We start from the raw sequence: 115,343 nt of genomic DNA, 5'->3' as shown, positions 1-115,343 counted from the left end.
GAACACTTTTCCAAATCTGATTGACTTCTCCATTAATCCCTAATTTGATGACTTTGTCAGTATCTCCTGATTGTCCACCACACGCTACTAATAAAATTCCTAAACAAATCGTTGTTACAATACTTAATAATTTCTTTTTCATTTCTATCTCTCCCTTTGATTTTTTTCTTTGTTCATTAATGACTGAACTTTCGTTCAAGTACTTCCCCAACACTTTGAACGATTGAAACTAAAATGATAATAATAATGACCGTTACTACCATAATATCTCCCTTATAGTACTGATACCCATAACGAATAGCGAAGTCTCCTAAACCTCCACCACCGACATTTCCAGCAATGGCCGAAAATCCAATTAAGCTAACCGTCGTAATCGTTAGTCCATAAATAATTCCACCTAGCCCTTCTCGAAGTAGGACACGATAAATAATTTCAAATGGCGTTGATCCCATTGCCTTTGCAGCTTCAATCACACCAGGATCCACATTTAATAAGGCTGATTCTACTTGTCTAGCAACAAATGGCGCAGTTCCTACCACTAAAGGAACGATTGCCCCTTTTAATCCAATCGATGTTCCGACAATTGCTCGAGTTAATGGCATAATAAATGCTAATAAAATAATAAATGGAATCGAGCGAAAAACATTAATGAACTTCCCCACTATCAGATTAACTGCTTTTTGTTCTAACAAATGTCCCGGTCTTGTCACGACTAAAACAACTCCAATGGGTAAACCAATTAACACAGCAAACAATCCCGAGATGACCACCATCAATAATGTATCCCATAGCGCTTGAATTAACTCTGGAAAATACGCTACGACATTCGGACAAATTTGATTAAGCAACTGATTCATTCTTTAACACCTCCACCTGAATATCTGAGTTTTCTAAATAGTTAATCGCACTAAAGATTTCTTCTTTGTTACCATGGAAGCTAACAATCAAATGACCAATCGGGGTCTTTTGAATAATCTCAATGCTTCCAAATAAAATACTTGCCTCTACATTAAATTGCTTTGATAACTTCGAAATAAAGGCATGTCCTGTTTGCTGACCAACAAATGAGATTTTAACTAGCTTCTCTAAGTGACTCAGTTCTTCTAGTGGTGCTCTTTCTGCTAATAACTCAAAGATTTTCTCATCTTGGAATAATGAGGACACAAAATCTTTTGTAATCTCTGATTGTGGATTTGAAAAGACACTAACAATATTTCCTTGTTCAATAATACGGCCCTTCTCCATGACCGCAACTTTATGACAAATCTCTTTAACCACTTCCATTTGATGCGTAATTAACACAATCGTTAATCCTAACTCTTTATTAATTTCTTTAAGAAGTTTTAAAATCGACTTTGTCGTCTGTGGATCAAGTGCAGATGTTGCCTCGTCGCATAATAGAACTTGAGGGTCATTAGCCAATGCTCGTGCAATGGCCACACGTTGCTTTTGTCCCCCACTTAATTGGGAAGGATACACATCTGCTTTATCCTCTAGACCCACTAAATTCAAAAGACGTAGTACTTTTTCCTTCTTTTCTTCTTTACTAATTTTTTGACCTTTTAACGGATAAGCAACGTTATCAAAAACAGTTCGTGTCTTTAATAAATTGAAGTGCTGAAAAATCATCCCAATTTTGTGACGAGCTAATCTTAATTCTTTGGGCGATAATTGATTTAGCACTTGACGATTAACAATCACTTCCCCTTCAGTTGGAACTTCTAAAAAATTTAAACATCGAATTAAAGTACTCTTGCCTGCACCACTATATCCAATAATCCCAAAAATTTCACCAGCTTCTACTGTCAAATTAACCTCTTTAACCGCTTCAACAATCTTCCCCTTTAGCGAAAAAGTTTTACTCACATTCTTCAGTTCAATCATATTGACTCTCCTTTCTTGCTGTTTCCAAAATAAAAACGGACTCCTTATGCTGATGAAAGAAGTCCGTTCAAATCTAAATAAATTCTCACTCACTCCCTCATCTTTCAGAATAGCTCTGTCGGATTTAGCACCTTTGTACATTGTACTGGTTGCTGAAGCTTCATCGGGCCTGTCCCTCCACTTCTCTCGATAAGGATTATTATTCAATTAAAAAAACTAAGGATTCCTTCTGAGAAATCAGAAGAACACCTTAGTTTAAAATCAGCATACTAACCTGTTCTCCTCATCTTTCAGAATAGCTCTGTCGGATTTAGCACCACTGTACATCTGTACTGGTTGCTGAAGCTTCATCGGGCCTGTCCCTCCACTTCTCTTTATAAGGAATCACGATTCAATTGGAATTATTTAACTTATGGATACTATAACATCTATTTTTCTATTTGTAAATCTTTTCTTACATAATTTGTATTTTTTATGAAAAATATTAATTAATAATGAAATTTTTTCTTCAACTCATGAATCATCTGACGATCCGCAAAGAAGAATAAACCGACACAAGTAATGATCGTATAATAACTTCCAATAATAGCAATTTGACGGAAGATAATGACTTGGAAATAAATCATCGCTAAAATCACAATTCCCATCAATCCAAACATTAATTGATAAATAACTAAATCCGTAAATCGCTTTGGATTAAGAAGAATCATGACAGTAATTATAGTTGTTCCAGCCATTAACCCCAGCGGGAAAATAATCTCTAAAGACCACCCACTATATCCCAAAAAATAATCAATAATGATTGATAAAGCCGATATTCCAATAACCTGTGTTAAAATATTTGGACCAATATTTCTTTTCACACGTGATCCTAAAATAGCACTAATAGTTAAGTAAAGTGTTGCAGCTGTAATAATGAATACCCAATTCCATTGAAAATCTTGAAAAATCCCACTGATAAATGAGAAGGAGATAATCATCATGGCTAAAAAAATAATGGATTTTCGAATAGAAAAACGGCGTTTTTTTGCAAATTGCTCTGGATAATCTCGTTCAATTTCAAATTCAACCGACTCCAGTAATTGCCCACAAAGTGGACAGTTATTCAATTGATTTTGTACTTTCATCTGACATTTAGAACAATATTTCATGATTAAATTCCTCATTACAAGAGATTGTTATATCAATCCCGTATTTTTTTAAAAATCTGAAAAAGTATCTTTGAATATCTGTTTCCTCTAAAGAGGAAGTAAATGTTAAAACAAATTGATCATTACAAGAAATAACACCACAACGAATCGGTTGATGAGGGGTCACAGGAATCATCATTCGCATTTCCTCAACATATGGAGCTAATGATTCAGGTAACACGACACGCCCTAAATTTGATAACGTTGTTGTAACCCCTTTGTCCGCTTCATGGTAAATATGACGCATGACCATGTTCTTAATTCCTAGTGGTACGAAACGAATCATCATGTTTTTTTGAGCACTGACATTATCATTAATTTTTTGATTCACAACTTCTGGCTTTTTACCCTCATTCAATTGGTTTGAAACGTCTTTTAATAAGTCATCAAAGCTTAAGTTAGGACCTGGCGTAACCGTCACATTAACATTTGAAAAAAAATTTCTTAACGTATGTGAACCAAATCGCCCTCTTAAATCAATAGGAACCGTGACAATAATAGGATGAAAATCCTGATTAAATTTATAATTTTGTTCATAGATCGCATAAATCAAAATTGAACATAGCAAGCTGGATACGGTCACTTCATATTGCTTTGCGATACGAACGACCTGTTTAGCAGACATAATCCCATGAATGACCTTTAATTCTTGAGGACGTTTTTTAATACCTGTTATTTTATATGCTACAGTTGTTTTCGGTATGACTTTTGATTGAGCTTCACTTTTTACCTTTAAAAAACTGTCTTCATCCATCGCAGGTAAAGATGAATGATCTCCTCCTATCACAATGGATTCCGTCGCTAATTCTGGATATAAACGTTTGAGATAATGATAAATGATAACCTTTAAAAACTGAGTGGCTCCTGCACCATCTGCCAGCGCATGAAAGACTTCTAAATGAATCATTTTCTCATAATAAGTAATGCTAAATAAATAATTATTATTTGTAAATTTCGTCATTTTAGAACAAGGATATGTATATTCTTTTCGGATACGAGGCTTTTGTAAGTTCATATCAAAGTAATACCAAAAAAATCCATTACGTAAACGTACACTAAAGGAAGGCATCTCAATCAGTGCTGCCATTACCGCCTCTGATAAAAGATCCGCTTGAACAGCTTCTTTCATCTTCACTGATAAACGAAACACATTCGTTGCCTTTGAACTAGAAACAAGAGCATATAACTTCGCCACATTATCTAATTTACTCCAATAAAACGTTTGAAAATTCTCATTCATCCCTCATCTTCCTTACTGTTTCAATATTAACGATAGAACTATACTTCACTTATCATACACTAATAGACACATAGAATCTAGCCGTACCAGTTAAACTTTACTTCTATCATTCTGATTTTTCCTCACCCTAACTTACCTTTTAGTTTAGTAATTTTAATGTTTAATATGTAATTTATGTATTTTTTGTTGCACTATTATACAATACTTTTTAATATTAAATCTCGAAATTATAAAAACTCTTTCTCATATCAGGTTACTCCCCCTAAACCATGACATAAAAAATTTTATGGTAAAGTTTAGGGTCATCTATAGAAAATATCTATATCTAAGTTTTCTTAACTATTAAAAGGCTATGTTCATATAACTTGAATATAGCCTTTTAATTTAAATTTTCTACTGATTAATATCAATGGTTATTGAAGATGATAATCTAACCATCCTTTTAGTTCGTTTAATGGATGAAATCCTTTTGCTGATTCAATCGGTTTTCCATCCTTAAACAACATTAATGTTGGCACCGTCATGACTTGATATTCATGCGCTAAAACAGGAACTTCATCCACATTCACTTTAACAAATTGAACGTCATTTTGATAAGTATCTGATAATTCTTCAAAGATAGGCGCTAACATTTTACATGGCCCACACCATGTGGCATAAAAATCCACTAAAGTTAAGCCTTGTTTTGTTAACTGTGGGAGCTGTGCATTATATTCTACTTCAAAAATTTTATTCATTTAATCACCTATTTGTGTGTATAAGAAATCAATAAACCGACTTCTTTCCTTTTCTTTTTTAGAATAACTATAATCCTTAAGATGACGCGTTAATAAAAGGGTTTGTTTCGCACGGGTCATGGCAACATAAAAAAGACGACATTCCTCTTCTTGGTTTGTACCATTAAAATCAAGCGGGAACATCCCTTGATTTAAAAATGGAATAATCACATGATCAAATTCCAATCCCTTCGATTGATGTACTGTAATCACCGCTAATTTATTTTGGTCTTTCATAACTCGATCCAGTTCACTAGCCGATAACGAAGTTTGGGCTAAAATTCGTGTCCATAACTCCCACATTGGAAGATGAGGACAATCGGTTAAATGTTGCTCCTCAATTTCTCTTAAGCAAGCTAATAGTTCATGATGCTTCATTTGTTCCACTTCATCTTCAACCCATGGGGCTGTCTCCCAGATTTTAAACTCATCAATTAATTTTAATAAAAACTGTGAAGGAAGTTCTTGATTAATCCAAGCATTTATTTGTTCCAACTGATTAACGATAGGAATTAATGATGCCTGATAATAACTCATGACCTTCTTACGCTGTTCATGACATTGCATTAAGCGTTCCATACTTTTAACTAACACATCTTTTGTGGCCAAAATATCATCCATCGCATTATGCGTTGGTTCGTGTTCCACACCAATAAAATCACTCACCGTATCTAGCTTATGGTTTTTGAGATTAGGATATAATCGCCTCACAATATCTAGCGTATCACAATAACCTACGATTGTGTCAAATGATAAACCAACTCGATTCATATGTGAACGAACAATCTTCAAGTCATACTGAACATTATGACCAATTAAAAGAGCACCATCAATAAACTGTAAAAACTCTTGAAAAACATCAGAAGCTGATTGTCCATGCGTTTCTAAAAACTCATCACTAAATCCATGAACTAACGCAGAATCTCCAACCAAATTCGACGGCTTAATAAAACGTTCAAAAGATTGAACAACTATTCCTTCTTTTAGCTCAATAGCAGCGATTTGAATGACTTCATCTTTAGTGACATCAAGCCCAGTTGATTCCACATCAAAAATGATAATTCGTCCTTTTTCATAATGTTGCTTCAATAAGCCGTAAGGTTCCTCATAATCATAAGCTTGTTTTGAAAATAAGTCGACAAGGCGCATATCGTATTGTTTATAACGTTTTAAATATTGAGGCTGAATCATTTGTATTAAATCAACCGACTTAAATAACAAAGGAATAAATCTTTGAAGAGAGACTTCGTCCGATGGATTCAAATAAAATCGAACGATAGCAAGTAAATCTTTAATACTTTTGCGTTTAAATAAAGATAATTGATCAACTAGATAACACGGAATTCCATCTGCTTTTAAAAAGTTAGCAACTTCACTATTTTGACGATTACTTCGTGTTAAGATAACTGTTTTCGCAAGATCTTCCTGTCGATGATGTTTTAAGTGATCAATAATAAAATTCATTTCTTCTTGTTTCGTTCCCGCTTCATAAAAGACAGGACGAGTCCCCAGTACGTCACTGGCTGCTTCAATTAACTTTGGTGATAAACTAGGATTAATTAAGCGTGCACGCTTTCCATTCTCTAAATAATTCGCACTCATTTGAACGAGACGTTTTGTCGCTCGATAATTTAATGATAATTCTAAACAGATTGGATTAAAATCTTCCATAATTTTGGCACGAATTAAAACAGGATTTGAATCTCTCCATTCATAAATCGTCTGATTAAAATCACCAAAGGCACTGAAGTTTGAATGTAAAGCTAACTTTTGAATTAACTCATACTCTACGATACTTGTATCTTGCACCTCATCAACCACGATGACTTGAAACTTAGATTGCCACCTCTTCAAAATTTCCTCTTGAGCTAAACAATCCGTAGCATAGAGTAATAAATCATTAAAGTCTAGCAGGTGATGCTCTTTCAAATGGCGTTGATACTCTTCATAAAGCCACCAACCATAATTCGATAAATAAGCTAATGTTTCACTCCCCTGATTAGAGTTTTTCAAGGTGTAATAAAGTCGTAAGGCTGATTCTGATTGGTGAAAGGCATTAATTAAGTCTTGGTCCACCTCACCACGTCCAATTTGATAAAGTTTGAGGGCTTGGATGTATTCGTAGGCTTTATCACTTAAAATTCCTACATTTCCAATCAACTGCTTAATCACAAACTTCGCATCTTCTTCATCAATAATCATAAAATCATTAGATAATTTTCCAAGCGATTTTGATTCTTCTTTAATTAATTGATAACAAAGACTATGAAACGTCTTTACGCAGACTTCTTTCCCATCCGCTCCAATTGTTTTCATGACGCGATTTTTAAGTTCATGACAGGCCTTATTCGTAAAAGTTAAACACAATATTTGATTCGGACTCATGCCTGACTGAATAAAATGAGCTGTTCGTAAGGAGATGACATTGGTTTTTCCAGTTCCAGCAGGTGCCATAACTAAAAGAGGCTGATTTAAATTTTCTACTACCGCTCGTTGAGCCTCATTCAATTTCTGTAACTCTTCCTTTAACCCCATTTCAGACCCACTCCTTTCCATAATTTTACTGATAAAATCCAAACAAATATTCGATAGTTTAGGGTATAATATTGGAATATAAGACACTTTTCGACATCTATAGAATCATAGGAGGACTTTAATCATGACAGCCGCTACTCACCAACGCGGAGGCTTACTTTGTGGACTAATCACTCATCAATTATTTATCGCACCGATTTATGCCGAAGCTAATACCTTTTCTAAACTTTTCATTATTACCCTCTATTGTGTAGCTACAACTGTCGGTTCTTTACTGCCTGATATTGATATGAAAAGTTCACAAATGGGAAAACTTCTTCCCTTTATTTCAAAATTTATCTCAGCTCATTTTAAACATCGCACGCTAACTCATAGTCTTCTATCCATTGCTTTTTTCTTTATTCTTATGTCGTTTGCACCACTGCTCAATATTGGTCAAGATTTTTACATCATTCTAACTTGTGGGTTAATGGTCGGTCATATTTCTCATATTGTACTCGATTTATTTACGCATCAAGGCGTGTGTCTCTTTTATCCTTGTAAAATAAAAATTAAACTGGCGAACTTTAAAACAGGAGCTAAAGGTGAACGATTTGTTAATTCTGCCCTTTTAGTCAGTATGGTCCTTTATTTTTTATACGAAACTTATACCGTGATGGTTTATGCCTTTCATCCGTGATAAAAGCCGTTCATTTGAAACGGCTTTTTATTTTTGAACGGGATATTTAACTGCGTTCTTTTCTAATTTTTCAAAAATAATCTGCTTCGCATCAACACCTAACACATCTACCATTTGTAAACAATAAATTAAAACATCCGCCAATTCTTCATTAACATGAATCGGATCAAACTCATGGTTCCATTGAAAACATTCAAGTAATTCTGCCGCTTCAATCGAAATTGACTTCGCTAAATTTTCAGGTGTATGGTATGGTTTCCAACCACGTTCATCTCGAAACTCTAAAATTTTTTTCATTGTTTCCTTCATTAATTCACTTCCATTTCTATATATATAAGTTAACAGATTGACTTATGCTAAACAAAGGTCATCTCTAATCATTCGATGTAAAAAATAACTACTGCTTAACACTATGATGTTTTATTTTATCATACCTATAGAACTTGGATAGATATCCTTTTCAATATTTTATAAAAAACATAAGATATCATGATTTAAATTTAATCCTTACTCAACGGTGATACCTATGAATAAAAACAACGTTCCATTAAACAAACTACTAAAACACGAATGGAAAGAACTTGATATCGCTTGTAAGACGGTCTTAATTATTGGTGTTTTTCTCTTAGTTCAATTAATTTGCGCGATATTTGTGCCAGCTTTCCATTCGCAACCTACTATTAATGCGATTTTTCAAACGAGCCTTTCAAGTATATTCGGGTATATTTTAGGAATGAATATTCCACACCAAAACAATAACTCTAACGGACAAAAAAAAGATTCAAATACTGAAACACCTGAATCAAATCCTGAAACATCAGTCCAAAATATAACTCGTGAAATATTCAATCAAGACATGGAACCTCAAATAAAAAATCAAGAGATAGACAATGACAGTCTTCTTACAAGGGGAGTGACCGAACCTGATTTAGAAACGGAAAAAGACCCTGTCTTACAAACTGAAGTTCCACTTTTGAAAGGAACGAGTATTCGAGTACTATTTGCGGCAGGCGTTTGCCTTATCTGTCTCATCACATTAATGGTTATTGCTTTAACCAAGCAGAATAATTATAGTGATGGCATTACTCAAGTTGATCATTTAATTTCAACAACCATCGGCTTTTTAATTTCAAATACTAGTCATAATCACTAAGCTCTCACTTTTTAGAGAGCTTTTTATTTAATGGTACTACGACTTATTGACTGAATAAACACATATTCTTTCTCATTTTAGTCCCCATCATAATAATCTATACCTAGCTATTAAAAAAGAGCTAATCAAATTTTACTCTAATTAGCTTTAAACTATTCTATCCTACCACACTTCTTTTATCATTAACTCACATCATACACTATATTCTTTCCTAAATAATAATCCCATTACAGTGATCAATTTCATGTTGAATAATTTGAGCGACAAATCCTGTAAATGTTCCTTTTTGTTTTTTGAAGTCTTTATCTAAGTATTCGACAACGATACTTTCATATCGTGTTGTTTGTCTAACACCTGTTAAAGATAAACAGCTTTCCTCAGTCACATAACTTTTTTCTTTTTTCACGATTATTGGATTAATCATCGGAACAATTATTTCTCCTATCGCAAAGACGATAATGCGTTTTTTCACTCCAATCATGTTAGCTGCCATTCCTACGCAACCATCAAGATTGGCTCTTAATGTATCGATTAAATCTTCAACGACTGGTAAATCTGCTTTTGTAGCTGGTACTGATTTTTGCGCTAAAAAGACTTCATCCTTCATAATGGGTCTAATCATCTTTATTCCAACACTCCTTTAATATCTTTTGGCATAGCCACAACGTTTACAAAGCTCTTCAACAGCACAACGGCGTGAGAATCCGTCATACATATTTTTAGCACGCTCACTTTCTAAAACTTCATTTAATGGTGTTTCATGAACATTTCCTAGTGGAATTTTTCCTTCACTGTCTAAACAGCAAGGTACGACTGTTCCATCGGCTTGAATCGCAATATGATCGCGCAACCCATAACAGAACATTTTCTCACTAATCACGTCACGCTCAAGTGTTGGCCATTCAAACTTTTCGGCCATATTAATAAACACCCGATCTTTAATCTTAATATTATGCGTTTCTTGTAATTTCTCACTTAAATTAACATCTAATTTAAAAGACTTTTCAATTAACGTTAAAATCTCTTGATTCAATGAATTTTTCGCCTTTAATTCTTCTGCATCCATATTCCATAAACGAAGATTACAATATATAGGCTTCACCGCTTGAATCCGGTCAATAAAATCAGCAATACTTAATAAATAATCTTCGAGTGTTCCATTTTGTTCATTCGCTTCAAATGAATGAATTGAGAAATTAATTTGTCTGAGGGCGGGTGCTTGAATTAAAATATCTTCAACCTTCTTAATCAATGTCCCATTCGTTGTTAAATTAACCTGCATTCCTGCTTCATGACTCAGTTCTAAAAAGCGTCCAATACGTGGATTTAAAAACGGCTCTCCTAATAAGTGAAAATATAAATAATTCGTATACGGCTTCACTTCATTTAATATATGTATAAAATCTGACTCTGTCATCACACGCCCCTTTCGACCAAGTGTCGCACTCGGACAGAAGTCACACTTTAAATTGCAACGATTTGTAATTTCAATATAAATCTTCTTAAATCGAGGCATGTCTAAAACCTCCCACTTTATCCAATAATACATTGTAAACACAGGTAATTTTTCACCTAAAAATTATTTTAGCATAAATGTTCGTTTAACGACAAAGCGAAGTGTCTAGAAAGTGAAAAACCATCGACAAAATTCGTCATTTTTTTAAAATTAAGTTCGTTAGAATACAAATACTAACATAATCATTAAAGGAGTGTTCACATGAAAGTAGGAATCGTTTTAGAAGGTGGCGGTATGCGCGGATTGTATACGAGTGGTGTCTTAGATTATTTATTAGATCAAGATATTATGGCTGATTACGTGATCGGTGTTTCTGCGGGAGCTTGTAATGGGGTTTCCTATGTTTCCAAACAGAGAGGACGTAACTTTCGTGTCAATACAGGTTATTTAAATGATAAACGTTATCTAAGCTTAAATAATTTTATTAAAACAAAATCTTTATTTGGAATGGATTTTATTTTTAATCAGATTCCTCATCAACTTGATTTATTTGATTATGATACCTTTTTGGCTTCTTCGTGTGAATTCAAGGTAGGGGTCACGGATGCCTTAACTGGTCAACCCGTTTATTTCGATAAAACTCATTTAAATTATGATTCAACGATTATTAAAGCGTCTTCTTCTATTCCCGTCTTTTCACCTATTGTACCTTACCAAGAGGGAGAATATTTAGATGGTGGAACATCAGACTCTATTCCTGTCAAACAGGCGTTAAAAGACGGGTGTGATCATGTCATTGTTGTGCTAACTCGAGATCGTAGTTTTATTAAAGAACCAGAAAGCTTCCGATTTATCTATTCAAGAGCTTTAAAAAAATATCCTAATATGATTAAGACACTTGATAACCGCCACCTCATGTATAACGAAACCCTTGAATTCATTAAACAACTTGAACAAGAAGGAAAAGCAACCGTCATTGCACCTTCTCATCCGATAAAAATCAGTCGTTTTGAAAAAGACATTAATAAATTAAAAGAATTATATGAACTTGGTTATCAGGATGCGGCTACTCAAATCAATAAAATAAAAAAACTAAAGGATTGATGTCATCTCACTTCAATCCTTTTCTTATTGACTCTTGATCCAGATTAAGCACTCAGTAGACATATTTTTAAAAAAAGCACCACTTATGATTTCATAAGAGGTGCCCATATCTATTTAAAATAAAATCTTTACTAATTCCATGTTCAAGTGCATACGTATAGGCTTCGACTTTCGTATCAAATGAAATAATATGTAAAACATTCATTGGGTAATAGGCTTGCTTATACTCTTTATCAAATACATCTACTACTTTTAAAATAATAAACGTGCGTGTCATCGCCTCATCTAAATCATCATAATCAATCGCATCAAAATCCATGAAGTTAATTAATTCTTCAATAAGCTTAGCCATATTGACATTAATTTGTTGAGCTTCAATTCGTACATTTGAGGTTTCCATCATGTCAACTAACTCATCCATATTTCGTTGGATTTCTTTAATGACAGCTGAAATAGATACGGCTTGCAAAATAGTTGTTGGATAAGTTAATTGTGAGACTAAACTTTCTAAAATTCCGAAATTATTATCAAATCGTTTATATAATGCTAAGAAATCATAATATTCTTGACGAGTTAAAATACAATTGGCGATTTTTATAAAATCATTCACTTTACTTTCGCAAAGCTCACAATAATCAAGCATATCATTGGCTGCCTGAATGATTGAGGTTGCTCGTTCATCGCTCATGAATCCATCTTCTACGACTGTCATCCTCTCATCCCCCCACATCTATTCCATTGTTCTCCTTCACTTCTCACTGAACATAAAAATCTACAAATAGATCTTATTAATATAATGTATGAGCCTAAATTAAAAAAATGACACATTATAACAAAAAAAGAACCATTCATTCACGGTTCTTTAACAAAACAGATATATAACTTACATAAAATTCATCAAAGTGACAGGCTTAAAACCTCCTAAACACAAATCAGTGATAAAAGGAGTAAAATTTTTATTCAACCTGAAACGCAACAATGGCATAAGGATTCAATTCTTGATCACATAAGGTGACATAATAAATATCCTCTTGCCTTGCAATAGTTGGGACTAAACAATCTCCTAACTTCGCTGCCTTTTTATACTCGACTCGAACTTGCTTAACCTGAATTTGTGCAGGTAAGTATTCCGAAGCAATTGCCACATATTGACTATTATTCATATGGCCATTTGTATCGATTTGAAATTGACTAACACGAATCGCATCCATATATTTCTCAGCCTTAGGTGCTTTGATTTTTCGTGGTAAATAGGTCATCTCCCACTTCGGTTCAATTGGATATTTTTCAATTTCATCTATCGTTAATTTAACAAAAGATCCGGTTTTTACACTTAAGAAGCACCCACACACATTAGCATACGCTAAAACTTCATCATTTGCACCAAACAGAACATAATTACGATAGCCAAACATCCCTCTACAATCATAGATTAACGTTCCAACTTTAATCTCTTCACCAAGTCTAGGTAACCGATTGATTTCGATTTGCCACGATAATATATAAAAAGCTAAGTCTTGTTGCATAAAATAATCTGTGCCAAGCCCAATATCCTCTAATTGAAAAGTACTACAATCTTGAAAGTAATTAATTAAATGATGCAGTGTTAACCGTCCATCTTCACCTATTTCACTAAATCGAATACGTCCTCGTGTTTGATACAACGAAATCACCCCTTTTATTTAATATTATAAACTAAAAATCCTATATTAACCAAATAAAAAGGCCTTATCATTTTCCCGATAAGGCTATTTCTTTTCATTCAACTCAATCTTATGGTTAATCTTTTAAAAAATACTACTCAATAAATCAAACTCCACGGCTCACGTTGATGAGATTCTTGCGATTGTGGTGGTTGACTTCCCGTTTGATCCTCTTTTGCTGAACATGAAAAAAGGTATCCACATAAAACCACCATCGTCATGATTAACATCCATCGTCTTTTCATCCCGGGCACTTCCTTTATAAAGAATATTCATTAAAATTTAACAATCTACTAAATTATATGCCATTTCCCCTCAAACTATTATAAAAGAACTTATTTTTATTATCTCATCTTCAACTAAAAAATAACTGACTGTTTTGTTACCATGAAAAAAAACTTCCTAAGAAAAGTTAGAAAATCTTTTTATGACTCAAATTCACTTCAATTAAGCCTTTTGTTTTGCTTTATAATCTTCTAACGCTTGAATGGCTAGAATATATCCAAACTCACCAAATCCGCATAATTGTCCAATACAGGCTGAAGCTGTCACTGATTTATGACGGAATTCCTCACGGGCATGAACATTTGAAAGATGGACTTCAACCGTTGGAATCGTGACGACTGATTTAATTGCATCATGAATGGCATAGCTGTAATGAGTATATGCTCCTGGATTGATAATAATCCCATCATAGTTTTCAAAGTATGCTTTTTGGAACCAATCAATCATTTGTCCTTCATAGTTACTTTGAAGAACCTCAATTTCATGTCCACGTTTTGTTCCTTCTTCCTTGATATAGGCTACGATATCTCCATAGCTACGATTTCCATAGATACCTTGCTCACGAATTCCAACCATATTTAAATTTGGACCATTTAAGACTAAGATTTTCATCAATACCTCTCCTATCTTATTTAAGATCTAAAACATCTTTAATATAATCAATCGGCATCTCCTCACCTGTCCATAACTTAAAGGCTTCTGCTCCTTGATAAATAATCATCCCAACTCCATTCATAACCTTGCATCCCGCTTCTTCCGCCTGTTGTAGCAACTTCGTCTTTCTTGGATTATAAATAATGTCACAGACGATTAAGCCAGGATGCAAAACACTAGAATCGCTAATAAAAGACAGGCCTTCTAATTCAGCCATCCCAATACTCGTGGCATTAATAAGAAGATAGCTATCTGCTAACTGTTCTTTTAATGCTAATTCATCATTTAAGTGATAAAAGGTTGCTTTACAATTTGTATGTTTGTTAATTAAGTCAACGACTTGTTGTCCTCTCTCAGCTGAACGGTTAAAAATAGAGAGTTCCGATACTCCATCTAGCGCTGCTTGAATTTGAATCGCTTTTCCAGCTCCACCACAACCAATCACCGTTACTTTTTTCCCTCGAATATCATAACCTTCATCTTGTAGTGAACGAATTAATCCACTTCCATCCGTCATATGTCCAACCAATTTACCATTTTCATTCACAACTGTATTGACTGCTTGACATAATTTGGCCGCAGGCGATAATTCATCTAAATACTCAATGATTGCTGTTTTATATGGCATGGATACATTAAACCCTCTAGCTCCCATTGCCTTTAAACCTTTCACACTATCCTCTAATTGTGACTGTTCAATATCAAATGCTAAATAAGCATAATCCAGCCCTAATTTAGAAAAAGCTGCATTATGCATTTTAGGTGAAATACTATGACGAATAGGTGTTGCAATTATCCCTATTAACTGAGTTGTTCCACTAATACGTGCCTCCATGGCCATCCTCCTTTTTATACTATTATTAACGTTCATATTTCTTCATCAACTACTCTTTTATTATAGAAAAAAATGTTAAAGAAATAAATAATTTTAATAATCGATAGTTTTACTAATAAAAAGGTACTCCTAATCAATACCAACAGGTTCAGTTTTAGGGTTGAAAAAGTAAATTTACATCACTTTTTTCTATAAAAAATGTCATTATTTTCACTGAATAAAATAAACAATCATAAATTTATAACGGAGTTTCGACTCTTTCAAAAGCTATTGTAAAACTTAATATATTTTTCAAAGATAATCCTAATAATCATTGATACAACAAAAAAACTGCGACTATAAAATAGTCGCAGTTTTTTTATGTAATTAGTCATGTCATTTTGAAAATTCCACTCCAAAACCGAAAGACATGTAATTTCTTTAAAAATATAATTAACGATAAAACTCTTGAGTGGCATAAACTTTATCTCCACATCGATAAACACCAATTCCAATACTAGAAAAATTAGTAGATAAAATATTAGCTCGATGTCCACTCGAATTCATCCAATTAGACATAAATTGTTGTGCTAACGCCTCTAGACTTTCATTCATATCGCGACCAATATAGGCAATATTTTCACCCCATGCTTGATAAATAACTCCATCCTGTTGCATGAAGGCACTCATTAAATCGCCTTCAGGATTTTCATGAGCAAAATAATTTCGATCACCCATATCTTGTGATTTTGTTCGAGCATATTGACTCATCATCTGATTGTTCTCAAGAGGTGATAATCCAACTTTTTCACGTTCTTGATTGACCTTTTCAAAAATCAGCTGCTCAACATACGGCATAAATCCATCAACGGATTCTGCTACTGTTCCACCTGTTGGCTCTGTTGTTAATGGCTGTAATAAAGATTTTTCTTCAAACTTCTCTTCTTTTGCCATAAATACATCATCTGTTTTAGTTTCATTTGATAGTAAGAAAGGCTGTTCTTCTTGCTTTACAGGTTGTTTTATTTCCATAGATGATATCGTACCTTTTTCTTTAAACTGTGGCAGTCGTAATGAAGATACCATCGCTATTTCATTCGGATTTTCTGCTTCTATTTTGTGACTTGTAATCGTCATTGTTGCTCCTAAAGCAACAAGAACAAAAGTCATAATCGCAACAAGTTTCTTATTCATAAGTATCTCTCCTATTTGTTGAGTATGTCTTACGGTAACTCCTGCGTTCACCTTTATTGTAACACAATCTCATCTCAGAGTATCTAGTGACTTATTGTCTATTTTATCAAATGATAGTATGCTCTAACATTTGTATACAGGTCTACCAAAATAAGATAACTAAGAAAAAATATGAATTAAATCGACGAGTTACGACTTTTTTATACTATTATTTCAAAAAAAGCTTGACTCTACGACTAGAAATCAGTATATTTATTTTCAAGTAGGAACCCTTTAAGATTACTCACGAGAAGTAATTAAGGAAAAATATAGTCGTTATTTTATACTAAATGATAGTATTGGTCTATCTTTTAGTTATATTGCTGTATTCATTTATGCCTTAAGTTCGTGATATCTAATGGAACTTAAGGCTTTTTTTATTCATCTTATAGACAATAACCCTGTTTAATCTAATAAGATGATTGGGTCCTAACATCTATAATAGAGGAGAGACTTATTCAATGACTAAAAAACAAAATAAAAATCGTTTAGCCATTCATATGGCCATTGCCCTTGTCTGTGGTTTAGTAACAGGATCATTATTCTTAATGTTACGTGAAAACTTATTAGCGGGAGGAAATGCTGATCTTTGGGCCACTATCAATAAAATCTTATTCCAAGATATTAGTGTTGAAGGTGCAACAGATGCTGTTGGAATCTTCTATATCCTAGGTCAATTATTCTTAAATTCAATGCAATTAGTTATTGTACCTATGGTATTTACATCAATTGCATTAGCAATGTGCCGTATCTCTGATACAAAAACATTAGGACGCTTATCATACAAAACAATCACTGGATTTTTAACTACTTCATTTTTCGCTCTAATTTTAGCAGGTGTCGTTGGATTATTCGCAAATAAACTTGGAGTATTTAACGTTAGTATTGATAATATTACAACTCAAACTGGAACAACCGGATCAAATCCATTATTAATCCTTGTTAAAGCTATCCCTAACAACATCACTTCAGTTTTTGCAACAAACGGAAGCATTTTATCCATCGTCTTCTTAGCAGTCATCACAGGTTTATCAATCAATCATTTAGGCGATCAAATCTCAGTTCTTAAAAAATTATTAGAAGATGTCAATAAAATTATCACCGTCTTCTTAACATTCTTAATTACAAAATTCGGACCATTCGCTATCTTTGTATTATTAACTCGCACCTTTGCCATTTATGGTGTTGAACATTTAAAACCTGCCTTAGCCTATGTCATCACAGTCATTGTTACTTTATTAGTATTCTTAACAGTTGGTTATGCCTTATTCATCTTAATTACAACTCGTTTAAATCCAATGCCATTCGTTAAAAAGATTGGAAAAGTTGCAATGTTTGGGTTCTCAACTTCATCTTCAGCTGCTACATTACCATTAAACACAAAAACAACAACTGAAGAATTAGGAGTAAATGAAGAAGTTGCCTCATTTATCTTACCTCTAGGAATGACAATTAACATGAACGGAACAGCAATCATGCAAGTCATTGCTGCCATCTTCATCGCTTCAAGTGCAGGCTATGACGTAACATTCGGAAGCATTTCATTAATTGCTATCTTAGCATTAATCGCTTCAATTGGAACACCTGCCGCACCAGGTGCCGGAGCTGTTATCTTATTTACAGTCTTATCTGGAATGGGATATCAAAATGATGCAGCACTATTAGCTTACTCGTTAATTTTAGCGATCAACCGCCCAGTAGAAATGTTAGTAACAGCATTAAACGTTGTTGGAGACTCTGCAACAGCTGTTGTGGTTGCTAAATCAGAAAACTGTTTAAATGAAGAAGCATACTTTCAAGAAATAAAATAAGAAATCATTAGACGCCATTATTTGATGGGCGTCTTTTTTCATCTCATCTAAAAAAGCGTAAAACTATATTGTTCTACGCTTTTTATTTAAAGTACACGATTAAATAAATATCATCCTCTACATATGAAGCACCTAATTTCCTCTATCATTCCTGGTGCTCACATATCAAGAAGTTTTCATCTATAAGTGAGCATGCTTGTTCTTAAGTTGAGTGGCTAAAGCATAAATATTTACATACCAAATTTTTGTGAAATTATTTAGTTATTTATTATAAGGATTATTCACCCTAAATGTCTCTATTATAAAGCTGTCAGTCTGAGATAATCCTAAAATTATACTTTTACTACTTCATAAATATAAATAATTTATATAATTAATTCCTGTGCGGGTTTTAAAAATTTTCTCTTTAATTGATTGAATTGCTTCCTTACTCATTTGATCTTCATCAATATTAACTAAAAAATCCGCTTCAACTAAGATTTGAAAATCTAATCCATCAATCTCATGATATGTATGATGATGTGCAATTATGTAGCAAACACGTTCAATAAAAACTTCATCATATCCTAATTGTTCTAGTATTTTTCTTGCAATCCCTGGCCCTTCAATTTCCTGATAACAGCCTGCGCTAGATTGATACTTCTCTTCACTTACCTTGATTCCAATATCATGAAGAACAGCTGTTACTTCTAATATCTCTTGCATTTTTTCATCTAGATTTTCCATTTCCCCAATCGTTTTGGCATAACTATATACCTTAAAAAGATGATTAATTCGGGAAATATCTGGTGTGAAATAGCCAATTGCCTCATCAATTACATATCCAATTTTCTTCACTCTCTCCACCTCTTTCATCCATCAAACATTATACCAAAATATTCCGGTTTATTGGAAATAAATCCAAATATTTGATAAAAAAAACAGATAAGGTATCTTATCTGCTTCTTAATAATTATGACAAGGCAACTCGAAAAATCCTTGCGGATAGCCACAGAATGGACAACGTTCAGGCGCTTCTTTCCCATATACTCGATTCCCACAATTACGACACTCCCAAACGACTGGCTGATCTTTTTTAAATACTCTGTCTTCCTCTATGTTTTTTTCTAATTCTCCATATCTCATTTGATGACTTCTCTCAATTTTAGCAGCTTGTTCGAATAATTTTGCTATGTCATCAAATCCTTCTTCTTTAGCAATCTTTGCATAATCAGGGTACATACTCGTATGTTCATGAGTTTCTCCACTAACAGCATCTTTTAAATTAGCTAATGTATCACCTAAGCCATCATGCAAAATTTTATACCATACTTCTGCATGTTCCTTTTCATTTCCTGCTGTCTTCATAAAGATTTCAGCGATTTGTTCATACCCATCTTCTTTAGCCACATCTGAAAACATTCGATATTTAGTCTGTGCCATCGATTCTCCAGTAAAAGCATCTTTTAAATTTTGTTCTGTCTTACTCCCTTTTAGCTTTGCTTTGGTTTCTTCAGAAATAAATCCATCCATCTTAAAACCTCTTTTCATAAAATCTATACTCTTTATAATCATATGATTTCTTCGTAATATCGACACTTTTTATTTGCCATTATAACCAATCATTTTGTGTTGATATTAGATATATAAATATTCGATATAAAGAGAAAATAGGTAGCTAGACCATCTTTAAGGATACTAACTGAATGAATATACTATATTTTCGACTCGTCATGGTTACACAATTATGGGGGATATTTAAGAGTTAACTGATAGTTGGTGCAGAAATACTTTACAAACTTTTGTCTCGCTTTGAGAAAGAAAGTCTCATTGAAGCATTACCACCAATCAATGAAAAAACATACGAACTCACAGAAGATGACGTAAACTTATAAAAAAAGGCTATCTCAATTTATAATGAGATAACCCTTTTAATGTGTGTGTTATTGTGCTAATTCTAATGCAGCATTATAATCTGCTAATGCTTTTTCTGCTGCTTGTTCTGGAGTTGCTAATCCTTCCCATACTGAACGATACATTGTTTCAACTGGTGTCCAATAGCTTGCCATTTCTGGTAAGATTGGCATTGGTTGAGAGAATTCTGCTTGTGCTAAAATTCCTGAAACATATGGATCTTCTAAAACACCTTCAATAACTGAATTATCTTTTAATGCTGGAATACTTCCTTTTACATCATAAAGAATTTTTAATCCTTCTTCTGATGCTAAGAATTCAAGAACTTGTTTAGATTCAGCTACGTGTTGTGTATAGGCACTAATACAAGCAATGATGTTTCCAGAGAATGTTTCAGGTTGTACACCATTGATAGTTGGAATTGTTGTAACTCCCCATTCAAATCCTGTATTTTGGTTACGAACTTCAGCAATTGACCAAGGTCCAGTAATAATATAAGGAACATTACCTTTAGCAAATTCAACTTCAATTGAATCCCAATTTAAATCGGCATATGGGACAGGTAAAATTTCTTTTAATGATTGATAGAATGTTAATCCTTTCACTACTTCTGGTGTGTTTAAGTTTACTTGTGAAGCATCGTCATGATTTGGTCCATATAGTTCAAATCCTGCAGACGTTAAAAATGGATGCACTGTATATGAGTTACCAGCATCAAAACGGAATAAGAATTTATTTGCTGCGGCATCATTATATTGTTTAGCTTGTTCAATTAACTCTTCAAATGTCGTAGCGACTTCAAATCCGTTTTCCTCTAATAATGTTTTATTATAGAATAATGCAATTGATTCAGTTGCTAGTGGAATACCATAATAATTATCTCCTGATTTAACTGTTCCAACTGATCCTTCTAAAAAGCGCTCTTCAATATTTGCTCCAATCTCAGATCCTAATGGTAATAAAATTTGTGATTGAATAGAATTACTCATTCCATCATGTGGCTGAATAAATAGATCTGCCCCAAATCCAGCTGGACCATCTAACTCAAGCTTTTGACGAGCATCTACAGCCCCAACTTTTTCATAAATAATATCAATGTTAGGCAGTGCTTCTTCGATTGCTGGCTCAATAGCTGCTGCAAAAGCATCATCATCTAACCATAATTTAATTTCAACTTTGTCTCCATTTGCTGTTGATTCTGAGCTTCCTGTTTGTCCACCCTGTTCTCCAGCATCAGATGTTGACGATGGTGTACTTGTATTCCCATCATTTCCACATGCTACAAGACCTGTTAATGATAATGACGCAACTAATCCGATTGATAATAATTTTTTCATTTCTACGCCCCCCATATTTTATTAGCTGTTCACATTAGGTAATATACCACCTAAAGCGCATACATTCAATACATGTAATATACACTGTTAACGGTTACACACCTTGAGGTACCGGTTACACACTAAAAAAGCGAAGTTCAACTTCGCTTTTTTAGAATTAAAATTTAAGTTTTAATTCTGTTTCATCTTTTTTAATGCATCCCATGATATACTCGTTTTCTTTTTTACTCATCTCTCCATGACAGTCACACCCAACCGTAATCATCAAATCATGCTCTTCACAGAAATTCACACAACAAGCCGTTAATTCCTCACTATGAATCGGATAGTAACATTCAATCCCATCAATCTCACTTGCTAATAACTTCTCAAAATCAGTAATAACCTCTTCCATCGTACTATTACGATAATACTTACCTGGATGTGCTAGAACTGCTTTTCCTCCACATATATGAATGTGTTTAATCGCTTCTTCTACCGTTGGGAAGTCATAGTTACTATAAAAAACTTCATAATCACGATAAATTTTTAATCCATCCATCACATTTTCAGTAAATCCACGATCATGTAAATAATGAATACCTTTAAATCCTCCTAAACGGCGATCATATGTATAACCTTCATAATCAGCTAATGAAATATGATCATATTCTTTTTCCATAATCTTAATCAAATCAACACCCATTTGATCTAATTGATGACGTGATTTTTAATAATAGCAGCAAATTCTTCATTTACTTTAAAATCATAGGCTAATAAATGTACTGATCGTTCCCCAAATACACAATCTAACTCAACACCAAGTACATATTTCATGCCAAGTTGTTGACAAGCTACCTCAAACTCTTCGTGCGCTTCAATCGTATTATGATCTGTAATCGAAATAAATCCCAATCCTTTTTGCTTCGCTAATTCAACCACTTCACATGGAGAAAATGATCCATCTGAATAATAAGAATGCATATGTAAATCCACTAACATAACATCTAACTCCTCATCTATTTACTTTTTAATATTATAACAAAGTTCGACAAAAAACAAAATGGTATTAATCAAAATAAAAAAGAGATAGTCATCAAGACTATCCCAATTAAAAGATTATTTTAAATTTAATGATCTTAAAGCCTCTTCTACTGCTTTTGCTGGTTCCATACCATTTAATACAACATTTTCAACTGCAACCCCAGCAGCTGTACGTACATTGTATGATGTGAAGTCATCATTTGTGAAAACAACATCATAGAAGTAGTAGTCTGATTGTGCAGGTCCAGCTTCTTTTGTCATATCTCCTGACTCAACAATGTAGTTTTGATATTCTTCTGAGTCAACAACTGTTTGACGAATTGGTAAATATCCTGTATTCATTGTCCAGTAAAGGTTAGCATCGTATGTTCCTAAGAATTTTGCAAATTCATAAGCAGCATATACTTGCTCATCTGTTGTATTCCCTTGTTTCATAACAACAACGTTTGTTCCTTGTTGGATAACTGCCTTAGTATCTTCACTTTGTTGTGGAATTGGAGCAGCTGACCACTCAAATGCATTCTCAGACTCTGCTAATCCGTTGATTACATGTGAAGCCCCTGAAGTTGAACCAACAAACATTTGAACTAAACCACTTGTAAATGGCCCAGACATGTATTTATCTTCACCTGGTAAACGCCAGTATCCAGCATCAGTATTACGTTTAATCATTTCTAACATTTCAACAGCTGCATCAGATTCACCGAATAATACTTCACCTTTAGATGTTGTATATTCTCCACCGAACTGTTTAACTAATGTAATAAAAGCATTTTCCGCTGAATCGAATCCGAATGAAGGTTTTCCAGTAATTTCTGTGATTTGTTTAGAAACTTCCTCCATTTCTGCCCAAGTTGTTGGCACTGTTAAATTGTGCTCTTCAAAGAATGTTTTATTGTAGTATAAAACTTCTGTTGATTTATTAAATGGTAAAGAGTAAAATTTGTTCCCTTCGTATTGGCTATTTTCTTTACGATATGCTTCAGCGATATCATCAAAGTTTTCAATCCCTACTTCTTCATGGAAAATATAATTATCTAATTCAACAACCGCTCCAGATTGTAAATACTCTGCTACCCAATCAGGATATGCTTGAGAAATAGCTGGTGCTGTTTTTGCTTTAATTGCCGCTGTTACCTTTGATTTTAAGTCATTATAAGCCCCTTGATAAATAGGCTTAACTGTGATTCCTTTTTCTTGACCAACTGTCGCATTGAAATCTTCAACTAATTGATTAACTGCTGCTTCGTTTGGTCCTGACATAGCATGCCAGAATTCGATTTCAACTGGATTTTCAATTGAAGTCACTAAATCTTTGTTTTCTTGTTCTTTTTGATTTTCATTTCCATTTGAACAAGCTACCATTGATGATAGTCCAAATAATACTGCACATGATGCTGCTAATTTTTTCACTTTCATGCCCTCCTATTCAATATGGCCATTGAATTTTTCCACTAAAATCTTATCCCTAAATTTGGATAATTTCAGTCCTTTTTACTTACGAAAGCATTATATCCAAATTCTATACAAAAATCAACATTTTCACCATTATTTTTACATAGAACACAAAAAGAACATTTTTGAAAACAAAACTAACCCTTTACATAAATAAAAAAAGTCTCAGAAAAACATGTTTTCTAAGACTTTTTGTTTATATTTTACAACTGTTTTATAGAACTGTTGCACGTTGTAGTAACTTTTGATAAATAGGGATCATTTGTGGTTCCTGACAGTATGTTTCAATTTCATTAATTGGAATCCAACCGACGTTACTATTCTCATCTTCTTTAATACGTAATACATCTTCCTCACTTCCAACTAATAAATAAGAAACATTTAAATGTTGATGAGAACTCACGTATTTCCCTTTCTTCATATGACCCCAAACCGGTAAAATATCTAATGACATGATTTCTGCACTTAATGGACGAATATTTACAACCCCTGTTTCCTCTTTCGCTTCTTTTATTGCCACTGCTAATAAATCTGCCTCACCATCAGCATGCCCACCTGTCCAAGCCCAACTATTATATAAATTATGATAAATCATTAAAACTTTGTCTCTTGCCTCATTTAAAATAAATCCTGAACTTGTTAGATGTGCAAATGCATTTTCTCTTGTTAAAATATTATGCTCGAATAATTTGATATAATTTAATATCACTTTTTGATCCTGTACTTCTTGCTCATTCATCGGAACATATGATTGAATCTGCTTTTTAAACATCTTATTCACTCCTTAATCGAATGGTCATAAATTCATCTAATGCTAATTCAGATAAATCACCTAAAATTCCACCCTTTTTATAAACCATTAAACCTAATTGTTGAAACATCTCATTTAGTTCCGCTACTAATTTATCACTGCGGCGCTTATAACCTAATTGCTTTAAAAGAGTGCGTAGCTTGATTTTCACATAGTCAGCCTCAGTATATTGCATCCTAAGTTTCATAACTTTCAAATAGTGCGCCATATCTTTTTCAAAGTGACAACTAATTAGATTTTTTTTCATTTGTGATTGTAATTCATCAATCTCTTTCATCACTTGAACGTCTAATTGTTCTAATTGCTCATCAACGTTTAACATAAACTCATTCAAAGATCCTTCATATTGTAAATCCCGATATAATTCACTAATGATTTGTCGTTCTCTTATATATGAAACGTCAATAACAGATAAAAATGTTGCAATATCATAGACATTAACTAACTCCATGCGTCTCTCCTTCCACTAATTTTCTCAATTCAATATTTAGTTGTCGCATAAAAAATACTTTTTTATGAAAATAAATAGAGAATAAAGACTCTGGGCTATTCCACAACTGGTCGATATAAGCACGTTGCTCTGAACGCGTCAAATGCTCGTCAATAATAGTTTGAGCCACCTTCGATAAATCCACACGCTCACGATCTAATTGTTCAAATGGAATAAATGGTGGGGCTTCTTGATGAACACTAAAATATTGAAGCAAGGCTTTGATATCACGTTCATCATAGGCGGGAATGAGCTCACCTAAAAAGCAGCGTCGTGCACAAATATCACTCAACTTTTGTAATAAATGAGGGGAAGTAATCTCCCCTTTAATTTGATGATAATTAAAGAACTGTGGTAACTGTGCAATCAAATAATCGTAGCGACGCTTCGTACTATCGTATATTAAAATTTGATGACTCCGTTCAATCCCTCGATCAACAAGCGTAAAAGCATACATTCCTAATGGGATTCGTTTAATGAACGGAATCGACTCGAGTTGAGTTGTATCAATACTTGCATCTAATAAATGAATATATTCCTCTAATTTAGCAAATGAGATCTGCTCATAAATCTTTTCGACCCGATCACTCAACTCTCCTTCTCGTAACTCTTTCTGTTCATTCATCAATGTCTTTGCATTCACCCAATTAATCTTATCTTGCCAATCATCAATAAAGCTGACAATATAGGCTTCATTAGTTCCACCTGCTTTACTTCCGCGTAAAGCTCGACCAATCATTTGCGTCATTAATGTTGCTGAAGTCGTTGGACGGGTTAAAAAAACAGAACGAGTTTGAGGAAGGTCTACCCCTTCCGTTAAAATATTGACATTAATTAATATATTGATTTCCCCACATTGGTAAGACGTAATAACAGCCTCATTTTCTGCACTAAATTGTTTCATTTCCAAAATATCATCAGTTTCCCGGGAAATAATAACCCCACATTTCACACCTGATTTTTCAAATAATGACTTTAAGACTAAGGCATGGACTCGATTAATTGCAAAAACAATGGTTTGTCCATATTTTTTATAATCATATTGCCTCACAATCATAGCATTTCTAAGTTTATGCTTCGCCATTTTAATGGCAATCTCAGATGGAATCCAATCTTCAAGCTCTAACTTTTTTTGTTCTTCTTTCGTTAACTCTAAAACTAAATCTGTTTGACATTCTTCAAAATGAGGAAGCGATAAAATCCCTCGTTTAATTAAATCTGTTAAATCAATTTTATAGGCAATATCATCTGGAAACACTTCACTTAGATGACGGGCATCACTTCGGAAAGGGGTCGCCGTTAACCCAAGTAATTTCATATTCGGAACTTTACTCTGAAGATGATTTAAAATCTTCTCATAAGTTGGCGCACTCGCATGATGAGCTTCATCTACAATGATATACAATTCTTTTTCACCTTTTAACCAACGATCTAAACTCTTCACACGCTTAGCTAAGCTATCCTTACTGACAATTAATAAATCATCCGTACGTTCAATCATTTGAGTTGACTGATGAGTACCAGAAATAATTCGATAGTTAAATCCCCATCGATTAGTCATCACATCTGCATAAGCATTTAGCTCAAAAGTCTTAGCTGCCTGTTCTAATAAAAGTTGTCGATGTGCTAACCATAAAACTTTCTTCTTATTATTCAGTGCACCATTTAATAACCACCAACAAGCAGTTAATGTTTTTCCTCCACCTGTAGGAATCACTAATACCGATTTAAATGACTCGTGCTGATCTATTTCTTTTAATACCTCTAATGCCTCTACTTGATGTTCATATAACTGTTTTGGGTTATGCTTTAGTTTCACCCGAATTTCTCCTGCACCTATCATATTGCCTCATCCTTCATCTAAATTTAGCTTTATTATATCGAATTATCATGTTTTTTGACAAATTAAAAGAGCGGTTTACCGCTCTTTTTAATGTCCTGAGACTGTTTTCAATTCATCTGTTTTATTATGAAGTGCACATTTATCAACTAATGCTTTACAGCGTGGACTTAATCCGCTTAATGTTGCTTCAATACCATTTTTGTCTAAGCGAAGCATAACTTTATCAATAGCATCAACTGCTGACTCATCCCAAAGACGAGCATTTGTAAAATCAATCGTTATTGTCTTGTCTTCATCTTGATAATCAAAAGCAGCGATAAAGTCGGAAGCAGAGGCAAATGATAATTGTCCACTAACCATATAAGTATGATCCACTTTAATTACTTGTACTTTTGAACTTTTGATTCCTAAGAAAATAGCACTTAATAACGTTCCTGCAACAACTCCATAAGCTAAGTTATGTGTCATTACCACAATCCCTACTGTTGTTAACATCACTACATTGTCGGTTAATGGAACTTTATGCATTCGCTTGAACGATTGCCAATTAATCGTGGTCAATGAAACAACCACCATCACTGCCGCTAGTGAAACAACAGGAACTTTAATGACAAATCGACTAAATAAAATCATTGAGCCTAGCATTAATGATCCTGCAACTGCACTCGCTAAACGCCCGCGTCCACCATAATTCAAGTTCACCATTGATTGACCAATCATACCACAACCAGCAATCCCACCAAAGAATCCTGACACTACATTAGCAAGTCCTTGTGCCACTGTTTCTTTATTTTTATGACTCGACGTTTCAGTGATTTCATCAATTAACTGCGCTGTTAATAATGACTCCACAATCCCTACAATCGATAACGAAATCGCATAGGGAAAAATAATTGATAACGTCTCTAAATTAAATGGCACATTAGGGATCATGAACTGCGGTAATTCACTTGTTAATCGTCCCATATCTCCTAACGTTTTAATATCTATTTTAAATGCAAGCACAATTGTTGTAACAACTGTAATTGCCACAATTGGAGATGGAATTTTCTTTGTTACTTTAGGGAATAGATAAATAATCGCAATTCCAATTGCACCTAGTAGCAATAAGATAGAATTTCCTTGGAAATGTTCTAACTGCGAAATAAACATCATCATTCCAAGTGAATTCACAAATCCATGCATCACTGGTTTAGGAATAAACTTTAGTAAATTCCCGATTTTTAAATATCCAAAAATAACTTGTAAAATCCCCGTTAAAATAGTTGCTGCAAACATATATTCAATCCCATAATCACGAACTAAATTTGCTAAAACTAATGCCATGGCTCCCGCTGCAGCTGAGATTAACCCTGGACGACCTCCAAAAATAGCCGTAATCATCGTCATGCAAAACGTTGCATACACCCCAACCATCGGGTCAACACCTGCTACAATCATAAAACCCATCACTTCTGGGATTAACGCCATAAACACAACAATTCCTGCTAAAATATCACCTTTTGTGTTCCCTAACCACTCTTGCCTTAAATCTTTCATCGATAACCTCACTTTTATAAAAATGACATACAGCTTTCTATTATATAAAAGATATTCATCAAACGTCAATGTCATCCTAAAAAAGAGTAACATTTAGTCACTCTTTTGAATTTGATTAAACTTGTCTTTTGTTAATCTTAACAATATTCCAACTTCAGTTTTATCTACCTTTTCAAAACCATAACTCATAAGGACGCGAATCCCACGTTCATTTATGACCTCATCGATCATGACTTCGCCACCAACCTCATTAAAATAATAATCAAGCATTAAATCCATTGTGGCTTTAGCATATCCTCTCCCTCGATAACGAGCTTGTATCTTAATATTAAACAAGGCACTTTTTTCATTTTCATCATAACAATGAAAACTAATCTCACCAATTGGCCTCTGATTTTCGTTATAAACCAAACAATAGACATTACAGCCATCACCTGGTTTCACCATACGTTCATACCAACTTTGATGACGCTCGAGTGCAAATTCAATAATCCCACCAACATCACGCATCGTCTCTTCATCTGCTCAAAGCTTTTTGACATAGCCTAACTCCTCAAAGCTAGGGCTTTTAATCTGAACTCTATTATTAGACTTATTCAATTAAATCTCTCCTTTTTATGAGTTATCCACACATATTCTCTTGAAACTTTTTGGATAAACTCATACAATTAAATCATCACAATAAACGAGGATAAATGAAATGAATGAAAAAGATTATGAAACGTTATTAAATATTGAAACAGGTGGTGTTGATAAATATCATACCTCTCATCTTTATCACAGATATGAACCAACCCCTTATGAGATGCTAAATTATTTATTTGAACAATATCAGCTCAAATCAACCGACCATGTCGTTGATTACGGGTGTGGAAAAGGACGTTTAAACTTCTATATCCAACATTATTTTCATGCGCATGTCATAGGAATAGAATTAAACGAAACCTTTTATGAGGATGCAATGCGAAATAAAGATAACTATCTAAAAAAACATCGTCGCCCAAAAGATTGCATTGATTTTTATTGCTGTTTAGCTGAAGACTACCTCATTCAACCAACAGATAACAAATTCTATTTCTTTAATCCATTCTCCATTCAAATTTTTAGAAAGATCGTGGAGAATATTTTAATCTCACTAGAAAATACGCCTCGAGAAGTTGAACTAATTCTTTATTATGCTTCAGATGAATATCAATACTTCCTTGAACATCGTACCGCATTTACACTGAAACAAGAAATCACTTTACCTAACTACAAACGTGATCATCGAGAACGCTTCTTAATTTATCAACTATCATACTAAAGACTGCAAAGCTTCGCAGTCTTTTTTTTATAGCTGATGGTGTTAACACCTATGTTAAGTGATTATACACTCGTTCAAATCTATCTATTCATCACCAGTATGTACTCGTCTAGGAGCACAATTTAAAACGAAACTATCTAAATTAAGATTTTATCCTTAACATTCCATACTCACTTGGCTCCTAAACCGCTACCTCCTTCATTGCTTTACCTATTAGAACTTTTATAAACTGAATGACCGCACTCTAGAAAAAAATGAATGAGATTTATACTTCCACGATACATCCCCCTAACATATAGTTCATATTTTGCAATACTAACCTTGAAACAAACTCTTCTTTTTACAACACCATCAGACTAAAAACTGAAATATGAAATTCAACTTTTTAATCTTCGCTCTTTTAATGGCTTATAGATACTATCTTATTCCCTTAATAAATTATCAATTATTTACACTTTCTATCTCTAGACTTGGCAATAGATATCCGTTTTGATACAGGTTGCTTCTTTATAAATCGAATAAACTTTTTTAATTTTTCGTCGCTTTTTAACGCTTCAATAGAAAATAATCGAAGTGCTAACTCTTGATTTGAATACGAAGCATGGATTTGCCGATGACAATCTGAACAAATCATGACAATATCTTTTTCTGTTCCACCTTCTTCTCTTGGAATTAAATGATGTTTGGTTAATTTGATATCACTACGTTCGCATAATTCACAGCGTTTTTCCATTAATACCGCTCCTTTAAGCATTATTTTTGCTTTAATTACATAAAATAAGCTAAAAAAGAACATTTTTTTTATTTTATTTAAACTTTTTTAGGCAAATATACGTCTAATAAATGGAGGACTGTTAAAGATAACTAAATTAACAGGATGAGGTTGGAAGGAGATTCACAGTTGTGTTCAAAATAAATAACAAGGAAGATATTTATGAACAGCTTGTTACGTTTGTAACAACAAATCAAGAGCACTTTTATCGATTTGCATATAGTTATACGCGTGAAGAACAAGCAGCCCTTGATGTTGTTCAAAATGCTATCTATAAAGCTTTAACTAAATATCAATCTTTAAGAGATATTCAATTTCTTAAAACATGGTTTTATCGCATTCTCGTTAATGAAAGTCTGACTTATCTTCGAACGAATAAGCAACTACTCACTTTTTCATCAGAAATTGAACAGATTCCACACTCTGATTTATACAACTTGGATGAATTAAATTTATACCAAGAAGTCAATAAATTACCCGATAAACTAAAAACAATTATCATTTTAAGGTTTTATGAAGAAATGACTCTTGAAGAAATCTCAACTATTACAAATACTAACTTAAGTACGGTTAAATCAAGACTTTACCAAGCATTAAAACTATTAAAACTCAATTATAAGGAGATTAACCCTTATGAATAAGCTTAAAAATACGAAAAAAATATATGACCAGATTGAAGTTCCTGATAACTTAAGTGAAATCATCCAACAAACCGTTAATGAAACTTCTCCACCTCGATCAACAAGACATTTCTTTAAACTTCTTGTTCCTCTAACCCTTGCAATGACTACTGTCTTTGTGATTCTTTTAAACACCTCCCCTGTGTTAGCTAGCAACTTATCAGATATTCCACTCTTAACTCAGATTGTTAAAGTCTTAACCTTTAGAAACTATCAAACAATGGATGAGATGAAAAATATTTATGTTAGGATCCCTGTGCTTGAAAATACAGGAAATAATGAACTCGAAGATCGAATCAATTATGAAATAAAAAAACAAATTGATTTCAGCGTCTCTAAATCAGAACAGTTAGCTAAAGAACTTTATGATACTTACATTCAAGCAGGATACAAGCCGTCTCAAATCGAACCATTATTAGTTGAGGTTGACTATCAAACAACGTTCTATAATGATCGATATTTATCATTTATCATTAAAAAGTATGAGAATATTCCTTACTCTACAGTTGATAAAGAACAATACTACTACAACGTTGATTTACAAACTGGAGGTCACATCACACTTCGGACATTATTTGGTCCTGATTATTTAACAAAAGTAGGAACTGAAATCTATAAACAAATTGAATCTAAAAAGAAAGAAGATGAAAATATGCTCTTCTTTGATGAGATTAATATTTTTGAAGTTCTTGAAAATGAAGAAAAATTTTATATTAATGAACAAGGACAAGTTGTTATTTCTTTTGATCGTTATGAAATCGCCCCAGGATATATGGGCTATCCTGAATTCATCATCAATCTACCGATGGAGATGAACTTAAATGAAACGTAAACTAATAATCTTTTGGCTATTAACTCTTATTCTCATAGGGGGTTACCTTGTAAAAAAAGACACCTATACCTACTCTAATCTTGACGATCAACAATCAAAACAACTATTAGAAACTCTCATTCCCAAAACGATTCCTCAAAAGGATTTAACACTATTTTGGAATACTATTTCTGATTACAATAATATGATGAAGAAAGATCAACTCATTAAAACAAAGATGAGTACTTCTAAAATTGAGTATCCAGCTAAAGAGTTGATGGATACCTGGTATGAAAACAACTTACCTTATTATGATTTGGATTCTAAACTTTTGTCCTTTCGCCTATTTAATCATTATTTAAAACTTCAATCAGATTCAATATTTAACATCTCTAGTTTTGATTTAGATCTGATAGAAACTAATCCATATGCTACTTTATCTTCAGATCAATTCAAACTCTTTACAGCCCTTTATGCTCCTATTGAAGTCTCTGACAGTGATCAACAACAAATGATTAATGAAATTAAAAAGACTTGGAAAAGCCGAACACTATCTTTTCATCCACCTGAACAATTATCGTTAATCAATCTTTTCATATATGATAAAAGTCATAACCAAGTTTATATTGAACAATCAGGACTTTTATTTTATACAGCTACTGATTTATACTATTTAGAAAAATATGCCCCAATTTATCCATATCAATTAATTAAATTTAAAACCAAACAAGAGCTTATTCATTATCTTAAAAAATGCCTTCCAGTGAAGGAAGATCTAATTATATTAGAAAATAATGAACAATTAGACATACATTAAATGAAAGGGAGATTATTTATGGGAAACTATAATCGAAACTACTACTCAACTAAAAAGCAACCATCACCATTATTTTATATCGTATTTAGTTTGGTAATCGTTGCGATCATTGTAGGAGGACTTTTTGCCAACCTCTCGCAACAACGCAGACATTTAACTTACAATGAACAGCCTGTTGAACAATTAACATTTGAAAAAACAACACCAATTAAACGCTGGCATAATCAAGAAGCTAAATTTGTCTATTTAACATTTGATGATGGGCCATCTAATAACGCTTCAAAAATAATGGATCTTTTAGACCAGTATAATGTTAAAGGAACATTCTTTGTGTTAGGAACCTCTATAAGTAATAACGCTAACTCAAAAGAATTATTACAACGTATGAAGGACTCAGGTCATTACATTGGAATGCATACAATGACTCATAACTACAATCACTTATATGGTGAGAATGGACCTGCTAACTTTGTTGCTGAATTAAAAGAAGAGCAAGCTTTAATTGAAGAAATAACTGGTGGATTCAAAAGTGAATTATGTCGTGCACCTTATGGAACTGGAGGAGGCACTTTCAAACCTGAACATATTAAAGCTTTAAATGAAGCAGGATTTAAATGTTGGGATTGGGACGTTGATTCTCTTGATTGGAAATATACTGATGCCAACCAAGTCTTTGAAAATGTTCAACACTATACAGAGCTAAGAAAAGATGCAACCAACTTAGTTGTCTTATTCCATGAAAAAAATTCAACATTAGAAGCTTTACCACGTGTTATAGAATATTATCAAAGTCTAGGTTATGAATTTTTACCTTATAATCCAGAGCAACACTTTACTCGAAACTTCTTCCATAGTGACGAAATTTAGGAGGTACCCATCATGAAAAAAGTATTATCAATCGTTATTTTACTTGCTATTTTAGTGATTGGATTAACGGCTGCCTTTTCATATCAGGTTCCTGAAATAAGAACCTATACAGCCTTAAGTAATATTGATACAAAAATTGAACAAAATATTGAAGTAAATACTCAATCAATGGCAAAAAATTTAAATGAATTACAATTATCTGTACAGAACTTAATTACAATTGGCGAAACCTATACAGAAGAAACAGATGTAACAACTACCTTTGAACAATTCAATACAGCTTATCAAAATACTCAACTATTACAGTCACAATTAACAGACTTAATAAATATGGATTTAACCAATAAGTTAGAAAATACGACGTCAAAATTATCAGCTGAGCAAAAAAAATTAGCAGATGAAGCTATTGAATTAGAAACAACTCGTCTAAATGAATTATCACTTCTATATAAACAAATTGAAGCATTAAACTCAAAGCTAGCTAAAACAGAAGAAATGTTTTACACAAAAAAACCGAGTGATGCTATCCAATACTTCAATGCATTAAATCATGACTTCTCAACCATTGAGGAAACATATAAAGCTTATGCTGATGTCTCAACAAAATACTTTGCAGCCAAATCAAACTTATACGAATCAATTATTGGCTAAATCTATTTAGAGATACTCTCGTTTGAGGGTATCTCTTTTTAAATTCCTTAAAAAAAGATACTAATGAATCAAAAAAGCAACCCCCAAAAGGGTTGCTTCTATTAATATTTATTAAAACTTTAATTTTTCTAAATGCCAAATTTGATCTGCATACTCTTGAATGGTACGATCTGATGAGAATTTACCAGAACGTGCAATATTAATCATTGACATTTCAGTCCATTTTTTACGATTTTTATACGTTTGATTTGCAGCTTCTTGAGCACGAACATAAGCATCGAAATCTTTTAATACGAAGTATTCATCTCCATTATGTGTCACTGCATTAAAAATATCACGGAACTCTTCTGTATCTGGTGTTAAGAATCCATTCACTAATTGATCTAGCACACGACGAATGCGTGAGTCTGAGTTATAAAGATCCCATGGATTATAGCCACCATTTTGATAATAGTCATTTACTTCATCCGCACTTAAACCAAAGATAAAGCTATTGTCATCTCCAACTAATTCATGAATTTCAACGTTCGCCCCATCCATTGTTCCAATTGTGATAGCCCCATTCATCATGAACTTCATATTCCCTGTTCCTGAAGCCTCTTTTGAAGCTGTTGAAATTTGTTCCGATAAATCAGCTGCTGGCATAATTAACTCAGCATACGTCACATTATAGTTTTCGACGAAGACCACTTTTAATAAATCAGATGTCTCTGGATCGTTATTTACTTTTTCGGCAATTGAATTAATTAACTTAATAACTTTCTTTGCAAAATAATACCCTGAGGCTGCTTTTGCACCAAAGATAAATGATTGTGGATGGAAGTTTTCTTTAAATACTTCATCTTCTTTTAAACGATTATATAAATACATGATATGCATCGCATTTAATAGCTGACGCTTATACGCATGAAGACGCTTTACTTGAATGTCAAAAATAGAATTTGGATCTAATTTAACTCCTTGTTCACGTTCAATACGTTCTGCTAATGCTTTTTTACGTGCATATTTCATTTTCGTAATAGCTTCTCGAACTGCTTTATCTTTAACTTTTTTCTCTAACTTCGCTAGTTCAAATGTGTTTGTATGATATCCTGTTCCAATTTGCTTATCTAAAATATTTGTTAATTCTGGATTACAATGTAATAGCCAACGACGGTGTGTAATTCCATTTGTTTTATTATTGAATCGGTCTGGATACATATCATAGAAATCTTTCATTTCAATATGTGTCAAGATATCTGTATGTAATTGTGCTACCCCATTGATACTAAATGATCCAACAATTGCTAAGTGAGCCATACGAACTTGATCATAACCGATAATCGCTAACTCTGCAACCTTTTGTGGTTGATTTGGATAACGCTCTAATAATTGTAAACAATAACGGCGATTAATTTCTTCTGTAATCATATAGATACGTGGTAATAACGGTTGGAATAAACGAACTGGCCATTTTTCAAGCGCTTCAGCTAAAATCGTGTGGTTCGTGTAAGCACATGAATGTTGCGTAATCTCCCATGCTTCATCCCAACCATAACCTTCTTCATCAATTAAAATACGCATTAATTCAGGAACGATTAGCGCTGGGTGTGTATCGTTGATATGTAACACATTTTTTTCATGGAAATTATCAAGCGTTCCATAAGTCTCTTTGTGTTGACGAACTGCCCAACGTACCCCTGCTGCAACAAAGAAATATTGTTGTTTTAAACGCAAAATTTTTCCTTCCGTTGTTGAATCATCTGGATACAAGAACTCTGAGATATTACGAACACCTTTTTCATATTCAACGGCTGAAAGATGATCTGGATATTTATTTTCTGTTGGTTCTGATGACCATAAACGTAACGTATTCACCGTCTTATTTCCATTTGAAATGTCGCCTACAACAGGAACATCATAAGGTACGGCACGAACATACTCAGTTGGAACATGTTTATATACGTCTCTTCCATCAACATGCTCAACTGTCACCTGTCCATAGAATGGAACTTCAACTGATTCATTTGATTTACGAACTTCCCAAACATAGCCACGTTGTAACCATTTATCTGGAACCTCTACTTGATAACCATCAATGATTTTTTGTTCAAAGAAACCATATCGATAGCGAAGCCCATTCCCGTGACCAGGTAATCCTAATGAAGCAATGGAATCCATAAAGCAAGCTGCCAAACGTCCAAGTCCTCCATTACCAAGACCCGCATCAGCTTCAATACGTTCTAATTCATTTAATTCAATATTTAATTCATTCATCCCAGCTTCGATCACTGAGCGAATGCCTAAGTTCATAATATTATTAGTTAATAAACGTCCCATCAAAAATTCCATTGAGAAATAATAGACTTGTTTGTGTTTCCCCTCTACAATTGCCTCATTTGTCTCAATCCAATTTGATGAGATATACTCACGAACAAGTGTCCCAAGCGTGAAATATCGTTGATGTGGTGTACTTTCTTCGAATTTAACTCCATAAATTTGTTCCACACGTGTTTGAAACGCTTCTTTGAATACATCTTTATTAGCAAATACATTAGCCATGAGAAGATATCTCCCTTCCATATATGTAACACCCCTCCGACGTTACACATTTTTCCATTTCATAAGCTTATTATAGCAGATAATCATTGATATTAAAGCATTGTTTCCCATGTAACGCGTTCCTTTTGTAGATAAAAACAATGGATTTTTTACATTTTTTTCTCTGGATTTAACCATTATCTTCTTGATCTTCTGTTTTTTTGTCACCTTCATAAGGATTTAAAAAGACTTGCTCTGTGAAATATTGAACCGATACTTTAATATAACTTCTTTGGAAATATAAAATATCATCATCTCCAACAGAACACTTGCTTAAAAATAAGTTTATGTCAAAAGAACTCTGTTTGACCGCTTGCCTAAAATTAGTTGAATCAGAGTTCGCTGAAGAAATTTCACCAACTAAATTAACCCAATTTAAACTCGCTTGAATTAAACTTCATAAAGAGCTAGGAAATACAAGATGCAAATAGCATCTTGTATATTTTTCTTGTGATGGAATTCGTGTTGTGAAAAGTAGAGAGCTATAAAAATCTGTAACTTTTTTAAATTGCAAAAAATTCTACTACTTCTATATAATAATCGCTGATATTTTAAAAGTTTAACTTACACGGAGGTCATGTAAATAGTTGATCTATTTATGTATAGAAATAGCATTTAACGTTATCCCTATTGAGTCTCTATTAACTCTTTCAATAATCAAATAGAGATTGCCCTCTATTCAAAAAAGTATAGATTGAGTAAATCAGATACATGAGATTATTCCTTCATATAATCTCTTATTTTTTAATAACCTTTTTATCTCATTTATGATTAAAGACTATAAAAAAAGAACCAATGAAATTTTGGTTCTTTATTCTTCGTTTATTAAATTTCGATAGAGGTTAATATACTGTTCTGTTGAACTTTTCCAACTTAAATCTTGTGCCATTGCGCTTTGAACGAGCTTATTCCAATGTTCTGGCATGTGATAGAAATTAATCGCGCGCTTTAGTGTAAATAACATATCATGCGCATTATAATGGGCAAATCCAAATCCATTTCCATACTGAATAAATTCATTATATGGGATAATCGTGTCTTTTAACCCACCTGTTTCACGAACAACTGGTATCGTTCCATACTTCAAGGCAATCATCTGACTAATTCCACATGGTTCAAATCTCGATGGCATTAAAAACAGATCACTTCCTGCATAAATCATCTGTGAATTATAGGAATAAAAACCGATATTCACAGAAACTTTAGTTGGATATTTTTGTGCCATTGCTTTAAAGAAACTAGTGTACTTATAATCTCCATCACCTAACAATACAAATTGAACATTTTCACGCATGAGCTCTTCAAAAACTTTTAAAATTAAATCAAAGCCTTTTTGTTCAACCAAACGCGAAACCATTCCAATGACCGGTACATTCGGATCGACTCGGAGTCCAAGCTCGCGTTGCATTTGACATTTATTTTCTTTTTTGACCTCTACATTTTTGGCCGAGTAACGTTTATAAATACTCAAATCCGTTGCTGGATTATTATAATTATAATTAACTCCATTTAAAATGCCATGAAGATGATCTTTACGTGCGACAATAAAGCGATCCAAACCTTCAGCAAAGTATGGATAACAGATTTCATTACAGTATGTTTTAGAAACTGTTGTAACTTCATCACTGATGACAATTGCTGTCTTCATGAAGTTAACCTTTTCAAACAACATCACTTCATTTGGAATTGAATCAAACTGCGAGATAATTGCTAAATCTGATACATCACAAATTCCTTGATAATGAATGTTATGAATCGTAAAGACGGTTTTCGTAAACATAAAATAATTGCTTCGCTTCATAAACACATACTTCATAAAATAAGGAACTAATCCCGTCAACCAATCATGACAATGAACCACGTCATATTTCAATCCACATTTTTCAATAAAATCGAGGGTTAAATAACAATATAATTCATAGCGTCGACAATCATCACTATAGCCATATAGCTTCTCACACGTTAACTCTCCACAGGAGATGAAGTAATAATTAATCCCATCCTTTGAATAGCGGTACACATCATATGGCACTTCTAACTGATTAATCACCGCAACAGAACGGAATTCATGACTTAAATTTTCTTGATAACGTTCAGCTAAGGAATTAAGCAGCGGGAGAATCACATCAACATTTAATCCTTGATTAATTAACTCCTGCGTTAATTCGGATGTTACGTCAGCCAAGCCTCCTGTTTTATAGAAAGGAACGCATTCCGTTGAAATTTGAACGACATTAATCCCTTTATTTCCGATAACACGCTGTCCTTTTCCAATCACAACAGGTGTATACTCTTGTCCGCTTAACCTTGCGCCATCACTAATATAAACATGCTTATCTGTAATAACTTGTTCAACAATACTGTTTTCACCAATCACCGTTCCCGGTAAAATAACCGAATTCCTTACAATTGCCCCGCGCTTAATCGTTACATCACGAAATAGAATACAGTTTTCAACCTTCCCCTCAATATGACAGCCATTTGCGATCATTGAATTACTGACATCAGCCTGTTTCGTATAAAACGTTGGGGATTCATCCTTCGTTTTCGTTAAAACAGGACGTTCCAGTAAGAAGATTTGAAAGCCGTACTCATAGTGTAACATATCTAAATTCGCACGATAGTAAGATAAAATGGAATCTATTGTACGGGTATATAACGTATGTTGATATTGATTGATTTTAATTCCATCATTCATCTCAACTAAATCCATTACTGTTTGATATGGTGAAATTTCATGCCTTAAAATTAACTCAATCAAATACTCACGTGATAAAACAAAGATACTCACAGGTTTATTACGATAGTATACTTGCGTCACATCAGCTCCTGATTCAATATGAGATTTAACAAGCTCTTCAAATCGAATGGTGGTAATAATATTAGCATGATACATAACAACATACGTCTGTCTTGAACGTAGAAAATATTCAATATATTCTCTCATCCTCGCAAAAGTCAATGTATTCGCAATCGCACTCACCTCTTTTTTAGGCGGTAACAAGAAAAGACCATCAACCTTACGATCTAACCCCCAAAATTTTCCCGAACGAATATGATCACTTAATGAGTGATAATCACCATCTGGAAAAATAGAGACATTTGTAATTCCAGAATGCACAGCATTCGATAATGCAAAATCAACTAAACGATAACGACCAGCGAAGGGTAAAGCTGCGACACAGCGTTGATTTAATAAGTTTTGTAGTGATTGTGACGTATTCGTTCCATCAATCACACATAAAGCCTTATTCTTCATTATTCATCCCCCCTACCTTGATTCTCAAGAATTTCTTCCAAATTATCATTAGTCACTAATATAATATGATTTTCATCCCCTTGAATATCAGTATGAGCTGGAATAATAACGTCATCGCCAATAATGGCATAACTAATATGGCAATCATGGTCAATATAAGCCTTTGTTAAAATAACACTCTTTTCGACAATCGAACGTTCCTGAACCACGCAATGATGCCCAATAATCGAGTCATATATTTCACCAAAAATCATACTTCCTTCATTTAACCAAGCATTACGAACCTTTGCACCTTTTAAAATATGATGTGGAGGTAAATTTGGGGTTTTGGAAAAAATAGGCCAACTATAATCGTGTAAATTTAAGTCATTATCAGGATCTAATAAATCCATATGTGCTTTCCAATAACCTTCAACTGTTCCAACATCGCGCCAATACCCCTCATACTCGTAAGCATACACTGCACAATCAGTTTCAATAAAATGGGGAATTACATCTTGAGCAAAATCAACTCCATCATAAAGGTGCTTATAGTATTTATGAACGATATCTTCTTTAAATCTTTGCCAGCTAAACACATATACTCCCATAGAAGCTAAGCGGCTATCCGTTTGCTTTGGCTTTTCTTCAAAGTCAATCACATGATTTTGATCATCCACCTTTAACATACCAAATCTATTTGTATCTTCTTCTGGTACACGAATGGCTGAAATCGTTAATTCAGAATTTTTCTCAATATGATAATCGATTAATTTTCGATAATCCATCTTATAAATATGATCAGCAGATAACACTAATAAATAGTCCGGATTATACTGCTCAACAAATGGCAGATTTAAAATAACTGCTTCTGCTGTTCCACCTTGCCATAAAAAGCCGTAATCACGAGAGGTATAAGGCCCCATCACCGAGACAGAGGCCCCATGTACATCTAAATCCCATGAACTACCTTCTCCAATATAACTATTTAACTCTAATGGTTCGTACTGTGTTAAAACCCCTACTTGATCAATCCCTGAATTCGTACAATTACTTAATACAAAATCAATTAAGCGATACTTTCCTGCAAATGAAACAGCAGGTTTGGGACGATGAATGGTTAATTCTTTTAAGCGAGTTCCTTTTCCTCCCGCTAATATCATAGCAACAACGTTAACAGCCATCCCTCATCCCCCCTCTAATTCTTCAAACTAATCGATGTTAATGTTTATAACATCTTCCTCTAATACACTTTCAACATCCTCTTTTTCATCTAATAAAACGTCTTCTTTTAAAGGTTTGGCTTGATATTTTAAGATAACCGCTCCAAAAGGTGGAATAGTCATTTCAACAAAATAAGGCTTTCCATGAGTGACTCCTTCTTGTGAGCTTAAAGGTAACCCATTATATTGATTTGATCCATGATAATAATCACGGTCACTATTTAAAATCTCTACATATTCCCCTTCCATTGGAACACCTACTCGATATTGATGATATGCCACAGGTTTAAAGTTTAATACAACGACTACAAAATCATCTGGATTTTTTGCTTTACGAATATATGAGAACATACTTTGCTCATTATTATTAACATCAATCCACTCAAATCCTTCAAATGAGTGATCTAATTCCCAGAATGCTGCATCATTTAAATATGTTTTATTTAAATCTTTAATATAACGATTCGATGCATCATGCGCAGGATATTTTAATAAATGCCAATCAACTTGTTCTTTATCTTTCCACTCATGGAACTGCGCAATCTCATTGGCCATGAAATTAAGTTTTTTCCCAGGTAAGGTCATTTGATATGTGCACAATAATCTAAACTGAGCCATTTTTTGCCAATAGTCTCCTGGTGCTTTATCTACTAATGACTTTTTACCGTGTACAACTTCATCATGTGAAAATGGTAAAATGAAATTCTCACTATAAGCATAGGCCATCGAAAAGGTGATGTAATTATGATGATATGGGCGATATATATTATCTAACTCAATGTAATCTAATGTGTCATTCATCCATCCCATGTTCCATTTATAACTAAATCCTAACCCTCCTACTGATACCGGAGCTGTTACTAATGGATAACTTGTTGAATCTTCAGCAATCATTAATAATTTATCATCTTCAGCAAAGAGTGCTGTATTTAATCGTTTTAAAAACTCGATGGCTCCATGATTCTCACCTCGATCTTTATTTCCGCCCCAATAAATCATGTTAGCAACAGCATCGACACGAAAACCATCGACATGATAATATTTCATCCAAAATAATGCATTTGAAATTAAAAAGCTTCGGACTTCACCTTTTGCTAAATCAAAATTCGCTGTTCCCCATTCAGAAATTGCAGCATCTGGAAATGGATATTCATAAACAGGTTCACCATCAAATTGATATAACCCATGTGCATCACGACAAAAATGACCTGGAACCCAATCCATAATCACACCAATTCCTGCTTCGTGACAACGGTTAATAAACATCATTAAATCTTTCGGTTCACCATAACGGCTACTTGCTGCATAATAACCAGTTGCTTGATATCCCCATGATCCATCGAATGGATGCTCATAAAGTGGCATTAGCTCAATATGCGTATAACTATGTTCAAGTACATACTCAATTAAATCGTCAACAATTTCTGCATAACTATGGAAATTCTCCGCCTCAACTAAATCTTCACCTCGGCGCCATGATCCTAAATGTAATTCATAAATGTTAAGTGGCTGTTCGAAGATATTAGATTGTTTACGTGCTTCCACCCAAGCCTCATCTGTCCATTCAAAATCTTCAATATCATAAACAACTGATGCAGTATGTGGATGATGCTCAGCATAGAAAGCATATGGATCAGCTTTAAGAATTTTTGCCCCCCATGAAGTTGTAATTTCATATTTATATGTTTCACCAGATTTTAACTTTGGAATATATAGCGACCAGATTCCATGATCTCCAATCATTTCATGATGAGTTCCATTCCAATTATTAAAATCACCAACAACGGATACAGCTTTTGCATGTGGTGCATACACACAAAAATAAGTTCCTAAATCTCCATTCTCATTCTGAACGACATGAGCACCAAATTTCTTATAAAGTTGTTTATGTGTTCCTTCACTAAAAAGATATCGATCAATCTCAGTAAATTGACAATACGGCTTCATTTTTTTTACTAAATTCTTTTTAATCTCATTCTTAAATAATTGGCGATTCTCTTGTACTAATTCAAATTCAAACATTCACATTTCCCCCTTAGTAAACAACAGTGATAGTCTAGACCTAGTCCTTTTAATTATAATCTACATTATCTGATTCAAAAGAACTGTTGTTACTGTAAAGCATTACACTTTTTCAACTCATAGCCCAATCACTTTATTGTTATTATAACGAAGAATGGATGATTCATTTGTCTAATTTTGAAAGATAACAGACATATCTATACTTTTTCTTACTTTTATTAATTTCATAAAAAAAGATTATCTCATGAAAGAGATAATCTTTTAATATTCTCACTTTTCTAAACTTTTTGCCATCAATACTAAGGCATCTTTTCCAATCATACCTGGTTTAATCCCTAGTTCCTCACATGCCACTGTTACTTTAGCTAATGGAGCTTCTAAAAGCTGTTCAATACTACGAACTCCCTCTGCACGTCCTGCAATAATTTTTCGAGCTCGTAATTTTTCAGTGTTATTAAAGAAATCAATATCTAGCGCTGCACACATAATGTATCCTACTTTTTCATAAGACACAATAAATAATGTCGTTTTAGGTAACTCTACCTCATAAGTTAAGAAATCATAACCTTCAATGTTAATTTTATTTACATGTAACACAACTTATCACCTCTCTATAACCTATGCAAAAAGCCTAGAGTAAGTGATAAAAAATGTTAATAAATAGCGTCCTTTGATATTTTAAACAATTTCAAGCATAAGGATCTATCGATTGTACAAACTAGAAATGAAATTTGTATACAAGGAGTGCTGTTTATGAAAGTAAAACAATTTATGACAGATGGCATCGAAGCACTAGCACCTAATGAAACGGTTTTAAATGCTTCAAGGTTAATGAAAAAATATGATATTGGATCACTTCCGGTCATTGATGAATCATCACAAGTTATTGGGATTGTAACTGATCGTGACATTGTTGTTCGTGTGTTTGCAGACATTCTTCCTATGAATACAAAAGTGGAAGATGTAATGACCCATCCTGTTCATACAATTATAGAAACAGCTGAAGTTGGGGAAGCAATCTCTTTAATGGCCAATAAACAAGTTCGTCGCCTACCAGTTGTCGACAATAACCATAAATTAGTTGGAATGATTTCACTTGGTGATTTAGCAGTTCATCAACTAACTGATGGGCGTGCTGAAATTGCTTTAAAAGAAATCTCTGAACCGAATACTAACCCAAATCGCGACTTAGAAGTTGATGATTTTCCATTATAAAACGTGTACCGATAATAGAAGCTATTCTAATCAAACTAAAAAACTGAGTAAGCGACGACAAAGCAGTTCTCCTTTCTCAGTTTTTTATTAATATCTTTAACTCAATAATGGAAACTTTCTTCAAAATTAACAATTAAATCATTCCATCAATGATTGATTAAAATAATGTGGGGATGCAAACTCAATTCCTCTATACGCTTGTATCCCCGCAACTTTAAATGATTCGGTAGTTAAATATTTTTCTACCATTTCAATCATAATGAATAATTAGCCATTTATATCTGCTTTTAATGTAGACATTAAGATTAAGTCTAGACTCATTCCCTTTTGAACATATTAAATATATTCTTCAAAAATAATTTCATTCATGGCTGATGGATTTTTGACGCCACCTTCAATGATTAAATATTTCACGTTTTTAATCGTCCTTCAATACAATTAACATTTTATTATTTCTTCAAACCATTAATATAAGATGAATACTTAAACAGCCCCTCTCTTGAATGAAATAAAAAACTAATCACTTGTTATAAGTTAATTAAAAAAGTCACTATAAAATTTTATAGTGACTTTTAGTATTTAAATATAATTAATATATGCACCCATTATTTATTTTAATCTTCATGATGACAACCGCATTGATGTTCTAACTCTTCAAATTCATCGTCATCATCTTCTTCGATGTCAATTACACAACTACCAAGTGCTTCGTCTAATAATTCCTCATCACTTAGTGTTGATAGATTAAGCGCATCTAAAACGGGGCAATAACGGGTGATTCCCTCTGCAACTTTCATACTACCAAGTGCAGCCATCCATCCTTTATGCTTCATAATTCCTAAACTAACCATCATTAATCCGGCACTAATTCGAACATAGGCGTCCATGCGTCCAACGTTTTTTACACACATGTGAATCACTCCTTTCGTTAATAGTGTCTCATTTTTCGACACTTTAATACAATTTTATTAGTTAACAAATAAAGTAAAAAGACTAAGTCTTAATATGGACTTAGTCTTTTTAAAGAATGATTTAATTAAAATTTAAACAGCTAATCGTTGATTAGCCGATTGATCCATTCATTTCAAGTCTTAATAATTGGTTTAACTCAACCGCATATTCCATTGGTAACTCTTTTGCGAACGGTTCAATGAATCCCATAACAATCATTTCTGTTGCTTGTTCTTCAGTTAATCCACGGCTCATTAAATAGAATAATTGCTCTTCTGAAACTTTTGAAACTGTTGCTTCATGTTGAATCGTTACATCATCATTTTTAACAATGTTATATGGAATTGTATCTGATTTTGAAATATCATCTAAGATAATTGTATCGCATTCAACATGAGACTTGGCACCTTTAGCCTTTTTGCCATGTTCTACAATTCCACGATATGTTACATTTCCTCCACCACGTGATAATGATTTTGAAATAATTGTTGAAGATGTATTTGGTGCTAAGTGAATCATTTTGGCACCCGCATCTTGAATTTGTCCTTCTCCAGCAAATGCAATTGAAATTGTTGTTCCTTTTGCACCTTCACCTTTTAAGACACACGCAGGATACTTCATCGTAATTTTTGAACCGATATTTCCATCAATCCATTCCATATGAGCATAATCTTCACATACTGCACGTTTCGTTACTAAGTTTAAGATATTATTTGACCAGTTTTGAATCGTTGAGTAACGACAACGTCCACCCTTACGAATATAAATTTCAACAACTGCAGAGTGTAATGAATCAGCTGAGTAAGTTGGTGCCGTACATCCTTCAACGTAATGAATATCTGCCCCTTCATCAACAATGATTAATGTACGTTCAAATTGTCCCATACTTTCAGTATTAATACGGAAATAAGATTGTAATGGTTTCTCAATTTTTACGCCTTTTGGAACATAAATGAATGATCCACCTGACCAAACGGCACTATTTAATGCGGCAAATTTATTATCTGCATAAGGAATAACTTTTCCAAAGTATTCTTTAAATAAATCTGGATATTCACGTAATGCTGAATCTGTATCCATGAAGATAACTCCTGCTTCTTCAAGTTCTTTTTGGTTATTATGGTAAACAACCTCTGATTCATATTGTGTTGAAACCCCAGATAAGAACTTAGCTTCTGCTTCTGGAATCCCTAATTTATCAAACGTATCTTTAATTTCATCTGGAACGTCTTCCCAACTATTTTCTGTCTTTTCAGACGGTTTAATATAATACGTATAATCATCGAAATTAATTTCTGATAAATCTGGTCCCCATTCTGGCATTGGTGTTTTCGCAAAATGTGCATAAGCTTTTAAGCGATACTCTAACATCCATTCAGGTTCACCTTTGATAGCTGAGATTTCTCGAACAACGTCTTCTGAAATTCCTTTTCCTGTATCTTTTAAATTTTTATATTCTGTTTTGAAGCCATATTTATAATCCGTTACAATGCCTTCAAGTTCGTGTTTTTTCTCTTGTACTTCAGCACTCACCCAGTAACCCTCCATTTCGGTTTGGTATGATTTTTTTTATGTTATTTTTTTATTTCGTTAATTGCTTGCTCAGCAGCTTTCCATGAAATAGTTGCACATTTAACACGTGCTGGGAATTTAGACACACCTTGATAAACTGGTGCATCTCCCATATCTAAATCTTCATCGAATTCATTACCTTTAACTAACTCATAAAAATTATTTGTAATATGCTGAGCTTCATCTAATGTTTTTTCTTTTAATGTTTGAGACATTACCGAAGCTGATGAACAACAAATTGAACATCCAGTTCCTTCATGACGTAAGTCTATGATTTTACCGTCCTCTACTTTAACTTGAACCGTAATATCATCTCCACATGTTGGGTTTTTTAAGTGAACTTCATGATACCCATCTTCTTGTAATAATCCTTTATTACGAGGATTTTTATAATGATCCATAATAACTTGGCGATATAATTGCTCTAAATTAGAAAAAGACACCGTCGAAAAACTCCTTTCCTTTACGAGTGGCTTCAATAAATGCATCCACTTCTTCTTTTGTATTATATAAATAGAAACTTGCACGTAAAGTGGCTGGTTGACATAACCATCCCATTAATGGCTGTGCACAATGATGTCCAGCACGTACACAGACACCTTCGGCATCATAAATAGTGGCTGCATCGTGTGGATGAACCCCATCAATGTTAAATGAAATGATTCCAGTTTCAGCATCACGATTAAAAATCGTTACCCCACCTAATTCTTCAAGTTTTTCAACCGCATAGTTTCGTAACTCTAATTCATGTGCTGCAATATTATCAAATCCAATTGCGTCTAAATAATCGATGGCTGCTCCAAGTCCAATAGCTCCAGCAATAACTGGTGTCCCTGCTTCAAAACGATAAGGAGCATCTTTCCATGTTGATGTTACTTCACCAACGATATCAATCATTTCACCACCAAATTCCATTGGCTCTAATGCGTTTAATAATTCATATTTACCATATAAAACACCAACACCTGTTGGTCCACACATTTTATGTCCACTGAAAGATAAGAAATCACAATCTAAATCTTGAACATCAATTTTCATATGTGGAGCTGCTTGAGCTGCATCAACTGAAATGATTGCTCCTACTTCACGAGCTAAAGCGGTGATTTCTTTAATTGGGGACACATATCCCATCACGTTAGAAACATAGTTAATCGCAACAACTTTTGTCTTATCACTTAAAACTTTTTTAAAATTTTCTACTGTAATATGACCTGTTTCATCAAGTGGGATGAATTTTAAGACAGCCCCCGTCACACGAGCCACATGTTGCCATGGTAAGAAGCTACTATGATGTTCTAGCTCAGAAACAATGATTTCATCCCCGGCTTTTAAATTATATAAACCATAACTTTGAGCAACTAAGTTTAGGGCGTGCGTTGCCCCTTTAGTAAAAACAATTTCTTCTACCTTTTTAGCATTAATTAATTGTTTAACCTTTTCACGTGCCCCTTCATATAATTCCGTTGCATCGTTACTTAATTGGTATACACCGCGATGAACATTAGATGTTTTCTTCGTATTGTAATGATTTACGGCGTCAATAACCACTTGAGGTTTTAACGTTGTAGCACCACTATCTAAATATACTAATGGATGTCCGTTCATCGTTTCCTTTAAAATAGGGAAATCTTCACGGATACGATTGACATCGATTGACATTGTCTCCACCTCTTTAAGCATTAATTTTACGTTCAATAACCTTCATGAATTCTGATTTGATTACCTCGCTACGAATATCATCAATGAATGGCATTAAGAATCCGTAAATAATTAAAATTTCAGCTGCACGACGCGTTAATCCACGACTCATTAAATAGTATAATTGCTCTTCGTCAATTTTACCCACACCAGCCGCATGTCCAGCTTTAACATCATACTCGTCAATTAAAAGAATTGGGTTAGCATCGGCACGTGCTGTTTCAGATAAAATCATGGCACGGCTTTCTTGTTGTGCATTCGATCCATTCATTCCTTTATTAATTTTTCCGATTCCATTGAATGTTAATTGAGCACTATCTTTTGAAACCCCATGGTTGACAATATGTCCTTCTGTATAAGGAGCAAAGTGTTCAATATTGACCGTGATATTTTGTTTTTGTGTGCCTTCAGCAATCGCCACTGTTTTCACTTCAGCAGTTGCCCCTTGCCCAACTAAAGCGACTAAGTTCTCAGAAACTGTATTTCCGTCATTTAAAGCTCCTAATGATAATAAGAAACGTCCATTTGCTTGAACATTTGCTTTACGACATTGGTAAACGGTTGAATCTTGGTGTAAACGATCCATCGCTGCATATTCAACATGTGCATTTTCACCAACAACAACTTCTGAAATCGCATTGATATTTGCTTTTGAAGTATTATGATAGTTTTCGATATATTTGAATTGTGAACTTTGTTCTGCCACGATTAATGTGTGATTCATTAATGATCCATTTTCTTGTACATATACAACATTTAAGACATCATTAATCACTTTATTTTTTGGAACATAGATAAATAAACCACTATTTAAATGAGCAACATGCATTGCCACTAATTTATTCATTTCTACTGGTGTTACTGTCATGAAATGAGACTTAAATAAATCTTCATGAACCGTTAAAGCCTCTGTTAAGTTGGCTAATACAACTCCATTAAAGGCATCACTTAATTTCTTGTAAACAACAACGCCGTCACATACGATGACAACATTTTGTTCATCAGCATTCACTAAGTGCGAAACTGCTGCTGGGATTTCATTCTCTTTATATGAAACTGGAGCTTGTGCTTCAATGACATCGAAGGCCCAGTTTTTAATATTTGTACGATCTGCTTTTGGTAATTTTAATGAAGGCATCGCAGCTAAAGCTTTCGATTGCATTTCATTAACCCAAGTTGGTAATTGCGTCATCAATCTGACCCCTTTCATCTATAACTTTTAAATCTTATCAGTACATTTATTATATAAACAGTGTTTAGATTATAGGTCTAACATTTCTTTTGTAGCACATGTTCCGATTGATACGACTTTACGTTTTTCATCTTCAACGATTACTCGTTCATCTTCAATTCCTAATTCTTGTTTAATCCAATCGTATCCTTCACGATCAATACGTTCAATTAATTCTGGTCCACCAGATTTAACGATACGCCCTTTCATCATGATATGAACGAAGTCTGGTTTGATATGGTCTAATAAACGTTGGTAGTGAGTAATTAATAAGCATCCAAAGTTTTCACCACGCATTGAGTTTACTGCTTCTCCAACAATACGTAATGCATCAACATCTAATCCTGAGTCAATTTCATCTAAAATTGCAATATTTGGTTTTAACATTAACATTTGTAAAATTTCATTACGTTTTTTCTCTCCACCTGAGAATCCTTCATTTAAGTAACGATGTGGTAAATCTTCACGCATTTCTAATTTTGCCACACTCTTATCTAATTCACGAATAAACTTAAATAAAGGAACATCTTTTCCTTCTTCCATACGTGTTTGCATAGCTGTACGTAAAAAGTCTGAGTTTGTAACACCTGGTACTTCTGCAGGATATTGCATTGCTAAGAATAATCCAGCACGAGCACGCTCATCAACTGACATAGCTAATACATCTTCATTATTTAATGTCACATTTCCACTTGTTACATGATATTTAGGGTGTCCCATAATTGTAGAAGATAATGTCGATTTTCCAGTTCCGTTAGGTCCCATGATCGCATGAACTTCTCCGCCTTTAATTTCTAAGTTTACGCCTTTTAAAATTTCTTTATCTTCAACGTTTGCACGTAATTCTGATATCGTTAAAACAGGTTTTTGCATGTTTTATTTCCTCCATTCAAGTGATTTACATTTTTTCAAAGTAATTTTATTATACTAAATTCACATCTTAAAACCAAATAATATAGTAATCTTCTTTACAAATCGATATTTTTATTGTAGTAAAACAACCAATCTTTGTTATTTTTAGATACGCAAGTTTATTACATACATATTTTTTTTATAGATTCCTTTAAATCTTTATGACTGTTGCACAATAAATATATAAGATAGAATGATTTTTGTCTATTCACAAAAATTTTCCTGATTCAACCATCGCCTTATGTAAAGGATTGTTAATGCTTTTAAGTCTAATGTACTCCATGGATGCCATTCATGTTTCTTTATATAGAAAGTGTAAAAGAAATAAAAAATAACAGAATTTCATAAAAAAATGTAGTTACACTAAAATTATAAAATGCCACCGTAAATAACGATTACTTTTTATTTTTTTAAAATACTATCGTTTTTTATCTTAAATATAGGTTAATCTATTAACATATTATTTTCATTTAGAGGATTTTGTAGTATGATGGAACAGGATAAAATTTGGAGGTAACTGTATGGAATACATTAATATCTTACTAGGTCTATTTAGTGGACTTGCCCTATTTTTATTCGGTATGGAATTTATGGGAGATGGACTTGAAAACGCAGCAGGTTCACGATTAAAATCATTCTTCGATAAAGCCATTACAAATCCACTTAAAGGGGCTTTAGTAGGAACAATTGTCACAGCAATTATACAAAGTAGTAGTGCTACAACCGTAATGGTCGTTGGTTTCGTTAACGCAGGTCTTATGAGCTTATACCAAGCAGTAGGAGTCATCATGGGGGCTAACATCGGGACAACGATTACTGGTCAATTAATCACATTCAAAATTGATGATTACATTCCATTATTCATCATTATCGGGGCGGCGCTTATCTTATTCATGAAACAAGAAAAGCGTAAAGAAATCGGTAAAATCGTCTTTGGGTTCGGTCTTTTATTCATGGGATTATCTCAAATGAAAGATGCAATGAGCCCAATTGCCCAAACAACATTCTTCCAAGACTTAATCTTAACTCTTGAAGGAAACATGTTCTTAGGAATTTTAGTCGGGGCAGCTATGACTGCAGTCGTACAAAGTTCTTCTGCATCAACAGCAATTCTTTTATCCCTAGCTGCAACAGGTGCAATTAGCTTACAAGTAGCGATTCCTATCCTATTCGGTAATAATATCGGAACATGTGTAACTGCCCTATTATCAAGTTTAAATGCCAATAAAGTGGCTAAGAAAGCTGCATTCATCCATTTATCATTTAACTTAATCGGAACATTAATCTTCTTACCATTGATTAATATCCTATCGCAAGTTGTGATGTATATGGGTGGAGATATTGACAAACAAATTGCCAATGCACATACAATCTTTAATATTGTCAATGCAATTATTTTATTACCATTTGCTGGTGTGTTTGTTAAATTAGCTAACTTAGCTCTTAAAGATAAAGAAGGTGAAAAACCAACGATTAATCGTTTAGATCGTCGTTTCCTTGAAACACCTGCGATTGCATTCGAGCAAGCATTCCAAGAGAGTTTAACAATGTATGATTTAGCAAAAGAAAACTTAACACTTTCAACAAATGCTTTAATTGATGGTAAAGTAAAAAATCTCAAAAAAATCTTTGAAAATGAATCAGAGATTAATCGCTTAGAGCGTGAATTATCTACATTCTTAGTATCAATTTCTTCTCATGATATTACAGAAGTTGATACAAATCGTATCGCATCAATGATTAAAATCATAAGTGATATTGAGCGTATTGGAGATCATAGTAAAAATATCGCTGAATTAGCCGAAGAAGTTTCAACAAGTAAATTAACATTTACAAGTGATGCATTAGAAGAGTTAAGATTAATGTATAACTATACAATCGAATCGATTAATTCATCTTATGCAAGCTACAAAAATAATAATCGTCAAAAAGCAAATGACACAATGATTTTTGAAGAAAATATCGATCGCTTAGAAGAGTTATTACGTGATAAACACATCCAACGCTTAAGCCAAAACAAATGTAATGCCCATAGTGGTGCTGTATTCTTAGATGCCATTTCAAACTTTGAACGTATTGGTGATCATTCAATCAATATCGCTGAATATGTTTTAAGTTTAGATAATAATATGACAAAATAATTTATATTATCCACAAAAAAACAAGTTAGGACATTCATCCTAACTTGTTTTTTTATTTTTATTTAAGACCAAATACTAAGTCCATTACTCGTAATAATTCATTTGCCTCTTCTTGATTACGAATAGGATGGTATTTAAAAAAGTCTAACGTTTTTAGTTGAGCCTCACTAACTATTCGATCAATTGGGCCTCCTATTTCTAGAGTCGTTCTTAATCTTTCCTCTATCTCTGCAACTTTGAATAAAATATGATTCATCTTCGCCACATCCCTTTCTATTAAATAAACTGACTTATTATGGCCTCAAAATGGACAGTTTATTCATTTCCAGGGAAGAATTTATGGACTAAATTTTAAAGGGGGAACGTACAATCTAGAGATACTAACATCAATAGGAGTGAAAATAATGACTGTACTACCGATCATCCTTAGCTTATTTTGTGGTCTTGCTCTCTTTTTATATGGAATGCGACAAATGAGCAATGCCTTGAAATCATTAGCTGGCAATAAATTAAAAGAAACAGTTTCTACCACTATTACTTCCCCTTATAAAGGAGCATTTATTGGTTGCATCTTTACCGCACTCGTTCAAAGCAGTTCAGCAATTACTGTGTTAGTCGTCGGGCTAGTGGACACAGGATTAATGACTTTATTACAAGCAACAGGAGTCATTATGGGAGCTAACATTGGAACAACGGTAACTACGCAATTGATTACACTTAATTTAACGGATTTTATTCCTTACTTTATTTTTTTAGGAGCTACCCTAATGCTCTTTTCTACCAAAAAGAACATTCATCATATCGGGCATTTTTTGTTTAGTTTTGGGATGTTATTTCTCGGGCTTGGAATCGTTAAATCATCAATGAGCCCTATCGTCTCTTCTGGCCTTTTCAAACGACTGATTTTTAATGTTCAAGGTAACCCTCTTCTGTGTATTTTTCTTGGAATGTCGATTACCTTCTTAATTCAAAGTTCCTCAGCTTCAACAGCCATTCTCATCTCACTCGCTTCTACCGGAGCAATCACTCTTTATACAGCTGTTCCTATTCTTTTTGGCCATGAAATTGGAACATGTATGACAGCTATACTATCTAGCTTAGGTGGTAATACAGCCGGAAAGCAGGCAGCACTCATTCACTTTACCTTTAATCTTCTCGGAACACTGCTCTTCTTACCATTCATCGACACTCTAATAGATTTCACTGCAACCTTTAGTCCAACACCTGAAAGACAAATTGCGAATGCACAACTTTTCTTCAATTTATCGACTGTATTCTTATTCCTACCATTTAGCAAACTATTCGTTAAATTTGCTGAAATGGTCTTTCATGAGAAAAAACAATCTACCTACCGACATTTTCGATAGAAAAAGGGAGCACTCATTTAAGAGTCTCCCTTTTGTTTACTTTTAATGTCTTTTTTAGTAATAAGCTATCACCCTACCAGCGGAAATATCTCATTATTAGAGGATACTTTTTCTTTCGAAAAAGACGAGGACTCCATAGCTAAGCTCGCAATCAAAGATTGTTTCACTACCTAGCAATTGAGGATACTTTTTCTATAAAAAGGCCAAGACCCCCTTATCGTTGAGAACCCATGAAGTTCTCAATGTCTTCTACCGATTTGATGATGTCTTTTGATAAGTTTTCGTGTCCATCTTTTGTCACTAATATATCATCTTCGATACGGATTCCAATTCCTTCTTCAGCAATATATAATCCTGGTTCAATTGTAATAACCATACCTGGTTGTAAAATACCACCACGTCCACCAACATCATGTGTATCTAATCCTAAATAGTGTCCGATTCCATGATAATAGTATTTTGATAATTCTTCATCTTTTTCAATTAACCCCAGTTTCTTACATCCTTCAGCTAACTTTTTACGAGCAAATTCATTAACATCTTGTAGAGAAACTCCAGGCTTAATGATTTCAATAGTTGCTAACTGAGCATCTAAAACGGCCTGATAAACATCACGCTGACGATCTGTAAACTTCCCGTTAATTGGGAATGTACGTGAAATATCAGAACAATAATAGTTCCACTCACATCCTAAGTCAAATAAAATTAAATCTCCATCGCGACAGATTGAATCATTTTTATCATAATGTAAAACTGTGGCATTAGCTCCAGAAGCTGCAATCGTATGGAATGATGTCTTTTTAACCCCTTCTGTTTTAATCGTAAAATTATAATATGCTTCTAATTGATACTCATACATTCCTGGTTTTGAGTTTCTCATTAAACTCTCAATTCCTAAACGTGTTTTTTCAATTGCTGTACGCATATTTGCAATCTCATCTTCTGATTTAATTAAACGTAAAGCGGTAATATCGTGATAAATATTTTGTACGTGCAAAAATGGATATTGACGTTTTAATTCTTTGGCAAATAAAGTTTGAATCGTGTCTGGATGATTATATGATCCACGTTCAAAGTCAAAGTACGCATTTTCAAATCCTTCGTTTAATAACCAACGACCTAACATGTTGCGTAACTCACTTTCAGGGAAGACATTTTTAATTCCTGAAATTTCTGTTGCTTCTTCTTTACTCATTCGTTTTCCAGTCCATTTTTCTTCTACTTCTGAAACCGTCTCAATGAATAAATAATCTTCCATAACTCCATTAAATTTACGTAAGACATACGCCATTTTTGGACGATCTAAGTTCGTTAAATAATAGAAATTACGATGTGGTGTATATTCATAAAATTGATCACCTGAACGCACGGGTGCATCTCCTGAAAATAAAATTAATAATGAGTTATCTTTAATATTGGCCCCTAATTTTTGACGTCTAAATTTTAAAGTGTCTAACATAAAACCTCACTCCTTTTCAAAATATCGCTACTATTATAGCATATATTAATTCATTCAATTATTGTTTTTTTGTAAGAAATTTATTCATCTCCTATTTTAGACGAAAAAGTCGAATTTAATCATAGAAAAAGACATCCTGAGTTACAGAATGTCTTCTTCTATGACGAGACACTTGTCACCTCATCCTACAATAAGTGAGTCACTTGCTTAATTGCCCATGCTTGATGATCAAGATGTAATTGACTTAAACAATCCTCTAAACTCATCCAGACTAATTCATGGTCATGTTCAATCGGCTGTGCCACTTGTTCAAGATACGTCGCTAAATAAAAGTGTCCTATTGCATATAAATAAAGATCACGATACATCGAATAGTAGTAATTAGATGCCTTACAAACAAATTGATTAATTTCAATCTCCCAGCCAAGCTCTTCTAAGCATTCACGACGTAAACAAGCTTCTTTACTTTCAGTGCCTTCTAGTCCACCACCTGGTAAAAAATAACCATGAGGTAGACGAATAGTAGCCACTTCATTTTTATCATTTAAAATAATGGCATAAACCCCTTCTCGATCAACATACGTTTGACCAGATAGCTTTTCACCAAAAACATCATCAACCATTTCGTACACTTCCAATCTTTAATTAAATCTCACCGCTTATTTTTAAATAATAACCAGGAATTGCATCAATTCCCCATTACACGTTTAATATCAGTCGAATTTTTAAACCAACTCTCTTTATTAATTCGTTGGATTTCAATCAGACAAATCATAATTTTAGCTTTCGGATATGCCCATTGAAAATACATCAAGCAACGTCTTGTATGAAATACTTGTATACAAAAAATGGCTTTTTCTACCTCAACTCCTAGTTAATCCGTCACTTGATGGCATTTATATACCTTTTTGAATTAAAACATCTCACATAAACACCTACTCTGTCTCATATGGATGAGGATATTATTTGATCACCTCATCAGGTAGACTAAGGTCATCTGCAAGTACACTATATTTCCCCGCAAGAAGATCGTTAGCATCTCCTTTCGATCATCATTTAGCTGCTTGAAAACAAGACCGTAGAATAAAGATAATATGCTCTGTCTCTAACTCGTGATCAACAAAAATACATTCGGTAATATCCCTAATCACGAAACATCCACTTATTTTCACTTTCGATTATAACGAGTTCAATATACAACATTTGTCACTTTTTGACCATTTTGATTGATAAGTGCAAAAAGTCACTAACCCCTACATGATTAAAGATAAAAGAATGGGAATAAAAATTGCAGGAACAAAGTTCATTAATTTTAAATTCGTCATTCGAAGCATATTCAAGGCAAGTCCAATAATTAATAATGATCCAACCCCCGTCATTTCAGCAATCACCATATCAGTTAAAAAAGGAGCCATCAAACTCGCAAGAAAGGTGATTCCACCTTGATAGATCAAAACCAAAACACTTGATAAGATAACTCCCACTCCTAAACTCGTTGAAAAAATTAACGCTGATATTCCATCTAACATTGCTTTCGTATAAAGCATCGAGGTATCACCTTTTAGTCCATCTTGTAAAGCGCCAACAATCGCCATGGCTCCAACACAAAACAATAAACTTGCACTCACAAATCCTTCAGAAATTGAAACATATTCATCCTTACTTTTAAACTTATTCTCTAGCCAATTTCCTAATTGAGTCACACGTTCATCTAAATCTAATAACTCACCAATTAACGTTCCAATTACCATTGATAAAATAAGCATTAATACATTTTTTGCTTGTAGCGTTCCACTGATACCAATATATAGTACACATAGTGCTAACCCATTCATGACTTGATTTCCAAATCGCTTAGGCAATCCTTTTTTTAATACAAGTCCGATACTCCCCCCTAAAATAATCGCCCCTGCATTCACAACTGTCCCTAACACTATGACGCCCCCTTTCTTTTGTCATGAAGAAATTATACATAAATCTTTCAAAAAATAACAGTAAAGAAATTAAAAAAAGATTCACAGCTATGTACCCAATAACTACACTCTAAGAAAAAGAAAAAAACTAAATCAATTGCCACTGAATCACCTCAACCACAATCAATCTAGTTTTTTCACTGCTAATCACACCCCTATTGCTCTTTTATTATAATACACTTATTAAGCTTCATTTGTCATTTATTGTAAAATATCCCCTTCAAATTTCTACATTAATTTCAAGATTAGTGTGTTAAATCGTTTTTTAATAACTTTAAACCCTAACTTCTTATATAAAGCTAATGCTTCCTGATTTGTCTTCATCACATCAAGAAGATATTCACTTACTTTTATTTCATCCAAAATATATTCTATTAATTGTGTCGCAATGCCTTGGCGACGAAAGCTTGGATGTATAACTAATGAATTTAAATATATTTGATTATCATTCACAACAACTGCGTCTCTCATAACCTTGTAATAAAATCGTAGAAATTTAGACCACCCTGTCATCTTTCTAACATCTTTTAGACTCACTTCAAATGAAGCATGTTCCCTCGTTGAATAAGTCAATACACCTACCAGTTGTTCTTTATACAATGCAATAAAGCATTGTTCACACCTCATCGCAGTACTAAATAACTGAATTAATACCTCTTCCTCTATTTTTAAAGTTAAAAATATATCCTTAAACTGCTCAATTAAAAAGCTAACAACTTGGTTAATTTCATAAAATTCAACTCGTCTAATTGTCACTTCCATCTAATCACTCATTTCAATTGTCGATTGAAAAAATCTTTCTTGAAATTCAACTAAAGCCTTAATCTGTGATTCATTATATCGATACCGATCGCGACAAACAACTAACTTATCTTCCACATCATCTTGTCGATGAATAATCGCCACGACATAACCTTCAAATCTATCTAACGGTTCAAACTCTCCGATAACATAAGCATCTACTTCTTCGCCATCACCCGCTACAGTATCTGGAATATAGCCATAATTCAACGGATAAATGAACCCATGTTTCGGATGTTTTGATCCGAGTGGACGATCCATCATCACAGTAACTTTTTGACCAATCATCACTTTCGCTCCCTTCTTATTCCGTACGATAAAGCTAAATAAATTTTACTATAACTAATAACTACTCTTTTACTTTTATATGACGATATAAGAAGCAATCCTTTTTAATCATTCAACGTATTAATTCAGTTCTCTTATGATTTGAAAAGACGTACCGCTGCAATGGCTTTTTTCCATCCTCCATACAGTGTTTCTCGTTGTTCTTCTGTAATTCTGGCCTTATATTGTTGATTCGATTGCCAATAAGAAGCAATCTCATCCATACTCTTATAAACACCCGTTGCAAGCCCTGCTAAATAGGCGACACCTAAGGCGGTTGTTTCTGTTGTCATCGGAACAGATACATCAACTCCTAAAATATCACTTTGAAATTGCATTAAAAAGCTATTTTTAGCAGCACCACCGTCTACTTTTAAAACATTCATCGAATGCCCTAAATCTTCTTCCATCGCGGTGATTACATCTTTACTTTGATATGCAATCGCTTCAAGCGTCGCACGAATAAAATGTTCTTTGCTCGTTCCTCGGCTTAAACCAAACACACCACCACGAACATCACTATCCCAATAGGGCGTTCCTAGCCCAACAAAGGCTGGGACAACATATACACCACCGCAATCTGTCACACGATTTGCATAGTCTTCCGAATCTTTAGCATGTTTAATTATGCGAAGTCCATCGCGCAACCATTGAATGGCGCTCCCACCAATAAACACGCTCCCTTCTAAGGCATAATGTATTTCATTATTAATTTTCCAAGCAATCGTTGTTAGTAAACCGTGGCTTGAAAGGACTGGCTCAGTTCCTGTATTCATTAAGACGAAACATCCCGTTCCATATGTGTTTTTAACATCACCTTTATAAAAGCAATTCTGACCAAATAAAGCTGCCTGTTGGTCACCACAAACTGCAGCAATGGGTAGCGGAATCCCTGTCATATAATCCATCGTATACGTATAGACTTCTGAAGTTTGTCTCACTTCAGGTAAGATACTCTTTGGAATACTGAATAGCTCTAGTAATTCCTCATCCCATGTTCCTGTATGAATATTAAATAGTAATGTACGTGAAGCATTCGTCACATCTGTAATATGTGTTTTTCCCCCTGATAGCTTCCAAACTAAGTAACTATCCACCGTCCCAAATAACACCTCACCTTTCGCCACTTTCTCTTGAATTCCTGGAACATGATCTAGTAAAAAGCGAATTTTTGACGCAGAAAAGTAAGGATCAATTAAAAGCCCTGTCTTTTCTTTAACGATAGCTTCTAGCCCTTGAGCTTTCCAGTTTTCACAAATGGATTCTGTCTGTCTCGATTGCCAGACAATTGCATGATAAAGTGGGCGCCCTGTTTTTTTATCCCATAAAATTGTTGTTTCACGTTGATTTGTAATCCCAATTCCTTTAATATCCTGAACATCAATTTTAGGGGATAATAAGACGCTATTTAAAACAGATAATGTAGAAATCCAAATCTCATTCGCATCTTGCTCCACCCATCCCGATGTTGGATATAAACAAGTAATCTCACGTTGTGACTCTTCAATAACCTGACCTTGTTTATTAAAGACAATCGCCCTTGTACTTGTCGTCCCTTGATCAATTGCTAGTATTAAGTCCATTTCACCCTCTCCTTTAATAAAAGAAACCGTTTTACTTATTATACCACGTTTTAATTTTACCAATCATATAAATGATAAAGCCTCTGCTATGTGCATACAGTTTATAGACGACGTAATTTATTGGAGGATTTATGTTTAAAAAACTGAAGCGTCAGCTCATGCTTGCCTTAGTGCTTTTTCTTATCGCCGATTTATTGGCGATTTATCTGACGACAACTCATCCTTCATCGATTCCAAAACATTTACAATCCCGCTTAAATCACAAGATTGAGATAGTGGATCAAATTCGTGTGAATGAAATGGAATTTATCCTCTATCATGACTTAGCAACAGATCAATTAGATATCGCCTGGTATGAACCCAATGCTCTTTTATTTTGGCGATATAACTTTTCTGGGGGGCACACCACTTCAAGTGGAGCCTATGTGAACCGATGTCAGACCTATCAAACATCAGATTATTTCCTCGTTTGGGGAATCAATGAAGACTTACGAGCAAGTACGTTAAAAATATCATTAAACAATGAAACCTTTATTGAAGATTTATCACAAGAGCTTTATTTTATAAAGGTTTATCCTTTAAATGGAGAATTTCCAGATACCATTTATTGTTCATTTTATAATAAAAATCATGAAAATATCTCTTCTTATTTCTTCGAATCTTTTAGTCAATAATGATACAATTTCGTCAAATTCTCCCTTCTTGTTGAATAAACTATAGGTAAGACAAGAAATAAAAGGGGGATTTTTCTATGACTAAAGAGTATTATATTACTTATAAGCGTCATGAAGGCTCTATTGACTTTAGTGGAAATGGAGTCGACATTTATTACCTCTTCTTTGTCATTCATGAATTAGGGCGTCTGATCTATGAACTTGAGTATGAAGATATTCTAGACCCAAATGTTTTAGTAACCTTGAAACAATTAAACCCTCATCAAACCATTGCAGAAATTGAACGTATGATTCGATACATGAGCAAACACCCAGCTCCTTCCATTGAACTTATTGCTCATGTTGAGACCAATTATGATGAAGACCCAACAGCTACTATTCAACTCATCGAAATGAATGGAAAACATTCCAAAACAGAACTCATGAGTGACCTTTATCTATTCCAATTATTTTCTCACATGAATTTGTTGCAGGGTTATAGCTTTTCAGATTCAGAAGTCATCACTGAATCAAAAAAAGATTATCTTCTCACATAAATAAAACCACCCATTTTTTCATGGGTGGTTTTACATTTTAGATCTCCAACACATTGAAGTTTTTAATAATAAAGTTGCCGCCAAAAGCAAGTGATGGTGACAAAGTGGTGATTAATCACCTATTTTTCAAAAAAAGTTAATACATTCCTTTCGTGTAATCACAATTGCTTCATCCCCCTCAGAATGAAACGATAACCCTATCACTAGAGCTTGTGAATCACAAAGATTAATTTACCATATGCTGAATACGGTTTCAATGCAAAAGATGTGTCTTTTTGATGGTATTAGATTGAAATCCTCTCCAAGTAAAAAGAATATTATTTATTTTCATCAAATAATGCTAACACAATACCTAAATAAAAAAGCGACTACTTCCTCCCAATTAGAAGCAATCGCTTAATGAAGCTTTCCCCATATAAAACTTCATTTCAAACTTATAAACTATCATAAAGTAAATAATAAAAATCTAAAAATTATTTTTCCATTATTAAAGTAATAACCCCTTATTACTTTATACTTTCCCCGTTAATTAAACTCTCTCGCATCACTCTAATCTTAATAAATCACCCTAAATAAATACCCATTTTGTATTGACATTGATTATAAATCTCCCAAATTTATAACCCACAACACTAAAAAAACGAAACAATTGAATCAAAACATTACCCATAATTTATTTTATATCGGTTCCCACGCCGATATAAAACCCCAAATAACATGATCCCCTAAAGGTTATACATGTTTGACAAACGTCTAAGTTCTTCTTTCATTTCTTCCACTAAGCTAGGTGGAGATAATACTTTGATACTGCTTGATTGACTGAATAACCACATGACAATCCCTTTACCATATACTTCAGCCTCAATTACATATTTATCAAAGTCTTGTTCTAAAATGGTAGCGGTTGGTAAACGATCAAGTACAGGTTCAATTTTGGAACCATAAAATTCAAACTTTAATTTAATTAACTCGCCAAGAAACATAAACTGTATTCTTTTTCTAAACTCTCCTTCTTCAAATCGGTTAGAATAAGGCAAGTAAAATTGACGATTTATTACACGATAATTTTCAAATCGATCAACTCGAAAGACTCGCAAATAATTATTATTTAGTGTTTCACTACTATATGAATCATATTTCATTTCTTCCATATAGGCAATTAAATAAAAGTAAAAATCTGAAAACATGATACTTACTGGCTTTAAGTGCCGACGTGATCGTTTATGGTCTCCTCGAATATATGAGACTTCTATAATCTGTCGATTATGAATAATCTCACTTAACTCCCAAACTTTATCTAATACATCACGATTATGTTTTAATGGAACATAATTAAATAATTCGTTTCCAATGAGCTCTTTAATCAATTTACGATCCGATAACTCTAGCTGATTCAGTAATGTATTAATTAAATAATTCATTTCTTTCTCGTTAAAAGCTCGACTCGCTAATAAAATCTTTACCATCGCTAACAAGCCTTCTCGCTTCAAGTTTTGATTCTCGCTTCCTAGTAGCTGATAACCACGATATTTACGGCTATATTGTAATTCTAAACTTGCATATTCAGGCTGATTTGCTAAATAAAATTTGATTTGCTCAATATCTCGTTGGATTGACTTATTATTTACACCAAACTCAAGAGCTAATTGTTCTTTATTTAATACCTTGCCCTTTACTAAACGCTCATAAATAGATAAAATTCGGTGAACTCTGTGATCTTTCTCTTTATACATCATCATACCATTTCCTTAACATTATATCATTTTACATGGACATATATTGTCCATTTATATAAATTATATGACATTTATCACACCTTTTGTATAAAATATATAAAATTTATCACACCTTTTGTATAAAATATATAAAATTTAACAAAATTGGGATATTTATATTAGAGAGTGAGGTTGTAAGATAAAGTGTGTAAACTCTTAGAATAGTTACCATAATAAGTTAACTAATTTCGAAGGAGTTTATCATTTATGACAAGAAAAGCTGCAATGAATCAATTATTTAACCTCATTCAAGATGAATATGAAATTAAATCTGCTGGTGATATTGAAGCTGCCTTATTAGATATGTTTGGTAGCTTTATCGAACAAGCACTTGAAGCAGAATTAGACCAACACTTAGGTTACAGTCGATATGATTTTCGTAATAAATCAACTTCAAATGCAAGAAATGGACGTAAACCCAAAACGATTCAGACACGACTCGGAGAAACAACAGTGCAGGCTCCAAGAGATCGTGAGGGGTCATTTCAACCTCAAATTGTTCCTAAGCGTCAAACGAATGTGATTGGAATTGAAGATAAGATTCTATCTCTTTATGCTAAGGGATTATCGACACGTGATATCTCTAAAACGTTAGAAGAAATTTATGGATTCGAAACCTCTCATGAAACCATTTCCGCTGTGACTGATAAAGTCATCCCACTCATTCAGGAGTGGCAACAGAGACCTTTGGATGCGGTGTATCCTATCATCTACTTAGATGCTCTTCATGTCAAAGTGCGTGATGGAATAAGTGCTTCGAATAAGGCTGTTTACTGCATCATAGGAGTATCTTTGGAGGGCCGTAAAGACATCTTAAGTCTCTCTATTGGTGAAGCAGAGAGCGCCTCTTATTGGATGAGTTTGTTAGATGAACTAAAAGCGCGTGGAGTGCAAGATATTTGTATCGCTTGTGTCGATGGTTTAAGTGGTTTTAAACAAGCCATTCAAGCTGTTTTTCCTCATGCCTTAGTTCAACGTTGTTTAGTTCATTTAATCCGTCAATCAACAAAATTTGTTTCTTATCAAGATAGAAAATCATTCTGTTATGACTTGAAACAAATCTATCAAGCCATCAATCAATCGGCAGCAGAACAAGCCTTTAAGACCTTTAAGGATAAATGGAATCCACTGGTACCTTTAGCAGTTAGGGTTTGGGAAAATAACATCGAAGAAGTTTATCAACTCTTTCATTTTCCGAAAGAAATACGAAAAATGATTTATACAACAAACGCTATTGAGAGCTATAATAGTCAATTAAGAAAAGTTCTGAAAAATAAAGGAGCTTTCCCAAATGAAACATCTGTGATGAAATTAATCTATCTACAAACCATGGAATTCACTAAGAAGTGGCAACGTCAAATCTCAAACTGGAGTCAAATATTAAATCAATTATTAATCTTATATCCAGATCGTTTAACACCCTACCTATAAATTTTAAAAATAGTTTACACACTTAACTTGACAGGCTCTAGAGAGTTATCTTTAATCAAAAGCAATAAAAAGTCAAGTAAACTAAACAACTTAACTTAATGCTAGTTCACTTTTAAATTTATTATTTCAAAATAAATAGTACTGATTATTACCTCTCAAACCTTTAACTGCTGATTCTATTTTTTAATGACATTATTCATAACCGCTTGATGAAACTAAAATTTTACCTAAATAAAAATAGCACCCAATAATGGATGCTATCGAATGACTTTTCTATTGATTCATTTTTTGTTTTTCGACTGCCCAAGCACTGGCAATCATATCTTTAACGGCTGGATGTTTTGGTGTCCATCCTAAAATTTCTTGTGCTTTTGCACTAGATGCGATTAATTTAGCTGGGTCACCTGCACGACGTGGTGAGATAATTGCCGGAATTGGATGATTCGTTACTTCACGTGCCGCTTCAATCATTTCAAGAACACTGAATCCTTCTCCATTTCCTAAGTTACAAATGGTACTATCTCCACCGTTGACTAAATATTGCATCGCTAAAATATGTGCCTCTGCTAAATCACAAACGTGGATGTAGTCACGAATACAAGTTCCATCTGCTGTGTCATAATCATCTCCGAAGACATTAATTGCTTCGCGTCGTCCTGAGGCAACTTGTAAAATGATTGGAATTAAATGAGTTTCTGGATCATGTTTCTCACCAATTAATCCTGACGGATGAGCTCCCGCTACATTGAAGTAACGTAATGACACATAGTTTGTCCCGTGAGCTTTATGATACCAGTTAATCATACGCTCCATCGCTAATTTTGTTTCTCCATAAACGTTTGTTGGATTCGTTGGATCCGTTTCTAAAATTGGGATATTTTGTGCCTCTCCATATGTTGCCGCTGTTGATGAAAAGACGATGTTATTAACGCCACAATCAACCATGGCTTTTAATAAAACATTAGTTCCACTCATATTATTATCGTAATATTTATAAGGATTTGTCATACTTTCCCCAACTAATGAATAAGCCGCAAAATGAATGACTCCATCTACCTTCTCTTTGCGTAATACCTCTGTCATAAAGCGATAATCTGCAATACTTCCATGATAGAACGTTGCATCTTTATGAACATCTTGACGATGTCCTGTGACTAAATTATCAACGACAACAACTTCATGTCCTTGTTCAATTAACGCATATACGGCATGAGATCCAATATACCCTGCTCCACCTGTTACTAAAACTTTCATTTCTCTTCCTCCTTATAATGAACGATTGATCGTATTAATGAAACGTTGAATACCTTCTAATCCTTCATCTGTTAATTTATATACACCACAACACTCTAAAATTTCAACAAATTTTTTCCCAACTTCAGTTTCAACAATCGACATAGCTTCATCCGCTGCTACTGATTCGTAGCGTGTTAGCATTTCATTTAACCAAGGAAGATGTTTTTCAAGTCCTGCTTCCTCTAACATATTCGCATCACGAGCAACTAGCGCTTGTTTCACTACTTCTAACTCATCTTTAAGACGACCTGGTAAGACGGCTAATCCCATGACCTCAATTAAACCAATGTTCTCTTTCTTTAAATGATGTAAGTGAGCATGTGGATGATAAATTCCATCTGGATGCTCGTCTGATGTACGGTTATTTCGTAACACTAAATCTAACTCGTATTTTCCGTTTTTAAAACGTGCGATTGGTGTAATCGTATTATGAGGCACCCCATCTGTGTGGGCAAAAATACCTAATGCCTCATCACTGTACTGACGCCATGTGTTTAGAATGATTTCTCCTAGTTCAACAAGGCGCTCACGATTTTCACCTTTTAAACGTAAGACACTTAATGGCCAATTAACAAATCCAACTTCAACATCTTTAAAGTTTAAAACATTTAATGTTTTTAAAATCGGTGCTGTTTCCATTGCGAACTGATAAGCTCCCCCTTGGAAGTGATCATGTGTTAAAATCGATCCTCCAACAATCGGTAAATCCGCATTTGAACCTAGGAAGTAGTGTTTAAATTGATCAACAAATTGTAATAAACGCTCAAATGTTAAACGAGAAATTTTCATTGGTTCATGAGCACCTTTTAAAACGATGCAATGTTCATTGTAGTAAACATATGGTGAGTATTGTAAGAACCATTCTTCATTCGTTAATTCTAATGGAATAATACGATGGTTTTGGCGAGCTGGATGATTTAATGTTCCAGCATAACCAACGTTTTCTTTACACAATAAACATTTTGGATAGTTTGAACTTGGTAAGCTTTTTGCCAAAGCGATGGCTTTTGGATCTTTTTCAGGCTTTGACAAGTTAATCGTAATATCTAAATCCCCGTATAGGGTTGTTGTTTTCCAGCTTAAGTTTTTAGCTACACGGCTGACGCGAATATAGTTTGAAGCTTTGCTTAAATCATAATAATACTTTGTTGCTTCTTCTGGATTTTGAGCATGAAGATTGTTAAATGTTTTAATCACTTCAGATGGACGTGGCATTAAACAATCCATGATTTTAGTATCTAATAAATCACGATGATCCACGCTGTCACACTCAAGCACTCCATTTGATGCTGCATAATCTAAGATAGCCCCTAAAATTTCACTTGGGTTTTCCATTGATGGTAATTCCACCGCTTCATATTCAAACGATGGAACTCTTAAAATATCAATGATTTTATTGGCAGCGTATAATAAATCTGCCTCTTCAATCATGTGATGCTGTAATCCAAAACTGATTAAACGATTAATTTCATAATTGATATTCATGCTCTACTCTCCCCTTATGTCAACTAAGCTAATGTTTTTGTTCCGTCTCCAATCGTTGCTACATATAACTCAGCATCATAACCGATTGCTTCTTTATATCCTTTAGCGATTGCTTCTTTAACCGCTTCTACTGCATCATTTCGAACTAACGCAATGGCACATCCACCAAATCCAGCACCCGTCATACGTGCTCCTAATACACCCTCTTGCGCCCACGCTAATTCAACAATTGTATCTAACTCTTTACCTGTAACCTCATAATCATCACGTAATGATTTATGTGATTCATTTAATAATTTTCCAAATCGATGTAAATCTCCACTTGCTAATACTTCAATCGCTAATTTTACACGTTCATTTTCAGTAACAGCATGTTTAGCACGGCGATATAAAACATCTTTATTTATCACATTTGATACACGATCAAATTCAGCAACTGTTAAATCACATAAGAAGTTAATATCTACTACTGTTTTTAATAACTCTAATGCGGCGTCACATTCTTGACGACGTTCATTGTATTTTGAATCTGCTAATTCACGTTTTTTATTAGTATTCATAATTAAAATGGAATTATCTCCTAGGTTTGCTTTCGCATACTCATAGCTTAAATCATTGGTATTTAACTTAATCGCGTAATCTTTTTTCCCCATTCCGATAGCAAACTGATCCATGATTCCACAGTTCACCCCAACATAAACGTTCTCAGCTTTTTGAGATAATTTCACCATATCGATCATTGAAATGTCATATCCATGTAATTCTTTTAAAATTTGAGAAACTAGTAATTCGAGCGAAGCTGATGATGATAGTCCTGAACCGTTTGGAATGGTTCCGTAAACATATGCATCAAATCCAGTTGGAATTTCAAATCCTACTTCTTTAAATTGCACCATCACACCTTTGACATAAACACTCCAGTGCTCATCATCTGCATGTGATAAATCAGTTAAATCGAACTCGATGATTCCTCGGTCCTCAAAGTTCCCTGAGTATAAGCGTACTTTTTGATCTTCACGAGGTGCAACAACGGCATATGTTCCGTAAGTAATCGCAGATGGGAAAACACATCCCCCGTTATAATCAATATGTTCCCCAATTAAGTTAACACGTCCCGGTGAGAAAAATAATTTTGTATTTTCATTTTCCCCAAATACCTTTTCAAATGCTGATTTTAAATTTTCAATATTCATTCTTTAATCTTCCTCTCTATGTTTATTCATTCTCTGATTGACTCTCATCTGATCGCTATACTAAAATTCTATACTTTTTTAGTAAAAAAATCAATAGAACTTTCTTAAAACCCTTACATTTTTCAGAATTTGTTGAGTTGATGCTGTTTTATTTTATGAAACTTAATGATAAAATAATAAACGAAACAATGATGAACGCATTCATTTTTTTACGAAGGGAGGCTATCACAAATGGCTAAAATTAAAGATATTGCCGATTTAACTGGTTTTTCAATTACAACAGTTTCACGTGTATTAAACCAAGATAAAAATTTCAACGTATCGGATGAAACAAGATTAAAAATTATGGCAACAGCTGAGGAATTAAATTACGTTCCATTAAGCAAACGTAATAAATCAAGCAAAAAAATATAACCTTAACAATTGGACTTGTTTATTGGTACTCAGTGGCTGAGGAAATTACTGACCCTTACTACATGTCCATTCGTTTAGCTATCGAAAATCATTGCCAATTACATAATATCAACTTACAAAAAATCTACTTACCTATGAAATCATTTGATGATATCTCAGCGATGAATTTAGATGGATTAATCGCATTAGGAAAGTACAGTGAAGAGGAAATTCAAACGCTTCACACACTAAACCAACACCTTGTTTTAGTGGATTGTTACTCTAAACATTACAACATTGATGTCGTAATGGCCGATTTAAAAGAGGCCACGAAAGATATCATTTCTTATTTACTTGATTTAGAACTGAAAAAAATTGGTTTCATCTGTGGAATTGAAAAAACATTAGATGGACAAGAATTATTAGATATTCGTTTAACAACTTACATTAATCAAATGTCTAAGCTTAAATCATTCAATCAGAACAATGTTTATTTGGGGGCTTTCACGGCAGATTCAGGATATGAAATTATGTCGGAGATTATTAAACAAGGAAAATTATTAGATGCTTATATCGTCGCTTCAGATGCCATGGCTATTGGCTGCTTAAAAGCATTAAACGAAAACAATATTAAAGTGCCTGATGTTGTTTCAATCATTAGTTACGATAATATCTCATTATCACAATATACCATTCCATCATTAACAACAATTGATATGAATACAAAACACATGGGTGAAACTGCACTAGATTTACTTGTAGAACGTATTAATAACGATCGTGAAATTGCTAAAAAGGTTACCATTCCAACACGATTAATTAAGCGAGCAAGTAGTTTATAACCATCAGATGAGGGGGAAATTTTAAATGGTTACTTACAAAAAATTAGAAAAAGGGATATTCAATGGTGTTAATGTCATTGAATACAGCATGAAAAATGAAGCATTAGAAGTTCGATTTTTAAACATCGGTGGAGTGCTCACTAAAATTGCAATGGCTGAGGACCAATATGAACAAAACTTAGTCTTAAACTACGATCATATCGAAAGCTACTTTAATAATGGATGCTACTTAAATGCCATTATTGGACGCACTTCAAATCGAATTAAAAATGGGCAATTTACGATTAATGGGCAAACTTATCAATTAGATTTAAACAATGGACCAAATAACTTACACGGTGGGGCACAGTGCTTAACTTATGCTGATTTTGAAGTTACTGAAGTTGATTCAGGATACGAGTTAACAACGGTTCTTCCACATCAAACAGAAGGCTTCCCCGGAAACTTAAATGTCAAAGTTCGCTATACATTAGAACAGAACAATTTCATTGTGTCTTACCAGGCAACAACGGATCAAGACACCATTGTAAACTTAACGCAGCATGCTTACTTTAACCTATCTGGTAATCTAAGCACGAACATTTATAATCACGAACTTCAAATTAAAGCAGATTATATCGCTGAAATTGATGATAACTTATCATTTACTAAAAAGTTAATCCCTGTTTCTAATACACTATTCGATTTCAATACACCGACTATCATCAATCCGGAAACAAAAGAAGTATTACCAGTATTCGAAAAAGCATCGGGATACGATCACCTATACATTTTATCGGATACGAAAGAAGTCGTAACATTTAAAGATTTAACATCAAATCGTACGTTAAAAATTTCAACAACATCGCCTTCTATGCAATTTTACGCTGGTAACTTCTTAACTGAAGATTTAGTCTTTGAAAACGGCCGTCGCGGAGAACCCCATTTAGGCGCTTGTTTTGAAACACACTTAGTTCCATTTGATTTTGAATCACAACTCTTAAAACCAGGTGAAGCTTACTCACAAAGCACAACATTCACCTTCACAAAATAACCCAAAAGGGCTGTCTCAACATGAGACAGCCCTTTTACTATGCACTTTTTACTCCATTCATCAAAGTCCACTTAATCTTACATGTTGACTGTTTCATCTAGGAAATATATAAGTCCAGATAAGTTTTTTACATCTTAAAAACTAAAGCCCTAGCAGTTGAGGATTAGATTTCTTTCAGAAATCGCTAGGTGACCCAAGCCCTAGCAGTTGAGGATTAGATTTCTTTCAGAAATCGCTAGGTGACCCAAGCCCTACCAGTTGAAGAAACATTTTCTTCGAAAATGCCAGGAGCCTCTGGACTACAGAATGCCTACGTATCAAAGGGAATAACCAACTAAGACTGATATAGAATTGTAAAGTACATTTCTACTTCTATATAGTTAATAATTCATCTCTTTATCTCATATGTTAGCAATAGACAGAAGAAGGGAGGGACTATAAATGCGAATTGCTTATTATGAGGCCGAGTATTTAGAGGAATGCGCAGAACTTTTACAAAAGGTTTATAACAATGAGCAATGGGGATGTCATTGGTCAGAAATAAAATCAAAAAAATATATTGCAGAATTAAGTCAGATTCCACGCTTTGTTGGATTTCTTCTTTTAAATGATGAGGAAGAACTAATTGGGGCTGCACTTTGCCATGAACGAACATGGTGGTATAAAGATGAGCTCTTTATTGATGAATTCTTTATTGATCCAGACTCACAACAACGGGGATACGGTTCAAAGTTACTCAAATATATGACTAAATATTCAAAAGAACAAAAATTGGCTGGGTTAACTTTAATGACAAATAATCTGATTGTCGCTGATTTCTATCATAAAAATAAATTCCATGATCATGAAATCTATTTTATGTACAAGGGTGTTGAAAATATTGCAGACTAAATGAATTTTAATCTTGTCATCCTCCTCTAAAAAAGGTATAACACCCTAACTAATAGAAGGGAGAAATGTGCATGGAATTTAAAATCGAACGCGCAAAACAATTAAAAGAAAAACCAGTTGAGACAAAATTAGGATTTGGTCGTCATTTTTCTGACCATATGTTAGTCATTGATTATACGGAAGGAATCGGTTGGCACGATGGACGAATCATACCGTACGGACCGATTGAAATGGATCCTGCTTGCATGGTCTTACACTATGCCCAAGAAACATTCGAAGGGTTAAAGGCTTATCGACATACTGATGGGAGCATTGCCCTATTCCGTCCAGAAATTAATGCACAACGCTTAATTAAATCAAATGAGCGTCTTTGTATGCCTCCTGTTCCAGTTGATTTATTTTTAAAGGGAGTTGAAGAACTCGTCAAATACGAACAAGACTGGGTGCCAAAAGAACCAGGAACATCACTTTATATTCGCCCATTCTGCTTTGCAACAGAGTCAGGAGTTGGATTACATCCTTCAAAAAAATATAAATTTGTCGTTATCCTTTCACCTGTCGGTGACTACTATCCTGAAGGGGTTAACCCAGTAAAAATTTGGGTTGAAGATGAATATGTACGAGCTGTCAAAGGAGGAACTGGTTTTGCTAAATGTGGAGGTAACTATGCAGCAAGTATCGCAGCTCAAGTCAAAGCTGAAAAAAATGGTTATACCCAAGTGCTTTGGTTAGATGGTGTTCACCGAAAATACGTTGAAGAAGTTGGAACAATGAATGTGATGTTTTTAATTAATGACACCGTTGTAACGACCCCACTAGAAGGTTCTATTTTACCTGGTGTCACTCGTGATTCAATCATTACTCTTTTAAAAGATTGGGGAGTAACTGTTGAAGAACGCCATTTAAGTATTGATGAACTCATGGAAGCGGGACGAACTGGCGCTTTAAAAGAAGCTTTTGGAACGGGGACAGCAGCCGTTATTTCACCTATCGGAGAGATTCATTACAAAGATGAAACAGTAATAATCAATAATTTCAAAACTGGAAAATTAACTAAAAAATTATATGATACATTAACTGGCATTCAATGGGGGCGAGTTGAAGATCCCTATCATTGGATAAAAATTTTAAAATAGAGAAAAACTGAGACTCGATGGTAAGAGTCTCAGTTTTTTAGTCATGAAAAAAGAGGACGGTTGCCCTCTTATTCATTATTTTGTTAATTCTAATGCTGCATTATAATCTTCTACTGCTTTAGCAGCTGCCTCTTCTGGAGTAGCTAACCCTTCCCAAACTGAACGATATAATGTTTCAGCTGGTGTCCAGAAACTTGCCATTTCAGGAATACTTGGCATTGCTTCAGAGAACTGAGCTTGTTCTAAGATTCCCATTACATACTGATCGTCTGAAAGACCATCAATAACACTTGGATCTTTTAAAGCTGGGATAGATCCACGGACTTTATAAAGAATTTCTAACCCTTCATCAGAAACCATATATTCTAAAACTTCACGAGCTGCTTCAGCATTTGTTGTATAAGCACTCATACACGCAATAATGTTTCCTGAGAATGTAACAGGCTGATTACCATTAATTGTTGGAATTGTTGTAACCCCCCATTCAAAATCAGCATTTTTTTGAATTTCAGAAATCGCCCATGGTCCAACAATAATATAAGGAACGGTTCCTTTAGCAAATTCAACTTCAACTGTATCAACGGTTAAATCAGCATAAGGGACATCTAAATATTGTCGCATTGATTGATAGTAAGTTAATCCATCAATTACTTCTTGAGTATTAAAGTTAACTTTTTCTGAGTCATTATGATCTGATCCAAATAATTCATATCCAAATGCAGTTAAGAAGAAATGCATCGTATATGAGTTTCCTGTTTCCATACGGATGATGAATTTATTTTCTGCTGCATTATTAAATTCATCCCCTTGGGCTTTAATCTCATCCCAAGTTTCTGCAACCTCAAATCCATATTCATCTAATAGTGTTTTATTATAGAAGAACGCAACTGATTCAGTTGAAATTGGAACCCCGTAATATGTTCCGTCAAACTCAACAGTTTGAACAGAACTTTCAATGAAACGCTCTTGAACTTGATTTGTTAACTTCTCACCTAAGGGTAATAAGATTTGTGATTGAATTGATTGAGCCATTCCATCGTGTGGCTGAATGAAGATATCTGGCCCTACCCCCGCTGGACCATCTAACTCTAATTTTGTACGAGTATCTGTCGACTCCACATGCTCCCACTGAATATCATACTGTGGGTATTTGGCTTCAACTGCCTCTTCTAAAGCCTCTGCATATTCATCATAATCTAACCATAATTTAACGACTGTTTTTCCATCATCTGTTGACTGTACCTTATTTTCATCTTTTGGTGCATCATTACTGCACCCTACTAATCCCGCTACAGATAATCCAGTTGCTAATAAGATTGACATTACTTTTTTCATTCAATACTTCCCCCTCACAATTTAAATAATCTTCACTGAATAGTTCATTTTACTACTAATCTTTAACTTTTTCTCATGATAGACAACGGCATTGATTGTTTACACTTATCAGAAAACATTTGTCAATCAATTCCTATCTATCCTATCATTTTACCTTCGGTGATCATTTCTCTCACTCATAATGGTAACGATTACATTTTAGCATATTTTAATAATATTGTGCTTAATATTTACGAAAAAAAAATAATAATATAAACTGTTTTATCTTTTCATTCCAAATAATCTTACAAAATCCCATCTTACTAAAATAAAAAAGACATGTTTTACACATGTCCCTTTTAATCAACGTTCCATTTGTCTAAAAATGTCTGTTAATAGTAACATCTTAAATTAAGTAAGATGTTAATTCTCGCTTTAATGCTGAAGCATTTAATGTATATGCAAGCACGGTCATAGGTACTCCAATACCTAAACTTAATACCCCTAAAATCGATTTAGCATCTACTTGATATGCATCTCGTTGCAATTGAATTTCATAGCCATAGTGGTTCGCAATATTAACAAATGCTTTAACGTCTTCAATCGAATGAAATTTAATTTGATACATTCTCATCAAAATCACACTCCTGTCTGAAACATAAATGTTATCTTCTAATAAAAGCATATTCCTTATTATAATGACTCGTTCAAAGAAAACGTATCTCAAACTTCTGCGACCATCCCAATTCTTGATAGATAACAATCCTCAATCATATTTTCATGTACAAATCAATTGAGTGTGTGAATAACTGTATAAAGAAAAAATGTGCAATCTAAAAATGAGATCGCACATTTTTTGTATGTTTTAAGTATGTGATATTTAAAATTATTTTGCCGCTTCAATGACAAAGCTAAATTCATAGTTTTGGTTTGCTGGAATTTCGAAGCATTCTTCTGGACGAGCCCCCCAAGAATCATCGCCTCCAACTCCCATTTCTTTTAAGTTGATAGATAATACTGTTTTGTGTACTGGTGGTAATTCATAGTGATGGTAAGCAGCTTCTAATTCATGGGCTGAATACGGAAGCGCACTGAAGCTTAATGGTGTTTCTCCACTGATGCGTAATCCTTTTCCTTCTTCATTTGTTACAGTAGCAAAGCGTACTCCTGTATGATTCCCACATGCTTGTGGAATAACATATCCCGCTACATTATCAACCACTTTATTAGTGAATGTTCCAAGGCGTGCTCCAAATTCACGGTCTGCATATGTTTCATCTGGTCCAAATCCACGCCAAGTTAACGTATCAAAATCAGCTGGGATTGCTAAATCCATCCCAAACTTGAACATGTTGGGTAATCCTTCAACCCCATTGTAACTCATTGTGACATGAATTTGTCCATAAGAGTTAATGAAGTATTTAACAACTACGTGTGAAACAGGCATTGTATTTAAATTGTAAGTAAAGATAACTTCTAATCCATCAACACGACGGTTAATTTCCATGTTTTCATGAAAGGCATATAAGCTTGCTAATTTCCATTGTGCCATACGAACTGGTGCTTGATTTCCGCGATCGTTATCCGTTGATGCACGCCAGAAACTTGGCATTAACGATAAGTTTGGTTGATGAATATATTCAACTCCATCGTATTTTAATGAAACGATACGGCCTAAGTTTTTTGCAAAGATAACTTCAAACCCATCTCCATTAATTCCAACATTAACATCCCCCTCAGCGATGTTAAACTCTTTAACTTCACGTTTTACTTCTTCTTTCACCGCTTCAATCACACGTTGTCCAAATGCGATTTCATGTCCAGCCTCAGCATAAGCTGTCGCTTCTTTTAAACAAACTGATACAGTAACCACTTGTTCAAGTGAAGATGAAGTTAGATTAATTCCTAAATCAATAAATGCTTTGCTTAATGGAGCTAATTTTTCAACTGTTTCTCCACTAGCAATCACTTGGTCACCTTCTTCAACTTGCCACTTAATGACATACTCACTTAAATCAGTGAAGCAATGTTTATTATAGATGTCTGCTCCTGTATCTTTTACTTCAATTGCAAATGGTTGATAAGCTCCCTTAATCGCTTGGATTTTTGGTGAAACCTCACGATTTGCATAAATGATTCCATTCACACAGAAGTTATAATCCGTTGGTTGATCACCAAAATCTCCACCGAATGCTAAGTATGGGTTGCCATAACGATCTTTCGACCATAAGGCTTGATCGATGTAATCCCAAATGAAACCACCTTGATACATTTCATATTCATCTTCTAATTCAATATAACGATCCATTCCACCATTTGAGTTCCCCATAGCATGTGTATACTCACATAAAATGAATGGTTTTTCTGGATTATTATCTAAGAATTCACGGATTTCTGGCACTTTTGCATACATACGGCTTTCCATATCTGATGTATCATTAAAACGACGATCCCAGAACACTCCTTCATAGTGGACTAAACGTGTGTTATCTCGGTCTCTAAAGTACTGTGACATTTTGTATAAGTTCTCTCCACCATAACTTTCATTCCCACATGACCAAATCACGATACTTGGATGATTTTTATCTCGCTCAAGCATTGACTTGGCACGGTCTAAAATGATTTCTAAAAACTCTGGACGGCCATTTGGAATAGTGACATCCTTCTCTTCAACTGCCCCCATACGTTGCCATGTTCCGTGTGTTTCTAAATTTGTTTCATCAATCATGTATAATCCATATTCATCACATAATTCATAGAAATACGATGCATTTGGATAATGTGACGTACGAACTGAGTTGAAGTTATGCTCTTTTAAGAATTTAACATCCCACTCCATCTCTTCCTTTGTAACAGAACGCCCATATGTTGCACTAAATTCATGACGATTGACCCCACGGAAAACAATGCGCTTTCCATTGATACACATCACTTTATCAATCATTTTAAACTCACGAATTCCGACACGTTGGCAAACAGCCTCTACGACTTCTCCATTCACTTTTAGTTCTAATTGTAACTCATATAAATAAGGATGTTCGGCACTCCATAAATTCGCATGTTCAACTTCTAACGATAAAGTGGCCGTTCCATCGATGACATCACACGTTCCAGCAGATACTCTACGCCCTTGTGCATCGACTAAATTAGCGACGATGGTTGATTCTTCTCCCGTTACATTAAACTCCACTTCAACAGTTGCGTCTTGATAATTATTTTTTAAATGAGTTTTTACAAATAAATCTTCAATATGAGTTGTTGGAGTAGTAAACAAATAAACGTCACGGAAGATTCCTGATAAACGCCAGAAATCTTGATCTTCTAACCAACTTCCAGTTGACCATTTATAAACTTGTACGGCTAATTTATTTTGACCTTCACGGTTAATATACTCTGTTAAATCAAATTCACTTGGTGTGAAACTATCTTCACTATATCCAACGTATTCCCCGTTACACCAAACGTTGAATGCTGTCTCCACTCCTTGGAATGAGATACAAACTTTTTGTCCATTCCACTCAGCTGGTACTTCAAAATAAGTTACATATGAGGCTGTTGGATTATATTTAACTGGGATATAAGGTGGCTTTAATTCTTCATGTCCATCCCATGCATACTGTGTATTGACGTAGTGTGGTTTATCATATCCTTGTAATTGAATATGCCCCGGTACTAAAATTTTTTCAAAATCTGAACAATCTGCTTCTAACGCCTCAAACCCCTCTGGGCGTGTCGCAACATTTTCACTATACTTAAATAACCATTCTCCATTTAAACATTGACGCCATGACATCTCTGATTTATTCATCGCTTCTTCTAACGTTTGATAATAACGATGGTCACTATGAGCTTTTAAACGATTAATTTCAAAAATTTCAGGATTCGTTAATAGTGCTTGAATATCTTGCGATGTTTTCATTCTGACTTCCCCTTTTTTAGTAAAATTTTATCATTTTTACAAATAGATATTATCATATATTCAACTTAGTGTAAACGATTTCTAATATTTTTGTGTTTTTTTACCAACAAAAATTAATACTTCTTATCAGTATCTTTGGCATCAAAAAAACACCTCATCACAGGTTCTTCTGCTTTGAGGTGTTTCAATTTTTATTAATAAGCTAAAATTTCAGCTCCATCTTCTGTAATTAAGATCGTATACTCCCACTGAGCCGATGGCTTACGATCAGCTGTATAGATTGTCCATCCATCTGATTCATGTTCTTCAATTTCAGCAACTCCCATATTAATCATCGGTTCAATCGTAAATGTCATCCCAGGGACAATTAAGCAATCTGTTCCACGGACTCCAACATGACTAACGTATGGCTCTTCATGGAATTCAACACCAACCCCATGTCCTCCAATGTTTTGCACAACTGTATACCCATTTTTAGCAGCATGCTCAGAAATAGCCGCTCCAATATCACCAATGTATCCCCAAGGTTTTGCTTCAGCAAGTCCAAGATCTAAACACTCTTTAGCAACACGGACTAATTTTTGTTTTTCTTCATCAACTTCACCAATCATAAACATACGTGACGCATCCGCATAATATCCGTTAACAATCGTTGTCACATCAACATTTACGATATCTCCTGATTTTAAGACTTCATCGTCACTTGGAATTCCGTGACAAACAACTTCATTAATTGAAGTACAAATACTTTTTGGGAATCCATGATAATTTAATGGGGCTGGCGTTCCACCTAATTCGATCGTATACTCGTGAGCAATTTTATTTAATTCTTCCGTACTCATACCTTCTTTAATAACTTCTGCAATTTTATCGAGTACCATCGTATTGATTTTACCCGCATGACGAATTCCTTCAATTTGCTCTTTTGTTTTTAAAAGCTCACGTGTTGGAACTTCATCACCTTGATGATAATGTTTAGCAATTTTCTCTTCAATCGGCAAGTGGCATTGTTTAAATTTCTTTCCACTTCCACACCAACATTTATCATTACGTCCTATTTTCATAAGTATCACCTTTTTGCTTATAAAATAACTTTCATTTATTACTATACTACTATTATGGAAAAAATCCTATCTTTAAGCACGATGTTCTAAAGATATATAAATCGAAATAAGTTTTTAAACGTTAAAAACTTTTATAGCCCTATCAGTGGAGGAAAGCTACGAGTTCGCAAGCTCACTCCGTAGCATAGGTGACCCCAACCCTAGCAATTGAGGAATATATCTCTTGCAGAAATCGCTAGGTGACCCCTGGACTATAGTATGCCTTGAATAGCATAAATGTCAAACCTCTAGTTTGCTATAGTAAATATAGAGAATATTTCTGTATGAATATAGTGACTTTCAAAACAAAAAGACTGAGCTTCATGAATGACGATTCATTCATCTCCCCCAGTCTAATGATGCAACATTAAGATGCTTTATTATTTAATTTCCCTTCAATGACAGAGGCAATTCCACTCTCATGCATTTGAGGTAGTTTTAGTTGCTCTGTACTTATTTCATTTAATTGAATACGAGTTGCTGTTTCAATTCCACTCTTTAGTAAGTTCACTGAATCTCCCATGCGCGTTAATCCGTTGTCATAGTATTGTCGACTAATTCCAAGTACATTTGGTAAAATATCGACGCTATACCATCCTTGATATTCTAAGTTATGAATGTTTAACGTCGTTTTTACCTTTTGATAGAATGAATGATATTTATAATCGACATTTAAAATTAGTGGAATCATACTTGTATGCCAATCATTCACATAAATTTCTGAAATTTTTGTTCCTAGATATGGAAGAGCTTCAAGCACTGCACGATTGAAAAAGGCGAAGCGCTCAGCATCATCTTCATAGCCATAAATCTCTTCACGCGTAAAATATCTATCATTTCCGATAAATAAATAAGTCACTGAATCTTGAACTAATTTAAAAAGAGAAGCTCGAGCTTCTGTCGATCCTACTTTAATTGGTAAGTCCATTAACCATTCCATAGTCGTTCCGTAAACTTCCGTAATTTCTTTATACTTAGGTAAAGCAATGATTAATGAGCGACCGTCTTTAATTGTTTGAGTTGCAAAAGCGGCAGCTGTTTTTCCCAATTCTCCTAACGAAGTAAATGGTTCACATTCAGTCACGACATAAGCAATAGTCTTAGCCTCCCTTGACTTCTTCACTACTTTAGGTGTTGTTTCAATAGTTTCATTCGTATCTTTTCCACGACAAATATGACGGCTTAATGTTGCTAACTGTGTTTCATCTAATTTAGACTGAGCTTTAACTTCAATTCCGATTTCATGACAAATGGCTACAAGCTCCTTGCTCGTCATCCCATAATTTCTAGCAAATTCGTATACTCTCATCGTATATCCCCCCTGTTAAACAAGATTTAACATATAACAACATTTTAGCATTTACACTCTTGTTTGAAAATCTAACTTCTTGTAAAACCATTCAAATGACGCAATAGTTAACCGTTTACAACATCGATATCACAACTTTTTGACACACTTCACCTCAAATTCTCCTTCAAATGTCGGAAAAACAGTTGTGAATCCATACATAATTTCTAGGAATCTTGCATAAAATTTTACTTTATTAATTTGGAATTCATTGATTACTTCGACACTCCCTATCAATTCCAAAGCTCAAATACTTTTAACTAAAGCCAAGGAACAATATGTTGCCCCATCAAAGAGAGAAGTAGCCTTCCTGCTAATAAAACTGAGCCGATTCCATCATTTTCACATTTTTCTTTAACAACTATATACGCAGTGGTAATTTTTATAATTTCACCGCTGCTATCCTCAATCTATATAGAGCCCGAAATGTATTTTATAATTTTGAATTATTCTTAGTTGCTTAACCGATTTAAGACGAAAGCTCCCTATAGTCCAGATAAAAGTTTTTTGTCATATGAAAAACTTATCGGGGCTTATATACAATAAGGAAATACAACTTGAATCAAAAAAATCAGCGGATAAGAATCCGCTGATTTCATTTACTATGCTTGCACTGCAGCTCCCTTTAATTCAACACCTGAATGATGACGAGCTTCTAATTCTTTTAAGTTATTACGAGCTTCTAATTCATTAAGAACTTCTTCATGGAAGTCACCATTTAATTTATAGTATTTTTTATAAATAGCGAAGCATAAAACAATAAAGATAATTGGTGCAATCGTCATTAAACTGCGCATTCCCATAATAGTTCCAGCAGATTGCTCTTGGTTCGCTACATATCCCATCATTTGTAATCCAACACCAATTGCCCATCCACTGAAAGCAGATGCTGATTTTACTAATAATGTTTGACAAGAGAAAATAATACTTTCATTACGTGTTCCAAGTTTATATTCACCATAGTCAACAACATCAGCTAACATAACTGTTGTAGAAGCTAAGACGAATCCGCCTCCACCACGTACTAATAATGCAGATAAGATAACTAATAATGCATTATCGGGAGCCCAAATTCCAGAAACTAATAATCCAATTAATCCAATCACAGGAGCGAAACATCCTACTTTGAATAACTTTTGACGTCCAATTTTTTGAGCTAAGATTGGGAATAATAATAATCCACCAATTTCTGCAAACCCGGCAAATCCGTTGTAAATTTTAAACATTCCTTCATTACCTGTTGCATACTTGAAGTAGTAAAGCGCCATCCCACCTAAAAGCTGTAACATTAAGTTCATACATAAAACAACACCGATGAACACTTTTAATTGATCATTTTGACCAATAATTTTAAATGTTTGTTTTAATGTCACACGCTCAGCTTTTTTTGTTGTTTTATCTGCTGTTTTTGTTGAAGGCTCTTTGACATTAATACATGTTATTAAAGAAGAAACGATGAAGATAACAGCGATAATAAATGCTAATGATTCATATCCTTTTACATCATTCCCTTGCCCTAATTTAGCAACGAAAGTTAAACCGAATGTCCCGATTGTTAATCCACCAATACTAGCGAAAATACGAGGAATTACCGCCACTTTTTCACGTTCAGCTTTATCTTGTGTTAAAGATGGAATCATTGACCAATAAGGAATATCCATAATTGTGTAAGTCATTCCCCATAAAATATACATCACTGAGAAATATGCATATAATGGTAATCCATCTAAATCTGGTTTTTTGAATAAGAAGAATAATACGATAGCATTAATAATCGTACCTATTAAAATCCATGGTCTAAATTTCCCCCATTTTGTTCTCGTATTATCAACGACCATCCCCATCATCGGGTCATTGACCGTATCCCAAATACGTGCGATTAAGAAAAGTGTCCCGACGAATGCAGGCGCTAAACCAATCGTATCAGTAAAATAAATCATTAAGTAAGTACCAACAATACCGTAAACTAAGTCTTTACCTAGTGCCCCTATTCCATAAGAGTACTTTGCCTTTGCAGTTAGTTGCATTTTAACCTCTCCTTTTTTAACTTTTACAACCCGTCCCTCTCTTGGGTTGCAATCATTTTCAAACCTCTCATGCTAATAATATACTATATTTGAAATCGTTTTACAATAGCTATTGTACTAAAAAAGTATTTTTTTTACTAATAAAAATAGATTAATTTTACTTTAATTTACGTGAGGTATTTTTAAAACGTTAACAGGTCATATTCAAAAACAATCTACGCCATGTTTTATCTTATTTTATCCTTTTATAGTGATATAAATAAAAAGTATTATACTAAAATAATCGTTCAAATTGTATTTAGTCTAGTATTCGAATGATCTTTTGCTTAAGCAGATTATTCCGAGATTCTATTAACATCTCCGTCTCATTTAATGAAAAAAGAGTGTTGCATCAAACAACACTCTTTTGAGTTTTATTATGCTTTTTTAAATTTAATAATCGTACTTGCGTAGTCCCCGCTTAATTTCACATCAATTCCATGGTTCATTAAATATGATCCTGATTTTTTCATTTCAGTTCCAGCTAATGTAAAGGTATATTGTGCATTAGCATCTAATCCACGTAATTTCACGCGCACTCCAGTACGAGAGATTTGTGTTTGTGGTAAGAATACGAATAATGCAGCTTCTGTTTCATTCGCATACTCATAGCAATAATAGTTGTTGCTAGACGTATGTTGTAAACGATAGAAGTCCCCGTTTTGCACGACTTCACGAATTTGTTTATATTCTTCAATTAACTCTGCTGATAACTTCATGTCTTCATCAGTGAACTTTAAAATATTACATCCCATTCCTAACGTCCCCATCATGGCACTATGGAATTTGAATGTTAATGGGATTGTTGAACGATTATTAGCGTCTGTTACCCATGCACGCATCGCTTTAATTGGATAAACGTATGAATATGTATTTTGAATTGTTAAGCGATCATAGGCATCTGTGTTATCACTTGTCCAAAAATCATCAAATGATGACTCTAACATTCCATAGTCGACACGGCCACCACCTGAGGCACAGGCTTCTAATAATAAATGAGGATATTTTGCTTTGACACGACGTGCAATGTCATATACAGCCTCAATATGACGAAGCCACATATCACGTGACACTCCTGTTTGTGAAATCGGACGGTTCGCATCCCATTTAATATAATCAATCTCATATTTAGATAATAAGTCATCAATCATATTGAAAATGAACTCTTGTACTTCTGGTAATGTCACATTTAAAACCATCTGATTACGTGATGTATCGTTCACACGATTTTTGAAATGATAAATCCAATCTGGATGATCTTTTAATAATTGTGCTGGCGGGTTCACCATCTCTGGCTCAATCCAAATACCAAACATCATTCCCATGTCCTTAACCGCATGAATTAACGGATTTAATCCTTCTGGGAATTTATCTTCGTTCACATACCAGTCACCTAAACCATCTGCATCACTATGGCGCTCACCAAACCAACCATCATCGATAACAAATAACTCAACACCCATTTCTTTCGCCTTTTTAGCTAAGGCAATTTGCTCATCACAATGCACGTCAAACTCAGTTGCTTCCCATGAGTTATAAAGAACCGGACGAACACCTTCACGAAGCACATTTTGTTTAGCATAATCATGCATGTGATGACTCATCGCCTCAAACCCTTCATTTGTATAACCAAACAACATCGCTGGCGCAACAAACTCTTCACCTGGTTGTAACGTCACTAAGCAATCATGAGGATTAATTCCCATTTGAACTAAGGTTCCCCCATAAGGACGTGGCTCAATAATAGTTGAGAAATTCCCACTTAATTTTAAAATCCCAAAGTACACTTCACCTTCAGTTTCAGTCGCGTGACGATCTAAAATGAAGAACGGATTATGATTATGCGTTGAAATACCACGACGGTTTTCTAAAATAATTTTCCCTTGTCCTAATGGTTGCTTAAACTCTTGAAACTCCGCTAACCAACGTCCATGAGAAGATGTTAGTGTTAAATCTTGATAAGGAATATGAATTTGAGCACTATGAATTTTTTCAATCTCTACAACGGCTTGTGTATTATTTTTAACAGACACAGTACGCTCAATTAAATCTTGTTCCTCATACGTTTTATAATGTAAATTGAATTCAAAGTCATAGTACACATCCTTTAAATGGATGATTAACTCCTCTTCAGTTTGTGTGTAGCCTACATACTTATATTCAATATCACGAGTTCCATCAGCAAAAATTACTTTTAAACAGTTTTCTTTATAACGCATTCCACCGAAAACTGGATACTCCTCATCTGTTAAATCAAGAATTGGATCATTACTTGATAATTCTGATAATTCAGGCACTTCAAAATCTTCTAAACCATTTAACTTTGGCCCCCAGTATAAATGGCGTAATAAACCTAAGTTATCTACTGCGAATGCATATGTTGTTTTAGCAGTTTCTACACCAAAAACTAATCGTTTTTCATCAATTAAAAATCCCATACTTTTTCTCCTCTCAACGTTACTCCCTCTTTTAGATAACGTTTTCTAAATTGATTATAATATAGCCCTCTTCTTTATTCAATCATTTTTTAGTAAATTTTTAGTGATAGTAGGAGCTTGAGAGAACATCTCATATAAAGACAAGAAATCCCATTTTACTTCAATAATTAAAATCTTAACCACAATAAGCAATAAAAACTAATCTTAATCATCTGAATATTAATAACATGAGCTTAAACTTTATCGAAAATTTAACTCCTTTCTCACTTTTAAAAAAGACATACAATTAAACTTGTCATTTTGACTACATAAATTTAAAAGAAAAAACTTATCTATTACTAATATTGCTAAAGGAGTGGGCTATAATAATCCCTTTGCCTTTTCAAAGATTTTTCGCAAACATAAAGGGATGAGTCCTTCACAATATCGAAATGAACAACAAAAAACCTCGTAGACTAAAATCTACGAGGTTTTTGATTACTAAGCTTCTACTAACTCAGGAGCTTTTTTTAGATTTCCTTTTTTAAATAAGAAGATAACGACTAATAATGTTAAGACTTCTGCAACTGGAACCGTCATCCATACCCCACTAATTCCTATGAATTGTGGTAAGATGCTAATTCCTAATAAAATGAAAATCATACCGCGACAAACAGCCACAATAATAGACGATAGCGCATCACCAATTGACGTAAAGTACCCTGAGAATAAAATGTTCAATCCATTAAAGAAGAACGTAAAGGCATAAATCTTCGACCCGTGTAACGCTAAATCTAATACGGCCTGATTATCGCTAACAAACATCATAATTAAATACTTCCCAAATAAGAAGATTAACACGACTAAAGCGGATCCCATGATAATGGCCATCTTACAAGAAATATTCATCATTTGCTTCACACGATCATGTAACTGCGCCCCATAGTTATAAGAAATAACTGGACCAATTCCTGCTGAAACTCCAACCACAATTAATGACGCAAATAATGAAATGTAACCAATCGCTGTAAACGCCGAAACTCCAACTTCTCCAGCAATTCTCATAAACGCCATATTGAACACAAAGGTTGAAATAGCCGCTGCTAGTGATGATACGCCTTCCGATGATCCGTTATATAATAACTGACCTGTTAACTTCCAGTTAAATTTTCCTGTAAAGAAGTTTAACACAGCACTCTTCTTAATAAACGGAATAGCTGCAATTAAAAATGATGTTGTGAACGATAATCCCGTTGCAATCGGTGCCCCAACAATCCCTAACTTTAACTGCTTAATCAACACATAATTTAAAATAATATTTGCAAATAAACTTGCAACTGAACTGATTAAATAAACATTTGGCTTTCCAATACAACGTACAAATACACCTAGAATAAACGAAAGTCCGATAAATGGAGCAAATAACGCTAAAATCTTAATATACGTTGATGAATCAGCAAGCAACACATCATTTGCACCTAAAAATGATGCTAATTGATGACTAAATGTAAATCCTAAAACTAAAATCACAATTGATAAACCAATCATGAATAAGCAAGCTGATTTAAAAATATCTTGCGCGCGCTTAACTTGACCTTCACCTAAACTACGCCCAATATAACTTGCTCCACCAATTCCAATGATTAAGTTCATCCCAATCATTAACTGCATAAATGGCGCTGCAATATTAACACTAGCCATCGCATTCGTTCCAACAAAGTTTCCTAAGAAAATTCCATCAACCATTGTTTGAACCCCAGCAATCGTTAATGATAAAATCGCTGGAATCGAGAATTTAATAAATAACTTAGAAATCTTTTCAGTTCCTAAGACATTATCTTGCATCATCTATATAACCTCCCTATCTCAATACTGCTCATTAAAAATAAGCAGTATGATTAATTGTCATAAAAAAAGCCAAATGACTTGCATTTGAGCCTGAATAATATTATCATGTATCCTTAAACATTTTTAGTATTATAATGACTTTTTTATAATTATTTTGACATCAGGAGATTAAATATGACTCATTTTGACACAGAATTAAACCAAATCGCTTACATTAAAAATCTCATTGAACAAACCTCTAATTTACCAATTTCCATTCTAAATTGTAAACAAGAAAATCTTTTTTCAGATTTTATCATCGATGATTATGTTCTTAATCAGCTTGATTTAACTAAAACATATACGACTCCACAAATTAAACTTTATTCATTAGATGAAATTTACATGTTTATAAGCTATATAAAGGAAAGTGAACTAATTGGAACATTCATCGTTGGGCCTATTAGCTATAAAAAGATATCACTCAATCAATTGATTCATCAAGCGATGCTCATTCATAATTTAATTTATCATGAACCGCTAACTTTTGAAGAAGTTCTTAAAGAAAACTTTTATGATGAACAGCTAATTGAGCAAATGGAAAATAAACTTCAAAGTGACTTTACTCATATTCGAATCGATGACCAAATTCATGAACCTTTCGTCCCGCTACATTACGAACGCGAACTACTTTCTTATGTAAAGCATGGAAATACAGCGGAGTTAATAAAAATTATTGATAAACTTACACCGACCGAAGCAGCAATTAATCATCTTAACGAAGACCCAATTCAAACCATGCAAACGATGGTAATCACCTTACTCATTCTTGCTTCTCGTGCTGCGATGACGGGAGGTTTACCTACTGCCTTAGCTTATAAAATTAATACTTATTACTTAGAAAAAATACAAAAAACAACGGATATTCATCAACTCAATCAATTAAAAATGACCTGTTTAATTGACTTAACTTCGCGAATAAACCAAATTAATACGACTGAAACCTCTCGTCCAGTTTCAGATACTATCTTTTATATTACTAAAAATCTTTATAATAATATTTCATTAAACGATATTTGTGAGGCTTTACACTTCAGTCCAAGTTATCTTTCACGATTATTTAAAAAGGAAATGAATATGACGATCAGTGAGTTTATTATGCAGGAAAAAATAGAAGAAGCTAAACGCCTTCTGATTCTTTCAAACCATACAATCCTTGAAATTTCCAGTCTTCTTCACTTTACTGATCAAAGCTACTTTACGAAAACTTTTAAAAAAGTAACAGGAGTCACACCAAAGGTTTACCGAAATCGATACAAACTACTCTCTTAAGCTATATTTCTTTAACTGTTCTCGGCTTTCACGGGTTGCAAATAAAATTAGTTCACTCAATGTATTCCCATCAATACACGTAATATTACATTCTTTTACCCATTCTATGGCCTGTTGTGAGAAAGAAGAAGTGGTTATAAATATCCCTTCACTCACTTCATCACGAATCATCACTGAATGAAAGTTTTCAAGCATATGTTGTTCAATTAGATCATCTGATTTTTTTTGCTTACACACAATATACACACGATTCCCCTCAGATGTAATGGCACTAATTCTTTTGGACTTCGTGACCTTTACTTCCTGATAACCGAGTAACCGTAATAAATCAGCACAATAATATTCAAACTGAATGGGTGGAATTTGTTGCACATCATAATGAATTAAACGTAAACACCGCTCTCGTTGTGCCATCATTTGTTGATTCTGTTGCACCTGTTCTTCTAACGCTTTAATCTCCTGTTCACCTAAACTAATCGACCAAACAACCGACATCGCAAATAAAGGAAGAACGATTAAAAACCACCAAAAAGGCAATGCTGCAAACATATCAACAATTCCTCTAAAAAAGCCTTGAAAATTAAAATAAGTAATCCAACAAAAACACCCAATCATCATATAACCTAGCCATTGCTGAACTTTCCCCTCATTTAAATCCTTCATAAAGCCACGTCCTTTCTAGTAACTTTATTGTGGGAAAATAAAAAGACTTTATTCAATGATCGCTAAATAATAAAGACTAATTCCAACAATTATACTGGCCAATAACTCAATCCACTTTCGATTTAAACGCCACCAGTTTCGTCCCCTACCCTTTGATATAGTACATAAAATCAATCCTTGAATACGCCCAATATTAAAAAGCTGAGGGTTTAACTCAGCTTTTTAATATTCTCGATAATCTTTCTTCTGTTCTTCTCGTTTCTCTTTTTTACGTTCGATAACCTTAATACTAAAAAAGATAATAAAGAAAATGAGATTAATGACATACCACCCAATAATCAATTTAATCATTGATGACCACAGCTGTTCCGTAAGCGACCATTTCTGCTGCTCCACTCATCACTGATGATGACATTAATCGCATCCCAATAATCGCATTTGCTCCTTTTGCCTCAGCATCTTCAACCATTCGCCCAATCGCAATTTGACGCGCTTCTGTCAGCATATCGTTATAGCTATTTAATTCCCCACCTGCTAAGTTTTTAAAAGCCGCTGCAATATCATTCCCTAAATGTTTTGAACGAATCGTGCTTCCACGTACTAATCCCTTCACTTCTAAAATTTCTTTTCCTACGATATTTTCTGTTGTCACAATTAACATCTACTTCACTCTCCTAATCGATTTACTAAATGGATAAAGCGTTCATTTTCATGCAATACCGTGAAAACTGGATTTTGTAATAACGCATCTTTCATGCTTTTTTTGAGTAACACTTCATCACGTGGCACGATATTTCCAAGATCAAATGTTTCATACCAATCTTCAATCATATCAAAAAATGGCGTGCCTCTAAATTTAAGAGGATAAAAATCATAGGTACATAACTTTGAATAATCATCTAAGTAATCAAGTGCCTTTTCCACTTTTCCAAGTTGGACATACCCTTGTGCCACCACTAATAAAATGGGTATAACAACATAAGGATTTAACTTCCGCAATTCAAAAGTCTCTTCTAACTTCATAAATCTTGAAACCGTCTCTTCAAATTGATCCGCTCCACCTAATGACAATAACATCGGAAAAGCTTCGACAATCGAAATTAAACTTTTAAACAGAGAAATTTGTAAAGCCGCTTTAGCCTCGTCTAGTTGTCCAAGCATTTGATAGGCAGTTGCCTGTAACACTTCCCCTGATAGTTGAGGTTTTTGGCTTCCTTCTAATAACACTAAAGCTTCTTGTGGTTCATTTAACAGCAAGCAACAATACGCCTCAACCATTTGCGCCTGCTTCGCCAAATCAACATCCTCACTATTTAACTTCACCCGTTCAAATAACGATTTAGCTTGCTCATTTAATTTTTGTGTTTGATTAGCATCTAACATACTATGATTAATGATTAAAACGCCCATTTGAAATAATAAAGGAAAACACGAATAATACTTTCGAATGATATCCTGACATTCCTCAATGACGTCATTAAATGGTCGAGTCGTAAAATCATGACAAAGTCGTTGATACAAAGATTTAATCTCCTCCTTCATCATTTGAGGATCATAACCTATTAACTCATCAATACTGACATTAAAATATGAGGCTAAAATCGGTAAAAATGTAATATCGGGATAACTCTGACCGGTTTCCCATTTAGAGATTGCCGCTTTAGAAACACCTAAATATTTTGCTAATTCATCTTGCGTTATCTTCTTTTCTTTTCGCTTCGTTGTAATCATCTTAGCAATATTAATTTCTTTCATCGGATCACCTCATAAGTTTATTGTAAACCTATTACCTTATATTCTCAATAGAGTAAACGTAGACTTTCGTTGATAAAATCAACTATCAGTTAACAACGAAAACTTTGATATAAGCGGTCACTCAAATCACTTATGATATTGTATTATCTTTTCATCTATAAAATACTTCATCATTTGACAGTGAATTGGCGGCATAAATATTATATGGTAAAATGTAGTAATTAAAATTTAGATTGGGAGAAAAGATATGACTCTACAACAGCTAAAATATATTATTCAAGTGGTGCAATCCGGTTCAATTAGCTCCGCCGCACAAAAACTATATATTACACAACCTAGCCTTTCCAAAGCAATTGCCGATTTAGAAAAAGAAATGGGAATTACTATTTTCTATCGAAATAATCGGGGGGTGTATTTATCAGAAGATGGTATTAAATTTCTCTCTTACGCAAGGCAAGTCGTTGAACAGGCGGAATTGTTAGAACAACAATATAAGTTCAAAACACCTGTACGACGAGTATTTGCTATCTCTTCACAGCACTATGCCTTTGTCGTCAATGCTTTCGTTGCGTTAGTTAAAGAATATGGGGAAAATAAATATGAGTTTTCACTACGTGAATCGCGAACCTTTGATATTATCGAAGATGTGCGTACGAAAAGAAGTGAGCTAGGAATTATTTTTTTAAGCCATTTTAACCGTGAAGTGATTCAACGAATTTTACAAAACGATGAGATGCAATTTGTTCCTCTTTTCACAGCAAAACCACATGTATTTGTCAGTCGAAACAACCCTCTTGCAACGCGTAAAAAAGTGATGTTAGAAGACTTAAAAGAATTCCCACGACTTACGTATGAACAGGGAACCAATAACTCCTTCTATTTTTCTGAGGAGCTACACAGTACGATAGAAAGTCCTAAAAATATCATCGTCTCCGATCGAGCCACTTTATTTAATCTGTTAATCGGGTTAAATGGTTATACGATTTCTTCGGGTATTTTAAGTAGTGACTTAAATGGAACAGAAATTGTATCCATTCCACTTCAAAGCGATGAAATGATGGAGATTGGATATATCCATCCAACGGATCATCCATTAAGTGAAATGAGTGAACGATATTTAGAACATTTACGCCTTTACATTGTACATTATCAATCTTTGGTATAGTTTTTATCTATATGTCACCATTATTTATTAGTATTAACACATAACCAACCTTTTGTGATAAATTAATCTCATAACAAATCACAAGGGGGATAAAATATGGGGAATACATTAACACAAAGAAAACATGCACCATTTCGATATGATATTGTAGGGAGCTTTCTTCGTCCAGAAGCGTTAAAATCAGCGCGTGAAGCTTTTGCAAAAAATGAGATTAGTGCAGCACAACTTACAGAAGTTGAAGATGCTTGTATTCGTAACTTAGTGGAAAAACAACTTGAAGCGGGATTAAAATCAGTAACAGACGGAGAGTTCCGACGTAGCTATTGGCACCTTGATTTCATGTGGGGATTTGATGGAATTGAGCATAACGTAATGGATCAAGGATATATTTTCCACGGAGAAGAAACACGTCCAGACTCTGCAAGAGTTTGTGGTAAAATTAAATTTACACACCATCCATTCATCGATCACTTTAAATTTTTAAAAGAAGTGGTTGGTGACCGCGCACTTGTTAAACAAACCATTCCTGCACCTTCACAAATTTTTGCCGAATTAGTTCGAGCAGATAATGAAGAACACCTTAACCGTATTTATCCAAATCGCGAGGAACTTTACACTGATTTAACACAAGCTTACCATGACTTTATTCTTGCATTATATAATGAAGGCTGCCGTCATCTACAATTAGATGACTGTACATGGGGAATGCTTTGTGATAGTAATTTCGCAAAATATTTTGCAGATGCTGCAGGTGGTTTAGAACAATTACAACAGCTTTACGTAAAACTAAACAATGAGGCGATTGCCAATTTACCAGCTGACCTTGTAGTAACAACGCATGTCTGTCGAGGAAACTATCACTCAACATGGGCAAGTAGCGGAGGATACGGACCAGTATCTAAAACATTATTCGGAAAAGAAAACGTACATGGATATTACCTAGAATTTGATAATGATCGTTCTGGAGATTTCGGACCATTAAAAGAAGTATCAGAAGAAAAACTCGTTGTTCTTGGTCTGATTACCTCTAAATATCCAACACTTGAAGATAAATCAACAATTATTGCCCGAATCAAAGAAGCATCACAATACGTTCCATTAGAAAGATTATGCTTAAGTACTCAATGTGGATTTGCTTCAACGGAAGAAGGTAATATTTTAACTGAAGAAGAACAATGGAAAAAAATTAACTTAGTAAGAGAAATTGCAGAAGAAGTATGGGGATAACCCTTCCTAAATAAAAACTTTTTAAAGAGAAGTCATCTAACAAATTAGATATGACTTCTCTTTTTATGTTCTCAAAAAGCAAGAGCTTTTCACATATCAAACAACTTGACCCTCATTGATTTTTTATCAACCATTAATATATCTTTAACGGCAATTAAACTCAAAAAGAGACGTCCATTCAATGATAGACGTCTCTTTTTATTATTTTGCATTTTTTAATTTTGACAAGTCATAAATATGATCAGCTGCTTTAGCAACTGCTGGTGTATGGGTAACGATGATGACACATTTTCCTTGATTGGCTAAATCCCTTAGAATTTTAATAATTTCAGCCTCTGTTTCTCCATCTAAGTTTCCAGTTGGTTCATCTGCTAAAATGACTTCTGGTTGATAAGATAGGGCACGTGCAATGGCGACACGTTGTTGCTGTCCTCCTGATAGTTTTAAAATACGGCTATTTGCCTGCTCACTATCTAATCCCACACTTTCTAATAAATCATACACATATTGTTTCTTATCATTCACATTAAAGTTTGCAATATCCATTGATAAACTGACATTCTCAAAAGCTGTAAATTTTGTTAATAGATTGAAGCTTTGAAAAACAACACCAACATATTTACTACGAAAGTCATACTTATTCATTTTCTCCACATCTTGGCCTTTATAATAAACGTTTCCTGATGTGGGAGCGGCTAAACCTGAAAGCACTGATAATAGCGTTGTTTTCCCAGTTCCCGACTTTCCAACAATGGCATAAACTTTTCCTTTTTCAAACTGCAAGTTTAGATTTTTAAAAATTGGTTTTTTATCATAAGTAAAACTAATATTCTCAAGCTTTAAAACTGACATTCTTCTCACTCCTTAGTCACGATTTGATAAAATTCTTAACGGTTCATAACGTGTAATGAAAATAATCGAAACAACACTTGCAACTAACGTTAAGACAATACCGATTCCTAGTAACTGCATTAATACCGTGAAATCAGTGGCTGACGTAACGTTTGAAATATAATCAACAGCTGCCATCGCCTGCCCTTTACCACCAATGATTCCAGTCATCCCTCCCATCGCTCCTGATGTTGGACGACCAAATGAAGCCTCAGTTTGCATCATATTATTACTTTGAGCTTCAATTTGAGAAGCTAATAATGTATTTGTTACTGGAACGGATGACATCGCCCCAATTCCTGCTCCAATCACTAACGCTACTAATGTGACTACAAAACTTTCCACTAAAAATTGCATCGCAACTTTCCCTTTTTTCATTCCAATGGCAGTTAAAACTCCAATTTCATACTTACGTTCACGAACATTAAAAATATTTAAAACCACTAAAATGATTGCGCCAATTCCAAACACAACGGCTAAGAAATAACCCGCCATTTGACTTAAGTTTTCTAATGGTAATAAACTTTGTTCATAAGCTGCTAAATCAGTTGATGAAACGGTATAGGTTTCATCTAATCCTAAATCGCGTACTTCTGATTCAAACGTATAATATTCATCAACATTTGCAAAGACATATGTTCCTGAAACTTGAGATGGAATAGCCGTTGTTGTTTCCATACCCGTTGTTTCATCAGTTGAAACAACTGCCCCTTCTTCTGAAGCTTTAGCAATCGCCTGAACAGCGTTGTAACTCATATAAATACGATTCGCTGGATCACTAGCTGCTGAGAATCCTTGCATCACTTCACTACTTGAAGTGGTTGATTGACTGTTATTATAAATTCCAACAACGTTTAACGTATAAGTTTCCTCTTCATGATTTGGATTGACTACTGTAATCGTATCTCCTACAGCTAAATCATTATAAATAGCTAATTCATCTGAAATCACACAATCTAATAACTCTGTTCCTTCTTCAAACATTTTTCCATCTATTAACGTTGAAGTTCCTGCTACAAAGTCTGTCATCGCTTCATCTGAACTATATCCAATAATCGTGAAATCACCTTGTACACCCATTCCACCTTTTTGGAATCCGCCACCTTTTCCACTATCCATTCCTGGCATTTCCATACCAGCTTTCCCCATCATCGAATCTATCGATGATTCAGAACTTGAACTTGTCGTTGAGATAGCTTCAAATTCATCTGTTCCATTTAATGAAATCGTTGATGTATAATAGAACGATTTAACCGAATCCGCTTCGGCATAAATTTGCATCTCATCAATTGATAAACTTGAAACCTGAGTAAATGCTGATTTATCAAATCTACCTTCACCATTACCATTATTCATCATTTGCTGCATCATCGCTTGACGATCGACTGAAATTTGAGCAGTAACACTCATTGAATCTAACGTCTGTGTTCTTGCACTTTCCGCAGCTTGGCGAATAGATAGCCCGATACAACATGAAATTGAAATGACTAAAACAATAATTCCAATTAAAATATTTCTTCCCATGGAGCGTGAAACACTCTTCAATGCATTTTTCAATACATACATTCTTATTTCCTCCTTGTGTATTAACTTCTCATCTCTTCGTTATTACTATAAACTCCCAACCTTAAATCAAACTTAAATCACAAAAATCAAAATTCATAAAAAATTCCATCAAAAAAAGATGACCAAGTCATCTTTCCGTCTTTACTTTAATCCCGAATCCAAATCGAGCAATAAACCAAATTAAAATGAGTCCCACTAAAAACAATGAATAAATTCCTGTTAACTCTTCCGTATGCTCCAGTGAGACCAAAAAATCTTGTAATCCATGAGCAATCATTAATGGCACAATCGTCTGATACTTAAATAGAAAATAAAAATAAACAAGTGCCCCCACTCCAATAATCAACGTAATATTCAACCACTGATCATAATTATAATTACTATGTAAAAGCCCAAAGAAAAAACTCGTCACAATCACGGAAATGATACATGAACCAAGCTTATGTTTACTAACTTTAACCCCAAGCCAATACAGGATAAAAAACACACATAATTTAAAAATTTCCTCTCCAATTCCGACAAGTGAATATCGTGCTAACTGATTCAAGACATATGGCCCAGATAAATGAAAGGTATATTGATTCAATAATTGAGGGTCATTTGCTGATAAGAAATATCCTGTAAAACTTTCCGCTAAAATCCCACAGACATAAACAGCCCCTGTTATTCCAATTAAATTGATGATTCCGCCTCCCTTATTATAGAAAGGTCCAATTTCTTTGAATCCAACTGTCACTGAAAAAATTAAAAATATCCCTAAGTATATCATTAAAATCATTTCTGGTCTTGAAAAAACAGATAAAATTGGCGTCCTTAACATCGCCAGAAAAACTAAGACAAGCAACAAATAAACCATTGGATGTTTAATAATAGGGACAGCTACCATCTTCTCTTTAAGTTTCATCTCGTTCCTCCTCTCATCCTCTTTTCAATTATAGAAAGTAAATGAAAGAATAGAAGTCACTCGACAAAAAAAGCTATCTATATTAGATAGCTTCATTAGTTATAAAGTTTAACACTAATTTATAAAGCTCTGCTTCATCATGGATACAATAATCCGCTTGAATATTCCCTTCTGGATGCTCTGCATGGTGGCGGTTTAACCAAATAGCTTTCCAACCAGCTCCCTTGGCACCTATAATATCACTCTGAAACGTATCTCCAATAAATAATGTCTCCTCTGGATTAAGGTTCATTATTTTTTCTACATGCTGAAAGATTCCAATCTGCGGTTTAGCAACTCCAATATCTCCTGAGACGAAAATATATTCCTCTCGAATAAACTCCATTACCTTCAATGCCTTCACTTTATTCCATTGATGCTGTGAAGGTCCATTTGTAATAACCCCCATCATAATCTCATGTTTTTGACAGAGTTCAATGATTGTTCGCATCGTTTCAGAAATTTCTAATTTCTTTTGATTACCTGCATAAAGTCGTTGAAACTCTAATGCTTCATCATCTGTGACACTTATACCAAAACTCTCAAAGGCTTTTTGTACACGATAAATATACATGGCCTCCATCGACATTTCTCCACGCTGAGTAGCTTCAAACACTTCATCACTATAATAACGACTTCGTTTATATAACTCTTCAATTGAAAGTTCAAAACTCCCTTTAAATAATTCTTCATACGCCTTTTGAAAAGGAATCACCTGATCATATAACGTATCATCCACATCAAATAGAACTGCCTTCATCTCACCATACTCCTTTTTAACATCTGTTATTTCCAATCAATAGCTGATAATACATCCATCCAAAAAAATTCAATGGTAGGTAGCTAAGTTTTTTTCAATAATAGAGTAATAATTTAAATTCAATAAAATTATACGACTATCACTCACTTTCACCAACAATAAAGGCTATACTATCGTTATCAGAAAAGATGAAAGGGAGATATAACATGTACATAAAGTTACTCGTATTAAGCATTATTATGACAAGTCTACTATTTGCTTTTTTTAATAATATCTATTTAACTATCAAATCCATTCATTTAGATGAAAAACCTAGTTTCATTAAATCAATGACTTATCAATTCTTAAATGTTATCATTATCTTTACATTTCTATTAATGTTAGTTATTTTTTCACAATATGGCGATGAAATCATGAACACTTTACTTTATTAATCCTTGCAGAGGTTTGTTTCCCCCTGAGGCATTAACTTACTTAATAAAGAATTAGGAGTAGCTTCGGCTATTGATAAAATTTAATCCTTTACTTAAAAACTCTTGCTCTTTATTTCAAATGAATAATTGTCCTTTTTATCGCCGCCAGTTCTCTTATTTCATGGCCTTTTATGAGATAAGTCATGAGAAATTTTCTATAGAAAATCTTAATATCAGAGTATTTGAAGAACTAAACTTAAATCACACTCTTTGTTTGATGGATAAAATAATAAAAAAAGTCCCTAACGATAGGAACCTTAAAAACTATTTTTATATATTTCAAAGAAGCGGGATATTTCATAGCCTTGATCAATAATTTCTTCATCCTCATGGGTTAACTGCCAGCCATAATAACCATACCGTCGCCACGTTAACTTTGTGATAGGAAATAAATAGTACTCTTTTTGGATGGCTTTAAAGCCATCTTTATAATCAGTTACGATTTGTTTAAAAGCTGCATCTGGATTAACAAATACCGGCTTTCCATCTTGATTCATACCAATTTCGTAAGCTTCTCCACCACCAAAATCACTAGGTAACTGACTTGTATCATAAACGCCAATCGCCTTATTTTTAGGATTCATACATCCCACTAAACACAAACAAACTAAAATACTCCAAACCACCCTCACCTTACATCCCCCTAAACCTAATTAAAACTCTTCCCTACAATGCACTCTCATAAATCTCGTTCATTTTTTGGTTCTCGATAACCTTCCATAAAGTTTGTAGTAGATATTTTTTCTGTTCTGCTTTATTTTTTCCTCTTACTTCTATATCAACTAATGCATACCCTAAAAACTTCAATTGATTTGTTTTTAATGTTTTTAACTCAATACACTCAATAAAGTTATATGCTTCTTCTAACCCACAATTTAAAGCTTTAATAAATAATTGATTCTTATTTTTTTCTAAAAAATCTTTCAATTCATCTGTCATTAATTGGCTCGAGTGTGAAAACGCATAGTAATATTTTCCTAAAGTTTTGATATCAACATTCTGATTCTTTTTTTCCTTTGGCTCCTCCTTCATTCCCTCTAGTTTGTTAGAAAACTCTGTAATACTTAATTTCTCATAAGATTTTAATAACTGTATAAATTCCTCCACTTCTTCACAAGTTTCCCCTTTAATCTTTCTATAAATATCTTGATATACTTTTAAAGCATTAATAATTACTTTCAAATTAAATTCCTCCCCACTATAAAATATCAGTCACTTTACGAGCATTAGGAGATTTTTTAATCGACAATCGATTTAAAATTTCAAAGACGAGATTTCCATATGATTCATTGGTTGCATTTTTAAGCCGGGAATTGCTACTTGTAAAACAACACTCTCCTTTATCAATCCCTCGTGGCACATCTACTTGATTATAAATAATAGAATCGAATAATTTTCCGGGATTATCCTTACTTACCCTTCCCCTGGCTAAATCTGTATTCGCACCTGTCTTTTTTAAAGTTTCAAAAATTCCTAATAATTGTGGTTTCCCTTTTTTTAATAATGATAAATATGATGAATTTGGCGATAAATCAATTATTGTCTTATATTCATTTAACAAGTTATGAATAAAAGTATTTTGAATGATATTTTTGACATGCTCAACCCCTTGGCTTCCCATATCATCCATCACAGCAGGAATTAAATAATAGTCTGAAATAAGTAAAGCGTTTTGAGTAATGATATTATTCGATGGTGGGCAATCAAAAATAATAAAATCATATTGATTTTCTAAGTTATACTCTTTAATAAATTGAGCTAAAATTGTTGCCTGCTTTAATATCGCATGAGTATCATAACTATACTTACAACGAATATCTCCCTCAAGTTCATCTAATCCTCGAATATATCCTTTAGATAATGGCATATACATCGAAGATGGAATAAAATCAAACCCTTTTAATCTAGTTCTACTTCCAGTATAAAAATCTTTCTTAATAAGTTTATCTAAATTAATCCGATAATCAAAATCTAAAATATCCTGATTTAAATTGGTTCGAAAAACATGATTAATTGTTTCATTAACTGACAAGCCCTCTAAATTAATTGTTTTATTTTTTTTATGATTGTATGCTGTCAAACAAACCCGACTCAATGAACACTGTGGATCTAAATCGATGAGTAAGACAGAGTGTCCATTTAAAAAGTTTAGTCCCGCTGCGATATTAAAGGCACTGACCGTTTTTCCGACGCCGCCCTTATAATTAATAATTGATATAATCTTTGCTTTTCCCACGTCGCTATCCCTCCCTATTTTATTATCATTATATTAATCAGCTGGTTAAATCATGTTAGTGTATAAGTGATTAAAACAGGGAAGTTTATCATCAGGCATCTACTTGTCATGATTTATTAATATAAGCAAATTATCGATCATCTTTATTAAAAGGGACACCAAGAAACCTTTGATTAACAGGTAACAGAAGTTTAATGAATAATCAGACGAAATATAAACCTATTTTCTAAAGAGATGATACTAAGCTGTCATCTCTTTTATCATTCATATTTAATTCTACTCATCTCATAAAATGACATATAAGCAAAGGAGGTTTTGTATGGAGTTTTCCTTAATGGTCTGTGCCATTATTTTAATGGCTTGTATTTTACTTAGCAGGCTGACTCACCAACTGGGTCTTCCTTCTTTACTATTTTTCATTCTTCTTGGGATGATCTTTGGATCAGATGGCTTTTTTAAAGTGGCCTTCAATGATTATCATCTCACCGAACAATTATGTACCATCGCCTTAATCTTCATTATTTTCTATGGGGGGTTCGGAACCAATTGGAAAACAGCTAGACCGGTCATGAAACCCGCTTTAGTCTTATCTACACTAGGTGTCCTTTTAACAGCAGCTATAACAGGACTTTTTTGTTACTTCTTTCTTCATCTTGAACTCATTGAAAGTTTACTCATTGGGGCTATCATCAGTTCAACCGATGCAGCATCCGTCTTCTCAATCTTACGTTCGAAAAAATTAAACCTTAAAGATGGAACTGCCTCTATTTTAGAGCTTGAAAGCGGAAGTAATGACCCAATGGCTTACATGCTGACCCTTCTTCTCATCGATTTAATGAATCAAACTGCTAACCTAAGTGAAATCCCCCTTCTCTTACTGAATCAACTGGGATTCGGGACACTATTTGGTGTTTGCATTGGGATGATTACCGTTATTATCTTAAGAAGAGTTAACTTTATGATGGATGGCTTAGAAACAATCTTCGTCTTGGCCATTGCGCTTTTAACGTATGCTCTTCCAACAGCTATCGGTGGAAATGGATATTTAGCAACTTATCTAGCCGGAATCATTATTGGAAATGGAGCCATCCCAGATAAAGTAACTTTAGTAAACTTCTTTGATGGTCTCACCGGATTAGCTCAAATTCTAATCTTCTTCCTACTTGGACTTCTATCCTTCCCATCCCAAATGCCCACCATTTTACTACCTGCTATCCTTATCTTTTTATGGCTAACCTTTGTCGCTCGTCCATTAACAACCTTCTTATTAATGAAGCCCTTTAAAAGTACCGTTTCCCAAAAACTCCTCTTATCTTGGTCTGGTCTTCGTGGAGCCTCTTCCATCGTCTTTGCTATCTTAGTTGTTTTAAAAGGATCGGATACCACGTATGATATTTTCCATATTAGTTTTTGCATCTGTCTCATCTCAGTGACCTTACAAGGAACATTGCTTCCCGCTATCGCCCATAAACTCGCGATGATTGATGATAACGACAACGTCCTCAAAACGTTCACTGACTACCAGGAAGAAGAACACCTTCCCTTGCTCCAAATCTTTATCACCCCAACCCATAACTGGGCAAATCGTCTCATTAGTGAACTAAACCTCACCGACACCTTAATTTTAATGATTAAACGCAATGAACAGACAATTATCCCGAATGGACAAACGATGATTTTACCTGGTGATCAACTCGTTGTCAGTGGCACCAGTTTTCACGAACAAACTAATCTCACGCTTAATGAGATTAATATTGATAAAAATCATCCTTGGCTTAGTAAAGAAATCAAAGACCTTGATCTTCCACCTCAAACTTTAATTATCTTAATCAAACGTCAGGATGGAACAAGTATCACCCCAAAAGGTGATACACTTATCCAACAAGGAGATACCATTGTTCTAACCTGTGAAACCTTTAATCAATGCATTATTTCTTGTACCTAAAAAACCTCTCGAACGAGAGGTTTTTTTAATTGAATATTTCGAATATATTAAATTTCATCCTAATGTTCATGATATCTACTAATTGACCAGTTAAGATTATCTCTGACTCTAACGACTTCGTTAGTAGACTTCTTATCAGTAATAATAATCTCGATTGGTTTATTGATAGTTTTTATTTCATCATCACCCTCTGCTTCCTCTGTAAAAACTTCAGATATTAAATACATCGTTGACTGATTAACTTTTTCAAACATAAAATCTAGCGGGGCCCCATCAACTAAAACATCGATTTCATATTCATCAGGATTCAAATCATTAAAATCAATCTCTAGACCTAATAATACCGCAATCAAACTATTTCCTTCAAAGGAAATATCATCGTCAAAAGAATAATCATCGAAGAACTTAATAGAAATCCCCTGTCTTTTATGTATAGTAGGCCAACTAAATATCATTCCTTTATCTTCAATTTTAATGGGGAACGAACTCTCTATTTTCGGATTAGAATTCACATAAATCTCACTTTCTTGAGGAATAATGTCTCCAATATTATTAACAGTTCCATCTAAGTAAACTATATAATCAATAGACTTAACTAAACTAGTCATACAAGCTCCTTCATTTCGAAGTGATAAGAACCATTTATAATCCTCTAAGTCTTCTTGACTTAATTCATTTACTTTTTCATTGGCAGTCAACTCTGTACATACTTTGTCTTTATTAACTTCAAATGGATAATTTTTTGTTAATTCAATAATCTCTTTCATCTCTTCATTAAAATTGGTAAATTCTCGATTAACACGGGCTAATCCGATTGTTGTTTCACTAACAAAGCCTTTTTTGCTAATATTATTCACTAGTAAATAGTCTAAAATCTTATCATTCTGTGATAAAGTTAAAAATAAATAATCCTCAACCTCAATCATATCCACCTCTATCTGCGATGTAACATCTAAATACTTTACTTGATTTTCATACGTATAGATATCATCCGTAAGCTGAATAAGATTTGGATTTTCAACATAGCCATGAAGATTAAAATAAATTTCTTCTCCAAACACATTTAAACGGTATTCATTGGCGCTAATTCTTGTCACTCCATATGAACCATCATCATTCGAAAAAAGTGGAAGTAAAAATAAGACAGCAACTGCTGCGATAGCGGTCAGTGGTTTGATCATATGAACTGTTGACCTTTTTTGTTTTTCATAATTATCAATTCGATCCATAATCAACTTAGCTTCTTGACTCACATCAATGTGTTGAATCTCTTTATTCATGACAATCGCCTCCTAAAGCAATCTTTAATTTATCTAAACTCCGCTTAATAATCGTGTAAATTGTTTTAACTGATGTTTTTTCTAATATTGCAATTTCCTGTGGACTTAAATCTGCATAAAAATAATACCTCATAATCCGTTCATACTTTGGTTTTAAACAAGTTCGCATCAGCTGATTAATCTTTTGTGCTTTCTCTTCTTTAATTAATCTTGTTAAGGCATCGTCTGAGCTTTCAGATAAAGTCTCTAATTCATCTTCCCCATCAAACGTGCGCTGTTGATACGCCTTGCTTCGCAAATAATCAATACAACGATAATTCGCAATCTTATAAAGCCACGTCTGGAAAGACGCCTTTTTCGAATTATAACGCTTAAGCGAACGATATGCCTCAAAGAAAATATCCTGGCATAACTCCTTACTCACCTCAACATCCCCCACCTGCTGATAAACATAATGATAAATGGATGAATAATAACGCTTTATAATTTGTTCATACGCCTGTTTATCGGTCGTTAACACGACCTGAATCACCTTCTCCAATTCCATCTCAAAACCTCCCTAGACACGTAGCATCTATCTATCCGAACTTCTCCTCAAAAAATCTTCAAAATTTTAAAACTTTTTTCTTAATCTTAACATAATCGCTTGAGAATGAAGAAAAATAAATTTGTTGAGTTATACGAATCACCCTATTTCGTAAAAAGACATCAAGGATTTGAATAAGCCTTGATGTCTTTTTGATAAATTAACATTAATTTGAATAATTGAATGAGCTTTGACAAATCTTAAAACAGTAATTAATTAGCACTCTAGTGGCTTAGTTAGGAGGACTCGAAAATGTGTACAGGGTTAAGTTTAACTACTAAAGATGGAAAACACTTCTTTGGTAGAAATTTAGATGTTCCCGCTTCATACGGACAATCTGTTCATATCATTCCAAGAAATTTCAATTGGCTAAATGTCGTAAATGGTGAAACATTAGCTTCTAAATATGCGTGTATTGGAATGGGAATCGTTGTAGATAATCATCCACTTCTTTTTGATGCAGTCAATGAAAAAGGATTAGCTGGTGGTGGATTAAACTTTACGCACTTTGCTAAATTTAATGAAAATGCCATCGATGGAAAAATAAATATCTCCGCATCTGACTTTGTATACTGGGCACTTAGTAACTTTGCGGATTTAAATGAGTTACGTCAAGCGTTAGAAAATTTAGTACTGACTAATATTCCATTTGAGCATGAGCTTCCAGTTGCAGGTCTTCACTGGATGTTCACTGATTTATCTGGGCGTAGTATCGTGATTGAAAATATGGCCGACGGTATGCATATTCATGAAAATCCAGTTGGTGTTTTAACGAATGACCCAACTTTTGATTGGCACTTAACTAATTTAAGACAGTATGTTACCCTTGAAAAAGCAACACCGGCTCCAAAACAAATGGGAGATTTACTGCTTCATCCATATGGTCATGGTTTAGGAATGTGTGGAATTCCAGGAGATGCTTCACCTGCTGCACGATTTGTTAGAACGGTCTTCTTTAGAGATTCAATCGTTGAAGCGAATGATGAAATCAGTGGCGTTACTGCTTTCCTCAACGTGTTAACAGGGGTAACAGTTATTAAAGGGTCTGAAGTTGATCCCGATGGCTCAATGAATTATACCGTGTATAAATCAGCGATGTGTCAAGAAAGTGGAACTTACTATTATACCGATTATTACAATCGACGTATCAATGCCGTTAAATTATCAAATGCTAATTTAGACTCAAAAGAAATTACAAGTTTCCCTTATCAAGGAGAGCAAGATATCTTGTTCCAAAACTAAAAAAATATTTTTAAAAATATAAAAAATCCCCTAGAGAGTAGGTTATGTAAACATCCTACACTTTAGGGGATTTTTATTATTTATAAACCGGAATATCTAATAAAAACTCTTGATTGTCGTCATATAAATAAGCAAATCGATGCATATAATTTCCTATTTCATAAGCGTACCATGGTGTTGTCGCATATTGATGCCATTGGTTAGCACTTAATTGATTATATTTAATTTTAAATGGAGTATTTTGCTGATATTTTGGTGAATTAATATAATTCAAAGAAATAAATTCAGCTGCACCAAAGATTGCTTTTTCAGGAGTTGTCCACCCTTTTTTATAAGCGTAAGTCGTTCCTAATAAACGGGGAGCATGATCCCTAGCCCCAATTCCAAATAAGTTATAAACCGTCACTGGTTTATCTAATTGAATGCGCTCATAGTCAATAATCTTTCCACTAGAATCTTTAATTGGTTTATTCTCATCTGCAATTTCTGTAATTGTAATTCCTTTAGCCAAATTACTAGTTCCCCAATTCGTTTCATGAATAGACTGAGACACAAAGAAAATAGGATCAATATTATAGTATCTCGATGCATTATAGAAAATCTGACCTTGATTATGAAGGACTCCTTTATTTTGAAGTTCTTTGTTCAATCCAGCAACATCAAAACTTCGGAATTGATCAATGCGTAAATATTGAAGTAGATAGTTAACATTAGCCGGGTTGTTTGGATTCAAATAACTTGTAATTGACTGTATTGTACCGGACGTGTAACTTTGTTGGATTTGTGCAAACTTAGTTAACGAATAGCTATATTCCGTTGTTAAATAACTAACACGACCATTTAAATTACTTGTTGCCTTAACCCCGACATAATCTTTATGAACATAGGCATAGCTATCATCATAACTAATTTTATAGAAATCATTGAAACGACCAATAATACTTACTTCATCTTTTGCTGTTAATGTTCCTAAAATAACTGAGTTAGTTGTAGCTTCTTGTCGAATGTTTAAACTTGTAACACTATCGATAACCACACCTATACGTGGTGTAGTTTCAAAATCAATATTAGCATCTGGATGTTGATTTGGTTTATTAAACGTAATATAATCTTTTGATACATATCCCGTTGAATTATTATATTCGATTTCGTACCAGTTTCCAGATTCACCTACAATTGTGACAGCCTCTCCTTCAGTTAATTTTCCAATAGCTGACTGACTAGTATTCGGTTGTGGTCGAACATTTAGTGTCCCACCATCTAAGTTATAAACATAAGCTATTTGCTTTGTAATTTCTGGCGTTTCAGGTGTTATCGGCGTAAACGTAATATAATCTTTTGATACATATCCCGTTGAATTATTATATTCGATTTCATACCAATTTCCAGATTCACCTACAATTGTGACAGCCTCTCCTTCAGTTAATTTTCCAATAGCTGACTGACTAGTATTCGGTTGTGGTCGAACATTTAGTGTCCCACCATCTAAGTTATAAACATAAGCTATTTGCTTTGTAATTTCTGGCGTTTCAGGTGTTATCGGCGTAAACGTAATATAATCTTTTGATACATATCCCATTGAATTATTATATTCGATTTCATACCAATTTCCAGATTCACCTACGATTGTGACAGCCTCTCCTTCAGCTAACTTTCCAATAGCTGCTTGATTAGTATTCGGTTGTGGTCGAACATTTAGTGTCCCACCATCTAAGTTATAAACATAAGCTATTTGCTTTGTAATTTCTGGCGTTTCAGGTGTTATCGGCGTAAACGTAATATAATCTTTTGATACATATCCCGTTGAATTATTATATTCGATTTCATACCAATTTCCAGATTCACCTACAATTGTGACAGCCTCTCCTTCAGCTAACTTTCCAATAGCTGCTTGATTAGTATTCGGTTGTGGTCGAACATTTAGTGTCCCACCATCTAAGTTATAAACATAAGCTATTTGCTTTGTAATTTCTGGCGTTTCAGGTGTTATCGGCGTAAACGTAATATAATCTTTTGATACGTATGCTATTGAATTATTATATTCGATTTCATACCAGTTTCCAGATTCACCTACGATTGTGACAGCCTCTCCTTCAGATAATTTTCCAATAGCTGACTGACTAGTATTCGGTTGTGGTCGAACATTTAGTGTTCCACCATCTAAGTTATAAACATAAGCTATTTGCTTTGTAGTTTCTGGTGTTTCAGGTGTTTGGGAATCATCTTTTTGAACATAACTTCCATTTACATATCCATATCCATGTTCATACTTAATCTTTAACCATCCCTTTGAATCCTCACTTACAACCTCAATAATGGTTCCTTTAGTTAATGTTCCAAGAAGGATTCCACTTACATCGGGATAATTACGAACATTTAAATTCTCTGTTGTTTTTCCTGTCCAAAGAATATTTTCCGGAATTGTTGGTATACTAAGATTTATAACAGTTACTCGTTGAACATAACCATATCCATCGTGATGCTTAATTTTCAACCAATCTCCATCTTCTTCAATAACATAGACCACTGTTCCTTTAGTTAATGAATTTAATACTGTACTAGTTGTACTTTTTGTTGCATATAGCTTTGTATCTTTACCAATTTCTCCATCCCATAATATTGTTGAATTTGGTAAATTACCTTGAGTGACAACTTTTTTTAACATCCATGCATAAGTATCATTATACTTAATTCTAACCCAATCGCCTTGTACTTTAACGACTTCAACCTTTTGTCCAGCATGATAAGTTGTTAAAGTAGTTGCACTAGTATCAGCTGTTTTGTAAACAATACTTTCATTGGTATTAACAGTTCCAGTCCAAATAACAGTTTCTTCTAGTTCTTCGTATTTAGTCACCTTAAAATATGAACCGCTCACATATCCTGTTTTGCCATTATAACTTACTTTATACCAACCATTCGCATTTTTTTCTGAAAGAATCGTCACTGTCTTTCCTTTCGGAATCGTCGTTAAAATCTTTCCACTTGTACTTGGTTGATCTCTTAAGTTTAAATTTTCTGTTGGCTGTCCTTCAATCGGAACTGGTGTTGATGGTGTACTCTCTGTTGACTCGGAATTACTATCACCTTCTTTAATATAATTGCTAATAGCATATCCCGTTTTTCCATCATAACTGACTTTATACCAACCATTTTCATCTTTTTCTGAAAGAATTGTTACTGTCTTTCCTTTCGGAATTGTCATTAAAACCTTTCCACTTAAACTAGCTTGATTTCGCAAGTTTAAGTTTTCTGTTGTTGTTCCCGTTTTAGATACTGTTGGCTTTGATGGTGCACTCTCTGTTGCCTCGGAATTACTATCATCTTCTTTAATATAATTGCTGATAGCATATCCCGTTTTTCCATCATAACTGACTTTATACCAACCATTTTCATCTTTTTCTGAAAGAATTGTCACTGTCTTCCCTTTCGGAATCGTCGTTAAAATCTTTCCACTTAAACTAGCTTGATTTCGCAAGTTTAAGTTTTCTGTTGCCGTTCCTGTTTTAGTCGTTATGGTCGTTGAACCACTTGGGCTTGTGGTTAAATAAGATCCACTCACATATCCCGTTTTTCCACCGTAGCTTACTTTATACCAGCCATTTTCATCTTTTTCTGAAAGAATCGTCACTGTCTTTCCTTTCGGAATTGTCGTTAAAATCTTTCCACTTGTACCCGGTTGATCTCGTAAGTTTAAGTTTTCTGTTGCTGTTCCTGTTTTAGACACTGCTGGCGTTGAATTACTTGTCGTTAAATAAGATCTACTCACATATCCCGTTTTTCCATCGTAGCTTACTTTATACCAGCCATTTTCATCTTTTTCTGAAAGAATCGTCACTGTCTTTCCTTTCGGAATTGTCGTTAAAATCCTCCCGCTTGTGCTTGCTTTATCTCGCAAATTCAGATTTTCCATAGTTATTGCTATTTTTACACTTGAACGCTCTAAAAGGGCACTAGGTCGACTTTCTTCCGCAAAAACCGTCTTCATATAATCTTGATTGCAAAGAGCTGCCCCCATAAGCGATAGGGTAATTAAAACCTTTTTTGGCATAATTAATATCCTTTCTGCACTTAAACTTTCATTAAATAAAGATATGTTGATTATCTTTGCTTAAGGTAAAGTACATCTTGTAATACAAAATTAATACAATCTTTTCTATTTTAACATATTAATACATAATAACCCAATATAAGCTAACGTTTATGGGAGTTTTCATGAATATTTTTTCTTATCTACTTTTTTTACTATATAGAAACAGAAATATATTTCATAATTTTATAGTAGACTTAGTTGGTAATTATCTTTAATACTAAGTTCTCTACGCTACGTGGCTCAATCTATGATTGGGATCATAAATTTCCCTAACTAGTACAAGACAGACTATAGTCCATGAGGTACCAAAACCTTTTACACTCGCATAGTAGATAATTTTGATTTATATAAAAAAGTGACCTAATTACTTAAACAACAGTTTCAGTTTTGGGGTTGAAAAAATCAAATTACATTAATTTTTGCAAAGAAAAAAGCAGCCATTTTTACAATGGTTGCTTTTATTGTATTATCAATGTTTTTAGACATTTTAAATCAAATAAAATGTTATTTTTTACACCTGTTTTTACATAGCTAAAAATTGTGGTAATAAATTTATGACCGCTATTTTCATGTGTGTAAAACTTAATGTAAAAGCTTTTGTAAATTAAGCTGTAAAACTGATTGTAATTCTTAATATAAAAATGATGATTTCAGAGAGCTCCCCTTTGTTAAGAAATCTCTCCCTGTCTTGTTTTTGTCATTTATTTTTGACAGTTACTATTTTACTATATAACCCTATATTTGTAAATAATTGGTTATAATAGTCTTTTAAAGAGAGAAGCAAAGCCTTAATTAAGCCATAATTTTAATAAATGATATTTAATCCATTTTATGGTATAATATAACAAAGCCAATAATTAAGGGGGGATAGTTAATGAAGAAAACATCTTTTTTTCTGGGAGTCTTCATTTGCTTCATTACATTAGGGTGTTCGAAACAAGGAGCAATGGACCTTCAATCTTTAGAGGATGCGTATTTTGAAGTAGCACAAAACACAGTGGACGAGCCATTAAGCGTTGTTGAGTTAACGGAAATGTTATCAAATTATGCTCCTAAGGAAATGGTAGATGGTAATCAAAAAATCTACACATTTGCTACTGATAACGAAGAGTTAATGGTTTCAGAACCGAAAGACCAAGAGGGGATAACAGACATTTTATATACAAAGCATCATGACTCAAATTCATTATCAGTGGCGTGCCATATCTCTTCTAACGGAGCAGATACATCAGCATCGTCTCTCGTGTTAAATACCGTTGATATGGATTTATTCAAAGTATTTGCTGCTAAACTCAATCAAGAACCATCTAATCTGTTTGATGATTATCTAAGTATGAGCGAGAAAATGTTAGGAGATAAACCAGTGACCCTAACTGAAATACAGAAATCTATTAACTTAGAACCAAACCTTCAAGAAAGAGGTACAGATGTAAAATACTATTCATTTGAAGATACAGATTTAGGTGATGTGTTAGGCTTTTATGTCACTTCTACTTCTGAAACGATTAATCAATTGTTTTATAAAAGTAATGCCACAGGCGTGCTCTATAATACAACGATGGCAAATAATGCTGTCATGTTTAGTCTTTCAACAGAGGAAGCTACGCTTTCTAATCAAAAAGAGGTTATGTCTTTATTTGATAAATAATTAAACATCCATTCTTTAAAGCAACTTATTGGTTGCTTTTTAAATTCATCTTGTTAGGGATATAAACTCTCTTTATGGGAGACATGAACTGTTGGCGATAAAAGGGTAAAAAAAGAGAAGTAGTCTTAACTTAGACTACTTCTCTTTTTGTTGTCTCTATTTGACATAAATATTGGTGATTTAAAGCATTTAAACGACTCGTTTATCATGAAGCCGTTTAAACACGAAGGGATTGCAAATACCTATTGAAAAAATGTTTTGTTTTTTTACGCTTAAAATACTATTTTTTTAGATGATAATGACACTGTATTTTATATAGTAAAAAACAATGTATTTTTGTTTTTTCAACCCCAAAACTGAAACTGTTGATTACTTAAAACTAGGTCACTTTTTCTATTAAAATGTTACCTCTTATTAATCATCAATAAAAGCGGCCAAAAAACCTGATTCAAGATTAACTTTTTCTATGACAATTTCTGTCTTTAAAATTGACGGTAGATTTAACTTTGCAACTTCTGATGCAAACGATTGCTGAAATAATTCTGGATTTGAAAGCAACTTATCAAATAAACCAATAAACCCAATACCTGCTACGTGGAAAAATAAAATATCTGAATAATCTCTGACAAATTGGGCGAGTTGTTTAAGACATCGCTTTCCAAGTAAAAGACCATGATCTTTGGATAATTCTCCAAAATTCTCTAAAATAATACCAATCACATGATATTCTTTATCTTTAGGAATCGACTTTAATATTCTTGCTAATGCTTTTCGATTATACAATGAAGTCACTGAATCAATTTCAACTTCTTGATAAGCATTAATTTCATTTGTTATATCTCTCGCGACACAAAGGATTCCTTTATTCATTTTCCTTTTAGAAATTTGATAATAATTCTGATTGGTAAAAAACTCGACATTAGAATAATTGCCCTGTTTAATGACCTCTGCATCACTCTTACTACATTGATATTGAAAAATTGGTGATAAAACTCCTTTACTCACCAACTCCTCATCTGTTAACCCTAATAAATCTGACTTTTCTACGTTTAAAAAACGTAAATAAGTTTTATTAGCATACTCATATGCTAAGCCTTCTCCCTTAAAAAAAATCATATCCGATGAATTTTCTACAACAAAATTAAAAATTTCTTGCTCTAATGTTATACTATATGATCTTGTTGTAATCTCGACGATAATTCCTAATTCATCAGGAATAAATTTTAAAGTAAGCTCTTGATGCTTCTTGTCTTTAATAACTACAACCTTTTTCTGCTTCGTCTGATTAACTGATTCTAATATCTCGATTAAATATTTTCTACTTTTAATTAAACTTATATTTTCAATAACTTCTACTAAATTAAGTTCTTCTGAATAATCTGTCACATTCAATAAGTGTTTAGCTGCTGAATTTAAATATTTTATGCCTCCATCAGGATTTATCAAAACAATAGGTTGTGAAAGATGTTCAAAAAGTTGAAGTGTCACGATAATTCCTCCCTCATAAATAGCTCAACGGGACTCCCTCTTTTTTTATCAATAAATTACCAAAACCAAATAAAGAAGAATGCGAAGTAAAAGTCATAAATCCTTATTTTTATGCCAATTTATACATTTATTATAGCACATTCGACAAAATCAACTAAAGAAGAAAAATTATTTTTGGTACTTTTTTCTAATTGAAACATTGAAATCATTATTCACTTTCTATGAACTCTTTCCAAGAAAATGAAAAAAGGTATTCTCCACTAGAGAGAGTACCTTCTTACTATTTAACTCCTATTAACAATTTCTGTTCAAAATAATCAACTAATTTCTGATAAATATCACTTTCAAACACATACTGATTTAAACGACTATTTGTTATAGATAGAGTTGCTTGCTCCTCTATAAGATAAGCACTTTTTTCAAAATCACTCACATAATAAGTTAGTAAATTAATTAACTGAGTCTGTGAATCATAGGAAATATTTAAAACTGTTTCATCATCATGAATAGAATAGATGATACCTTGTTCTCCTTCATGTTCTTCAAATGACATGGATTCTTGCTTTAAATGGTCTGTTAAATTCGTCATTTCAATGGGTGTTTGAGTAACAAAAGTAGGAAGTTGCTCTTCAAAAACATTTTCAATAGGGCTACTAGGTAACCTAAATATTAAGGATAACTCAATACTATCCTCGATATGAGGCGTTTTTAACGAGACTTGAAAATTATCTGACATGATTTTCGGACTAAATCGATAACCAATTGACAGTGACTGCATTCCTAATTCAGATGGTATCACTAATTCATACTGTATAGTCAGAGTATTTAAGGGTTGATTAGACGTATCCTCTAAAAATGGGCCTGTCTCACTGAAACGAACGCTTTCCATCTCACTTTTTAAATTCTCAAATAACGGATTAGATGTTGTTGTCTCCTTTATTGATAATGCATCTTTTATAAATTGCTCGCGCTCATTAGTGTTATATGATTGAATTTCATCTACCATATTAAGAAAATGACTCAATATAGGAAATGGCTCTATCTGTTCCGTTTCTTCTTTCTTCGAATGACAGCCAACTAGAATAACTAAGATACATCCTATTACGAAAAGGCATAACTTCTTCATTTCCCTCACCTTAAATTAAATTTAATAAAAAAGAATTATAAATAGTATGTCTCTAGCGTTCTTTATTCATACACACTCTTAGACTTTCTTAGGACGTTTTAACTTTAAATCTTCCTTCATCCAATAATTTGTATCTTCCAGATCGAAGATTGGATTAAACTCATCAACTCCTAACCATTCCATTACACTCTCGTATTCAGGATGACTTAAATCTTTAATAATCTCTAACAATTCTAAATAACCTGGAACACCACCACCATCCTCTGGCGGACAAGCTCCTTCACCGTCTAAGCAAACAGGATAAACATTCGGATAATCTTCAAGTTCTTTTTCAAACGTAATCACATGCTCCCAATAATCCCCCATATCGTATACATAAGGAATCGATTGGCCTACTTCAATGTACTTATCTACTTTCGCATTTTTACTTAAACGGTACGTTTTACGCAGGCGCGGACGACCATCATATGTTGGCATCTCATTCATCCACGAATACTCCTCCACCTCTTCGCTTGTTTCAACCAATACCAACTCTTCCGCTAACTCAAACTGATACAAATGACAATTATACCAACCCATACTATATTGAATCACACGATGCAACGCATTAAACGATACTTCTGCTGGCATCACGACACGACGCCAAACATCCAAACCTTCTAACTGAATTTTTATTTGATAAGCCTTCACAACATCCCCTCTAAATATAAGTACCTTCATTGCAGCAAAAAACACCGTGATTATACAAACTTCTATTCAAAATAATACGGTAAAGATTGATAACAAGTCACGACACAATCAATCGCATCATTCACTTCATCAAAATCAGCATGAATCTCAATGGCTCCAAAAATCAACTCTCCATACTTAGCCATATCATACTCAAAGTCTGACCACATATCACGCGTCAACTTTTTACTTTCAACTCGCTCATAAAAATCGTCCACTTCAAAGAAATACATCCCACTCTCACTCTGTAAACAACAAGTTACAAACTCCTGTAACAATGAGCTACACTCGGATAACGGAATCTTTGGTGTATCCTTTAACTCTTCCTGAATTGCTTTTATCCATAAATAATCATCTTTAACAATCACAATGATCACTCCTTATCCACAGCTATTATAGCGATCAATTAGTGAA

General features: G+C 33.8%; 106 protein-coding genes and 2 riboswitches (1 of these 108 only partly in view). Of the genes, 29 read left to right on the top strand and 77 right to left on the bottom strand.

The annotated features are described in order from the left end of the window. The 7 genes from AT726_RS09375 to AT726_RS09345 form a co-directional block, all read right to left on the bottom strand. Window positions 1-142 carry the start of a MetQ/NlpA family ABC transporter substrate-binding protein gene (locus AT726_RS09375; protein ID WP_055243437.1) on the bottom strand. 674 nt of this gene lie to the left of the window's left edge, so the window shows 142 of its 816 coding nt (coding positions 1-142); the start codon lies at window positions 140-142; its stop codon lies beyond the left edge, outside the window. Between the two features lie 34 nt (window positions 143-176). Beyond that, the gene (locus AT726_RS09370; RefSeq protein WP_068759458.1) at window positions 177-857 is read right to left on the bottom strand and encodes a methionine ABC transporter permease; all 681 of its coding nucleotides are present in this window, start codon (window positions 855-857) and stop codon (window positions 177-179) included. Further along, window positions 841-1,884 (bottom strand): methionine ABC transporter ATP-binding protein, encoded by a 1,044-nt coding sequence (locus tag AT726_RS09365; RefSeq protein ID WP_055306031.1) that lies wholly within the window; start codon window positions 1,882-1,884, stop codon window positions 841-843. The genes AT726_RS09370 and AT726_RS09365 overlap by 17 nt, the downstream gene beginning before the upstream one ends. A 94-nt stretch (window positions 1,885-1,978) precedes the next feature. Beyond that, window positions 1,979-2,080: riboswitch (SAM riboswitch) on the bottom strand. Window positions 2,081-2,164: 84 nt separating this feature from the next. Continuing rightward, window positions 2,165-2,267: riboswitch (SAM riboswitch) on the bottom strand. A 105-nt stretch (window positions 2,268-2,372) separates the two neighbouring features. Next, the gene (locus AT726_RS09360; protein WP_068759457.1) at window positions 2,373-3,035 is read right to left on the bottom strand and encodes a DUF6320 domain-containing protein; all 663 of its coding nucleotides are present in this window, start codon (window positions 3,033-3,035) and stop codon (window positions 2,373-2,375) included. Next, window positions 3,019-4,314, bottom strand: coding sequence for a hypothetical protein (locus AT726_RS09355; RefSeq protein WP_068759456.1), 1,296 nt, complete (start codon window positions 4,312-4,314; stop codon window positions 3,019-3,021). Before AT726_RS09355 ends, AT726_RS09360 begins: the two co-directional genes overlap by 17 nt. 413 nt (window positions 4,315-4,727) lie before the next feature. Beyond that, window positions 4,728-5,051 carry a thioredoxin gene (gene trxA, locus AT726_RS09350; RefSeq protein ID WP_068759455.1) on the bottom strand — a complete coding sequence of 108 codons (324 nt, stop codon included), beginning with the start codon at window positions 5,049-5,051 and terminating at the stop codon, window positions 4,728-4,730. After that, window positions 5,052-7,646, bottom strand: a complete 2,595-nt coding sequence (locus AT726_RS09345) for a 3'-5' exonuclease (RefSeq protein WP_237297071.1) — start codon at window positions 7,644-7,646, stop codon at window positions 5,052-5,054. 103 nt (window positions 7,647-7,749) lie between these two features. Between AT726_RS09345 and AT726_RS09340 the strand changes: the two genes are divergently transcribed. Further along, complete coding sequence (locus AT726_RS09340) at window positions 7,750-8,304, top strand: metal-dependent hydrolase (protein ID WP_068759453.1); 555 nt, start codon at window positions 7,750-7,752, stop codon at window positions 8,302-8,304. Window positions 8,305-8,331: 27 nt separating this feature from the next. Here the strand turns inward: AT726_RS09340 and AT726_RS09335 are convergent, their stop codons facing one another. Further along, the gene (locus tag AT726_RS09335) at window positions 8,332-8,613 is read right to left on the bottom strand and encodes a nucleotide pyrophosphohydrolase (protein WP_055275647.1); all 282 of its coding nucleotides are present in this window, start codon (window positions 8,611-8,613) and stop codon (window positions 8,332-8,334) included. Between the two features lie 217 nt (window positions 8,614-8,830). Between AT726_RS09335 and AT726_RS09330 the strand changes: the two genes are divergently transcribed. Then, a complete protein-coding gene (locus tag AT726_RS09330; RefSeq protein ID WP_055306007.1) occupies window positions 8,831-9,457 on the top strand; it encodes a hypothetical protein in 627 nt (208 codons plus the stop codon). A 211-nt stretch (window positions 9,458-9,668) separates the two neighbouring features. Here AT726_RS09330 and AT726_RS09325 read toward each other — a convergent pair whose 3' ends face one another. Together AT726_RS09325 and AT726_RS09320 are read right to left on the bottom strand one after the other, a co-directional pair. Then, a complete protein-coding gene (locus tag AT726_RS09325) occupies window positions 9,669-10,079 on the bottom strand; it encodes a peptide deformylase (protein ID WP_055244449.1) in 411 nt (136 codons plus the stop codon). An 18-nt stretch (window positions 10,080-10,097) separates the two neighbouring features. Next, on the bottom strand, window positions 10,098-10,973 hold the full coding sequence (locus AT726_RS09320) for a radical SAM/SPASM domain-containing protein (RefSeq protein ID WP_055275634.1): 876 nt from the start codon (window positions 10,971-10,973) through the stop codon (window positions 10,098-10,100). 201 nt (window positions 10,974-11,174) lie between these two features. Between AT726_RS09320 and AT726_RS09315 the strand changes: the two genes are divergently transcribed. Further along, window positions 11,175-12,017 carry a patatin-like phospholipase family protein gene (locus AT726_RS09315; protein ID WP_055275632.1) on the top strand — a complete coding sequence of 281 codons (843 nt, stop codon included), beginning with the start codon at window positions 11,175-11,177 and terminating at the stop codon, window positions 12,015-12,017. A gap of 91 nt (window positions 12,018-12,108) precedes the next feature. Here AT726_RS09315 and AT726_RS09310 read toward each other — a convergent pair whose 3' ends face one another. The 6 genes from AT726_RS09310 to AT726_RS09285 all read right to left on the bottom strand — a co-directional run bounded on the left by AT726_RS09310 (window position 12,109) and on the right by AT726_RS09285 (window position 16,667). Beyond that, window positions 12,109-12,729, bottom strand: a complete 621-nt coding sequence (locus AT726_RS09310; RefSeq protein ID WP_055244443.1) for a hypothetical protein — start codon at window positions 12,727-12,729, stop codon at window positions 12,109-12,111. Window positions 12,730-12,973: 244 nt separating this feature from the next. After that, entirely contained in the window at window positions 12,974-13,681 is a 708-nt protein-coding gene (locus AT726_RS09305; protein WP_055275631.1) for an acyl-[acyl-carrier-protein] thioesterase, read from the bottom strand. Window positions 13,682-13,818: 137 nt separating this feature from the next. Beyond that, complete coding sequence (locus AT726_RS12865) at window positions 13,819-13,965, bottom strand: hypothetical protein (protein ID WP_156343953.1); 147 nt, start codon at window positions 13,963-13,965, stop codon at window positions 13,819-13,821. A gap of 202 nt (window positions 13,966-14,167) precedes the next feature. Beyond that, window positions 14,168-14,617: a type II 3-dehydroquinate dehydratase gene (gene aroQ / locus AT726_RS09300; protein WP_055244439.1), complete on the bottom strand. Its 450-nt coding sequence runs from the start codon at window positions 14,615-14,617 to the stop codon at window positions 14,168-14,170. Window positions 14,618-14,633: 16 nt separating this feature from the next. Continuing rightward, the gene (locus tag AT726_RS09295) at window positions 14,634-15,494 is read right to left on the bottom strand and encodes a shikimate dehydrogenase (protein ID WP_055244715.1); all 861 of its coding nucleotides are present in this window, start codon (window positions 15,492-15,494) and stop codon (window positions 14,634-14,636) included. 432 nt (window positions 15,495-15,926) lie between these two features. Further along, window positions 15,927-16,667, bottom strand: coding sequence for a CAP domain-containing protein (locus AT726_RS09285; RefSeq protein WP_055275629.1), 741 nt, complete (start codon window positions 16,665-16,667; stop codon window positions 15,927-15,929). Between the two features lie 500 nt (window positions 16,668-17,167). Between AT726_RS09285 and AT726_RS09280 the strand changes: the two genes are divergently transcribed. Further along, the gene (locus AT726_RS09280) at window positions 17,168-18,517 is read left to right on the top strand and encodes a dicarboxylate/amino acid:cation symporter (RefSeq protein ID WP_055244719.1); all 1,350 of its coding nucleotides are present in this window, start codon (window positions 17,168-17,170) and stop codon (window positions 18,515-18,517) included. Between the two features lie 348 nt (window positions 18,518-18,865). On the opposite strand, the gene AT726_RS09275 is transcribed toward AT726_RS09280, so the two are convergent. The 11 genes from AT726_RS09275 to AT726_RS09230 form a co-directional block, all read right to left on the bottom strand. Then, complete coding sequence (locus AT726_RS09275) at window positions 18,866-19,354, bottom strand: HD domain-containing protein (protein ID WP_237297070.1); 489 nt, start codon at window positions 19,352-19,354, stop codon at window positions 18,866-18,868. Between the two features lie 108 nt (window positions 19,355-19,462). Continuing rightward, window positions 19,463-20,029 (bottom strand): rubrerythrin, encoded by a 567-nt coding sequence (rbr, locus tag AT726_RS09270; RefSeq protein ID WP_055275627.1) that lies wholly within the window; start codon window positions 20,027-20,029, stop codon window positions 19,463-19,465. 410 nt (window positions 20,030-20,439) lie between these two features. Then, entirely contained in the window at window positions 20,440-21,747 is a 1,308-nt protein-coding gene (locus AT726_RS09265; protein ID WP_068759451.1) for a sugar ABC transporter substrate-binding protein, read from the bottom strand. 157 nt (window positions 21,748-21,904) lie between these two features. Further along, window positions 21,905-22,420, bottom strand: coding sequence for a hypothetical protein (locus AT726_RS13240; protein WP_237297066.1), 516 nt, complete (start codon window positions 22,418-22,420; stop codon window positions 21,905-21,907). A gap of 17 nt (window positions 22,421-22,437) precedes the next feature. Next, window positions 22,438-22,728, bottom strand: coding sequence for a PHP domain-containing protein (locus AT726_RS13235; protein WP_237297065.1), 291 nt, complete (start codon window positions 22,726-22,728; stop codon window positions 22,438-22,440). 117 nt (window positions 22,729-22,845) lie between these two features. Next, the gene (locus tag AT726_RS09255) at window positions 22,846-24,183 is read right to left on the bottom strand and encodes an ABC transporter substrate-binding protein (protein WP_055275622.1); all 1,338 of its coding nucleotides are present in this window, start codon (window positions 24,181-24,183) and stop codon (window positions 22,846-22,848) included. 256 nt (window positions 24,184-24,439) lie between these two features. After that, entirely contained in the window at window positions 24,440-24,997 is a 558-nt protein-coding gene (locus AT726_RS09250) for an NUDIX hydrolase (protein WP_055275621.1), read from the bottom strand. 1 nt (window position 24,998) lies between these two features. After that, entirely contained in the window at window positions 24,999-25,487 is a 489-nt protein-coding gene (locus tag AT726_RS09245; protein WP_055275619.1) for a hypothetical protein, read from the bottom strand. Continuing rightward, on the bottom strand, window positions 25,474-27,369 hold the full coding sequence (locus tag AT726_RS09240; protein ID WP_068759450.1) for a DEAD/DEAH box helicase: 1,896 nt from the start codon (window positions 27,367-27,369) through the stop codon (window positions 25,474-25,476). The genes AT726_RS09245 and AT726_RS09240 overlap by 14 nt, the downstream gene beginning before the upstream one ends. Before the next feature lie 87 nt (window positions 27,370-27,456). Continuing rightward, window positions 27,457-28,908: a SulP family inorganic anion transporter gene (locus AT726_RS09235; protein WP_068759449.1), complete on the bottom strand. Its 1,452-nt coding sequence runs from the start codon at window positions 28,906-28,908 to the stop codon at window positions 27,457-27,459. Between the two features lie 93 nt (window positions 28,909-29,001). Beyond that, window positions 29,002-29,418 (bottom strand): GNAT family N-acetyltransferase, encoded by a 417-nt coding sequence (locus AT726_RS09230; RefSeq protein ID WP_068759448.1) that lies wholly within the window; start codon window positions 29,416-29,418, stop codon window positions 29,002-29,004. A 190-nt stretch (window positions 29,419-29,608) separates the two neighbouring features. On the opposite strand from AT726_RS09230, the gene AT726_RS09225 reads away from it, so the two are divergent. Next, the gene (locus AT726_RS09225) at window positions 29,609-30,211 is read left to right on the top strand and encodes a class I SAM-dependent methyltransferase (RefSeq protein ID WP_055275613.1); all 603 of its coding nucleotides are present in this window, start codon (window positions 29,609-29,611) and stop codon (window positions 30,209-30,211) included. A gap of 445 nt (window positions 30,212-30,656) precedes the next feature. Here the strand turns inward: AT726_RS09225 and AT726_RS09220 are convergent, their stop codons facing one another. Further along, on the bottom strand, window positions 30,657-30,944 hold the full coding sequence (locus tag AT726_RS09220; protein ID WP_055275611.1) for an HNH endonuclease: 288 nt from the start codon (window positions 30,942-30,944) through the stop codon (window positions 30,657-30,659). Between the two features lie 170 nt (window positions 30,945-31,114). Between AT726_RS09220 and AT726_RS09215 the strand changes: the two genes are divergently transcribed. From AT726_RS09215 to AT726_RS09195, 5 genes are read left to right on the top strand one after another with little or no spacing between them, the layout of a single operon-like run. Further along, entirely contained in the window at window positions 31,115-31,624 is a 510-nt protein-coding gene (locus AT726_RS09215) for an RNA polymerase sigma factor (RefSeq protein WP_237297064.1), read from the top strand. Then, window positions 31,617-32,495, top strand: coding sequence for a DUF3298 and DUF4163 domain-containing protein (locus AT726_RS09210; protein WP_055243316.1), 879 nt, complete (start codon window positions 31,617-31,619; stop codon window positions 32,493-32,495). The genes AT726_RS09215 and AT726_RS09210 overlap by 8 nt, the downstream gene beginning before the upstream one ends. Continuing rightward, a complete protein-coding gene (locus AT726_RS09205) occupies window positions 32,485-33,291 on the top strand; it encodes a DUF4300 family protein (RefSeq protein WP_055304889.1) in 807 nt (268 codons plus the stop codon). Before AT726_RS09210 ends, AT726_RS09205 begins: the two co-directional genes overlap by 11 nt. Before the next feature lie 18 nt (window positions 33,292-33,309). Further along, entirely contained in the window at window positions 33,310-34,158 is an 849-nt protein-coding gene (locus tag AT726_RS09200) for a polysaccharide deacetylase family protein (protein ID WP_068759447.1), read from the top strand. A gap of 12 nt (window positions 34,159-34,170) precedes the next feature. Next, window positions 34,171-34,809: a hypothetical protein gene (locus tag AT726_RS09195; RefSeq protein WP_068759446.1), complete on the top strand. Its 639-nt coding sequence runs from the start codon at window positions 34,171-34,173 to the stop codon at window positions 34,807-34,809. Between the two features lie 111 nt (window positions 34,810-34,920). On the opposite strand, the gene AT726_RS09190 is transcribed toward AT726_RS09195, so the two are convergent. The 5 genes from AT726_RS09190 to AT726_RS09170 form a co-directional block, all read right to left on the bottom strand. After that, a complete protein-coding gene (locus AT726_RS09190) occupies window positions 34,921-37,350 on the bottom strand; it encodes a glycogen/starch/alpha-glucan phosphorylase (RefSeq protein ID WP_068759781.1) in 2,430 nt (809 codons plus the stop codon). 850 nt (window positions 37,351-38,200) lie between these two features. Next, complete coding sequence (locus AT726_RS09185; protein WP_068759445.1) at window positions 38,201-40,648, bottom strand: glycogen/starch synthase; 2,448 nt, start codon at window positions 40,646-40,648, stop codon at window positions 38,201-38,203. Then, window positions 40,648-41,811 carry a glucose-1-phosphate adenylyltransferase gene (locus AT726_RS09180; protein WP_055275601.1) on the bottom strand — a complete coding sequence of 388 codons (1,164 nt, stop codon included), beginning with the start codon at window positions 41,809-41,811 and terminating at the stop codon, window positions 40,648-40,650. The genes AT726_RS09185 and AT726_RS09180 overlap by 1 nt, the downstream gene beginning before the upstream one ends. Before the next feature lie 27 nt (window positions 41,812-41,838). Continuing rightward, window positions 41,839-43,797, bottom strand: a complete 1,959-nt coding sequence (gene glgB, locus AT726_RS09175) for a 1,4-alpha-glucan branching protein GlgB (RefSeq protein ID WP_068759780.1) — start codon at window positions 43,795-43,797, stop codon at window positions 41,839-41,841. 345 nt (window positions 43,798-44,142) lie between these two features. Next, window positions 44,143-44,469: a YunC family protein gene (locus AT726_RS09170; protein ID WP_068759444.1), complete on the bottom strand. Its 327-nt coding sequence runs from the start codon at window positions 44,467-44,469 to the stop codon at window positions 44,143-44,145. 156 nt (window positions 44,470-44,625) lie between these two features. Here AT726_RS09170 and AT726_RS09165 point away from each other — a divergent pair, with 156 nt between their 5' ends. After that, complete coding sequence (locus tag AT726_RS09165) at window positions 44,626-45,087, top strand: CBS domain-containing protein (RefSeq protein ID WP_068759443.1); 462 nt, start codon at window positions 44,626-44,628, stop codon at window positions 45,085-45,087. Window positions 45,088-45,701: 614 nt separating this feature from the next. Here the strand turns inward: AT726_RS09165 and AT726_RS09160 are convergent. The 6 genes from AT726_RS09160 to sufC form a co-directional block, all read right to left on the bottom strand. Beyond that, entirely contained in the window at window positions 45,702-45,998 is a 297-nt protein-coding gene (locus tag AT726_RS09160) for a YgaP family membrane protein (RefSeq protein ID WP_055243325.1), read from the bottom strand. Window positions 45,999-46,149: 151 nt separating this feature from the next. Beyond that, window positions 46,150-47,571: a Fe-S cluster assembly protein SufB gene (gene sufB, locus AT726_RS09155; RefSeq protein ID WP_144436964.1), complete on the bottom strand. Its 1,422-nt coding sequence runs from the start codon at window positions 47,569-47,571 to the stop codon at window positions 46,150-46,152. A 41-nt stretch (window positions 47,572-47,612) separates the two neighbouring features. Then, window positions 47,613-48,053, bottom strand: coding sequence for a Fe-S cluster assembly sulfur transfer protein SufU (gene sufU, locus AT726_RS09150; RefSeq protein WP_055275595.1), 441 nt, complete (start codon window positions 48,051-48,053; stop codon window positions 47,613-47,615). Next, window positions 48,040-49,269: a cysteine desulfurase gene (locus AT726_RS09145; protein WP_082704894.1), complete on the bottom strand. Its 1,230-nt coding sequence runs from the start codon at window positions 49,267-49,269 to the stop codon at window positions 48,040-48,042. The genes sufU and AT726_RS09145 overlap by 14 nt, the downstream gene beginning before the upstream one ends. Before the next feature lie 13 nt (window positions 49,270-49,282). Then, complete coding sequence (gene sufD / locus AT726_RS09140) at window positions 49,283-50,500, bottom strand: Fe-S cluster assembly protein SufD (RefSeq protein ID WP_068759441.1); 1,218 nt, start codon at window positions 50,498-50,500, stop codon at window positions 49,283-49,285. Window positions 50,501-50,569: 69 nt separating this feature from the next. Next, entirely contained in the window at window positions 50,570-51,412 is an 843-nt protein-coding gene (gene sufC / locus AT726_RS09135; protein ID WP_055243329.1) for a Fe-S cluster assembly ATPase SufC, read from the bottom strand. A gap of 560 nt (window positions 51,413-51,972) precedes the next feature. On the opposite strand from sufC, the gene AT726_RS09130 reads away from it, so the two are divergent. After that, entirely contained in the window at window positions 51,973-53,592 is a 1,620-nt protein-coding gene (locus AT726_RS09130) for a Na/Pi cotransporter family protein (RefSeq protein ID WP_055276985.1), read from the top strand. A 58-nt stretch (window positions 53,593-53,650) separates the two neighbouring features. Here AT726_RS09130 and AT726_RS09125 read toward each other — a convergent pair whose 3' ends face one another. Beyond that, window positions 53,651-53,848, bottom strand: coding sequence for a hypothetical protein (locus AT726_RS09125; RefSeq protein ID WP_055276983.1), 198 nt, complete (start codon window positions 53,846-53,848; stop codon window positions 53,651-53,653). Between the two features lie 148 nt (window positions 53,849-53,996). Between AT726_RS09125 and AT726_RS09120 the strand changes: the two genes are divergently transcribed. Continuing rightward, window positions 53,997-54,959 carry a Na/Pi cotransporter family protein gene (locus AT726_RS09120; RefSeq protein WP_068759440.1) on the top strand — a complete coding sequence of 321 codons (963 nt, stop codon included), beginning with the start codon at window positions 53,997-53,999 and terminating at the stop codon, window positions 54,957-54,959. Between the two features lie 214 nt (window positions 54,960-55,173). Here AT726_RS09120 and AT726_RS09115 read toward each other — a convergent pair whose 3' ends face one another. From AT726_RS09115 to glpK, 7 genes are all read right to left on the bottom strand, one after another. Further along, the gene (locus AT726_RS09115; RefSeq protein ID WP_068759439.1) at window positions 55,174-56,418 is read right to left on the bottom strand and encodes an aminopeptidase P family protein; all 1,245 of its coding nucleotides are present in this window, start codon (window positions 56,416-56,418) and stop codon (window positions 55,174-55,176) included. 185 nt (window positions 56,419-56,603) lie between these two features. Next, window positions 56,604-57,041, bottom strand: coding sequence for an NUDIX hydrolase (locus AT726_RS09110; protein ID WP_068759438.1), 438 nt, complete (start codon window positions 57,039-57,041; stop codon window positions 56,604-56,606). A gap of 65 nt (window positions 57,042-57,106) precedes the next feature. Then, window positions 57,107-57,229: a hypothetical protein gene (locus AT726_RS13440; protein WP_257720679.1), complete on the bottom strand. Its 123-nt coding sequence runs from the start codon at window positions 57,227-57,229 to the stop codon at window positions 57,107-57,109. Window positions 57,230-57,671: 442 nt separating this feature from the next. Then, window positions 57,672-58,352: a DUF554 domain-containing protein gene (locus AT726_RS09105; RefSeq protein ID WP_055276975.1), complete on the bottom strand. Its 681-nt coding sequence runs from the start codon at window positions 58,350-58,352 to the stop codon at window positions 57,672-57,674. A 267-nt stretch (window positions 58,353-58,619) separates the two neighbouring features. Then, complete coding sequence (locus AT726_RS09100; protein ID WP_055276973.1) at window positions 58,620-59,153, bottom strand: GNAT family N-acetyltransferase; 534 nt, start codon at window positions 59,151-59,153, stop codon at window positions 58,620-58,622. After that, window positions 59,154-59,480 carry an inorganic diphosphatase gene (locus tag AT726_RS09095; protein WP_055243337.1) on the bottom strand — a complete coding sequence of 109 codons (327 nt, stop codon included), beginning with the start codon at window positions 59,478-59,480 and terminating at the stop codon, window positions 59,154-59,156. 134 nt (window positions 59,481-59,614) lie between these two features. Then, complete coding sequence (gene glpK, locus AT726_RS09090) at window positions 59,615-61,102, bottom strand: glycerol kinase GlpK (protein WP_068759437.1); 1,488 nt, start codon at window positions 61,100-61,102, stop codon at window positions 59,615-59,617. A 131-nt stretch (window positions 61,103-61,233) separates the two neighbouring features. Between glpK and AT726_RS09085 the strand changes: the two genes are divergently transcribed. Both AT726_RS09085 and AT726_RS09080 read left to right on the top strand, forming a co-directional pair. Further along, window positions 61,234-61,776, top strand: coding sequence for a hypothetical protein (locus AT726_RS09085; protein ID WP_068759436.1), 543 nt, complete (start codon window positions 61,234-61,236; stop codon window positions 61,774-61,776). A gap of 77 nt (window positions 61,777-61,853) precedes the next feature. After that, window positions 61,854-62,312, top strand: coding sequence for a hypothetical protein (locus AT726_RS09080; RefSeq protein ID WP_068759435.1), 459 nt, complete (start codon window positions 61,854-61,856; stop codon window positions 62,310-62,312). A gap of 725 nt (window positions 62,313-63,037) precedes the next feature. Here the strand turns inward: AT726_RS09080 and AT726_RS09075 are convergent. Then, window positions 63,038-64,048 carry a helix-turn-helix transcriptional regulator gene (locus AT726_RS09075; protein WP_237297062.1) on the bottom strand — a complete coding sequence of 337 codons (1,011 nt, stop codon included), beginning with the start codon at window positions 64,046-64,048 and terminating at the stop codon, window positions 63,038-63,040. 246 nt (window positions 64,049-64,294) lie between these two features. Here AT726_RS09075 and AT726_RS09070 point away from each other — a divergent pair, with 246 nt between their 5' ends. Continuing rightward, complete coding sequence (locus tag AT726_RS09070; RefSeq protein WP_070099804.1) at window positions 64,295-65,518, top strand: IS256 family transposase; 1,224 nt, start codon at window positions 64,295-64,297, stop codon at window positions 65,516-65,518. A gap of 273 nt (window positions 65,519-65,791) precedes the next feature. Here the strand turns inward: AT726_RS09070 and galE are convergent, their stop codons facing one another. From galE to AT726_RS09055, 3 genes are read right to left on the bottom strand one after another with little or no spacing between them, the layout of a single operon-like run. Continuing rightward, on the bottom strand, window positions 65,792-66,772 hold the full coding sequence (gene galE, locus AT726_RS09065; RefSeq protein ID WP_068759434.1) for a UDP-glucose 4-epimerase GalE: 981 nt from the start codon (window positions 66,770-66,772) through the stop codon (window positions 65,792-65,794). Between the two features lie 12 nt (window positions 66,773-66,784). After that, window positions 66,785-68,299 (bottom strand): UDP-glucose--hexose-1-phosphate uridylyltransferase, encoded by a 1,515-nt coding sequence (gene galT / locus AT726_RS09060; RefSeq protein WP_068759433.1) that lies wholly within the window; start codon window positions 68,297-68,299, stop codon window positions 66,785-66,787. 23 nt (window positions 68,300-68,322) lie between these two features. Continuing rightward, on the bottom strand, window positions 68,323-69,492 hold the full coding sequence (locus tag AT726_RS09055; protein WP_055304921.1) for a galactokinase: 1,170 nt from the start codon (window positions 69,490-69,492) through the stop codon (window positions 68,323-68,325). Between the two features lie 231 nt (window positions 69,493-69,723). Here AT726_RS09055 and AT726_RS13230 point away from each other — a divergent pair, with 231 nt between their 5' ends. From AT726_RS13230 to AT726_RS09035, 5 genes are all read left to right on the top strand, one after another. Beyond that, on the top strand, window positions 69,724-69,906 hold the full coding sequence (locus AT726_RS13230) for a LacI family DNA-binding transcriptional regulator (protein ID WP_237297061.1): 183 nt from the start codon (window positions 69,724-69,726) through the stop codon (window positions 69,904-69,906). A 32-nt stretch (window positions 69,907-69,938) separates the two neighbouring features. Beyond that, the gene (locus AT726_RS09050) at window positions 69,939-70,727 is read left to right on the top strand and encodes a substrate-binding domain-containing protein (RefSeq protein ID WP_237297060.1); all 789 of its coding nucleotides are present in this window, start codon (window positions 69,939-69,941) and stop codon (window positions 70,725-70,727) included. A gap of 25 nt (window positions 70,728-70,752) precedes the next feature. Next, the gene (locus AT726_RS09045; RefSeq protein WP_068759432.1) at window positions 70,753-71,760 is read left to right on the top strand and encodes an aldose epimerase family protein; all 1,008 of its coding nucleotides are present in this window, start codon (window positions 70,753-70,755) and stop codon (window positions 71,758-71,760) included. A gap of 441 nt (window positions 71,761-72,201) precedes the next feature. Further along, window positions 72,202-72,651: a GNAT family N-acetyltransferase gene (locus tag AT726_RS09040; protein ID WP_055304922.1), complete on the top strand. Its 450-nt coding sequence runs from the start codon at window positions 72,202-72,204 to the stop codon at window positions 72,649-72,651. A gap of 71 nt (window positions 72,652-72,722) precedes the next feature. Then, the gene (locus AT726_RS09035; RefSeq protein ID WP_068759431.1) at window positions 72,723-73,787 is read left to right on the top strand and encodes a branched-chain amino acid aminotransferase; all 1,065 of its coding nucleotides are present in this window, start codon (window positions 72,723-72,725) and stop codon (window positions 73,785-73,787) included. Window positions 73,788-73,862: 75 nt separating this feature from the next. On the opposite strand, the gene AT726_RS09030 is transcribed toward AT726_RS09035, so the two are convergent. The 7 genes from AT726_RS09030 to AT726_RS09000 form a co-directional block, all read right to left on the bottom strand. Next, a complete protein-coding gene (locus AT726_RS09030; RefSeq protein WP_068759430.1) occupies window positions 73,863-75,122 on the bottom strand; it encodes a sugar ABC transporter substrate-binding protein in 1,260 nt (419 codons plus the stop codon). Between the two features lie 385 nt (window positions 75,123-75,507). Further along, window positions 75,508-75,735 (bottom strand): HPr family phosphocarrier protein, encoded by a 228-nt coding sequence (locus tag AT726_RS09025; protein WP_068759429.1) that lies wholly within the window; start codon window positions 75,733-75,735, stop codon window positions 75,508-75,510. 252 nt (window positions 75,736-75,987) lie between these two features. Next, window positions 75,988-79,020, bottom strand: coding sequence for a glycoside hydrolase family 2 TIM barrel-domain containing protein (locus AT726_RS09020; protein ID WP_068759428.1), 3,033 nt, complete (start codon window positions 79,018-79,020; stop codon window positions 75,988-75,990). A 194-nt stretch (window positions 79,021-79,214) separates the two neighbouring features. Further along, a complete protein-coding gene (locus AT726_RS09015; protein ID WP_055244978.1) occupies window positions 79,215-80,084 on the bottom strand; it encodes a methionyl aminopeptidase in 870 nt (289 codons plus the stop codon). 406 nt (window positions 80,085-80,490) lie between these two features. Then, on the bottom strand, window positions 80,491-81,432 hold the full coding sequence (locus tag AT726_RS09010; RefSeq protein ID WP_055244976.1) for a translation initiation factor IF-2 N-terminal domain-containing protein: 942 nt from the start codon (window positions 81,430-81,432) through the stop codon (window positions 80,491-80,493). A 641-nt stretch (window positions 81,433-82,073) separates the two neighbouring features. Beyond that, complete coding sequence (gene melB, locus AT726_RS09005) at window positions 82,074-83,498, bottom strand: melibiose:sodium transporter MelB (RefSeq protein ID WP_068759427.1); 1,425 nt, start codon at window positions 83,496-83,498, stop codon at window positions 82,074-82,076. Window positions 83,499-83,914: 416 nt separating this feature from the next. After that, the gene (locus tag AT726_RS09000; protein ID WP_068759426.1) at window positions 83,915-85,975 is read right to left on the bottom strand and encodes an alpha-galactosidase; all 2,061 of its coding nucleotides are present in this window, start codon (window positions 85,973-85,975) and stop codon (window positions 83,915-83,917) included. A 355-nt stretch (window positions 85,976-86,330) separates the two neighbouring features. Here AT726_RS09000 and AT726_RS12600 point away from each other — a divergent pair, with 355 nt between their 5' ends. Continuing rightward, window positions 86,331-86,429: a helix-turn-helix domain-containing protein gene (locus AT726_RS12600; RefSeq protein ID WP_158508545.1), complete on the top strand. Its 99-nt coding sequence runs from the start codon at window positions 86,331-86,333 to the stop codon at window positions 86,427-86,429. A 26-nt stretch (window positions 86,430-86,455) separates the two neighbouring features. Here AT726_RS12600 and AT726_RS08995 read toward each other — a convergent pair whose 3' ends face one another. Further along, window positions 86,456-87,802 carry an MATE family efflux transporter gene (locus AT726_RS08995; RefSeq protein WP_068759425.1) on the bottom strand — a complete coding sequence of 449 codons (1,347 nt, stop codon included), beginning with the start codon at window positions 87,800-87,802 and terminating at the stop codon, window positions 86,456-86,458. A gap of 174 nt (window positions 87,803-87,976) precedes the next feature. Here AT726_RS08995 and AT726_RS08990 point away from each other — a divergent pair, with 174 nt between their 5' ends. Next, entirely contained in the window at window positions 87,977-89,113 is a 1,137-nt protein-coding gene (locus AT726_RS08990; protein ID WP_068759424.1) for an AraC family transcriptional regulator, read from the top strand. Here the strand turns inward: AT726_RS08990 and AT726_RS08985 are convergent. The 4 genes from AT726_RS08985 to AT726_RS08975 all read right to left on the bottom strand — a co-directional run bounded on the left by AT726_RS08985 (window position 89,102) and on the right by AT726_RS08975 (window position 91,531). Beyond that, a complete protein-coding gene (locus tag AT726_RS08985) occupies window positions 89,102-89,776 on the bottom strand; it encodes a restriction endonuclease (RefSeq protein ID WP_068759423.1) in 675 nt (224 codons plus the stop codon). The two genes, AT726_RS08990 and AT726_RS08985, sit on opposite strands and share 12 nt — an antisense overlap. A 222-nt stretch (window positions 89,777-89,998) precedes the next feature. After that, window positions 89,999-90,127, bottom strand: coding sequence for a hypothetical protein (locus AT726_RS13435; protein WP_256637881.1), 129 nt, complete (start codon window positions 90,125-90,127; stop codon window positions 89,999-90,001). Beyond that, entirely contained in the window at window positions 90,120-90,437 is a 318-nt protein-coding gene (locus AT726_RS08980; protein WP_068759422.1) for a heavy metal-binding domain-containing protein, read from the bottom strand. Before AT726_RS08980 ends, AT726_RS13435 begins: the two co-directional genes overlap by 8 nt. Before the next feature lie 5 nt (window positions 90,438-90,442). Next, the gene (locus AT726_RS08975) at window positions 90,443-91,531 is read right to left on the bottom strand and encodes a helix-turn-helix domain-containing protein (RefSeq protein WP_055304943.1); all 1,089 of its coding nucleotides are present in this window, start codon (window positions 91,529-91,531) and stop codon (window positions 90,443-90,445) included. Window positions 91,532-91,778: 247 nt separating this feature from the next. Between AT726_RS08975 and AT726_RS08970 the strand changes: the two genes are divergently transcribed. After that, window positions 91,779-92,696 carry a LysR family transcriptional regulator gene (locus AT726_RS08970; protein ID WP_068759421.1) on the top strand — a complete coding sequence of 306 codons (918 nt, stop codon included), beginning with the start codon at window positions 91,779-91,781 and terminating at the stop codon, window positions 92,694-92,696. Window positions 92,697-92,792: 96 nt separating this feature from the next. After that, entirely contained in the window at window positions 92,793-93,923 is a 1,131-nt protein-coding gene (locus AT726_RS08965) for a 5-methyltetrahydropteroyltriglutamate--homocysteine S-methyltransferase (protein WP_055276924.1), read from the top strand. Window positions 93,924-94,124: 201 nt separating this feature from the next. On the opposite strand, the gene AT726_RS08960 is transcribed toward AT726_RS08965, so the two are convergent. From AT726_RS08960 to AT726_RS08945, 4 genes are all read right to left on the bottom strand, one after another. Further along, window positions 94,125-94,775: an ABC transporter ATP-binding protein gene (locus AT726_RS08960; RefSeq protein ID WP_068759420.1), complete on the bottom strand. Its 651-nt coding sequence runs from the start codon at window positions 94,773-94,775 to the stop codon at window positions 94,125-94,127. A gap of 12 nt (window positions 94,776-94,787) precedes the next feature. Beyond that, the gene (locus AT726_RS08955; protein WP_070099777.1) at window positions 94,788-96,380 is read right to left on the bottom strand and encodes an ABC transporter permease; all 1,593 of its coding nucleotides are present in this window, start codon (window positions 96,378-96,380) and stop codon (window positions 94,788-94,790) included. Window positions 96,381-96,507: 127 nt separating this feature from the next. Continuing rightward, window positions 96,508-97,284: a CPBP family intramembrane glutamic endopeptidase gene (locus AT726_RS08950; protein ID WP_055276922.1), complete on the bottom strand. Its 777-nt coding sequence runs from the start codon at window positions 97,282-97,284 to the stop codon at window positions 96,508-96,510. Between the two features lie 82 nt (window positions 97,285-97,366). Beyond that, the gene (locus tag AT726_RS08945; RefSeq protein WP_068759419.1) at window positions 97,367-98,083 is read right to left on the bottom strand and encodes an HAD family hydrolase; all 717 of its coding nucleotides are present in this window, start codon (window positions 98,081-98,083) and stop codon (window positions 97,367-97,369) included. Window positions 98,084-98,289: 206 nt separating this feature from the next. On the opposite strand from AT726_RS08945, the gene AT726_RS08940 reads away from it, so the two are divergent. Continuing rightward, on the top strand, window positions 98,290-98,517 hold the full coding sequence (locus tag AT726_RS08940; RefSeq protein ID WP_055304949.1) for a hypothetical protein: 228 nt from the start codon (window positions 98,290-98,292) through the stop codon (window positions 98,515-98,517). Window positions 98,518-98,813: 296 nt separating this feature from the next. Here AT726_RS08940 and AT726_RS08935 read toward each other — a convergent pair whose 3' ends face one another. The 3 genes from AT726_RS08935 to AT726_RS08925 are packed head-to-tail and all read right to left on the bottom strand — an operon-like array spanning window position 98,814 to window position 100,792. Further along, window positions 98,814-99,188: a hypothetical protein gene (locus tag AT726_RS08935; protein WP_055244276.1), complete on the bottom strand. Its 375-nt coding sequence runs from the start codon at window positions 99,186-99,188 to the stop codon at window positions 98,814-98,816. Between the two features lie 34 nt (window positions 99,189-99,222). Beyond that, the gene (locus AT726_RS08930; RefSeq protein ID WP_068759418.1) at window positions 99,223-99,738 is read right to left on the bottom strand and encodes a hypothetical protein; all 516 of its coding nucleotides are present in this window, start codon (window positions 99,736-99,738) and stop codon (window positions 99,223-99,225) included. A 16-nt stretch (window positions 99,739-99,754) separates the two neighbouring features. Beyond that, the gene (locus tag AT726_RS08925; RefSeq protein ID WP_068759417.1) at window positions 99,755-100,792 is read right to left on the bottom strand and encodes a ParA family protein; all 1,038 of its coding nucleotides are present in this window, start codon (window positions 100,790-100,792) and stop codon (window positions 99,755-99,757) included. Between the two features lie 319 nt (window positions 100,793-101,111). Between AT726_RS08925 and AT726_RS08920 the strand changes: the two genes are divergently transcribed. Beyond that, window positions 101,112-102,737 carry a potassium/proton antiporter gene (locus tag AT726_RS08920; RefSeq protein WP_068759416.1) on the top strand — a complete coding sequence of 542 codons (1,626 nt, stop codon included), beginning with the start codon at window positions 101,112-101,114 and terminating at the stop codon, window positions 102,735-102,737. 59 nt (window positions 102,738-102,796) lie between these two features. Here the strand turns inward: AT726_RS08920 and AT726_RS08915 are convergent, their stop codons facing one another. Both AT726_RS08915 and AT726_RS08910 read right to left on the bottom strand, forming a co-directional pair. Further along, window positions 102,797-104,017 carry a hypothetical protein gene (locus tag AT726_RS08915; protein WP_068759415.1) on the bottom strand — a complete coding sequence of 407 codons (1,221 nt, stop codon included), beginning with the start codon at window positions 104,015-104,017 and terminating at the stop codon, window positions 102,797-102,799. Continuing rightward, a complete protein-coding gene (locus AT726_RS08910; protein ID WP_055244288.1) occupies window positions 104,010-104,564 on the bottom strand; it encodes an RNA polymerase sigma factor in 555 nt (184 codons plus the stop codon). The genes AT726_RS08915 and AT726_RS08910 overlap by 8 nt, the downstream gene beginning before the upstream one ends. Before the next feature lie 291 nt (window positions 104,565-104,855). On the opposite strand from AT726_RS08910, the gene bsh reads away from it, so the two are divergent. Next, the gene (bsh, locus tag AT726_RS08905; protein WP_055276909.1) at window positions 104,856-105,845 is read left to right on the top strand and encodes a choloylglycine hydrolase; all 990 of its coding nucleotides are present in this window, start codon (window positions 104,856-104,858) and stop codon (window positions 105,843-105,845) included. A gap of 76 nt (window positions 105,846-105,921) precedes the next feature. Here bsh and AT726_RS08900 read toward each other — a convergent pair whose 3' ends face one another. Further along, entirely contained in the window at window positions 105,922-109,896 is a 3,975-nt protein-coding gene (locus AT726_RS08900; protein WP_068759414.1) for an SH3 domain-containing protein, read from the bottom strand. 916 nt (window positions 109,897-110,812) lie between these two features. Between AT726_RS08900 and AT726_RS08895 the strand changes: the two genes are divergently transcribed. Further along, a complete protein-coding gene (locus tag AT726_RS08895; protein ID WP_055274762.1) occupies window positions 110,813-111,586 on the top strand; it encodes a hypothetical protein in 774 nt (257 codons plus the stop codon). 414 nt (window positions 111,587-112,000) lie between these two features. On the opposite strand, the gene AT726_RS08890 is transcribed toward AT726_RS08895, so the two are convergent. The 4 genes from AT726_RS08890 to AT726_RS08875 form a co-directional block, all read right to left on the bottom strand. Continuing rightward, entirely contained in the window at window positions 112,001-113,074 is a 1,074-nt protein-coding gene (locus tag AT726_RS08890; RefSeq protein WP_068759413.1) for a PAS domain-containing protein, read from the bottom strand. Between the two features lie 280 nt (window positions 113,075-113,354). Continuing rightward, complete coding sequence (locus tag AT726_RS08885; protein ID WP_068759412.1) at window positions 113,355-114,200, bottom strand: hypothetical protein; 846 nt, start codon at window positions 114,198-114,200, stop codon at window positions 113,355-113,357. Window positions 114,201-114,278: 78 nt separating this feature from the next. After that, on the bottom strand, window positions 114,279-114,890 hold the full coding sequence (locus AT726_RS08880) for a plasmid pRiA4b ORF-3 family protein (protein WP_068759411.1): 612 nt from the start codon (window positions 114,888-114,890) through the stop codon (window positions 114,279-114,281). 62 nt (window positions 114,891-114,952) lie between these two features. After that, the gene (locus AT726_RS08875) at window positions 114,953-115,297 is read right to left on the bottom strand and encodes a hypothetical protein (protein WP_068759410.1); all 345 of its coding nucleotides are present in this window, start codon (window positions 115,295-115,297) and stop codon (window positions 114,953-114,955) included. Between the last annotated feature and the right edge of the window lie 46 nt (window positions 115,298-115,343).

Source organism: Turicibacter sp. H121 (assembly GCF_001543345.1).
Lineage (GTDB): Bacteria > Bacillota_I > Bacilli_A > MOL361 > Turicibacteraceae > Turicibacter > Turicibacter bilis.
Note: the sequence above shows the minus strand (reverse complement) of the source record. Positions and strands in the feature narration are given on the sequence as shown.

Bases quoted from the DNA above. Each gene is read 5' to 3' on its own strand.
- AT726_RS09085 (WP_068759436.1), top strand. From the start codon at position 61,234: ATGTTTAAAAAACTGAAGCGTCAGCTCATGCTTGCCTTAGTGCTTTTT.
- AT726_RS08895 (WP_055274762.1), top strand. From the start codon at position 110,813: ATGAAGAAAACATCTTTTTTTCTGGGAGTCTTCATTTGCTTCATTACA.
- AT726_RS09015 (WP_055244978.1), bottom strand. From the start codon at position 80,084: ATGAAAATAGGACGTAATGATAAATGTTGGTGTGGAAGTGGAAAGAAA.
- AT726_RS13235 (WP_237297065.1), bottom strand. From the start codon at position 22,728: ATGTTAGTGGATTTACATATGCATTCTTATTATTCAGATGGATCATTT.
- AT726_RS09165 (WP_068759443.1), top strand. From the start codon at position 44,626: ATGAAAGTAAAACAATTTATGACAGATGGCATCGAAGCACTAGCACCT.
- AT726_RS08990 (WP_068759424.1), top strand. From the start codon at position 87,977: ATGACTCATTTTGACACAGAATTAAACCAAATCGCTTACATTAAAAAT.
- AT726_RS09325 (WP_055244449.1), bottom strand. From the start codon at position 10,079: ATGATTAGACCCATTATGAAGGATGAAGTCTTTTTAGCGCAAAAATCA.
- galE (WP_068759434.1), bottom strand. From the start codon at position 66,772: ATGAAAGTTTTAGTAACAGGTGGAGCAGGGTATATTGGATCTCATGCC.
- AT726_RS09335 (WP_055275647.1), bottom strand. From the start codon at position 8,613: ATGAAGGAAACAATGAAAAAAATTTTAGAGTTTCGAGATGAACGTGGT.
- AT726_RS09345 (WP_237297071.1), bottom strand. From the start codon at position 7,646: ATGGAAAGGAGTGGGTCTGAAATGGGGTTAAAGGAAGAGTTACAGAAA.
- sufD (WP_068759441.1), bottom strand. From the start codon at position 50,500: ATGACGCAATTACCAACTTGGGTTAATGAAATGCAATCGAAAGCTTTA.
- AT726_RS09040 (WP_055304922.1), top strand. From the start codon at position 72,202: ATGCGAATTGCTTATTATGAGGCCGAGTATTTAGAGGAATGCGCAGAA.
- AT726_RS09100 (WP_055276973.1), bottom strand. From the start codon at position 59,153: ATGGAAGTGACAATTAGACGAGTTGAATTTTATGAAATTAACCAAGTT.
- AT726_RS09230 (WP_068759448.1), bottom strand. From the start codon at position 29,418: ATGCGTGATGTTGGTGGGATTATTGAATTTGCACTCGAGCGTCATCAA.
- AT726_RS09250 (WP_055275621.1), bottom strand. From the start codon at position 24,997: ATGTTTAAAAAGCAGATTCAATCATATGTTCCGATGAATGAGCAAGAA.
- AT726_RS09055 (WP_055304921.1), bottom strand. From the start codon at position 69,492: ATGAATATTGAAAATTTAAAATCAGCATTTGAAAAGGTATTTGGGGAA.
- AT726_RS08995 (WP_068759425.1), bottom strand. From the start codon at position 87,802: ATGATGCAAGATAATGTCTTAGGAACTGAAAAGATTTCTAAGTTATTT.
- AT726_RS08980 (WP_068759422.1), bottom strand. From the start codon at position 90,437: ATGTTAATTGTGACAACAGAAAATATCGTAGGAAAAGAAATTTTAGAA.
- AT726_RS09330 (WP_055306007.1), top strand. From the start codon at position 8,831: ATGAATAAAAACAACGTTCCATTAAACAAACTACTAAAACACGAATGG.
- AT726_RS13230 (WP_237297061.1), top strand. From the start codon at position 69,724: ATGGCTAAAATTAAAGATATTGCCGATTTAACTGGTTTTTCAATTACA.
- AT726_RS08960 (WP_068759420.1), bottom strand. From the start codon at position 94,775: ATGTCAGTTTTAAAGCTTGAGAATATTAGTTTTACTTATGATAAAAAA.
- AT726_RS08915 (WP_068759415.1), bottom strand. From the start codon at position 104,017: ATGAATAAAGAGATTCAACACATTGATGTGAGTCAAGAAGCTAAGTTG.
- trxA (WP_068759455.1), bottom strand. From the start codon at position 5,051: ATGAATAAAATTTTTGAAGTAGAATATAATGCACAGCTCCCACAGTTA.
- AT726_RS09185 (WP_068759445.1), bottom strand. From the start codon at position 40,648: ATGAAGAATAAGGCTTTATGTGTGATTGATGGAACGAATACGTCACAA.
- AT726_RS09045 (WP_068759432.1), top strand. From the start codon at position 70,753: ATGGTTACTTACAAAAAATTAGAAAAAGGGATATTCAATGGTGTTAAT.
- AT726_RS09360 (WP_068759457.1), bottom strand. From the start codon at position 3,035: ATGAAATATTGTTCTAAATGTCAGATGAAAGTACAAAATCAATTGAAT.
- AT726_RS09115 (WP_068759439.1), bottom strand. From the start codon at position 56,418: ATGTTAGACACTTTAAAATTTAGACGTCAAAAATTAGGGGCCAATATT.
- AT726_RS08970 (WP_068759421.1), top strand. From the start codon at position 91,779: ATGACTCTACAACAGCTAAAATATATTATTCAAGTGGTGCAATCCGGT.
- AT726_RS08955 (WP_070099777.1), bottom strand. From the start codon at position 96,380: ATGTATGTATTGAAAAATGCATTGAAGAGTGTTTCACGCTCCATGGGA.
- AT726_RS09180 (WP_055275601.1), bottom strand. From the start codon at position 41,811: ATGGCTGTTAACGTTGTTGCTATGATATTAGCGGGAGGAAAAGGAACT.
- AT726_RS09125 (WP_055276983.1), bottom strand. From the start codon at position 53,848: ATGAATCATATTTTATTCAAAGTTGCAGAGATAGAGGAAAGATTAAGA.
- AT726_RS09190 (WP_068759781.1), bottom strand. From the start codon at position 37,350: ATGGCTAATGTATTTGCTAATAAAGATGTATTCAAAGAAGCGTTTCAA.
- AT726_RS09315 (WP_055275632.1), top strand. From the start codon at position 11,175: ATGAAAGTAGGAATCGTTTTAGAAGGTGGCGGTATGCGCGGATTGTAT.
- AT726_RS08985 (WP_068759423.1), bottom strand. From the start codon at position 89,776: ATGAAGGATTTAAATGAGGGGAAAGTTCAGCAATGGCTAGGTTATATG.
- AT726_RS09220 (WP_055275611.1), bottom strand. From the start codon at position 30,944: ATGGAAAAACGCTGTGAATTATGCGAACGTAGTGATATCAAATTAACC.
- AT726_RS09245 (WP_055275619.1), bottom strand. From the start codon at position 25,487: ATGGAGTTAGTTAATGTCTATGATATTGCAACATTTTTATCTGTTATT.
- AT726_RS09030 (WP_068759430.1), bottom strand. From the start codon at position 75,122: ATGAAAAAAGTAATGTCAATCTTATTAGCAACTGGATTATCTGTAGCG.
- AT726_RS09210 (WP_055243316.1), top strand. From the start codon at position 31,617: ATGAATAAGCTTAAAAATACGAAAAAAATATATGACCAGATTGAAGTT.
- AT726_RS08910 (WP_055244288.1), bottom strand. From the start codon at position 104,564: ATGGAATTGGAGAAGGTGATTCAGGTCGTGTTAACGACCGATAAACAG.
- AT726_RS09295 (WP_055244715.1), bottom strand. From the start codon at position 15,494: ATGGAGGCACGTATTAGTGGAACAACTCAGTTAATAGGGATAATTGCA.
- AT726_RS12865 (WP_156343953.1), bottom strand. From the start codon at position 13,965: ATGAAAAGACGATGGATGTTAATCATGACGATGGTGGTTTTATGTGGA.
- AT726_RS09285 (WP_055275629.1), bottom strand. From the start codon at position 16,667: ATGAATAAGAAACTTGTTGCGATTATGACTTTTGTTCTTGTTGCTTTA.
- aroQ (WP_055244439.1), bottom strand. From the start codon at position 14,617: ATGAAAATCTTAGTCTTAAATGGTCCAAATTTAAATATGGTTGGAATT.
- melB (WP_068759427.1), bottom strand. From the start codon at position 83,498: ATGCAACTAACTGCAAAGGCAAAGTACTCTTATGGAATAGGGGCACTA.
- AT726_RS13440 (WP_257720679.1), bottom strand. From the start codon at position 57,229: ATGTATTTTCAATGGGCATATCCGAAAGCTAAAATTATGATTTGTCTG.
- AT726_RS08900 (WP_068759414.1), bottom strand. From the start codon at position 109,896: ATGCCAAAAAAGGTTTTAATTACCCTATCGCTTATGGGGGCAGCTCTT.
- AT726_RS09080 (WP_068759435.1), top strand. From the start codon at position 61,854: ATGACTAAAGAGTATTATATTACTTATAAGCGTCATGAAGGCTCTATT.
- AT726_RS08885 (WP_068759412.1), bottom strand. From the start codon at position 114,200: ATGAAGAAGTTATGCCTTTTCGTAATAGGATGTATCTTAGTTATTCTA.
- AT726_RS09110 (WP_068759438.1), bottom strand. From the start codon at position 57,041: ATGGTTGATGATGTTTTTGGTGAAAAGCTATCTGGTCAAACGTATGTT.
- AT726_RS09310 (WP_055244443.1), bottom strand. From the start codon at position 12,729: ATGACAGTCGTAGAAGATGGATTCATGAGCGATGAACGAGCAACCTCA.
- AT726_RS09240 (WP_068759450.1), bottom strand. From the start codon at position 27,369: ATGATAGGTGCAGGAGAAATTCGGGTGAAACTAAAGCATAACCCAAAA.
- AT726_RS09320 (WP_055275634.1), bottom strand. From the start codon at position 10,973: ATGCCTCGATTTAAGAAGATTTATATTGAAATTACAAATCGTTGCAAT.
- AT726_RS09205 (WP_055304889.1), top strand. From the start codon at position 32,485: ATGAAACGTAAACTAATAATCTTTTGGCTATTAACTCTTATTCTCATA.
- AT726_RS09365 (WP_055306031.1), bottom strand. From the start codon at position 1,884: ATGATTGAACTGAAGAATGTGAGTAAAACTTTTTCGCTAAAGGGGAAG.
- AT726_RS09160 (WP_055243325.1), bottom strand. From the start codon at position 45,998: ATGTGTGTAAAAAACGTTGGACGCATGGACGCCTATGTTCGAATTAGT.
- AT726_RS09070 (WP_070099804.1), top strand. From the start codon at position 64,295: ATGACAAGAAAAGCTGCAATGAATCAATTATTTAACCTCATTCAAGAT.
- AT726_RS08940 (WP_055304949.1), top strand. From the start codon at position 98,290: ATGTACATAAAGTTACTCGTATTAAGCATTATTATGACAAGTCTACTA.
- AT726_RS09035 (WP_068759431.1), top strand. From the start codon at position 72,723: ATGGAATTTAAAATCGAACGCGCAAAACAATTAAAAGAAAAACCAGTT.
- sufC (WP_055243329.1), bottom strand. From the start codon at position 51,412: ATGCAAAAACCTGTTTTAACGATATCAGAATTACGTGCAAACGTTGAA.
- AT726_RS09235 (WP_068759449.1), bottom strand. From the start codon at position 28,908: ATGAAAGATTTAAGGCAAGAGTGGTTAGGGAACACAAAAGGTGATATT.
- AT726_RS09000 (WP_068759426.1), bottom strand. From the start codon at position 85,975: ATGGGATTTTTAATTGATGAAAAACGATTAGTTTTTGGTGTAGAAACT.
- bsh (WP_055276909.1), top strand. From the start codon at position 104,856: ATGTGTACAGGGTTAAGTTTAACTACTAAAGATGGAAAACACTTCTTT.
- AT726_RS08945 (WP_068759419.1), bottom strand. From the start codon at position 98,083: ATGAAGGCAGTTCTATTTGATGTGGATGATACGTTATATGATCAGGTG.
- AT726_RS08965 (WP_055276924.1), top strand. From the start codon at position 92,793: ATGGGGAATACATTAACACAAAGAAAACATGCACCATTTCGATATGAT.
- AT726_RS09145 (WP_082704894.1), bottom strand. From the start codon at position 49,269: ATGTCAATCGATGTCAATCGTATCCGTGAAGATTTCCCTATTTTAAAG.
- AT726_RS09075 (WP_237297062.1), bottom strand. From the start codon at position 64,048: ATGATGTATAAAGAGAAAGATCACAGAGTTCACCGAATTTTATCTATT.
- rbr (WP_055275627.1), bottom strand. From the start codon at position 20,029: ATGGATGGATTTATTTCTGAAGAAACCAAAGCAAAGCTAAAAGGGAGT.
- AT726_RS09340 (WP_068759453.1), top strand. From the start codon at position 7,750: ATGACAGCCGCTACTCACCAACGCGGAGGCTTACTTTGTGGACTAATC.
- galT (WP_068759433.1), bottom strand. From the start codon at position 68,299: ATGAATATCAATTATGAAATTAATCGTTTAATCAGTTTTGGATTACAG.
- AT726_RS09095 (WP_055243337.1), bottom strand. From the start codon at position 59,480: ATGATTGGTCAAAAAGTTACTGTGATGATGGATCGTCCACTCGGATCA.
- AT726_RS09120 (WP_068759440.1), top strand. From the start codon at position 53,997: ATGACTGTACTACCGATCATCCTTAGCTTATTTTGTGGTCTTGCTCTC.
- AT726_RS09355 (WP_068759456.1), bottom strand. From the start codon at position 4,314: ATGAATGAGAATTTTCAAACGTTTTATTGGAGTAAATTAGATAATGTG.
- AT726_RS09130 (WP_055276985.1), top strand. From the start codon at position 51,973: ATGGAATACATTAATATCTTACTAGGTCTATTTAGTGGACTTGCCCTA.
- AT726_RS08950 (WP_055276922.1), bottom strand. From the start codon at position 97,284: ATGAAACTTAAAGAGAAGATGGTAGCTGTCCCTATTATTAAACATCCA.
- glgB (WP_068759780.1), bottom strand. From the start codon at position 43,797: ATGAAGCCGTATTGTCAATTTACTGAGATTGATCGATATCTTTTTAGT.
- AT726_RS09020 (WP_068759428.1), bottom strand. From the start codon at position 79,020: ATGAAAACATCGCAAGATATTCAAGCACTATTAACGAATCCTGAAATT.
- AT726_RS13435 (WP_256637881.1), bottom strand. From the start codon at position 90,127: ATGATTAAATTGATTATTGGGTGGTATGTCATTAATCTCATTTTCTTT.
- AT726_RS09200 (WP_068759447.1), top strand. From the start codon at position 33,310: ATGGGAAACTATAATCGAAACTACTACTCAACTAAAAAGCAACCATCA.
- AT726_RS09280 (WP_055244719.1), top strand. From the start codon at position 17,168: ATGACTAAAAAACAAAATAAAAATCGTTTAGCCATTCATATGGCCATT.
- AT726_RS09010 (WP_055244976.1), bottom strand. From the start codon at position 81,432: ATGAGAGTATACGAATTTGCTAGAAATTATGGGATGACGAGCAAGGAG.
- AT726_RS09025 (WP_068759429.1), bottom strand. From the start codon at position 75,735: ATGAGAATGTATCAAATTAAATTTCATTCGATTGAAGACGTTAAAGCA.
- glpK (WP_068759437.1), bottom strand. From the start codon at position 61,102: ATGGACTTAATACTAGCAATTGATCAAGGGACGACAAGTACAAGGGCG.
- AT726_RS09195 (WP_068759446.1), top strand. From the start codon at position 34,171: ATGAAAAAAGTATTATCAATCGTTATTTTACTTGCTATTTTAGTGATT.
- AT726_RS09225 (WP_055275613.1), top strand. From the start codon at position 29,609: ATGAATGAAAAAGATTATGAAACGTTATTAAATATTGAAACAGGTGGT.
- AT726_RS09370 (WP_068759458.1), bottom strand. From the start codon at position 857: ATGAATCAGTTGCTTAATCAAATTTGTCCGAATGTCGTAGCGTATTTT.
- AT726_RS08920 (WP_068759416.1), top strand. From the start codon at position 101,112: ATGGAGTTTTCCTTAATGGTCTGTGCCATTATTTTAATGGCTTGTATT.
- AT726_RS08975 (WP_055304943.1), bottom strand. From the start codon at position 91,531: ATGAAAGAAATTAATATTGCTAAGATGATTACAACGAAGCGAAAAGAA.
- AT726_RS09265 (WP_068759451.1), bottom strand. From the start codon at position 21,747: ATGAAAAAATTATTATCAATCGGATTAGTTGCGTCATTATCATTAACA.